Consider the following 115343-nt stretch of genomic DNA (forward strand, 5'->3'; position numbering starts at 1 on the left):
ATTAAAGGGATGTATAAATATTAATACTGAAGTTACAGTACAAGGTTGGATACGAACTAGAAGAGATTCTAAACTTGGAATATCTTTTTTAAACATTTATGATGGTTCCTGTCTTAAGTGTTTACAAATTATTGTGAATAAAAATATAGAAAATTATAATAGTGATATTTTACGCTTAACAACAGGTTGTTCTATAAAAATAATTGGAAAATTAATTAATTCTCTTGGAAAAAAACAAAAATATGAAATAAAAGCAAAATATGTTAAAATATTAGGATGGATAGATAACCCCAGCGTATATCCTATATCTGCTAAATATCATACAATGGAATATTTGCGAGAAGTTCCACATTTAAAACCAAGAACAGGTTTAGTTGGAGCAATAACTAGATTGCGGCATTTTCTTGCGCAATCTATTCATAATTTTATGAATAAACAAGGCTTTTTTTGGGTCACAACTCCTCTAATAACTTCTGTTGATACAGAAGGTTCTGGAAAAATGTTTCGTGTATCCACATTAGATTTAAACAATTTACCTGTTAAGTCTCGCGGGAAAATAAATTTTAATGAAGATTTTTTCGGAAAAGAAACATTTTTAACTGTTTCTGGGCAATTAACAGGAGAAAGCTATGCATGTGCTTTATCTAAAATTTATACTTTCGGTCCTACATTTCGCGCAGAACATTCTAATACTAGAAGACATTTATCTGAATTTTGGATGGTAGAACCAGAAATGGCTTTTTCTACTCTAGAAGATATTATAATTTTAGCAGAAAAAATGTTGAAATATATATTTCATGAAATATTAACCAATTCATATGAAGAAATAAAATTTTTTCAAAAAAAAATACATAGATTTGAAAAATATAATTATATAAAACAATTAACCAGTACAGATTTTGTACATATTGAATATTCAGAAGTAATAAACATTTTAAAAAAAAATAATAAATTTTTTAAAAACACAATTTCATGGGGAATGGATCTTTCTTTTGAACACGAATGTTATTTAACTGAAAAATATTTTGGTTGTCCAATAGTAATAAAAAATTATCCGAAAGAAATTAAGGCATTTTATATGAGAATAAATGAAGATTCTAAAACTGTCGCAGCTATGGATATATTATTTCCCAGAATAGGGGAAATTATTGGGGGTTCACAAAGAGAAGAACGATTAGAAAAATTAGATAAAAGAATGGAAGAAATTGGACTTAATAAAAAAGAATATTGGTGGTATCGTGATTTACGACGTTATGGAACTGTACCCCATTCCGGTTTTGGGTTGGGATTAGAAAGATTAATGGTATATATTACAGGAATAAAAAATATTAAAGACGTTGTTCCTTTTCCTAGAACTTTTCATAACGCTCATTTTTAATTTTATAAAAATTTGAAATTATAAATATTTTATATACAATAATAAACAGCATGGAATAATTATTTAAATAATTAACAATGTATATATTTAAATAAAATATTTAGTTTTTTATTAGAATATTTTTACATATTATAAATTTCATAATATTTTATTATGTTTAAATATTAAATATATTTGACAATACATTTTTATTTTTGAATAAAAATTTTATTTATTACAAAATATTTTATTTTAAATATATTTTAAATACAAAACACAATATCAAGAATATTAGAAAAAATTTTATAAATTTTCTATTAAATTTGTTTATAAAATTATTTTCTATACTAAAATCAAATTCTTTAAGGTATAACTACTTTAACAATTTATTTTATTTATTAGAGCAATTTTAATAAAATATTTTAAAAATTAAATAAAAAATTAATTCTATTTTTAATTCTTTTTAGGTTTAGAATGAGACACATATTTTGTTTAAAATTATGAATTTTGTTCTTTTTTTATATTTTTTCAATTTTGAAAAAACAATAATACAAAGAAAATCCTAAATTTTTTAATTTCTACTTTTTAATTAATGCTTTAATTATATTATTTAAAAATATGTATGACTATATCTTGGTTATTTATTTTAAACAAAATTACATTTTTAAAAATCTTTGATAAATTCAGATTTAATTATAAATTTCTAAAATTAAGATATTATATTCACAGATCACTTCTATTATATGAAATAAAATTATAATTTTTGTATTATTAGCAACTTAAAATAATTTTGTAAAATTAATAGAAACATTTTTATAATTATTTTATCATTATTTTCTATATTTTTTTTTCTTCATTAAATAAAGATAAATTAATAATTCTATTTTTACTATCAAAATTTATCAATTTTACTTTTAAAACATCTTTTTTCTTAAACGAGGAAAAAGTTTTTTCAATATTTTGAGAAGATAATAAATCTTCATTAGAACAATTCAAATATCCTTTTACACAATCTTCCAAGAGTACTATAATTTGTTTTTTTTCTTTATTTATGAAAATAATTTCCCCTTGCACAATAGATCCAATTTTATTTAATAATAAATAACTATTTATTGGATCTTCAGTTAATTGTTTAACTCCTAATGAAATACGTTCCCGATTAATATCAACTTGTAATAATACTGTTTCTATTTCGTTTCCTTGTTTGTATTGTTTAATAATTTCTTTTCCTGAATTTTTCCAAGAAATATCAGATATATGAACGAGTCCGTCAATTCCATGTTCAAGTTCAACAAAAATTCCAAAATCTGTTATAGATTTAATAATTCCTTTTATATGATCATTTTTCTTATATGTATTGGAAAAAATTTTCCATGGATTTTTCGTACATTGTTTCATTCCTAAAGAAATACGATGTCGTTGCTCGTCAATATCTAATATTTTAATATTTATTACATCATTTATATTAACTATTTTTGATGGATGAACATTTTTATTTTTCCAATCCATTTCAGAAACATGAACTAATCCTTCAATTCCATCTTCTATTTCAACGAAACAACCATAATCAGTTAAATTAGTTACTTTACCCGTTAATTTCATCCCAACAGGATATCGATCAGTTATAGAAACCCAAGGATCTCTACCAAGTTGTTTTAAACCCAAAGAAACACGAGTTTTTTCTTTATCAAATTTTAAAACCTTAACAAGAATTTCATCGCCAATACTTACAATTTCGCTTGGGTGTTTAACCCTCTTCCATGCCATATCAGTAATATGTAATAAACCATCTATAAAACCCAAATCTATAAAAGCACCATAATTAGTTAAATTTTTAATAATTCCCTTTATTTTCATGCCTTCTTTTAAGTTTTCTAATGCTTGATTTCGTTCTTGTTCATTATCTATATCAACAACAGCACGTCTAGAAACTACAATGTTATTTCTTTTTTGATCTAATTTAATTATTTTCAATTCTATTTCCTGTCCTTCTAAACAAGAAAAATCTTTCTGTATTTGTCGAATATCTATTAAAGATCCAGGTAAAAAAGCGGGAATACCATTTATATCTATAGTAAAACCACCTTTCACCTTTCCATTAATAATACCAAGAACAGTGCTTTTTTCTTCATAAGCTTTTTTTAAAAATAACCAAGATTCATATCGTTTAGCTTTCTCTCGAGATAAAATAGTTTCTCCGAACCCATCTTCAATTTGTTCTAAAAAAACATCAATTTTATCGTTAATTTTAATTTTTATTTCTCCTTTATCATTTTGAAATTGTTCGGAAGGAATAAGAGATTCAGATTTTAACCCTGCATCAACCAAAACTATATTTTTATTAATCGACAATACAGTTCCACAAACAATAGATCCTGGACGAATTTCATGTTTTTTTAAAAACTCTTCAAAAAGTTGAGAAAAAGATTCTTTCATATTAGTTTAAAATTAAAATATAAAAATTTCAGTATTTAATTAAAATAAATGTGATTTTTTAAAAATTAATTAAAAATTTATTAATTATCAATAATAAATTAAAAAATATTTCCAATATTATTAATGTATTTCATAGCTTCTTTTACTACTTCATGTTCATTTAAATAAGTTGAATCTAAAACTAATGAATTTGTAGCACGTACAAGAGGAGATATAATACGATTTCTATCATAATCATCTCGTTTTTTTATTTCATAAAGAACGTTATTAAGAGTAACATTAACATTGTTTTTCTGCAACTGTCTAAAACGTCTTTTAGCTCTCTTTTTTATATCTGCATCTAAAAAAATCTTTATTTTTGCGTCAGGAAAAACTACAGTACCCATATCTCTCCCATCAGCAATTAATCCAGGAAAAGCACGAAATCTACGTTGATAATTTAATAACATTTTGCGAATATTAGGAAAAGAAGAAATATGAAAAATTGTATTATTAACACGATGATTACGAATTTCCCAACTAATATCTTTATTTTCTAACATTACGTTTGTTTGATTATTTTGAATTTTAAAAGACATATTAGAATTTTTAATTACAGATAATAAACTTTTTTCATCAATAATATTATGATATTGCGACAACAAATTTATTGTTCTATAGATTACTCCAGAATCTAAAAAATTCCACTGTAATATTTTTGCTAAAGTTGCGCATAAAGTCCCCTTCCCTGAAGCACTAGGACCATCCACAGTAATAACAGGAGGAAGACTTTTATTGTCACCATTAACAATATTTTTACAATTAGATAAAAACACAATATTTAAATTTTTCTTACACATTAACATACTTTTATTTTTAATTGTTGAAAATAATTTTATTATTTTCACAAATCTTGCGAAAAAATGCTTATTTTTTTAAGTTGTTTGAAAAAATTAGGGAAAGTTTTATAAGTACATTTTGGATTAAGAATTGTTATTGACACATTAGATAACGCTATTAATGAAAAACACATTGCAATACGATGATCATCATATGTATTAATAATAGCTGGATTAAATTTATCAGGAGGTGTTATTTCTAAAGAATTTTCTTTTTCTAAAACATATGCGCCAACTTTTCTAAGTTCATTTGTCATAGCAGAAAGTCTATCAGTTTCTTTAACTCTCCAATTATATATATTGCGAAGTATGGTAGTTTTTTTTTTATCCACAAATAAAGCTAAAATAGCTACTGTCATTGCAGAATCAGGAATATGATTCATATCCATATCTATGGCATATAAATTATTTTTTTTGCACTCAATATAATTATTTCCCCAATAAATTTTTGCACCCATTTTTTGCAATACTTTTGAAAAACCAATATCCCCTTGTATACTAGAACGATCTATTCCAGTTACTCGAACAGTTCCTCCTTTAATTGCCCCTGCTGCTAAAAAATATGAAGCGCTAGAAGCATCTCCTTCTACTGTATATTCTCCTGGAGATTTATAAACACTTTTCCCTTTTATATGAAATGTTTTATAATGATCATGATAAATTTCTATTCCAAAAACTTTCATTATCTTTAATGTAAGAGAAATATATGGTTTAGATACGACTATATCATCACGAATAGAAATATAAGTATCTTTAGATGCTAATGGCGCCATCATTAATAATGAACTTAAAAATTGACTAGAAATTTTGCTATTAATATTAATTATTCCCCCTTCATATCCACCAAATAATTTAATTGGAGGATATCCATTTTTCTCAAGATATTGTATTTTTGCACCACCCTGCCGTAAAGCATCTACTAAATGATTTATAGGTCTTTCTTTCATTCTAGATATTCCCGTTAAAATTATATCTTTTGAATTTAAAGATAATGCAGCTGTCAACGGTCGCATAGCTGTTCCTGCATTTCCTAAAAATAAAGTCAAAGAAGAATTATAATATAATGGTTTTCCTAATCCATAAATTTTACAAAAATTACGGTCTGGTGAAAGAAAATAATTTACATTAAGTTTTTGTAATGCTATTAACATATAACGAACATCATCGCTATCAAGCAAATTATTTATACAAGTAATTCCATCAGATTGTGCTGCTAGTAACAAAACTCTATTAGATATACTTTTCGAGCCTGGCAAATTAATTGTACCATTAACATAAGAAATGGGTTTTATAACAATTTTTTTTTCCATTTAAACATATATTCCGTTTAATATTATATAAATTAACTCTAATTATATTACAAACTTGAACATGTAAAATTAAATTTTATCTAATTTGTTAGTACAAAATATTAATAAATGTAATATGTTTATTATACTAGTACTATTTAATTATATCAATTCATAAATATAGAAATTTTATATTATTATAAAAATACACATACTTTATTAAAATTAATTATTGTTTATTATAAAATAATAAAATTATAAATTAATAAATTATCTAATTTGATTTCATGTTTAAATTTAATAAATTAAATTAATATAATTATATTTGACTCATAATTTTATAAATTAATTTTATATGTAAATAATAAAAAATATTTTTTAATATAAAATAATATTGAAAAATTAATTTTAAAACATATGATACTTTATAGAATATATTTTAATTAAAATATTAGTTTGATTTAAATCAAATATTTTATTAAATTATTTTTTTTAATAAAATTATCTTCTATAAGATAGAAATGGTAAAAATTTTTTAGTAATTTAGTATATAAAATTGTAAATTATTTCGTACAATACTTTAATAGGATAAATTATAATTTATGCATATTTTAATTCATTTAAAATAAAAATCTTAGAATTATATAATATATTAACATCAATAATAGAATTATTTAATAAACTAATTTTTGCTAAAAATTTATATGAATTTAAAATGAAAATATAATATAACATTTAAATATGATTAAAAAACGTTTTAAAAATTTTATTTATCAAATCATTAATAATGACTTATTATCTGGAAAACATAAAAAAATATGTACTAGATTTCCTCCAGAACCTAATGGTTATTTACATATTGGACATGCTAAATCTATTTGTTTAAATTTCAATTTAGCTAAAGATTACAATGGATATTGTAATTTACGAATTGACGATACTAATCCAACACAAGAAAATATAAAATATATTAATTTTATTAAACGTGATATTAAATGGTTAGGTTTTCATTGGAATGGAAAAGTTCGTTATTCATCTGATTATTTCGATGTAATGTATAAATATGCATTAGAACTTATTGAAAAAAAATTAGCTTATGTTGATCAATTATCTTCAAAGGAAATTCGTAAATATAGGGGTTCTTTAATACTTCCTGGTAAAAATAGTCCATATAGAAAACAAAGTATTAAAAAAAACAAAATATTATTTTTAAAAATGAAACATGGAGAATTTTCTGAAGGAAATGCATGTTTGCGTGCTAAAATTAATATGAATTCAACTTCTATGATTATGAGAGATCCAATATTATATCGCATTAAATTTGTATCTCATTATAGAACTAAAAATAAGTGGTGTATTTATCCAACATACGATTTTGCTCAATGTATATCTGATGCTTTAGAAGGAATTACACATTCTTTATGTACTTTAGAATTTCAAGAAAATCGTAAATTATATAATTGGATTTTGCAAAATATTTCTTTTAATAATACTTATCCACATCAATATGAATTTTCCAGACTTAATCTTCAATATACTGTTACATCTAAAAGAAAAATACGTAAATTAATTGAAAAAAAAATTATTGAAGATTGGGACGATCCGCGTTTACCCACTATTTCTGGGTTACGTAGAAAAGGGTATACACCAAATTCAATTAAAAATTTTTGTTATAATATTGGTATAACAAGACAAGATAGTAACATAGAAATATCTTCGTTAGAATCTTGTATTAGAAAAGATCTAAATGAAAATGCAATAAGAAGTATGGCAGTTATTAATCCTCTGCGTATCATTATAAAAAATCTTCCTAAAGAATACGAAGAAAACATTATAATGCCAAATCACCCTAAAAAAAAAGTAATGGGAACCAGAAAAGTAATTTTTAGTAAAGAAATTTATATAGATAAATCTGATTTTTGTGAAATAAATAAAAAAAATTATAAACGTTTAGTATTAGGAAAAGAAGTTCGTTTACGAAATTCTTATATAATTAAAGCATGTTATGTAAATAAAGATATAAAAGGAAATGTTATTTCTGTAATTTGCACATATGACCCAAACACATTACATAAAAATCATAAGGATGGAAAAAAAAAACTTGGTGTAATTCATTGGGTTTCAGCTAAAAAAAATATTAAAGCAAAGTTTCATTTATATGAAAAATTATTTAATGAAGTAATTCCAACAGAAAAAAGTTTAATTTCTTCTATAAATAAAAATTCGCTTATTATTTATAAAGGTTTTGTAGAATCTAATATGTCAAAAGCTAAAATCGGTGAAAACTATCAATTTGAACGTATAGGATATTTTTGCATAGATAACAAAAATAATAAAAATCTTTTTCCTTACTTAATATTTAATCGTACTGTTACATTACGAGAAAAAATTAATAATTAGTTTTTATGTAAAATTAATTATATATTTTATGTGTAAATAATATTTAGATTATATTTAATGAAAAATATTTCTTAATAAATATAAAATTTATTAATTAATAAAATTTAAATATATAATTTCACCAAAATTCAATTAATTTTTAAATATTAATTTAATGAAATACAAATCTTTATTATATTATCAATTTTCAAGAAATTTTTTTGTAAAATTTTTATTATAAGCAAAAAGTTAATATATAAACACAATTTATTATCTTGATTTTATTAAATTTAATTGCGAAAACGCATTTACTTTTACAGTAAAATTTAATATTTTAAATATTTAAGTTTAAAATTAATTAATTAATTTTAAATATAAAATCAATATTTTTGATTAAATAAAACTTTTAATTTTAATATAATTTAATGTATTTTGTCTATAAAAATATAATAATTATGATTTTTTAATATAATAAAAAATTTTTCTATTTTATATATTTTATTTGAATTAATAAATTTAACTAAATACTTTTTTTTAATTTTTTATAAAACTTATACATAAAACTTTAGCACTCTTCTTTAAATATTGTAACAATATACAAAATAAAAAAATTTAAAATATAATCTATTTATTTTATTTTAATACCCGGGGCGAGAATTGAACTCGCACAGCTACAAAAGCCGAGGGATTTTAAGTCCCTTGCGTCTACCTATTCCACCACCCGGGCATAAAAAATAAGACGCGTCCCGGAGTCGAACCGAGATTAAACGGATTTGCAATCCGGTACATAACCATTCTGCCAACGCGCCTTAAATATTTTCTGGTATAAACAAAAACTTTTATTTTCTAACACAAAAAATAATTTATTTTGTAAATTCAAAAAAAATAATAATAATTAAATTTAATTCTTAATATCATAGCGGGAGACGAGAATCGAACTCGTTCCCCAACCTTGGCAAGGTTGTACTCTACCTATTAAGCTACTCCCGCAAATTTTAAAAACTTAAAATTTTAATATACTAACATAAAATAATTTAATGAATCAAATATTAATAATTTTTTAATGATTAATAATATCTCTCCACACAATATACAAATATTGTAACATTGTTAAAAACGTCAATAACGTTGCAGTAAATAATAAATTAAATCCTATTTCTTCAGCTATTATATTTTTGCATAATAAAATAATTAAAGAAAACATTTGAAAACTAGTTTTTATTTTACTTATTTTAGATATTAATATAACATTTCTGGGGGTAAATTCTGCTATCCACGCCCGAATAAAAGCAATAAGCATTTCACGAATAATAATAATAGAAGCAGATAATGTAATATACCATAAATGAAACCGATCAACTATTAATATTAAAGCTGTAATTATCATGATTTTGTCTGCTATTATATCAAGAAAAGTTCCAAATTTTGTTGTTTGTTTCCAACGACGCGCTAAAAACCCATCAAACCAATCTGTTAATGATGCTGCAATAAAAAGTATTATGCAAAAAAATGATGCTGATTGAAAAGGAAGATAAAAAGTTAAAATAAAAAATGGAACCATAATAATTCTAAATAAAGTAAGTAATATTGGTAAATTAAATTGCATTTTATAAACCATTTAATGTGCAATATCAAAAAAATTTATCATTCTAAATTAATATATTAAATTATTAATCTTACATTTTATAAATTAAATTTATTTAATAACTAAAATCACAAAAAATTTTAGATAATTAAAATTTAGTAAATTATACAAAAACAACATTATATAAATTATCTTTTAAATAACATAATTGTATAAAAATTTCAAAATAAATTTTTCATATTTCAATATAGAATACAAATTTAATAATAAACATTTAATAAATTTTACTTTCACAATATAAAACTGTATAAATATATACAAAATTATATCTGTTCTTTATACAAAGATATTAGATTATAAATACTATGTAAAATTTTTTCAAAACTTTATATTATCAATATAGTTCAATATTCACAATATAATTTAATAACAAATAAATTTCATGAGCTCTAATTTTTAATTAGATTATTTTATATATAAATAAACTACAAAATTAACTATATAAAATTTAATAAATACAACTTACATCAACATACAACTAGAGTATTATATCATAATTAAATGGTATAATAAAAACAACTGGAAATATTTTCTGTTATCAAAATAAATCAATTTAACAAACATACTAACTACTATTTAATTATATACAAATGCATTTTTAAATTACATTCATATAATTAAAATTAATCTTATTTTTTATTTTTCTTTAATAGATTTTATAAATTTTTAAATTGGATTAGGAATATCAATAAAAATAACATTTAAATTATATTTCTTCATTAACCATTTCCCAAGTGCTTGAATACCAACGCGTTCAGTTGCGTAATGTCCAACCGAATAGAAATGTATTCTACCCTCTTTTGCCAAATGCATTGTTTCTTCAGAAACTTCCCCGCTAATAAATGCATCTAAATTATTTTGAATAGCTAATTTAATAAAATTTTGACCTTTACCTGTACACCAAGCAATTTTTTTAATAATAGAAGGAGCGCGCTCAAAAAAATGCCATACATGATAACAATGCAACGCTTCTTTTATGTTTTTATTAAACGCTATTCCATGAGAAGGAATAGAAAGTTCCCCTTGCATAACAAATTTCCCTAATAAACTAATTTTTTTTATTTTTAATCTTTTTGCTAATTGCGCATTATTTCCTAATTCAGGATGTATATCTAATGGAAAATGCCAAGCGTAAAGATTAATATTATTAGTTAATAGTGCTTGTAATCTTTTATATTTTATTCCTGTGATAACAGGAGAATCATTTTTCCAAAAACATCCATGATGTACAATAATAGCATCTGCATTACATTTAACAGCTATATCAATTAATTTTTTACAAAAAGTTACGCCAGTAACTATATTTTGTATATTTCTTCTCCCTTCTACTTGTAATCCATTCGGTGCATAATCATCATGCTGATTTCCGTCAATTTTTTGATTAACTAAAAATTCAAGATCAACATTTAACATAATATTTAAATTTATTATTTATAAAACGATATATTTTGTTTCTATATAATAGATATATTTATTATATATTTGTTTTGTTAAAAATAACTTGTTATATTATCTTTAAAAGAAAATATAATATTATTTATATAAATTATTTAATAAAAATGATATTAAATTGATAATTTTATAAAAATATTTTAATATTATTTCATAAATAATTCTAATATAAAAATTTTTTATTGAAACTTAATAATTTATAAATATATTTACAAATAATATTATGATTTTAATATAATACATAAAATTTGAATTAATTTAAATTTTATACAAATTTTATCATAAAAATTCCAATACAAACAAGAAATATATTTTTATATAATTTATAATTTTAATATAAATATATAAATCTATTTTATAATTTCATATAATATTTATGTATGTTAAAACAATTTTGTATTGTAATATTGAAATTAAAAATTGAATTCATTTAAGATCAAAATAATTTATTTAAATGTTTCAATAAATATAAAAAAATATTGTATCAACATATTGAACTATAAAATGTGTAATATATAAAATTTTATGTATAATGTAAATAAATTAATAAAATAATATCGTTATATTACACTAATTATATAATTTTAAAGTAAAATTTTCAAAAATTTATTTTACGTTTATAAATATATTATTTATATATTTATATAAAACAAAAAAATATTTTTATACATATAAAATCTAAATATAATTATTATACGAACTATTAAATTTCTTAATTTTGAATAATGCAAAACCAACTTTATTCAAAATAAAAAACATTAGTATAATATTTTGGAGAAGTGCCGGAGAGGATGAACGGGGCAGTTTCGAAAATTGCTAAAAATATTTTTCTAGGGTTCGAATCCCTACTTCTCCGAAAGATATATCACAAATTAACGAATAAATATATATTTAACAAATAATTTTAGTTATAAATTTTATTTTTAAAATAAAATATAGATATAAATTAAAATTTTAACAAAATTTAAATATTAAAATTAAATATTTATTGATAAAATACATATTTTAAAAAATATTTTATATTTATAAAATTAGTTTTTTAATATTCAACAATATGATACAAATCATGCACCCTTTATATACTGCAAAATCCTGGTACACAATATAGCTAAACCTAATAAACGAATTATAAGGATTATATAATGTTGAAAAAACAAGTAGGAATTATCGGAATGGCGATAATGGGATTTAATTTATCGCTAAATATAGAAAAACATGGATATAATGTGTCTATTTTTAACAGATCTAGAGAAAAAACTGATAAGATAATTTTCGAGAATCCAAAAAAAAAATTATTTCCTTATTACACAATTCAAGAATTTGTATTTTCATTGCAAAATCCGCGTTTTATAATTTTAATGGTGCAAGCAGGAAAAGTAACTGATTATTTTCTGGATTTATTAGAACCTTTTCTAGAAGAAAAAGATATTATCATGGATGGAGGAAATTCTTTTTATAAAGATACTATACGTCGCGAAAAAAAATTACTTAAAAAAAACATAAATTATATTGGGGCGGGTATCTCTGGAGGTGAAGAAGGGGCATTAAACGGTCCTGCAATTATGCCTGGTGGAAAAAAATACATTTATGAATTTATATCCCCAGTATTAAAGAAAATAGCTGCTAAAACAAGCAAAGGAGAGGCGTGTGTCACATATATTGGTCCAAATGGATCAGGACATTATGTAAAAATGATCCATAATGCCATTGAATATGCAAACATGCAATTAATTTCTGAAATTTATTTTTTGTTCAAAAAAATATTTAATTTTAATAATAATTATATAGCAAACATTTTTACAAAATGGAATCAAGGAGAACTGAACAGTTACCTGCTTAAAATTACTTGTAATATTCTTGTAAAAAAGGATGAAAAAAATGATTTTTTGCTTGACAAAATCTTAGATATTGCTGATAACAAAGGGACTGGAAAATGGGCTATTCATGAAGCGTTAGATTTAAATGAACCGTTAACCATTGCTACAGAATCAATATTTTCTCGTTATATTTCGGTATTAAAAAAAGAAAGAATACAAGCATCAAAAATATTCTTTGGAACAAAAAAAACAATCAAAAAATACCCTAAAAATATAAAAGTTTATATAGAAAAAATGCGAAAAGCACTATATTTAAGTATTATCATTTCATATACACAAGGATTTTCTCAATTAAGGAACGCGTCTAACACAAAAAAATGGAATTTAAATTGCAAAAAAATTGCAAAAATATTTAGAAAAGGTTGTATTATTCAAGCTAAAATTCTAAAAGAAATTATAAATTCTTATGAAAATAATATAAAAACCACTAATTTTTTTTTAGAACCTTATTTTAAAAATATTTCTAATACTTATCAACAATCTCTTCGTGATGTTATAATATATGCAATACAACACGGTATTCCAATACCAGCTTTATCTTCTGCAATTAATTATTATGATAATTATAGAACAAAATTTTTACCAAGTAATTTAATTCAAGCACAAAGAGACTATTTTGGTTCGCATTATTATCAAAGAATTGACAAAAGTGGAAACTTTCATACAAAATGGGCAGAATAACATATTCTAGTAATATATAAATTTCATATAAACACTTATTATATATATTTAAGTATTCAATAATAAAATATAAAACTTTTAAATATTTCATATATATTATATATTTATGATACTTAAAAACATAAAATATTAAAATTACAATTAATACTAGATAGACAATTTTATATAAAATATTTTATAACTTTATAATACAATATATAAATTATAAAAATATAATTATAAAACAAACTAAAATTTTATAAAAATGGATTTTAGAAATTGAAAATATATTTAAAATCTTAATAAATTTAAAATAAAAAATAATGTTACAAAAACTTTATTTCAATAGTATTTAAAAATAAAATTTTAAAATTTTAGTTTTTACAAAATCCAATTTTAACTTTTCATACTAATATTATTGATAAAATCTAATAAAAATTAATTTTAATATATTAAAAGTTAAATAAAATCATATTAAATAACAATTACCATAAATTTAACATTAATAATTTTATAAATTAAATTTTGCCCATACCGGAGCATGATCTGATGGTCTGCTCATTTTTCGAATATTATAGTCAATTCCAGAAAATTGTAAAAATTTAATGAGAGAAATTGAAGATAATAATAAATCTATACGCAATCCAACGTTTTTTTCAAAACCATTAAAACGATAATCAAACCACGAATATAAATCATTTTTCATGGGATTAAGATATCGATACGTATCAATTAATCCTACATCAAATAAACTTTTTATCCAAATTCTTTCCTCAGGTAAAAATGAACATTTACCACTATCTATCCAATATTTTTTATTTATTTTTCCTATCCCAATATCTAAATCTTGGGGAGCAATGTTCATATCTCCCATGATTAATAATAAAGGATTATTTTTATAAATATTCTTTAAATAAGAAATAAAATCTTGATAAAAAAATTTTTTCTGAAAATATTTAATGTTTTTTTTATTTTCCCCATTAGGAAAATAAGAATTAATTACAGTCAATATACCCTGAGGTGTATGAAATTTAGCTTGAATTATTCGTTTTTGAAAATTATTTTTTTCATTTAAAAAATCTTTGCAAATAAAAAAAGGTTTTTCACGAGAAAGTAAAGCTACACCATAATAACGTTTTTGCCCATTATAATACGCATGGTAATTATATTTTGATATCAATTCAATTGGAAACATACTATCGTGTATTTTGGTTTCTTGTAAACCAATTACATCTGGTTGTAATGTTTTAATTATGAATTCTAATTGATGAATATGCGCACGCAGCCCATTAATATTGAAAGAAACAAATTTCATATAAAAACTAAATATTCAATAAAATTTTTATATATAATTATATTTCTATCTATATAAAGAATATATTATTCACTATAATTTATTCAAAACATTTTAAATATTTATAAAAATTTTACAATTAATCTTTGAATACATTATATTTTATAAATATTTTAAAATGAAACACCAAAGTTTTATAATTATAGATAAAGTTCTTTAAAATACTTAAAATCAAATTAGTTATTTATTAATTTAATTTTTTCATTATTAAATGAAATTAAATTTTCAATAATTTTGATAAAATAATTACATAAATTATTTTATATTTAAAAGAAAGAATTTTTTAATATTATAATCTAAAATCTTCTAATGTTTTCTCTGTTTCATCTATAACTTTTTGATAATTTTTGAAGTTCTTCTTTGTCTTTTTTAAATTTTAATATTATCATTTTTATCTACATGTTAATATTTTGCAAGTTTTATAATACATTTATTTTTTCTAATAAATTTAGAAGAATTTTTTTGAACACAAAAATTCATTGAAATTAATTCCTTCAAAAATTAGTATCTCACTATACTTTTGTAATCTTCTCATTCTTATTATTTATTTTATTCTGTATTCGATTTTTTCCTTCTTTCGTTTATTTACAACAATTGCTAATTTTTAAAATTTCTTCTAAAGTTTCTAAATTACATCTTTTAAAACATGCTGGTAATATTTTAATATTATTAGAAATTTTTGATACTTCACTTATTTATATTTTTTCAAAATTGAAATTAATCTATTTAAATTTAAATAAATAAACATTTACTTTATTAATTTTAGTTATTCAATATTTCAATATATTATTGTATAATTCGCGTATTATAAAATATACTGTACAAAAATCTCTTAAATAAATATTAAAATATTAAAATTTATTAACACAAAAACAAATTATTTTTTTTGTGCATATCTAAAATATTTCAGAAAACATTTTACATTTAATAAATACTAAATAAACATCTCTAAAATATTTTAATAAAATACAAAAAATAAATAAATTCAATAAAATATTATGCTAACATAAAAATATTAATTTTATTAATTATATAAATAAAATTTACTACGTAAACATTATATAATCAAAACTTTTATTTAATCAATAGTTATTATATATTTTATAAAAAGATAAAAATTGAATTTATGGCAAAATTATATTTCTATTATTCTGCAATGAATGCCGGAAAATCTTCTGCGTTATTACAATCATCTTACAATTATAAAGAGCGGGGTATGAAAACTTTAATATTTACAACAGAAATAGATGATAGATATGAATATGGAAAAGTAAATTCTCGTATTGGACTATCTGCACGAGCAAAAATCTTTAATAAAGAAACTAATTTATTTTCAATAATAAATACAAAAAACAAAAAAAATACCATTCATTGTGTATTAATTGATGAATGCCATTTTTTAAATAAAAATCAAGTTGAAGAATTATGTAACGTGGTAGATATATTAAATATACCAGTACTTTGCTATGGTCTTCGTACAGATTTTCAAGCAAATTTATTCACAGGTAGTTTATGGTTATTAGCGTGGTCAGATAATTTAGTAGAATTAAAAACTATATGTTTTTGTGGAAAAAAAGCTAATCGAGTACTACGAATTGATGATAGAGGGGGGGTTATCCGAAAAGGAAAACAAATTTTAATTGGAGATAATAATCAATACTTGTCAGTATGTCGTAAACATTTTATACAAAAATAAACAAAAAATTTTAATAAATGTTCTAGATTTAATTTTATTTTACAAAAACTAATTTTTATAATTTTGTTTCTTAATTTTATTTAAAAAATTTATAACATATAGCTTATTATATTCACAACGTATCAATAAAAAAAATTCAACTCATAATGTTTTATGAACTTATTTAAATTAACTATTACAATAAAGGGCTAAATAGGTAAAAAAATCGTTCTACAATTTTTTTCCAATATGGCCTTTTTGACCAAGAAATAGCTTCAATTAATTTAGATCGAGAAATATATTTCTTTTGAACAAGAAAAAGATTTTTTCCAAAATCATTACTATCAATTATCAAAGTAATTTCAAAATTTAACCATAAACTACGCATATCTAAATTAGCTGTTCCAATCAAACTCAATTGATTATCTATTAAAATACTTTTAGTATGTAATAATCCTCCTTTAAATTGATAAATAAATACTCCTGCTTCTAACAATTCGGAAAAAAATACTCGACTCGCCCAATTTACTAAAATAGAATCATTACTAAACGGAATAATAATATACACTTTTACTCCCCTTTGAGCAGCAGAACATATTGCACATAGTAAATCGTTACTTGGAATTAAATAAGGAGTAGTAATTACTAATATTTTACGAGCTGAATAAATTGATGTTAATAATGCTTGATGAATTATTTCTTTTGGAAAACCAGGACCCGACGCAATAATATGCATAGTATGATTTGAAAATTTTTTAATAGAAAAAATATTGAATTTAATTGGAAAAAATAAAATACGCTTTCCAGTTTCTACTATCCAATCAAAAGAAAAAATCATTTTCATAACAATAGTTGCTGGACCTTTTATTCGTAACATAATATCTACCCATTTTCCTACTCCAACATTTTTTTTAAAGAACTTTGGATCAACCATATTCATACTTCCAACATAAGAAATATAATTATCAATTAATACCATTTTTCTATGTTGTCGTAAATCCATTCTACGATAGAATATATGCAATATATCAATATGTAAAGCTTTTACTATAATTATTCCAGCTTCGCGCATTTTATTAAAATAAATACTTCGAAAAAAATTCATACTACCAATAGCATCTAACATAATTCTACAATGCACACCGCGATGCGCTGCATCTATTAAAGCCACCATTACTTGATTTATTAAACCATCAACTTGCCAAGCGTAAAAAACGATTTCAATATTTTTTTTAGCTATTTTTATATCACAAATTAATTGTTGTATTATATCTTGCGTATTAATTAATAATTGTATATCGTTTCCAGTTAGCCCATGCATTCCTTGACGATACTTACACAATTCAAATACAGAATAAGCAACATCACTATTTTTCTCAGAAAAAATATATCGATATTTTTTTAAATTATTTATCCATTCTTTAAAAAAAAAAGAAACAATTTTGTTTCTTTTTTGTCTTTTTTTTTCAAAATTTAATTCTCCTAATAATAAATAAGCGACTATTCCTACAATAGGTAAAATATATATTGCCAATACCCATGCTGTGAATTCTGAAACTGAACGACGTTTAATAAATAATATTTTTATAATCTTGAATATTAACATCCAATATCCTAATAATAATAACCAATTGAAAATAATATGTACTATTATCATATATATAAAACCTTACTTCAAAATTATATAATAAAATTTCATAAAGATTTTATTTTTATATTGTAAAATATTAAATCTTAAATTCTTATAAAAAATTAACTTCAAAATAAAATATAAATTATTTAAATAATATATTTTATTAAATAACATATCTAATTATGAAATATTTTATTCCATACATAAAAATTTATAAATAAATTTTATTTTTAAAATATATAATAAACTCTTATACATACAAAATTTTAAATTTCTCAAAATTTTTCCAAAAAATTTACATCACTAAAATTAATACAAATATTCAATAAAATTTAAAAAAATACAATTTTGTTTGTTTTAATATAAAAAATAATGTCTAATTATATTTAAATTATTTTCAAATTCATATATATATGGAATGCCAGTTGGAATTTCTAAATTTAAAATTTCTTTTTCATTTAAATTATTTAAAAACTTTATTATAGCTCGAATAGAATTACCATGTGCAGAAATAATAACGCGTTTATTTTCTTGTATTTTTAACACAATATTTTTTTTCCAATATGGAATAACACGATTAACCGTCGATCGTAAACTTTCTCCCTTGGGTAATTTCTTTACGTTTAATTTAGAATAACGAATATCATTTCCTGGAAAACGATCATCTTTATTATCAATTTTAGGTGGAGAAACAGAAAAACTACGCCTCCACTGTTTAACTTGTTTTTCCCCATACTTCATTATAATTTTATCTTTATTTAACCCTTGTAAAGAACCATAGTGCCGCTCATTTAGTTTCCAGGATTTTTCAACAGGTATCCAGGCTTGATCTAATTCATCAAGAATTATCCATAATGTATGTATAGCTCGTTTTAATAAAGAAGTATAAGCAAAATCAAAAAAATATCCCCTTTTTTTTAAGAGAATTCCAGCGTTTTTTGCTTCAATTTTACCTGTTTCGGATAAATCAATATCAGTCCAACCTGTAAATTTATTTTCATAATTCCACTGACTTTCTCCATGTCTTATTAAGACCAATTTAGTAATATTCATATTACATTTTTCCTTAAAATAGTTAAATTCTAACATTTAATAATTAATAATTAATATCCAACATTAAATAAATAATTTATAAAATATTATGATTATTGTAAAATAAATAGTTTAATTATGCTATAATTAGTTATTAAATATTTAGTTTATTAAAATTTCAACATTGTTATTAATATAACACAAAGTTAAATATTTTCTTATTTATTTAAAAATATTATAAAACGCTATATAAAGTCTGAACGCAAATTTCATAAATAACATATATTTCTTTAATAAATCTATAATTATTGTTTTAATTATTTAAAATATAAAACAAAATACACATTTACAAATTAAATAAAATATATGATGAAATAATTTAAATTTTAAAATTATAAAAATTTTTAATAAATTTTTAAAAAATATACATGTTAATAATATTATCTACATATTATAAAATATAATAGATAATTATTTTTAATATATAAATTTTAAATTAAATTTTATAAATTTATTATTTCATTAACTTAAAAAATTTTATATGGAACTTGTTTTAAAAATGAATATTCATATACTTGTTTTATTAAATGAACTTTCTTAAATAACTTTGATAAATTCATATAAAATTAAGAATTCATGGTTAAATCAATATTAATTTTAATATTGTATATATTGAATCAAATAATAAACTAATTTATATTAAATGATGCACTAGTTTGAATAATACCAATATTCATATAGAATTACTAAATATTACTTATTTTGTTTAATAAGTTTTATTTTACTCCACCAATAAAATAATTTTTTATAATTTAATATTTAATAAATTGATATGAAAACTAAGCTTATTTATATTGCTAATTTTAAAAGCAAACAAATATTCATTTTTAAAATGAGTCATTTTCATAAAAATATAGAATTATTACAAATTATAAATATTTGTGGAAATGGAAGATTTATAAAAATTAATCCAAAAAAAAAATATTTATATCTTGGAACTCAATTTCCACCTAAAATAATAACTTATCGAATTAACAAATTCGGTTTACTTACTCAAGAAAATTCAATAAAATTACAAAATAATCCAACACATTTTACAATCAATCTTCAAGGAAATATGTTATATTGCGCTTCATATACTGGTAATTCTGTAACTATACATCCTATTAAAGATGGAAATGTATGCAAAAAAAAACAAATATTAAACAACTTATTAACTTGTCATTCTGTTAATATTGATTTTATAAATAAAAATCTATGGATTCCCTGTTTAACAATAAATAAAATATATTTATACCCCATAAATGAAACAGGTTATTTAGAAGAAAGTACAATAAATTTTATAGAAATGCAAAACAACCCTGGGCCTCGTCATATGGTATTTCATAATAAAAAAAATTATGCTTACATTATAAATGAATTAAACGGAACAGTTTCAATTATTTCTACAAATAAATTACTCATTATACAAACAATTAGTATTCATCCTACAATTTCTAAAAATGTTTCAAGTTGGTCTGCAGAAATTTATCTTACTATAAATAATAAATGGTTATATTGCACAGACAGAGCCACTAGCACTATTAGTTGTTTTTCAGTTTCTGAAAAAGGAGACGAATTAGTATTAATTTACTATAAAAAAACAGAAAATCAACCTTATAACTTTGATATTGATGTAACAGGAAAATTTTTAGCAATTATTGGAAAAAATTCACATTGTATGTCAATTTACAAAATTGACTCAAAAACAGGAAAGTTAACTACATATTTTAGAAAAAAAGTCGGAAAAGAACCTATAAGCATATGTTTTTACAATTAAACAAATAATATTAAAAAATATTGTCTGATTTTATAAAATATACATATAAATTTTATTCACCAACTTAAATTTTACTAATTTGAAAACTTTTAAAAAAGTTTTCTAAATGACTTTACTTATATATTTATGTAAATATATCTAATTTTATCAAAAATTTCTATTTTACATATTAAAAATTTATTTATCTGCTAATATAAAATTAAATATTTTGATAAATATAAATTATACGCTAATCAAAAAATGAACAAATACCATATAAACAATATTTATATAAATACTGAAAATATACAATAAAAATATTTTATTAAAATTTTTTATTTAATAAAATTTTTAAATATACACAAAAACCTTATGAGATTTAAAAATTATATTGTTTCCTAATAAAATAATTTTTAAAATTGTATGAGAAATATTTATATTTAATATTTATAATTTAATAGTTAAATAATTATTATTAAATAAATTTATTTGCAAAATATATGCGTATTGATGAACTTCAAAACTAAAATTGAAATTTTTCCAAATTATTACTTTATCAAAATTTAATCTTAAACAAACATACCAACAGTATTTAAACCACAATCAACATGCAAAATTTCTCCAGTAATACCAGAAGAAAAATCTGAGCACAAAAAAGACGCCACATTTCCAATATTTTCAATAGTAACAAGACGGCGAAGAGGGACAACAGTTTTACAATAAGATAACATTTTTTTAAATCCTTTAACCCCAGAAGATGCTAGAGTATAAACAGGGCCGGCTGAAATAGCATTTACTCTTACACCTTGTTTACCCATAGAATTTGCCATATAGCGAACATTAGCTTCTAACGAAGCTTTAGCAGGGCCCATAACATTATAATTAGGAATAAAACATTTAGAACCTAAATATGTTAATGTAACTAAAGATGCAGTGGAACTTAACATATTTCTGCAAGCTTTTGCCATCGCAATAAAACTATAACTACTTATATCATGAGTAATAAAAAAATCTTTTTTAGTAATGGAATTTACATAATCATCAAATAATTGTTTTTTTGGGGCATAAGCAATAGAATGAACAAATCCATCATATTTTGGCCAAATTTTATATAATGAACTAAATAACATATAAATAGCATTATCATCTTGTACATTACAAGGAAAAACAATATTAGAATTAAAATTCATAGCAAATTTTTCTACTCTTGATTTTAATCTTTCATTTTGATAGCTAAATGCTAATTCTGCACCTTCTTTATGCATTATCTTAGCAATTCCATATGCAATCGAATGATTATTAGAAATTCCGGTAATTAAAAATTTTTTTTTTTCAAGAATTCCCATATGTAACCAAAATTTAAAATAATTTAATTATAATATTTTATTATAACCAAAAATAAGGAGTGTGTTAATTATAAAATTTAATTTTTATTTACATATTTTAAATTAAAATATATTGATATTACTTAATCAATATTTACTTAATAAATTAAATAAGCTACTTAACATTAAGTAAGATTGCACAAATTATTTTCAATCTCTATATACAAATATTTAAATTTAAATTATTTAATTAAGCATAAAAATAATTTTTTATTAAATAAAATTAATTTTCAAAAATTTATTTATGGAAAATATTTATACATCAAATACTTTATATGTTAAAATTATTTAAATAAAATTTATGTAAAAATATAATCAATACAAAAAAAAATCTACAAATAATAATATATTAAAAAATCTTTTATTTGTAAAAATTTTGATATTTTAACAAAATTAAATTTTTATAATCATTATGAAAATTTTACAAAAATATTTAGATAACAAATAATCAGTAACATTATTATTAAGCGAAAATATATGCCTTTAATTAATGCATTATCTATTGATACCACAACAAAAATTTGTTCTGTATCTTTATTAAAAAAAGGAATTTATTTTAATAAATCTTGCGTTAGTTTAAACAAACACACAAAATATGTTTTAAAAATAATAGATCAATTATTAATAGAAGCAGAAATCACAATTAATGATATTAATCTTTTGGCTTATAATCGCGGTCCTGGAGCGTTTACTGGGATTCGACTTGGAATTAATATTATACAAAGTATAGCACTAGTTGCAAATATTCCAAAAATAGGAATATCAACATTGATGATATTAGCTCAAAGAGCTTGGAAAAATACTGGGTGTTCCAAAATATTAACCGCAATAAATGTAAAAAATAATGACATCTATTGGACAAAATATACAAGAAAAAAACATGGAGTATGGTTTGGGGAAAAAAATGAAAAAATTACAAAATTTGAAAAAATAATAAATTTATTACCAAAATTAAAAAATTCTTGGATATTTACAGGAAATATCTGTGAAAAGTTTGAAAATCACATACGTAAAAAACTACGATTTATTTCCGTAAATAATTTCTTACCTCATGCAAAAGATATTATACCATTAGCAATAAAAAAAATAAACTTTAGAAAAAATGCAACTGAAGTAGAAAAAATACATCCTATTTATCTGAATAATATATAATTCCCTTTTATTGTGTAATATTTTAAATTTATTGAAATAAAATAAAATTTTACTTAAATTATTTTTAAATATAATTATAATGTATTACTTCGTAATGCAATTTAATTTTAGAATTAACACTATAAATATTTATCATAAATTTTTTAATATTAATTACAAATACTAAAATTCTATTTATACGAAATTACATAATATAAATATTATAATTATTTTTTATTATATTTAAACATAATTTAATACACACAGAATAATTTCAAAATAAAATAGATCAAAAAATATATATTCATTATTTAGAAACTTTATGACTTAAAATAAAATTTATTTAATTTTCAAATTTAAAATTATAATATTCACCAGATATTTTAAAATTAAATATGAATCTTCTTAATATTGATGAAAAATTTAAAAATATAATTCAAAAAAAATAATTTACAATATTTTAAATAATTTTAAACATTTATTTTCATATTAAAGTAACGTATAATTATTTCATATTAATAAAAATAATAATATAACTTTAAAAAAATGAATCATTTGTAATTTATATTAATAAATTTAAAAAAAATCAATACCATAAAATTTCAATTCTAATAATACAAAATATAAAATTCAATTGCAAAAAAATAAAGATTCAGTTTATATTTTACATTATAATTGTTCCTTAAAATTGTTAAAATAACGTTTTTATAAAATTTTAATAAATGTATCAAATTTATTAATAATCATTTATAAACTAGGATTTAAATCTTAGATATTTAACACAAATTTTGTAGTATATTCAACAAATCAAACATTTTAAATTAAATAAAATTAAAAATTAACTATGTCTCGTCCAATAACAGCTATAATAAAAACTTCATCATTAGAATCAAATTTAGATATTATACGTTCACATGCCCCAAATAAAAAAATATGGTCAGTAGTCAAAGCAAATGCTTATGGTCATAGATTATACGCAGTATGGAAAGGGCTAAAAAAAACCGATGGATTTGCTTTACTAAATTTACATGAAGCAATATTTTTGCGAAAAAATGGATGGAAAGGTGCTATTCTATTATTAGAAGGTTTTTTCAATCCTAAAGAACTAGCTATTATTGCATATTATAATTTAACTATAACTATTCATAGTAAATGGCAAATACAAGCTATAAAAAGGGCAACACTAAAATTTCCCTTAAACATCTATGTAAAATTCAATAGCGGAATGAACAGATTTGGTTTTAATGAAAAAATTATATTAAATGTTTTAGAAGAATTAAATTCTTTAAAACAAATTTCAACATTAGCATTAATGACACATTTTTCAGATTCAAATAACATAGAAAAAATAAAAGAACAAATGAAAAAAATTAACAATGTTATTCAATATTTTCCCTGTACACAATGTTATGCTAATTCATCTGCTATACTTTGGCATCCAAAAACACATGGAACATGGATTAGACCGGGTATTATTTTATATGGAGCTTCTCCAAATGGAAATTGGAAAGATATTTCTCGTAATGGATTTCAACCAGTAATGACATTGCAAAGTAAATTAATTGCTATACAAAAAATATCTGCACAAGAATACATTGGATATAAAGGAACTTATAAAACCGAAAAAAAAAGAAGAATAGGAATTATAGCTTGTGGTTATGCAGATGGTTATCCAAGAAATGCCCCAACTGGAACTCCAGTATGGATACATAATACTAAATCACGAATTTTAGGAAAAGTTTGCATGGATACAATAACTATAGATTTACAACATTGTCCATACGCAAAAATTGGATCAAATGTTGAATTATGGGGAAAAAACATTAAAGTTGATGAAATAGCAACTTTATCTGGAACTCTTAGTTATGAATTATTAAGTAAATTATCACAAAAAATTAAAATGAAAATTCAATAAAACACAAATAAATTTAATTATCAATTCCAATTATTAGAATAAAAATTTATAATAAAATCAAATATTTTACTAAATTAATTTTTATACTAAAAAATTTATATTTTTAATTTGCATTAATCTTTATAATAACATTTATTAGTTTCGTCACTTGTAACAATATTAATTAAAAATTTTAATACCAATTTTTCTAATTTTTCTTTCTTCTTTTTCCGCAATAATCCAAATAATTCCTCTAGTTGTAACACTATCTCCAACAACTGGTTCCCCCCCCCCTAATAAGGATGTAACAAATTGTCCAACTGTTAATTTTGAATCAATTGAATCAGTAAACTGTAATCCATATATATTAGAAACATCACGTAATGTAGTAGCAGCTTCTAATATAAAATCTCCAAAAAAACGTTGATTTAACAACATAGGCTGAGAATAACTAAATAATTTTCCTAAAGCAGGTAAATCTCGTTCATGTCCAATAATACATATTAAATCTCCAGAACGTAATTTTACATTAATATTAGGATTTAATAACATATTTCCCCGAAATAAAGCTGCAATATTTGTAGATTTAGGAAATTTTAGATCGCGTAACATTAATCCAACGCACCAATTTTCGTTGCTCAATTGATAGATAAATTGCTCCCACAAATGTTCTGGATGAATATCCATTCCAAATCGAAAAATAGGAGAAACAATGGGAGGAACCACAACTTTTGCTAAATTCGCTGCATAACTTAACGAAGTACCTTGTAATAATAATGAAATTAAAACAATAAAAAAAGCTACATTAAAATACAATTTTGCGTTATCCAATCCAGCCATCATAGGAAAAACTGCTAAAATAATTGGAACAGCTCCGCGTAAACCAACCCAAGAAAGAAAAAAACGCTCTCTAATAGTATAATTATAAAATGGAAATAATCCAATAAATATAGAAAGTGGGCGAGCAACTAACATTAACCAAAGTGATAAAATTAAAGCCGGTATAGCAATTATCCATAAATCGCTTGGAGTTACTAACAATCCTAATACTAAAAACATAGAAATTTGGCTTAACCAAGCAATACCATCAAATGTTTGTAAAATCCCATATCGATTACGAATCGGACGGTTCCCTAACAAAAATCCACACAAATATACTGCTAAAATTCCGCTTCCTTCCAATGCAGTTGTTAAAGAAAAAATCATTATTCCCCCACTCACTGCTAACAAAGGATATAATCCATTAGCTAAAGAAATACGATTAATTATTTGTTGAAGTAACCATCCCCCCCCAAACCCAATAATCATACCTAATCCAAATTCTCGAATAAAATGAATTAAATATATCCAATTTGGAAAAATCTGCCCTCTTTTTATCATATCAATTAAAGTAATAGTTAAAAATACAGCCATTGGATCATTACTTCCAGATTCTACTTCTAATGTAGATGTTACACGTTGATTCATTCCTTTATCCCCTAATAAAGAAAAAACCGCTGCTGCATCAGTAGATCCAATAATAGCACCTATCAACATTCCTTCTATCAAATCCAAACCAAATAACCAAGCTGCCATTATACCAGTTAAACCCGCAGTAATTATTACACCAATTGTAGATAGCGACAATGCAGGAAGCAATGCAACACGAAAAGCTACAGCTTTTGTTCGCATTCCTCCATCTAAAAGAATTACTGCTAAAGATAAATTGCTAATAAGATATGCTATAGGATAATTATCAAACGCAATACCACCGACACCGTCAACCCCTGCTAACATACCAATAGCTAAAAAAATAACCAAAATTGGAATTCCTAAGCGAGAAGATAAAGAACTAAGCAAAATACTACCTCCCACCAAAATTGAGCCAATAATAAATAAACCTATGATAGCTTGGCTTTCCAATTTTATTCCTCCAAAACATTTTTTATAAAATATCAAAATTTTATATCATAATAACCTTGAAAAATCATTTATTTTGATTAGTTCTGCATAAACAACTATTATTTTACCATATTATCAAATCTTTAATAAAACTAAGAAAATTTTAATTTATGTTTTATACAAAATCTATACATATACCAATAAACTAAATTAAACATATATATTTATTATATAAAATAATATTAAATAATTTTAAGATAAGATAAAATGAACACAAATTATCAATTTTGCATATTATAATTACTAAATTTTGAATAATTTTAAAAAATTAAAGTCCTGCTATTAAAATTAAAACACATTACTTTTATTAAATTTAACTTTATAAAATTTTCATAATATTTTTTAATATTGTATTAATATATAAACTTATAAATAATTATATTCAAATATTAATGAATAAAATAAAAACAAAATAAAACGATAAAATCGCATCTTATGTTGAAGATGCATATTTATAAAAAATATTATATTAAATACGTCCAATTAATTTTACTAAAATTTTATTTATAAAAATACACAAACTTATTTATATAAACTAAAAAATTAAATTTTTCCTGAATATTTTTATATAGAATATTTATCAAACTTAAAAATAAACCTATTCATACTTTTTTAAAATAATGTTACAAATCTTATTAAATCATAACAATTATTATTTTGATGATAATCTCATTTCAAAATCAATAAATATAAAACGAAATAAATTTCTATAAAATTTTAACTTCATTACATGAATTACATTTTATATAAGTCATTTCATTATTTAATTTATCTTTATTAATATTCATATTTTTATATTCACAATATTATTTAATTTTCAAAATTTATAATATTGCATACACAAAAAAGAAAAATTTTTAAAAAATAAAAGAACAATGTTCTTTATATGAATTTCTAAAACAACAAAAATTATTCACAAAAATACCAAAATAATAAAATATATCTTTTAAAACAAAACTACTTTTTCTTATATTTTTAAAAAAATTTAAAAAACTTTATTACATTTTCAACCAAACAAAAAAATAAAATTCAAATTTTTCTACACAAAAAATAAACAACAAAACCATGACACTCTTATTATAAAATAATTTACAAATAATATGTTAATTTTCTGCAAGATGAACCTCAAAAGCTTACATTTGCATACACAAACATTTACAGTGCTTTAATACTAAATATACAAATAAAAAAAACAAGGATAAAATATCTCTTGTTTATACAAATCAATCACTAATATAAGAAATTAAATCTAATACCTTGTTGGAATATCCTACTTCATTATCATACCAAGATATTAGTTTAACAAAATTATTATTTAATGATATTCCAGCTTTTGCATCAAATATAGAAGTTAATTTTTCTCCATTAAAATCACTTGAAACAACATCATCTTCCGTATATCCCATTATACCTTTTAATTCATTTTCTGAAGAAAATTTTATTGCAGAACAAATCTCTTCGTAAGTAGCTGATTTTTTAAAACGCGTTGTTAAATCTACAACTGATACATTCGATATTGGAACACGAAACGACATACCGGTTAATTTCCCATGTAATTCAGGTATAACCTCTCCTACAGCTTTTGCAGCACCAGTTGAAGAAGGAATTATATTTTGAAAAGCTCCTCTACCTTCTCTCCAATTTTTGAGAGATACTCCATCAACAATTCTCTGTGTCGCTGTTACAGCATGTATAGTAGTCATCAATCCTTCTATAATTCCAAAATTATCATTAATTACTTTAGCTATAGGCGCTAAACAATTTGTGGTACAAGACGCATTAGACACTATATCCTGACCAGAATAAGTTTCATGATTCACACCCATAACAAACATTGGTATATTTCCTTTTGAAGGTGCTGTTATTACTACCTTTTTTGCACCACCAAAAATAATATGGTTTCGAACATCTTTATCAGTCAAAAACATACCAGTAGACTCTATTACTACATCAACAAACACATTTTTCCATTTTAAATTCATAGGATTTTTTTCTGATGTACAAAAAATCTCTTCTCCATTTACTATTAAACTATGGCCATCTATTTTAATATTTCCATCAAATATTCCGTGAGTTGAATCATATTTAATCATATAAGCTATATAATCAATATCTAATATATCATTTATAGCAACAATTTTAATATCATCACGACTTTGAGATGCACGAAAGATAACACGACCAATTCTTCCAAATCCATTAATTCCTACTTTAATAGCCATAATATTCACCAATTATATTATAAATTTAAATACATTTTTCGAAAACCACGTATTTACTTTATTTAGTTGAAAACAAAATATAATATTATTTATGAAATTTCCTTTATTATACAATATATAAACGCTAAATTTTTGTTCAAAAAACTTATATCATACTAAAAAATAAGAAATATCAGTTATATATCTAAAACGACTTTCATCATACCACAAAAAACTATTATTTCAATAAAATTTATAATCAAATTTTACGTAATTTAAAATGAAATAAATATAAAATTTAAATATATTTTTAATAAAATATATATGTGTATTTAAAATATATAAATATGGTTCTTTAAATATAAAATTGTCAAAATTTCTAACCTAATATTTTACAAAAACAAAATTTAACTATATTCAAAATATAAAATACAATTCGAACTAAATTTTGAAAAAAATAAATTGTTACATAATTATGATATAAATTTTAACTTAATAATATTTTGTGATAGATTGTTTATCTATATAAATTAAATAATATTGATTTTTAACAAAACTAAATGTTTTTTATTTAAAAGTAAAAATCCAAAAACTAAAATAGTCTATAAATTAATTCGCTTTTTAAATTTTATTTCTTTAAAATTCTATATTCAAAATTCGAATATTTAATAAATTAAAAAATACACAAAGCAAAACATTAATCGCATACTAAAACACGCAAAAACTTTTAATATATTACTCCTATTATAATTGTAAGAATCTAATTTTATAAAATTTTCAATAAGCTCATTATATTACATATAAACATTACCATTCAGGAAAAATCTGTAAACAAAATACTGAAAATTTTCCTGTATAAAAAAACAAACATATTTATTTATTCTCATTAATAACGAATCTATAAAATTCATTTCAATAGTATACCATTTTAACTGAAAATTTTTTAAATTAGCTAATTCTACAGATTTGTTAATCGCATCTTCAAAATCCCCTAATTGATCTACTAAACCATTTTTTAAAGCATCCTCCCCAACCCACACATGCCCTTGAGCTACTTTATCAACTTCTAATAGTGTTTTATTCCTCGATTTTGCAACCAATTCAATAAAGGATCGATAACCATTTTCAACATTAATTTTTACCATTTCTAAATATTCATTTGGAAGTAATTTTGTAGATGTAATACCTGCTAATGATGATGTAGAAACACCATCAACATGCACACCAATATTATCTAGTAATCTGTTAAACGTATTAATAATTCCAAAAATTCCAATTGATCCAGTCAATGTATTTGAATCAGCAATTATATAATCAGAAGCAGTCGATACCCAATATCCCCCGGAAGCCGCTATGCCCCCCATAGAAATTACGACTGGTTTACCAGAAAAACGTGTTGCAACAAGTTCAGAACGAATTTTTTCTGAAGCTTGCAAACTACCACCAGGGCTATTAACACGAATAACAACAGCTTTTACATTTGGATTTAAACGAGAGTCACGAATTTGCTGACAAATTATGCTAGCGTTCGTTGAGTTCAATAAATTACTTGTACCATCAGTAATAAATCCATTCAAAATAATAATCGCAATTTTATTTTTTTCTTCTATACATTTTTTATTTTTATAATCATAAATACTAACATGATTAAAAGATTGTATATTTTTATTCCAACCAAATTCTTCAATCATTTTTTTTTCGAACAAAGAACCAGAAATTATTTCATCTACCCATTTGTTGCGTAAAGCAAATTGAGAATCACTTCCACCTACAAATTGAAATATATTTAATATTTCTTTAACGTCAGGAAATAATTGTTTTTTTGTCAAATTTCTATTCTTCGAAACTATATCTAAATAATTTTCCCAAATCTTATCAAGCCATCTCTTATTATCTTCATAAGAAAACTGAGACATATTATTTCTAATAAAAGGTTCAACAGCAGATTTATAACGACCAACATGGAAAACATGAGTGTCAATTTTCAATTTATCTAATAATGTTTTATAATAAAAATTATTAATTGACATACCTTGTATATCTACTTTTCCATACAAACTTAAATATATTTTATTAGAATAACTAGCTAATAAATATTGAGTTTGAGTATAATTTCCCGCCATAGAATAAATAGGCTTACCAACACTACGAAACTCTTGTAATGTTTTTCCAATATATTGTAAGGATGTTTGATCTGCTTCAACAATATTTTCTAATGACAAAATCATTCCAGTAATATTATCATCACATTTTGCTTGACGAATAAGATTAACAATATCAAACAAAGAATTTTCTCTTAATTGATTTTTGTGTGACTTAAAAAAATATTTATTCATTTTGAAAAAACTATTGTTTACTGGTGGTTTATTTACTATCCTACCAGATAAATCTACTAATAAAGCACCTTTAAATTTTAAAGGAGAAAAATAAAAAAAATTAAAACAAAATAAGATAATAATAAAAAAAACTATTGCGAATATTATATTCAGAAAAAAAATTCTAACACAATTTATTGTTTTATACAAAAAAATCAAAAAATTAAAAATAATACTAAAAAAATGAAACATATAAATTCCGTATTACGTGTTAAATATGTAATTTAAAAAAAGATTTATCAAAATAATAAATTTTATTTTAATACATTAAATACAAAATCTAAAATTAATTTTTAAAATATACTTCTAATTATAATCGTAATATAATACAAGTTATATCTTCAAAATTTTAATAAAAATATAATAAAACTTATTAAAATTTTGTATTTATTTCAAATTAATAATACAAAATATATTAAATCCAACAATTACAAAATATTTACCAATCACGGTGAGGAAGGGATTTGAACCCTTGATATACTTGTTGTATATGCATGCTTTCCAAGCATGTTCCTTAATCCACTCGGACACCTCACCGAAATAACTTGTAAATATAATAATTAAAAAATTCATAAATAAAATTTGAAATTATAAATTAATAAAAAACTAAATAATCCGAACAAACATCATTTTTCTATCATAACTACAGAATTATTTCAAATAATATTTAATCTTTTAGATAACTAATTTGATAAATTTAACAAAATTTACTGAAATATTTTTCATAAATTCAATAGAAACAAATATATTACACAATTTTATTAAATTTATGAAATTAATTATAAAATTCTCATAAACAATGCGCACTGTATACAATTTATGTGTGTTGAACAATGTTAAAATATAAGTTATCAAAATACAAACTAAATTATTTACACAAACATCTTGTATAAAATACAAATACAATATTTAATTTAACAACAAACTTATAAATATGAATCTATAAAATTTAAATATATTTATGCATAAAACATAAAATATAATATATAAAAACTTATTTACAGGTATAACAACATATTATACTAAAACAGAACTAGTTTTAATATAAATTGATAAATATAAAAGTATATAAATATGACTTTTTTATCAAGGCATATTAACTTAATTCCTATTAAACGTTGACTTTTATACAAAAAATTGCGATCCTAATATATTATTGTCGAAAATCATGTTATAAACAAATGTTTGTATAAATGTATACTATTCAATGTAATTAAATACAAGTTTCTAATATCAATAATTTACAAATTTTATTTAAACATAAGTGTAATAATGAAAAAGTTACATAAAAAAAATCTTACACGTATTGCTTCATTTGCATCACTAAGTATTGCATTGGCTTTAGTATCTATTAAAATATGGGCTTGTTTAGCAACCGGGTCTATAGCATTGTTAACTTCTGCTGCTGATGGATTCGTAGATGTATTAGAATCAGTGGTTACGTTAGCAGGAGTATATTATGCGCAACGACCGGCGGATGATAGTCACAGATATGGTCATGGAAAAGCTGAAGCTGTAGCAGCATTCGTGCAAGCATTATTATTAGCTGGAGCTGGTATAACACTATGTTTTGAATCTATAAATCGGTTTATTAATCCTCAAATATTATCGTCCCAAAAATTGGGAATAAGTATTATTATTGGCAGCACACTTTGTGCTACTATGCTAGTCATGATGCAAACTTTAGTTGTAAAATATACACATTCTATTGCTATAGCTGCTGATAGAGCTCATTATGTTACCGATATTGCTATAAATATTGCTGTTCTTTGCGCTTTATTATTAGAAAACCAACTTGGTTGGACACGAGCTGATGCTTTTGGTGCTTTTTCAATTTCTTGTTATATGATTTGGAATGCAAGAAATATGATTCAATCAACTTTATTACAACTGTTAGATCATGAATTAAATATATTTGAACGAAAACGTATTATTAAAACAATGCAAAAATGTTTCGGAGTAAAAAAAATACAAGAATTGCGAACTAGAAATAGTGGAGATAAAGTATTTATTGAATCACGTATAAGTGTTGACGGAAAATTAAATATTATTACTGGTCATAATATTTGCAGCAATATAGAAAAAAAAGTAAAAGAATTATTCTCTTCAGCAGATGTTTTTATACATTTAGAACCTGAACAACATTATCGTAAAAATCAAAAACAAAAAAAATAATATTATACCAGTATAAAATATTGATAAATAACATAATAAATTTCTATTTAATTAGAAATATATTCTTTTTATTATAAATAAAATACATAATTTATTTATTATACATAATAGAAATATGAATTTTATAAATTCATATAAATAAAATTATTTAATACAATTAAATAATTAAAATATATTTTTATAATTTTTATAATTAAGTATTTTTCTATTTGTAATAAAATCGTTTGATGATTGTATAATATTATTCGAATTAGAAAAATTTCCTAAAATTTCTTTTAATATATCCACTGGTGTTATTAATCCTTGTACTACACCGTATATATCACAAACTATAAACATATTATTCTGTTTTTGTTGAAATTTATTTAATAAGTACAATATATTTAAGTCTTCTAAAACAACAATCGCAGGATTATTAGAAATAAAATTTCGTATATTTTTCCCCTGTTCTATTGCTAATATTATATCTTTTGCTGAAATTATACCAATTAATTGATCCAATTTTCCGTTACAAGCTGGAAAAATATTATGCGAAGTATTCATAAGTTGAATTAACAATTCATCAGAAGAACATTTACAATCTAACCAATTAATTTTATTACGGGGAGTCATAATGGATCGAAGGGTTTTGGAATATAAAGAAAAATTTTTATTCATCATAAGGGGTTTTTTATTTTCAGAATAGAATTTTTTAAATGAAGAATAAATAACATTTTGAGTATTTATATTCATAATATAGTCATAATATCTTGATTTAATACAAATTTTATCCATAAATGGTAGAATTGTTTCGCGCGTACAAGTTTTAGAGGATTCAAAAAATTTATATTTAATAAAATTGCGAAACGCTATTTGATTAAATAATTCAATTAATGCAGAAAAACCAATTGAAAAATATAAATATCCTTTTGGAACATGCAATCCAAATCCTTCTAAAATTAAACTTAATCCTATAATTAATAAAAAACCTAAACATAATATTATGATTTCTTGATGCGCATTAATAAATTTTGTTAAAAAATCTAGAAAATGTAACATGATAAGAATAGAAATTATTACTGCAATCATCATAATTGATACATTATTAACCATACCTACCGCAGTAACTGCTGCATCTAATGAAAAAATTGCATCAAGAAAAACAATTTGCAATATTATGGTCCAAAAACCAGAATAATTTTTCTCAGAATCTTTATCTCGTATTTTATTTTTTAATCGTTCATGAAGTTCAGTAATTGTTTTAAATAATAAAAAAATACCTCCAAATAACAAAATTAAATCTCTTCCAGAAAAAGAAACAGTAAAAATTTGAAACAAAGGTTTTGTAAAAGTTACCATCCATGAAATCCATGACAATAATCCTAAACGCATAATTAATGCAAATATTAAACCAATAATTCGAGCACTTTTTCTTTTTTTTGGAGGCAATTTTCTAGTTAAAACAATAATAAAAAAAATATTATCTATTCCAAGAACAATTTCCAATATAATTAATGCTAATAATCCAACTAACATTGAAGGATTTATTAAACATTCCATTTTCTTCTCCATAACATAATCTGAGTTTATATAAAATAAGCTTTATGCTAAATAAATTTTGAAAAAACTTATTACCACTATTTTATAAAGACAGATTAAATCTGGAAAAATAAAACTAGATATAAAATACAATTTTTTTAAAAAGAAGTTTTGAAAAAAACGAAAAAATAGAAAATAAATCTGATAAGAAATCATTTAAATAAAATATACCTCTTATAGTATCTTAATTTTAATTTTAAACTTCTAAACAAAAAAATTTTATATATATCAAATCTTTTTTGTAAAATAAAATGCAAAATAATATTTTAATATAACAGATATTTAACTAAAAATTATTTCTATTTATTTAAACTATATAAACCCAATAAAACATTTCATATTGATATATTTAAAAATTTTCTAATAAACACAATATTGGTATAACCATAACAAAAATATACGCGTTTGTTTATTCATAATAAATCATATATTTATTATTTTATAATAATTTCATCATATCATATCTTAATAAAAATTTTATCTAATAAAAACTCCGTAGAATTAAAAATTCTTGTCAAATAAAATTTGAAAACAATATTACAAAAGTTTTATTAATATAAATATCAAACATGCTACCTTGCATAAGGTAAATATACAATTTTAATTAAAACAATATAAATAATTTTTCTTTCAATTACTTTATCAAAACAATAATGGATAAAAACATTAAAATACGCTATATAAAACGTTAAATAAAACCTTAATCAAATCTAATATAAAATAAAATAATAAAAATCCATATTATATAATTAAAATAATGATAGTTATAAATTTTCACATTAAAATAAAAATTTAAATACATTTATCAAAACTAAATGAATTAAATAAATAAAAAATATATTTCAAAAACATCTAAAATTACAACTAATACATTTAATTTTATATGAAATAAAATCCAAAACTTATTTAATTAAATAATTAGAATTCTAAAAATAAATACTAATTTCTATAAATTTAAAAAATGTTGCAATATATGCAAAATATTAAAAATAAAAAAAATTCAGTTTTTCTATGAATTACATAACGTTTATTAAAATTGCATAAAATTCTCAACTATTACATGAAAAATCATAACTACTGTTATTAATTTCAATATTACATGACAAAAAATTATTTTATTTTCCAAAAACAATATGTAGAATTTTAAAAACTGAGATAAATTTACCAAAAAATCAATAATAAAAATTTTAATATAACAGAATTTTATATACAAAAAAATAAGGGGATTCTCATCAAGACCATTATAGTCAAAACCCCCTTATATAACTACATGCAAAAACGCATTATATTACCAAAATTCTACAAAGTAGTAACATTAATTGCAGATGGACCTTTTTGTCCTTCTTGAACTTCAAACTCTACCTGTTGTCCTTCTGATAATGTTTTAAAACCATTTCCTTGAATAGCAGAAAAATGAACAAATACATCTTTGCTTCCATCAACCGGAGTGATAAAACCAAAACCTTTAGATTCATTAAACCACTTAACTTGACCTTTAATCTTCACCATCTTACGCATTTCCTTTAAGTTTTAAACTATCTTGATATAAAATTTATTTGAAACAAAATTACCGTTCTATAAGACATATTTAAACAAAATCAAAAAAATATAAAATTTATCAAATTGATTTTTCAATTATATAAACATGTTTACTATACAATAACATTTCATGCAAAAATGATCAAATAAATATGTGTACATTTTTTAATTTTACCTTATATTTAATACTTCACATACTCTACGAAATATAATTTACTATTATACAATTTATAGTAAACTATTTTTATTATTTATATTAACTTTTAATACATATTCTATTGAACATTGTACTAATTCACCTAATTTTAACAAAAAAAACAATTTTAGCAACATTAAAATCAATTTTTTCAAAATCAGTAAAAATTAAATTTTATATGTTTATGTATGTAAAAGATATTAATATATAATCGGATAACTATTTTTATTATAACATATTGTTTAAAAAACAAAAATATATTTAAAATTATTATCTTTACTACATAAAATTATATAAATAAAATCATATTATATCAAAATTTTTTGAATATTTTATTTATTTAAAAACTAAAAAATTAACAAAATACATGACAAAATTAAATATATAAAAAAACGATCATATAAACTAATTATTTAATTTAAAACTTCAAATTAAAAAAAACACACTCAAAGCAAAATTTTTAAAATTAATAGAACAAAACTTTTTTAAAATAAACTCCAATATTTGAAGAATGTTAAATTGATATTAATTACACAAAAAGAAATTAAAAAATCCATCATAATATTCATAAAACAATATAAAAATATTTCGTAGACATATATATTTACTTCCCAATAAATATTTTGCAAAATCCTTATTTATCATTAAAGCGAAAAACTAGTATAATCTAAATTTACTTAAAATAATTAAATAAACAATTTTACTAAAATTAAAATAAAAAAAATTATCTAGAAAAATTTTAAAAATACTTAATCACATTTTAAAATTTTTATATAAAATACACATTAATACGTGAAATTTAAAATTATTAAAACTGTGAATATTTACTAAAGTTTAGTATTTGTACAAATGTAATTTTTACATATACAAAAATAAATTGAATAATGCTATTCACAATAAAATAATAAACTTACGTTTTCAACTAATTTAATATATCTTAAACTTTTTAACAAATAAATTAATAAAAATTTTCATATAATTTTGTGCACAACATAAATATTTTATAATAAATTTATTCCATATAAAAATAAAATTTTAATTTAGAAACATATTCACAAAAATACCATTTATTTAGTACTTTTTAAATATTAAGAATTATTTAATTCACATTTTTTACATAGAACAAAATATTAATAAAATTTTAAATTTTCAATTGTGTATTGAATTAGATTTTTTTATAATATACATAAGATGATGTATTATTTGTACATATACCAAATATACATAGTGTTATTAAAACATTAGCGCTAAAATACAAACAAATTTTTTAAATATCTTATTTGCGAAAAAATTAAACAAATTTCTATATTACTAAAATAAAATTCTAAAATTACTAACAAAAAATAATACAGAAATTATTTATTCAATTTATGAGAACTTTTATGAAAAAAACAAAAATTGTTTCTGTATTTTTTATTTTATATATAATATTAGTTCAATCAACATTTGGAAATGAAAAAACTATAGTGGGGTTTTCTCCTGGAGATACAGCCAAAAAAATAATCTTAGATTCCATAAAAAATTCAAAGTTTTCCATTAATATAGCAGCTTATTCATTTACCAGCAAACAAATCACATTAGCATTAATTGATGCACAAAAAAGAGGAGTAAAAATACGAATAGTAGCAGACAAAAAATCAAATACTGGTAAATATACTGCTATAACTTATTTAGTAAATCACCAAATTCCTGTAAAATTAAATGATAAATATAGTATTATGCATAATAAATTCATGATTTTTGATGATGTATCTGTGCAAACTGGGTCATTTAATTATACAAATAATGCAGTTTCGCGAAACGCAGAAAACGTTATTTGTTTAATAAACCAACCAAAAATCGCAAATAAATATATTTTAGAATTTAATAGACTATGGAATGAATCAAAAAATGCGAATCCAAATATTAATATCGGAAAAAATTTTTCAATTAATATAACTAAATTTCTTAATAAAAATTACAAATCAGTAACATCATCAAACTTTTAAATTAAATTTTACAATATTTCCACTAAACTTTTATAATAAAAAACAAGATTTAGTGAATACTTAGATAGTTTTAAAAAATAGTTTTTAAAAAATATTACATAAATAATATTATTGACTCATTGAAAAATAAGAAGTATCATTTATACTTAAAAATTGTATAACTTAATGAAATTTATACTTATTTTATTACTGTAATATTTATAATAATATGTTTAAAAAAATGAAAAAAAAATATTTTTATGTATTAAAAATAACGTTTTTTATAATAATTTATTCTATTTTTACAACTTCGTCTTTTTCAAATACAGAAGAAAATTTTACAACATATTATACATCCTTAACAAAAAACCATTTTGATGTACAAGCCAATTATCATGCAGAAAAAAATAATGAAAATACATCAAACATTTTTTACAATGTTATTATAAACTGGATCCAAAAAATAAATAAATATAAAATTTGGGGAGAAACTAGCAAAAATTTTTCTGAAAATTACGAAAATTGTTCCAAAAAAAAACAAATTGGAATACGAATTGAACACAACAATAATGACAATGAAGATTACTATTTTTTTCAAGAAGAATGGCTAATTCACCAAAATTATGAAAGAAACATAAAAAATACAATCTTAATAGGAAAAGGAAAACAATTATTCAGTAACTCCGCACATAATTTACAAATAGAATTTGGTCCAGGAATATTTTTTGAAAAATGTCAAAGATATGATCAAAGCAAAAAATTTATTCTTTATGGATCTGCATGTTATAGTTATCAAATTACTAAAAATGCTAAATTTATTCAAAATATTTATTTATTAACACAAAATGATCCTTCTTTAAAGTCTAAAAGTACCTTAAACATTGATATTACTGATAATATATCTTTAAAACTTACTCACCATGAAAAATGGAATAAAAATTTTTTTGAAAATTTAAGTGAATTTTCAGAAAAAAAAACAACTTTATCATTATTTTATAACATAAATTTCTAATAATAAAAATTTTCTTTAATTTTATATTATTAATATATTTCATTTATATCTTTATTCTAAATGCAATAATATAAAATTTAAGGTTAATAATTTTATATACATATTTAAAAAATAAATCTCATATCTGAATAAATCAAAATTATTTTTTTTTCACTAACAAGATTATATTTACAAAAATTTTATGAAATTCTATTTTAATATCAAAGGATAATATTGATGACAATAAAAAATTATGATAAAATTTTACTTTCATCATACAAAAAAAAGATTACTAGCATAACTTTAACAAATTCTGCTTTTATCCAAATATTACATTTAATAAAAAAAAACCCTAAAATAATTGGATTACGCTTAAACATAAAAAAAAATGGATGTGCTGGTTATTCATATAAAATAGAAAAAATTATAAATTTTGTAAAAAATGACATAGTTTATGAAAACAAAAATATAAAAATAAAACTATATATACCCTATAATTTAGTTTCATTTATTAATGGAACAAAAATTGATTTCATCAAAAATAATATAAATTGTGCATTTGTTTTTTATAATAAAAAAATTAAAAAAAAATGCGGGTGCGGAAAAAGTTTTAATCTAATACACTAAAATTATTACAATATTATAAATATTTTTAAATTAAAATTAATGAAATTTAAACAAATAGAAATACAAAAAAAAAATTATAAACATGGATTTTTTACTAAACTACATACAGAAGAACTAACTTGCGGAATTAATGAAGAAATAATAAAAAAAATCTCTAAAAAAAGAAATGAACCAGGATGGATGTTAAGTTTCCGTTTACAAGCATACAAAAAATGGATAACAATGAAAGAACCTCACTGGTTAAATGGACATTTTAAAGAAATAAATTATAATAACTATAGTTATTTTTCCGCACCACATTTAAAAAATGGCAATACTAAACAAAATAAAAATAAAAAGACAAAAAATTTTTTAACTCATGAAGTAAAAAAAACCTTCAGTAAATTAGGAATTCCAACAGAAGAAAAAAACAATATAGCAGTTGATGCAATATTTGATTCTGTTTCGGTCTCTACAACATATAAAGAAAAATTAAAAAAACTAGGAATACTTTTTTGTTCATTCAATGAAGCTATTCATTTTTATCCGCATTTAATTCAAAAATACTTAGGAAGTGTAGTTCCAGTTAATGACAACTTTTTTGCAACTCTTAATTCAGCAGTTGCTTCAGATGGAACATTTGTTTATATACCAAAAGGTATACGATGCCCAATAGAATTATCTACATATTTTCGTATTAATTCTAAAAAAACAGGACAATTTGAAAGAACAATACTTATTGCTGACGAAGAAAGTTATGTAAGTTATATAGAAGGTTGTTCTGCACCAATAAATAACATACATCAGTTACATGCTGCAGTTGTAGAAATTATCATCATGAAAAATGCAGAAGTAAAATATTCCACTGTACAAAATTGGTTTCCCGGAAAAGAAGAAAAAAACAGTGGAATTTTTAATTTCGTAACAAAGCGAGCGTTATGTTTAGGAGAAAATTCTAAAATGTCTTGGATTCAATCTGAAACTGGATCAGCTATTACTTGGAAATATCCTAGCGTAATTCTTAAAGGAAATAATTCAGTAGGAAACTTTTTTTCAGTAGCATTAACTACTGGAAAACAACAAGCAGACACAGGAACCAAAATGATTCATATAGGAAACAATACTCGCTCTACTATTATCTCTAAAGGAATTTCAACCGGAACTAGTACAAACACCTATAGAGGATTAGTGAAAATTACATCAAATGCACTAAATTCAAGAAATTTTACTCAATGTGATTCTATGTTAATCGGAAATAAGTGTAGCTCACATACTATTCCAAATATAGAAGTAAATAATAATACAGCACAAATTGAACATGAAGCAAGTACCTCAAGAATTAGTAAAGACCAATTATTTTATTTCCAGCAAAGAGGAATAGATATGGATAATGCAATATCAATGATTGTTAGTGGGTTTTGTAAAGATATATTATCTACTCTTCCATTAGAATTTTCCGCTGAAGCAAAAAAATTATTAACAATTAATTTAGAACATAGTGTAGGATAAAATCTTATAAATTTATTAAATTATATACTATATAAAAAATATTAATTATTGTGCAATGTTTTAATTATTTTAAATTTATAATATTATGAGATTAACTAAAATGTTATCAATAAAAAATTTAACAGTTAACGTAAAAAATAAATCTATTCTCAATGGATTAAATTTAAAAATCAAAAAAGGGGAAATCCATGTTATCATGGGACAAAACGGATCTGGAAAAAGCACTTTATCTTCAACAATAGTTGGATATGAAGAATATAAAGTTATTTCAGGAACAGTATTTTTTAAAAAACAAAATTTATTTGATTTAAATCCAGAAGATCGTGCTAAAAAAGGAATATTCATGGCATTTCAATATCCTATAGATCTTCCAGGAATTAGCAACAGACTATTTTTACAAACAATTATTAATACTTTCCGAAAATATAAAAAAAAAACTCCGTTAGATCGATTTGATTTAGAAAAATTAATTAAAAATAAAATCAATTTACTAAACATGCCTTCCGATTTTTTAACAAGATCAGTAAACGTTGGATTTTCTGGAGGAGAAAAGAAAAAAAACGATATATTACAAATGATGTTATTAAAACCAGATTTATGCATTTTAGATGAAACAGATTCTGGTTTAGATATCGACGCATTAAAAATAGTTTCTAAAGGAATAAATTCGTTGAAAAATAAAAATCGTTCTTTTATTATCATAACACACTATCACAGAATTCTTAATTATATTAAACCAAATTATATACATATATTACATCATGGTTATATTATAAAATCAGGTGATTTCTCTTTAATAAAAAATATTGAGGAACAAGGTTATGCTAAATTCATTAAAACATAATACCGATACATTATCTGAATGGCATAAACTATTTACTAAAAAACAAAAAACATATTTTTCAAAACACTCATATTTTCATTGGAAAAATGTAAAAAGCTTGGGAATACCAACATCAAAAAACAAAAATTGGAAATACACATCTTTAGCAAAACTTTTTGCTAACCATTTTATAGAATCTATTAATAATTATATTTCAATAGAAAAAAAAAATTCTTTAGGATTACAATTGAATTCTTACACATTGGTATTTATTAATGGAAATTTTTCTCATTCATTAAGTGATAACAATATTGGAAATTGGAAAATACAAACCAAATACGAAAAAAATAATCAACTAACGAAAAATTTAATTTCATCAGACATATTTTTACATTTAATAGAAAGTTTAAGTAAAAAAATAATAAAAATTTTACTTCCAAAAGGAAAAATAGAAAAAATACCTTTATATATCTTACATATAAATCAAGGGAGCAAAGAAAAAAACACTCTCACTACGATAAATTGCCAATATCACATTGAGTTGGAAACAGGATCAGAAGGTCAAATAATTGAACATTTTGTTAGCGATAATTGTTTCGATACACATTTTAACGGAACAAAAACTTCAATAATAATAAATAATAATGCAAATTTAAATTATATAAAATTAGGATTGGAAAATTACGTTAGTTATCATTTTGGATACAACGAAATTTATATCAATCATGATTCAATTGTTAATAGCAATATTATTATGTTAGGAGCAAAATTTAACAGACATAAAACTAGTGTAAAAATAAACGGAAAAGGTTCTTATTTAAGAATAAATAGTCTATTAATGCCACAAAAAAATACCATTAATGAAATTCGCACATATCTAGAACATAATAGTAGCAATTGCAAAAGTAAACAATTACATAAAATAATTGTCCATAAATATGGAAAAGGTATATTCAATGGTTTAATTAAAGTTAATAAATACGCTAAACAAACTACTAGCAGTATGATAAATAACAATTTATTACTTGATAAATTATCTAAAGTTAACTCTAAACCTCAATTAAAAATTTACACCGATGACATAAAATGCACTCATGCTTCTACTACAGGATATCTTGATACAGAGCAAATATTATATCTTAGATCCAGAGGAATTTCTTATAAAAATGCAAAAAAAATGATTATTCTCTCTTTTTTCTCTGATTTTATAGAAAAAATTCATAACAAAAAACTACAACAAATAACACTTACGCATATTTACAAAATTTTAAAAAATTACAAATAAAATAATGATCATAAATCACCAAACTATTAAAAATGATTTTCCTATTTTGTCTAAAAAAATCAATAATTATCCACTAACTTATCTTGATAACGCAGCAAGCGCGCAAAAACCCAAATCTGTTATAAATAGCATAGTTCAATATTATCAAGAAGAATATTCATCAACACATAGGGGAATTCATTATTTAAGCAATTACGCAACAGAACGTATAGAAAATATACGTTCACAGATAGCTAAATTCATAAACGCAAAATCAGAAAAAGAAATTATTTTTGTTAAAGGAACTACTGAAGGAATTAATTTAGTAGCTAATACTTGGGGAAAAAAATTTTTGCACCCAAATGATAATATTATTATTACAGAAATGGAACATCATGCCAATATTGTACCATGGCAAATGTTAGCAGAAGAAAAAAAATTAATATTGCGTTACATTCCCTTGTTACCAAACGGAACATTAGACGTTACAAAATTACCATTTCTTATTAACAAAAAAACCAAACTGCTTGCTATAACACATATATCTAACGTTCTAGGAACAATGAATCCAATTAAACAATTAATCAAAAAAGTACGAGAAACTAGCGATGCAGTAATATTAATTGATGGGGCACAAGCTATAATGCACAAAAAAGTTGATGTGCAAAAACTAGATTGTGATTTTTACGTATTTTCTGGACATAAATTATACGGTCCTTCTGGAATTGGAATTTTGTATACCAAAAAAAAAATATTAAATATTATGCCCCCATGGGAAGGGGGGGGTTCAATGATTAAAAAAGTCAGCTTAACTAAAAAAACTACATTTAATAATATTCCATGGAAATTTGAAGCAGGATCTTTACATTCATCTGGAATAATTGGATTAGGAGCTGCAATAAAATATATACAAAAAATAGGATTAAATTACATAGAAAACTATGAAAAAAAATTAATGCGTTATACATTAACACTGTTAAAAAAAATTCCAAACTTAATTTTATATGGAACAGACAATAAAATAGGAATAATATCTTTTAATTTAAAAAAACATCATGCATATGATGTTGGAAGTTTACTTGATCAATATGGGATAGCTATTAGAACAGGACATCACTGCGCTATGCCACTAGTTTCGTATTTTAAAGTACAAAGTATGTGTCGAATTTCCTTTGCAATATATACAACAAAAGAAGATATAGATAGATTAATAAATAGTTTAATACAAATCCAATATATTTTGAATAATAAAAAAAACAAAATTTCATGAAACCTTTACCCAGCAAAGAAAAATTAATAGAAAATTTTTCTTCCTGTATTAATTGGGAAGATAAATATTCCTATATTATAGAATTGGGAGAAAAATTACCATCGGCGCCTAAAAAAATATATACTGAAAAATATCTTATATCAGAATGTCAAAGTCAAGTATGGGTAATGATGAAACTAAAAAAAAATTTAAATAATATTAAACTATACGGTGATAGTGATTCAATTCTCGTAAAAGGACTATTAACTATAATATTTATTATATATGAAAAATTAACTTTGAAGGAAGTATTAAAATTTAAAATACATCAATTTTTTCAAATATTATCTTTATCGAAACATCTCACCCCATCCCGTGTACAGGGGTTATTTTTCGTAGTGCAAAATATAAAACTTAAAACAAATTATTTTATAAAAAACAAATATACTTCACAAAAAAATAATATTTGTATTTAATTTAAATTACCAAATAATCTTTAATATTTAAATAAATTGTGTATTCATTAAACTCATTTTAATTATTATCATTAAGTGCATATTAAAAATTAATAACCAATTGAATTTATTTCAAAATATATTTCTAATGTAATTCTTGAAATTAACAAATTAAATAATGTAACAAACAATTGATAAATATACTAAAAAGTATCTTTATTTGAATTAAAGTATATGTACAGAGGAAATATTTTTTGCATATGTTGGAACTAATCCCCCGGAAACCATAACAACAATATCATGTTTTTTTGCTAAATTTCTCTCTATTGCAATTATTTTTCCAATTTTATAAAAATCATCATTTGATTCAATTTTATGTACTAAAGAACAATAAATCCCCTTACTTAATAATAATTGTCTCGATGTTATTTCATTAGTAGTAATTGCTAAAATATCCGATTTTGGAAAATATTTACGTATTGCTCTAGCTGACCTTCCTCGTGCAGTAGCAACAATAATTAATGGAGACTTTAAATTATTAGCAGTTTCAACAGCTCCTCTGCAAACCGCTTCAGTAATTTTAAGAGGCAAATTGCTATAAAAATCTTTAATTTTATCATTTAAAACAACACGATCTGTACGATCACAAATAGTTGCCATAATATTAACAGCTTCTAAAGGATATTTCCCTTTTGCGGTTTCCCCAGAAAGCATAACAGCATCTGTACCATCTATAATAGCATTAACTACATCTCCTACTTCGGCACAAGTAGGTCTAGGGTTTTTAATCATAGAATCAAGCATTTGTGTAGCAGTAATTACTACTTTTTTTGAAAAATTACATTTTTTAATGATCATTTTTTGTACAAAAATAACCTCTTCTGCAGGAATCTCCACGCCCAAATCACCGCGCGCAATCATAATTCCATCAGAAAATTCAAGGATTTCATCAAAATTATCAATTCCCTCCTGATTTTCAATTTTTGAAATAATTTGTATATTTTTTCCCCCATGTTGTTTTAAATGTTTTCGAACTTCTAAAACATCAGATTTCTTCCTAACAAATGATACAGCAACAAAATCTAATTTTTTTTTACATGCAAAAATTAAATCACATTTATCTTTATAAGATAATGTAGGAAAAGAAACAGAAACACCAGGCAAATTTACCCCTTTATTTTCCCCAAGATCAGCACTATTACAAACCTTGCAAACTACAGAATCATCTTTTATTCGAATAACAACCATACTCAATAATCCATCATCCACTAAAATTACACTTCCTATATTTAAATCTTTTGCAAAATCAGAATACGTAACAGCAACACATTTATTATTACCAATGAAATTTTGATTAGTTGTAAAAGTAAATATTTGCCCTGCATATAACGAAACATCGTGACCATCTTTTAATTTCATTGTCCGAATCTCTGGACCTTTAGTATCTAAAATAATAGCAGCTTGTTTATTTGACTTTTTTAAAACATCACGTAAATTTTCAATTCTTTTACCATGTTCTTCATAATTTCCGTGAGAAAAATTCAAACGAATCACATCCATACCTGCTTGTAGTAAAGAAAATAACATTTCTTTAGATTCAGTTTTTGGGCCAATAGTACAAACAATTTTTGTTTTTTTCATATATTTCTTTATAAATTAAATTTTAAAAAATTAATACTAATTCAATTTAGTTTATTTAAAATTTGCAAAATAAGCACTAAATAACATATTACTTAATATATTAAATATACTCATCATATAATTAAATAAAATTTATAAATATTACTAAAATACAAATATTAATTTAAATACAAAATTATAAATTCTTAAAATAAAATTCATTTCAAATTTTTCTTATAAATAAAAATTTTGTAATATAAAATCATCTTTTATACAACATCTACAATATGCATCCAAGTGGATTTGAACCACTGACCTCTACCATGTCAAGATAGCGCTCTAACCTACTGAGCTATGGACGCATCTTATATAAACAAAACTAAAAATAAACTTTACTATCAAATTAATAACATTATTATATTATAAACAACATACAATTATAATACATTATATTTTAAAAAATTTATATAATTTAATAAAATTTAATTTTCAGACTTTTCCAAAATATAATCAGAAGTCTGTTTTTGCAAAATATACATTCTAAATATCATTAAAATAGCAGAAGAAGTTAAACCAATAATAAAACCAACCCAAAATCCGCTAGGCCCCATAGCCGGAAAAAAAATATCAGTTAACGCTAAAATATATCCACATGGTAATCCTAATAACCAATAAGCAATAAAAGTTATATAAAATATAGAACGAGTATCCTTATATCCTCTAAGAACGCTATTTCCTATTACTTGAATAGAATCCGATATTTGATAAATTGACGCCAATAACATCAAATTCGATGCTATAGAAACAACAGAAGGTGTATCATTATATAAAAGTGCAATTTGTTTCCTAAATAAGCTAGTTAAAATAGCTGTGCAACACGCTAAAATTATTCCTATAATTAAACTAGTCCAAGAACTAATTTTTGCTTGTTCTACATTTTTTTCCCCTAAACAAAAACCTATACGAATAGTAGCAGCAACACCTACAGATAAGGGAAAAACAAACATTAATGAACTAAAATTTAATGCTATTTGATGACCAGCTACAGCAACAATTCCTAATGGAGCAACTAATAATGTCACTAATGCAAACAAAGTAACCTCAAAAAATAATGCTAATGCTATTGGTAAACCTAATAAAAATAGTCTTTTTAATATCAAAAAATTGGGTCTTTTAAAGTACTTAAATAAACGCAAATCATGAAAAATATTTGAATAATTTACATATCCATACAATAATAAAAACATGATCCAATACACCAAAGCTGTTGCAATACCACAACCAGAACCACCCATCACAGGCATACCTAATTTTCCATATATAAAAATGTAATTAATAGGTATATTACTTAATAAACCTATAAAACTAACCACCATACCAGGTTTAGTATAAGATAATCCCTCACATTGACAACGAAATACTTGAAAAAATAAATATCCAGGAGCACCCCATTGCAAATAAAATAAAAAACTTTTTGTTTTTTCATTCAATGGTGTTTCTAAATAAAGAATATAATTAATAAATTGATTACAATAATATAGCAATAATATTATGAAACAAGATATTCCAAATGCTAACCACAATCCTTGACAAACCTGATACGGAATACAACCTCTTTTTCCAGAACCATTAAACTGCGAAATAATTGGAGTGAGTGATAATAATAAACCATGACCAAACAATATTACAGGTAACCACATTGATGTTCCTATTGCTACAGCTGCCATATCAACAGCACTAACAGATCCAGACATAATAGTATCTACAATTCCCATTGCTGTTTGCGCGATTTGCGCAAATATTACTGGGATCGCTAAAGATAATACAATACGTGCTTCTTTAATATATTTTTGCAAATATAATATCCTCAATAATTTTTTAAAAATTAACAAAATTTTAAACATAAAAATTAATTATAGTACAATATAAAAATATTTATTTATTTATAGAAAAAATACATAAGTAAACCATGAATTAATTTTTAAATAAATGTAATAAATTTTATTTGTATAATTCATACAATATATAAAAACATCATGAATTCGTAAAATACATTTATATCAAAATAAAACACAAATTTTAACTTATTTTTCACAAAAATATTTGGCAAAATTTTCTAAAATATAAATTTTTTAGAAATACAAAACAAAACCCTCTATTCTATTAATAAAAATTTTACATTAAAATACTATGTATTCAAAAACAATATTAAATATAGATGACATTATACATAAACTACAAAAATAAAATCTTATTTTTATTTACAAAAATCAGTAATTTTAATATATAATTAGTTTACTATTCGAATTTATTTATCTATATAATTAAATAAAATAATTTCTATTTAAATAAACAATGTTAAATCAATATAACTAATAAAATATTTTTGTATTTTTCATAATTATGCAATAAACTAAAATAATAAAATTCTACAATTTATTATAATTAATTAGGAATCTCATGAATATAATATTCGAAAAAATTAAAAAACAAATTAATAGTAACCCCATTATTTTATATATGAAAGGTTCCCCAGAGTTTCCAGCTTGCGGATTTTCACATAAAGCCATTAAAATAATTTCAAAATGTACAAAAAATTTTACTTATGTAGATGTATTAAATAATCCAGATATCAGAAAATTCTTGCCTAAATTTAGCGATTGGCCTACATTTCCTCAATTATGGATTAATGGGGAATTAGTTGGGGGGTGTGATATTATAATAGAAATGTATAATTGTAATGAATTACAAAAATTAATAAAAAATACTATAAAAAAATAAACTTTATAAAATTTCTATATTTAATATTACAATCTAAATATAATACATGTAAAAGTAACATGCTTTCATCTATTATACTTATTTCGTATAATTAACACAGTTATATAAGTTAATATTTTAATCACAAAATTCATAAAAAATCATCACACATAAATCTTTACAAAATTTATTTTTTATAAAATTTTAATGATTTATTTAAAATACAAAATAAAAATACAATTTTTTATTACAAATAAATACAATAATTTACATTATAAATAATAAAATAAAATAATATATCTATACATTTTATGAATATTTTAATAAAAATTTTAATATATAAAATTAATAGAATTTATATATTAAAATTTAATTTTGACAAAAACTATATTAAATCATGAAAAATATTTATACTAAATGCATGAAGATAATTAAATTTTAATAATAAATTTAAATATATTTTTCATATAAAAACACCATATGACAACCAAATATAAAACTACACAAGCTTGTAATTTAATTATTTTTGGAACAAAAGGAGATTTAGCAAAAAGAAAATTACTCCCTTCATTATATCAATTAGAAAAAATAAAGCTAATACATCCACAAACTAGAATAATAGGTGTTGGTAGAGCAAATTGGAATATAAATTTTTATATACACATAGTGTATGAAGCATTAGAGAGATTTGTTCAAGAACCAATTAACACAAAATTTTGGAATATTTTAAAGAAAAGATTAGATTTTTGTAATCTTGATGTTAATGAAATTAAATATTTCAATCAACTAAAAAAAAAAATAAATAAAAAAAATAAAATTACTATCAGTTATCTAGCAATGCCTCCTACAACATTTGGAATAATTTGTAAAGGATTAAACAAAATTGGATTAAATAACGAACCAAATAGAATAGTAATGGAAAAACCAATAGGAAGTGATTTAAAATCTTCACAAAAAATTAATAATCAAGTATCAAAATATTTTCTTGAAAAACAAATATATCGTATAGATCATTATTTAGGAAAAGAAACTATTTTAAACTTATTAACTCTTCGTTTCGCTAATCCTATTTTTATTTCCAATTGGGACAATCGAAGTATCGATCATGTCCAAATTACAGTAGCAGAAGACATAGGAATTGAAAAAAGATGGAAATATTTTGATAATATAGGACAATTGCGCGATATGGTACAAAGCCATTTATTACAAATACTAACTATAATTACCATGTCCCCCCCAATAAATTTGATGACTGATAGTATCAGAAACGAAAAAATAAAAATACTAAAAGCTTTACGACCTATTAATCACATTAATGTTAAAAACAATACAGTAAGAGGACAATATACAACAGGATACATAAAAGGAAAAAGAATTTGTGGATATCTGGAAGAAGAAGGTATCAAGTACAATAGCCATACTGAAACTTTTGTTTCTATTAAAGTAGATATCGATAATTGGCAATGGTCTGGAGTTCCATTTTATTTACGAACAGGAAAACGTTTATCTGATAAATATTCAGAAATTGTAATATATTTTAAAAACACAACATTTAATTTATTTAAAAATTCTTATAAAGAACTTCCTAAAAATAAACTAACGATTCGAATTCAACCTAATGGAGGTATAGATTTACAAATCATCAACAAATTATCAACCCTAAACCATAAACATAATTTGCAATGTAACACATTAAACTTAAATTTTACAGAAAAATCAACAAAAAATAAATTTTTAGAAGCTTATGAACGCCTTTTATTAGATACAATGCGAGGAATGCAAACTTTATTTGTAAGAAGAGATGAAGTAGAGGAAGCTTGGAAATGGATTGATTCAATTATTAAAGCGTGGAAAATAAACTCTAAAACAAAAATAAAACCTTATCAAGCTGGATCAACAGGACCCGAAGATTCTAATAACATGATCAAAAAAGATAAAAGGGTATGGAACAAATATAATAAAAATATTAATATTATTTAAAAACTTAATTTTAAATTAATATCTTAAATATTTATAAATAATTTCATTTTATTTTTATAGTTATTAAAATATTTTTAAACATTTAATTAAAATGTGTAATTTAAAAAATTAATAATATATTTTATTTTATACAAATTAATTTTATAAAATTTCCAATATTATTTTTCAATTTGTCTTATACAATAAATTATCATTTTACGAACAAAAATAGAAATATTCCTATTTTTTGGATTTCTTTCACATCTTGTATCTTTTTATAACATAAATTAAAAATTCCAAAACTTTATAATTTATTTTTTCTTCTTTTTCTAAAGACCTTTAATTTTTTGAAGAATAAATCTGTCATATTTTATATATTTTTAATTCCGATCTAAAATACAAATATTTTAACATATTTTTTATAAATTATGGAATTAACCTAACTTCTTAAATATATATTAAATTTATTTTTTAATTCTATTAAACATAACTTTACCATTTCAGACATTTCTTTTTCTTTTAATGTTTTAGAATTATCTTGAAAAATCAAACTAATAGACAAACTTTTATAACCATTTTTTACACCTTTTCCTCTATACACATCAAATAAATTTACATCAACCAACTTATTACAAAAAACTTCTTTACATGCTAAAACAATATCTTTTACAAAGACATTTTCTTTAACTAAAAAAGAAATATCTTTTTTATTTATAGGAAATTTAGAAATATTTTTTATAATTGGAATATTATATTCGGAAATTTTTTCCCAAAGAAATTCAAATATAATAGAAATTTTGTTAAGATTTAATTTTTTCTCCAATACAGGATGAATTATGCCCATTAATCCGATCAATTTATCTTTCAAATAAATTTCTGCACTTTTTTCTGGATGTAATATAAAACTAGTATTGTTTGTATATTTCTTAAAATAAATATCTTCTGATTTACCACTAAGATAAAAAATTGACTCAATATCTCCTTTAATATCATAAAAATCCACTTCCTCATCATTAATATCCCAATGTTTTTCAAATTTTGTACCAGTAACAATACCAGCTAACATAAAATCTTGACGAATTCCTAAATATGAATTTGCATCAGGAAAAAAACATAACCCACTTTCAAAAAGTCTAATTCTATCTTGTTGACGATTCTGATTATATAAAACAGAATTAATTAGACCAATCCATAAAGATAACCGCATTACAGACATATCTCGCGAAATAGGATTAAGTAAGTATAATGCTTCTTTTCTTGGAAAAATCAATTCTTGAATTTTAGGATCTACAAAACTATAAGTAATAATTTCATGATAACCTCGGTCAGATAATAACGTTTTTATTCGATATAATGATAATTCTTTTTTTACAAAAGGAAATGATACAAAAGAATTAGCAAAATTTTTTGGAATATTATCATATCCGTATATTCGTAATATTTCTTCAATTATATCTTCTTCGATTACTAAATCAAACCTCCATATTGGGATAGTAACTTTCCAACCTATTTTAATATAAAATATTTCACAACCAACACAATAAAGAATATTCTCAATTTCATTGTTTGATATATAAAAACCTATTAATTGCTTTATCTTTTTTTTTCTTAATATGATTTTCTTAGATACAGGGAGAAATTTTTTAGAAGTTACACTAATTATTGGACCAGGTTTTCCTCCGCAAATATCTATTAATAAAGAAGTAATTCTTTCTATAACTAACAATGCTAAAGAAGGATCTATACCTTTTTCATAACGCTGAGAAAATTCAGTTCGTATATTATATGTTCGAGAACTACGTAACACAGTAACAGGATCGAAATAAGCACATTCTAAGAAAATATCTTTAGTTTTAATATTAATTCTTGAAAAAATACTATTAGTAATTCCTGCTATTGACAAAATTTTTTTTTCATCAGACACTATTAAAGTTTCTGAATTTAAACTCACTATTTTATCATTAAATAAAACAAAACTTTCATTTAATTCAGAAAATCGTACAGTAAGATTAGAAACAATTTTTTTTAAATCATATATAAATATTGGTTGCCCTAATTCCAATAAAAAATAATTTGAGATATCTGTTATTACATCGGTAGAACTAAAACCACAACGACGTAATTTCTCTTGAATCCATATAGGAGTCATACCAGTATTATCAATATTTTTTATCACTCTTCCAATATACAGAGGACAATGACTAGGAGAATCAACACAAATAGATAATTTGCTATTAATCTTTGGATGTATAATATTTACTTTTGGATTTTTTAATCTTTTGTGATTCATTACCGAAAGATCGCGCGCAATTCCAAATATACTCAAACAATCAGAACGATTAGTCGCAACATCAATATTAATGATTTTATCACCAAATTTTAAATATTGATAAACATCAGATCCAATAGGCGCATCATTAGGAAACTCAATAATCCTATTATTATTTCTATAAAAATTACATGATATACCTAATGAAAAAAAAGAGCATAATATCCCTTCTGATATTTGATTATGCAACTTATAACCCAATACCTTCCCATAATTCGGAAGATAAGATCCAATTTTAGCTACAGCAACCTTTAAATTGATTCTACAATTACTAGAAAAAGACAAAATAGTTAATAAATTAGATAACCCAACTTCTACTTTAGTAATATACAACCTATCAATACTATTATGTTTTTCACACATTACTATCTTTCCTATTACTACATTATTAAAATAACTAGCTGATTTTTCTACACTAATTATTTCCATTCCAGCTATAGAAAATTGTTCTAACAATAAATCACTATCCATGACAGTATTAAACCATTCTCTAATCCAATATTCACTCAGTTTCATATATAAAATATCCAAAATTTTTATGATTTAAACTGTTTAAGAAATCTTAAATCATTATCAAAAAAAACACGTAAATCGTCAATTTTGTAACGTAACATAGCCAATCTTTCCACACCCATACCAAAAGCAAAACCAGAATAAATATCTGGATCTATTTTTGCATCTTTTAATATATTAGGATGAATCATTCCACAACCTAATATTTCTAACCAATTTCCATTATCATTTAATATATCTATTTCGGCTGAAGGTTCAGTAAAAGGAAAATAAGAAGGACGAAAACGAATTTTTAATTTTTTTTTAAAAAATTCAGAAAAAAAATCATAACAAATCTTTTTTAAATGACTAAAATTAACATCTAAATCTACAACAAATCCTTCAATTTGATGAAACATGGGAGTGTGATTTTTGTCATAATCTCTCCTATACACCTTTCCAGAAGAAAAAATTTTCATAGGGGGGGATCTTTCACACATTGTTTTAATTTGCACGCTTGACGTATGAGTACGTAATAATTTAAATTCATCAAAACGAAAAGTATCATGTGTAGATCTTGCTGGATGATCATTAGAGATATTTAAAGCATCAAAATTATAATAATCATTTTCGATCTCTGACTCATTGACTAACAAAAAACCCCTTTCTTTAAAGAATTTTTCAATATCAAATATTACACAAGTTATTGGATGTAAAGAACCTAGATTCATATATCTTCCAGATAAAGAAATATCAAAAAATTCATTTGTTAATTTAGTGTTAATTATATTGTTTTCTAAAAATATTCTATGATTCACCAAAATTTTTTTTATATTTTCTTTAGCTTTATTAATCAAAAACCCAATTTTAGCTCTATCTTTTATTGGTAAATCGCGCATCAATTTTATTTTTTTAGAAAAAAATCCTTTTTTTCCAAATAAATTAATTCGAATAGACTCTAATTCATACAAATTTTTAGATTTTTTAATAGCTTTATTTGCTTCTTTAAAAATTTTTGTATAATTAAACATAAAATATTATCCTTATAACAAACTCATCAAAAAATTGATTTATAAATATTTACACAAAATTTTAAATTTATCAGCTATTAAAATAAATTAATGTAAAATATTAATACAATATCTAATTTACAAAACAAAATTCAATACAATGCAAATCAATTTTATAAAATTAAGATCCAATTTTTTGAATTAAGTAATTAATAACAAATTTATCAAAAACAGCAATATCTGCTAACATTTTTCTATTAATTTGAATTGAAAATTTTTTTAAGCAAAAAATAAATTGACTATATGTCATACCATATTTTCTTACTGCTGCATTAATACGAGTAATCCATAATTGACGTAATTTTCTCTTTTTCTGTCTACGATCTCGATAAGAATATTGACCTGCTTTTATTGTTGCTTGATAAGCTGTTCGATATGTTCTAGAACGAGCACCATAATAACCTTTAGTTTTTTTCAAAACTTTCTTATGCTTAGCGTGCGCCATTACACCACGTTTTATACGAATCATATTAAAAATCCTTTTATATAAAATTAAAAAATGAGTTTTTCTGTTTTATTTAATATAAAAATATTAAAACAAAATTTATTCTTTATATATATGGTAAATAACGAAATATTAAACTTTTTTTTTCTTTAGAAACTAGAGAACTAAGATGTAAACGCCTTTTACGCTTAGAAGATTTCTTTGTTAAAATATGACGAACATTAGCACATTTTTTTTTAAATTTTCCTAAAGCTGTTTTTTTAAAACGTTTTTTTACAGAACGAACTGTCTTAATTTTTGGCACAAATCCTTCCTTTATCAAAAATAAATTTATTAAGTATATACTAACTATTTTAATTAATTTTTTTATCTTTTATATATAATCATATTCATCTGACGACCCTCAACTTTCGTTGATATTGACTCAATTATTGCAAAATCAATTAAATCATCACGAATTCGATAAAGAACCTTTCTAGCGATATTATGATGAATTGTTTCACGACCCCTAAATCGTAATGTTATTTTTACTTTATTACCATGATTTAAAAAACGAATTATATTTCTTAATTTTATTTTATAATCCCCTTCATCAGTATTAGGTCTAAATTTAATTTCTTTTATTTGAATTACTTTTTGTTTTTTTTTGTGTTCTTTAAAAGATTTATTTTTTTCATAAACAAATTTACCATAATCCATAATACGACACACAGGCGGAGTAGAATTAGGACTAATCTCAACCAAGTCAAAACCCATTCCTTCAGCTTGTTTTAATCCTTGATTTAAAGGTACAATACCAATTAATTTTCCATAAAAATCAATCAATCGAATTTTTTTAGAAAAAATCTCGTTATTAATACGATTCAAATGTATTAATTTATTTTTTTTTCCAGCTTTAATATTTAAATTCCCCCATACAAAGGTTACGATTTTTAATTTCATTTTTTAATTGATCAATAAATTTATAAATTTCTATATTTTTTAAATTTTTTCCACAACGAGTTCGAATAGAAACAGTATTATTTTCGATTTCTTTTTTTCCACAAATTAACATATATGGAACCTTACGTAAAGTATGTTCCCGAATTTTAAAAGCTATCTTTTCATTTCTTATGTCTTCTTTTGTTCTAATCCCTAATTTAGAAAGAATTCTAACTACTTTAGAAACATAACACAAATGATCATTAGTAATACTCATAACAATAACTTGTGTTGGGGATAACCAAGTTGGATAAGATCCAGAAAATTCTTCAGTTAAAATTGCAATAAAACGTTCTATCGAACCTAAAATAGCGCGATGAATTATAATTGGAATAGATTTCTTATTATTTTTATTAACATAAAATATATTTAAACGAGAAGATAATAAAAAATCTAACTGGATTGTACCACATTGCCATTCTCTATTAAAACAATCAAAAAAAGAAAATTCTATTTTTGGACCATAAAATGCTCCTTTACCAGGTTGGTATTCAAAATCAATATTATTTTCTAAAAGAACTGTAATTAAATTTTCTTCCATTATTTTCCAAATATTATCACTACCAATATATTTATCAGGCTTAGTAGATAATTTCACTATAAATTTTTTAAATCCAAAAACAGAATATGTATCATTCATCATTTTAATACAATTAATCACTTCTTCTTTCACTTGTTTTTTTGTACAAAAAATATGAGCATCATCTTGAGTAAAACTACGTAATCGCATCAATCCGTATAAAGAACCTGAAGGTTCATTTCTATGGCAATAACCAAATTCTGCTACGCGAAATGGAAGTTCACGATAAGATCTTAAACTGCGATTAAAAATTTGTACATGACAAGGACAATTCATAGGTTTCATACAATACTCTTGGTTTTCTGATAATATATCAAACATATTTTCTGAATAATAATCCCAATGCCCAGTTTTTTCCCATAAACAACGATTTAACATAATAGGAGTTTTTACTTCATAGTAATTAAATTCTTTTAACTTTTCTCGAATAAAATTTTCTAATTCTCTAAATATAATCCATCCATCATGATGCCAAAACACCATTCCTGAAGCTTCTTCTTGAATATGATATAAATCAAAATTTTTTCCAATCTTACGATGATCCCTATTTTTTTCTTTTTTTGTATTTTGAAAATAAAAATTAATTTCTTTTTCATTTTTAGATAATGCTATACCATAAATACGCTGCAAAATTTTTCGAGAACCATTTTTTCCATACCAAAACGTTCCAGAAGTAGATTTTTTTAATTGAAAATAATAACAAAATTTCATATTCATAATTTGTGTTTCACAACATATATCTACATATGATCCGTAATAACATAATTCTAAATAATCATTTTTTTTAATTGTTTCTAGAATACATATTTTATAATCTTCATTTTTTTTTGCAAAAATAGAATAAGCTTCTCTCCAAGAAACACATTTTTTTAAAAAAAAACAATTTTTCTGAATAAAATCAAACATTATTTTTTCTAAAACATTTAAATGTTCTTTTGTCAGAATGTAATCAATGTCTATATCATAATAAAATTTTCTATCTCCTATAATAGATCCACTCACCATTTTTGCTTTGGGAAATAATTTTTTTATTGCATAACCCAATAAATATACATGAGTATAGTGAACTATTTTCAATTTTTTATCCTTTATAATAATTACAAAATTAAAACTTTATTCATTATATAAAAAATAATTAATTTACATTAATATAACAAAAACACAATGTTTCTTTAACAAAATTAATGTTTATATAAAAAACTATAATTAAATATATAAAATTTTCTAAAACAAAAATTTAAAATAACATTTTAAAACACTATTTACAAAATTTTATACCCATTGTATACTAAACAAATATTTGTATTATTTTGTATACAAAATAATACAAAATTTACGTCTTATTTTGTAAAAGTTTAATAATTTTAAAATATCTAAAATTGCAATTTTATTATATAAAAATCTTTAAATAAAGAATTATTTTATTAATTCCTCTGTAGTTCAGTTGGAAGAACAGCGGACTGTTAATCCGCGTGTCACTGGTTCGAGTCCAGTCAGAGGAGTAAACTATATAATGCAAAATTTTATTAATTTTAATAGTAATATCCACTTAAATTAATCTTACTATCTTATAAAATTTTACATAACTATATAAGAGCTAATTTTATATTTCTTGTTGTAACCAACTTTCTAATATAACAGCTGCTGCCTTCGCATCTATTAACTTTTTATTAAAACGACGATTCTTTCTATTATTTAATAATTCACAACGAGCTTCAAAAGTACTAAGTCTTTCATCATGTAAAACAACTCTACAATTAAAACGATTTTGTAATCTATTAGAAAATTTTTTCACTTCAAAAGTAAAATTTTGCTCAGTTCCATCCATATTTAACGGAAGTCCTACTACTATAGTATGTATTAATTTCCATTCATCAAAAATCTTATCCATTTCACCCCAATTATAGAATATTCCTCGAAATATTTTAAATGTCCCTAATGGATAGGCTATTTTAGTTACATTTTGAGAAATAGCTACACCTACATTTAAAGTTCCAACATCAAGTCCTAAAATATAAAAACATTTATTCATAAAACTATCTCTCAAATAATACATAATTACATTATTAAAATGTATACAAAATTTTTATAATCTCATAAAATTTTAAACAAAAATTTAAATTACCTAAAAATCAAAAAACAACACAATAATTTTATTTAACATATTATTTAACACTTAAATATTTTTAATTCTATTAAATAGAATACTTGATACAAAACAAAAAATCTTTTTAAATCTTCATATGAAACTTATACTAAAATACCATTTTAAAAAAAAATAATTACTACTAATACATAATCAATAAATATTAATTTTCTTTTGAAGTTAACATTACCTTTAAAACATCCAAATCTCAACTAAAATTAAACAAAATTTCCAATTTATTAAATATAAAATTATTCAAAACTTCATTATATTTTAAATATAAAACAAAAATTAAACTTTTCAGTCATTATTAGTACGTTTTTATTTACAACTTTGAAAATATATAACGAATTTGATTCATATAAAATTTTTCATAATAAATTAAAATTTCAATAATAACAAAATATTAAGATTATTCTTTTAAAAACATTTTATATATAAAGAAACTTCAATACAATATATCAATTTAATAACAATATTCTTTCAGATTTCAAAATATTCAATATATTTATAAAAATAAAATTATAAATAATTTTATTGCAATTTTATAAAATTTTATACTTTTAAAAAATAAAACAAAATTTATTAAAACATAAAATTAAAAACTATCTTTTAAGATAAACATAGATCAATTTTCCTATAAAAAATTTCATGTAAATTTTAAATTAACTAATATAGATCATAAAAACATATTTAGTAAGATACAGTTATTAAAAAATAAATTCAATATTCTAAAAAATAGATAAACTATTTAAAATTATATTTTAAAATATTAAAAATTACATTTTCCAATATCACGTAATGGTTTACCTAACATTAAATTACGTTCAATACGCTCTAAAGAAACATTTTTAGTTTCTGGAATCAACAACATAGTAATTATAATAAAAATAAAATTTAAGAAACTATATATCCAAAATGTATTAGCATTTCCAAATTTTTCTAACATTGTTAAAAACGTAACACCAACAATCATATTAGCAATCCAATTTGTTGCTGTTGAAATTGTTATTCCAAAATCACGTCCTTTTAATGGTTGAATTTCTGAACATAATACCCACACCAAAGGACCGGCACTCATGGCAAATCCAACAATAAAAAATAACAACATGATAATAGAAAAATACTTTTGAAAATTATTAACAATACCAAAATTTAAAAAAAATCCCAATACAAACATACCAACAGACATTACAAAAAAACCAAGTTTCAAAGTAGGTTTACGTCCCCACCGATCCACTAAACTAATCGCGATAAATGTTGCTAATACATTCACTAAACCTACAATTACAGTTCCCCACATTTGATTAATGGTACTACTAAATCCAGCTATACTAAAAATTTTTGGTGCATAATACATAATTACATTCATACCAGTAAATTGCTGCATAATTTGTAATAAAATACCAAGAAAAACCGCTCTGCGAAAATTATTATTTTTCTTAAATAAAATCCAACCACTTTTCTCAATCTTAAGACTATCTTGAATCTCATTTAATTCTTTTTTAACTTGTTTCTTAGAATCACGAAGCATATTTAATACCTTTTCTGCTTCTTTATAACGACCGCGCGTGGCTAACCAACGGGGGCTTCTTGGTAAGAATAATACACCAATAAATAATAATACAGCTGGGATTGTAATAATCCCTAGCATCCAACGCCAAGAACCACTATAACTAAAAGCTGTATCAGATAAATATGCTGATAAAATACCAACAGTAATCATAAGTTGATACATAGAAATCATAGAACCTCGAATATTCTCCGGAGCAATTTCTGATAAATATAAAGGAGCGGCATAAGATGCTATACCTACTGCTAATCCTAAAATAATACGAGCAATAATTAAAGATTCTACATTTATCGAACATGCTGACCATAATGAACCTACTACAAACAATATAGATCCGACAAATAAACTAAATCTTCTTCCTAATTTAGTGGATATCCAACCGGCAAAAAATGCTCCAAAAGATGCACCAAACATCATAGAACTTACCACCCATTCTTGTTGATAATTTGTAATATCCAAATCTACAGACAAAAATGGTAACGCTCCAGCAATTACACCAATATCTAATCCAAAAAGCAAACCAGACAATGCAGCCATAAAACAAACAAGAAAGGTAAAACGAGTATAAGATCTATTATATTTATCTATGGAAACATCCATAAAACTCCCTCCACACTAATATTAATATTAATAAAAATCTTTAAACAAAAAATCAAAATATACAAATAAATTAAATAAACTTATATTCTATAAATATAACCTATATCCACTCGAAAAATACACAACCAAAATTCCTTTAATTTTATTTTTATATAAAATTACAAATATAAAACTGTAATAAATATATAATATATTTTAAATTCCCAAAAAAAAGAAAAACAATAGAATCTAAAATTCCAAATTCTATTTTTATATTTAAAAATCTAAAAATTGAATTAAATAACATATTTTTTATTTCAAACCAGAAGCATAACGCAACAATTTTGCCTTATCTGTTTTTTCCCACGAAAAATGTTTACGACCAAAATGTCCATAAACAGCTGTTTTTTGATAAATTGGTTTTAATAAGTCTAACATATTAATTAACCCATAAGGACGTAAATCAAAAAACTCTCTCACTAAAAACACTAAACTATCAATAGAAACTTTTTCAGTTCCAAATGCTTCAACTGATACAGAAACCGGTTCTGCTACCCCAATGGCATAAGAAATTTGTATTTCACAACGATCAGCCAAACCCGCAAAAACAATATTTTTAGCTATGTATCTAGCTGCGTAAGAAGCAGATCGATCTACTTTAGAAGGATCCTTTCCAGAAAAAGCACCACCCCCGTGACGCGCCATACCTCCATATGTATCTACTATTATTTTTCTACCGGTTAATCCACAATCACTCATGGGTCCCCCAAAAACAAATCTACCAGCCGGGTTGATAAAATACTTAGTTTTTTTGGATAACCATTTTTTGGGCAAAATAGGCTTAATTATTTCTTCCATTGTTGCTTCTTTTAATTCTATTAAAGAAACATGTTTTGCGTGTTGTGTAGAAAACACTACTGTATCAATACCCAAAACCTTGTTCTTATCATATAAAAAAGTTACTTGACTTTTAGCATCTGGTCCGAGCCATGGCAATACACCATTCTTTCTAACTTTTGATTGTTGTGCAACTAATCTATGAGCGTAAGTTATTGGAGCTGGCATTAAAACATCAGTTTCATTTGTTGCGTAACCAAACATTAAACCTTGATCTCCAGCACCTTGTTCAAATAAATTATTATGATCCATCCCCCGTTTAATATCAAGAGATTGTTTACTAATAACACTTAATATTACACAAGAATTTGCATCAAAACCAAGATCTGAATGAATGTACCCTATATTTCGAATAGTATTTCTGGCTAAATCTTCAATGTTTACCCAAGCATCAGTAGTAATTTCTCCCCCAATTAACACCATCCCAGTTTTAATATATGTTTCACACGCAACACGAGCTTTAACATCCTCAGATAGAATAGCATCCAATACAGCATCAGAAATTTGATCTGCAATTTTATCAGGATGTCCTTCTGATACAGATTCAGAGGTAAACAAATATCTTGACATATTCTTACTATTAATTTTGATATATAACTTCTAAACTAATCTATTAAAAAAATAAAATAACTCCTTTTTAAATAATAAAAACAACACAAACCTAAAAATTGAAATTAACTTATTTTAAAAGAAGAAAGTAAAATATAAAATTTTATTTCCAAATTAACTAATTTGCTAATTAAATATATACAAAATAAAAATAGAAATTCACATTCTTAAAATCTTTATTAATTTTTAAAAAATAATCCAAAATCATCAAATCAATAAATTTTAATTTCAACTTTTTAAAATACATAAAAAAAGTCATTGTTAAACTTAATAAAAACTCATACTATTAAATTTCTACTAACTATATTTTCTAATCATTAACACACTTATAAAATATGCAAAAATTATAAAAATAAAAAAATTTTACTAATATATTAAATTAATGTTTGTACAAAGAAAAATAATATAAAAAAATTTAAACAAAACTGAAAAATATTAACAAAAATTCATTTCACACAACATACAAAAAAACTTTACAGTATACAAACGTGAAAATACTAGCCACTAAGCTAGTATGTAATACAAATTAACTAAAAAGTCAAGTAATAATTTCTCAACCAACATAACACTAAATTCTCAAATTTAAAAATAAAATGAAATTTATAGAAATAAATTTCATATTAAAAATTATGTTAACGAACATTAAATAATTTAGTTTTTGCTAATATATATATAACTCAATCTTTATAAAATTAATTTACAAAATAATGAATTAATGTGTTACAAATAAATATTTTTATATGGATAACACAATTTATATTATACAATAAATTTGCAATATTAACTAAATTGATATACCCTAAAGAAAAGTAAGTAATATAAGCACATCAATTATCTTAAAATAAAAGTATAAAAAGATAGTTCATAACATATAAACTCAGAAAACAAAATTAGTAAACATAAAAATTTACAGCTATTTTATGTATAAAAAATCTAAACTTAAAGTAGAAAAAATACTTAAAAGTAATTTTTCTTAATACTTAAATTGTTTGTATAAAATTCCATTTAAAAAACACAATTTACCAAACAAAAAAATTATTCTCGAAATGGTGCCCGACATGAATAACAATATTATCGTCCTAAATGAAGAAAACTTTAAAAAAACAATTGAAAATACTAAACTCATTTTAGTAGATTTTTGGGCAACATGGTGTAACCCATGCAAAAGTGTTTTACTTATTCTTTCAGAAATCTATGATGAATTTTGTGAAAAATTAATATTTGCTAAATTAAATGTAGATAAAAATCCAAAAATAACTTCGCAACATAATGTGCGTAGTATTCCTACTTTAATCTTATTTCAAAATAAAAAAATTATTGATATAAAAATAGGATTATGCACTAAAGAAGAAATAAAACTTTTCATTAAAAAAAATATACGTAACTAATTCAAAATATTTATAAACATATTTGTTCAAATTTTAAAAATAAATTAACACAATAAAATACTTATTAATTCATCAAACTTTGTGTATAAAATAACCATCGTTACTTTATAAAATAAACAAAAATTTTATATAACACCCACTTCTTTTATCAAACATAATAAAATTATTATACCACTAACGTATAAATTCACAATTTTAACATTGAATTCTACGTATCAGTCTATAAAATAAAAATAATCACCGTTAATTTAAACTAACATCATAGCTATATTATATTAAAATTGGAACTATATTTTCATTCTATTTTTTATAATTTAATTTTTGAAACATATAAAATAACCTTGAAAACCATTAATCTTAGAAACATTATTATGCATCTTAGTAAATTAAAAAACACAACAGTTTCAAAATTAGTTTCTCTAGGAGAGAATATGGGATTAGACAATTTAGCTCGAATGAGAAAACAAGATATTATATTTACTATTTTGAAACAACACGCAAAAATCGGGGAGGATATCTTTGGAGATGGTGTACTAGAAATATTACAAGATGGATTTGGATTTTTACGATTTAGTGATAGCTATTATTTGGCTGGACCAGATGATATTTATGTGTCTCCTAGTCAAATTAGAAAATTTAATCTCAGAACAGGAGATACTGTTTCAGGAAAAATTAGACCTCCGAAAGATGGAGAAAGATATTTTGCACTTTTAAAAGTTAATGAAGTTAATTATGAAAAACCTGAAAACGCTAGAAATAAAATTTTATTCGAAAATTTAACCCCATTATATGCAAATTCAAGATTACGAATGGAAAGAGGGAATGGATCTACAGAAGATTTAACAGCTCGTGTTTTAGATCTCGCTTCTCCAATTGGAAGAGGACAAAGAGGATTGATTGTAGCACCTCCTAAAGCAGGAAAAACCATGTTATTACAAAATATCGCACAAAGTATTGCTCATAATCATCATGATTGTATATTAATAGTACTACTAATTGACGAAAGACCAGAAGAAGTTACAGAAATGCAACGTTTAGTAAAAGGAGAAGTAATTGCATCAACATTCGATGAATTAGCTTCAAGACACATTCAAGTTGCTGAAATGGTAATAGAAAAAGCAAAAAGACTAGTAGAACACAAAAAAGATGTTGTTATACTATTAGATTCTGTAACCAGGTTAGCTAGGGCTTACAACGCAGTTGCTCCTTCTTCAGGAAAAGTGTTAACAGGTGGAGTAGATGCTAATGCATTACATCGTCCAAAACGTTTTTTTGGAGCAGCTCGTAATATGGAGGAAGGAGGAAGTTTAACAATTATTGCCACAGCACTTATTGATACTGGATCAAAAATGGATGAAGTAATTTTTGAAGAATTCAAAGGAACTGGTAATATGGAATTACATTTATCAAGAAAAATTGCAGAAAAACGTGTATTTCCTGCTATAGATTACAACAGATCAGGTACAAGAAAAGAAGAGCTTCTTACTTCCAGAGAAGAACTACAAAAAATGTGGATATTACGAAGAATCATTCATCCAATGGGAGAAATTGATGCTATGGAATTTCTGATGAATAAATTATCTATGACAAAAACCAATTATGAATTTTTCAATATGATGAAAAAATCATAATTTAAGTTAGCATTAATACATTACAAGTATTTAATAACATATTTGTAAACAAATAAAAACAAAATTAAAAAATTTTATATCCAAATCACTTTTATGCTCAAAATTCAATTGAATTTTGGTATATCAAATTGCAAAATATTTGAATTAATTAAATAAAATTTCTTGTATTTAATTTAAATACTTAAAAATAAAATATAATTTATCATTTTATATATTTATAGATTAATAAAATTCATTAATTATATATTATAAATTCTAAAAAATCTTTTTAAAATAATATAAAATCAATTTCATTTATTTTAAAATCAAAATAACTAAATAATACTTATCTATTCAAAAAATTAAATATGATATAAAATCATATTGATAAATGTAATGCGATATATTAAAATACACGGGTATAGAATAAGAATATATTTGAATATTTAAATTTTACAATTATTAAAACTAAAAATTTACATTAAAACATTTATTTCACATAACATTTGCAAAAATTATTTTTTGATATTAGTTTTAATAAAAAACATAAAATGTTTCAATAAACATAATTGTTTTATATGTATAAAAATTATCACACAATTTTTATACGCCTATAGCTTAATGGAAAAAGCGCTATCCTCCGAAGATAGATATTCTAGGTTCAAATCCTGGTAGGCGTAATTTACTTAAATAAAAAACAAAATTAAACCATTTTAATACATAAATATATTTTATATAATAAATTACAATTATGTATACAAATCAAATCGATAAATAAATATTGGAATGTAAATTTTATTATAAAATATGGTGATTGTAGCTCAATTGGTAGAGCCCTGGATTGTGATTCCAGTTGTCGTGGGTTCAAATCCCACCAATCACCCAATTTGTATTTTTTTTATTATACAAAACAAGAATAATTAATATACAAATTATATCAAAAAACAAAAAAATTTTTCTAAAATTAATATTAAAGTGTCTCTTCTTTTAAAAGATTTTCAAAAAATCGGCGAGTGGCGTAGCTCGGTAGCGCGACTGGTTTGGGACCAGTAAGTCAGAGGTTCAAATCCTCTCTCGCCGATTCTACATTTCTATATAAAATAATTTACATAACTAAAATTTATTTCAAACTTTAAAATTTTTTACAATTTAAAATAACAATACAAATATCAAATATTAACATTTTGTAAAATTTAATACATACATTAAAATGTAACTAAAAAAATTTAAACAACATAAATATTATTAAATAATTTTACTAAATTAAATTTATTTTCATTCACTTGTAAATTATATATATAAATAATTTTACATAAAATAACTATTATAATTTTAAATTTATATAATAAATATAGAAAACATATCTATTTTAGATCTTATTAATTTACATAATCAAACTAAAAATACAATTAACTACATAAAATTTTTATAATTTACAAAATAAACATAAAATTTATAACACAAGAAATACTAAATTTATAATATAAACTTTAAAATTAAATATACAAAAATTTTATTTTAAATAATTCAATCAATTATATTAATAATATAAATTATATTTATACATATATTATATATTGATAATTTTATATTATATAAAAATTAAAAAACTTAAAAACATCTATATCATGAAAGAAACAACATTTGTAATATATGACTACGAAATGTTTGGGAAAAATCCTACTTTTGACAAACCAGCACAATTTTCTAGCATCCGTATTAATAAAAAATTCGAACAAATAGAAAAAACAAAAACATTTTTTTGTCGTTTACCTATTGACTATTTTCCAGACCCAGAAGCAGTATTAATAACAGGTATTACACCTCAAAAATCATTTTCTCAAGGAATAAAAGAATTAGATTTTGCAAAAAAAATATATCATATATTTAATACACAAAAAACATGTATTGTTGGATACAATAATATTAGTTTTGACGATGAAATTACTAGAAATATTTTCTATCGAAATTTTTACGATCCATATAGTTGGCATTACAAAAATTTTAATACCAGATGGGATCTGCTCAATATCATGCGTGCATATTATGCGATATGTCCAAAAGGAATACAATGGCCAATTAACAAATGTGGAGCTCCGAGTTTTCAATTAAAAAAAATATGTATGGCTAATAACATTAAACACAATAATCCACATGATTCAACATCCGATGTATATGCAACCTTAGAATTATTAAAATTAGCATACCAAAAACAACCAAAATTTTTTAAATATCTTTATAATTTTCGAAAAAAACAAAATTTATTTCGTATTATAAATTTTAACACTATGCAACCTCTAATATACATATCAGGAACATTGGGGAACGTAAAAAAAAATGCTACATGGATCGCTCCATTAATTTGGTATCCAGAAAACCCCAATATATTAATTTCATGTGATTTAAATGAAAACATAGAAATTTTGAAACAGTTAAATAATTTTAATACAAAAAACTTTTCTAATGAATTTTTTAACGATAATTTTTTTAAAAAAGGCATTAAGAATCCATTAAAATTAATATATATTAATAAATGTCCAATATTATTGGATAATAATATATTTAAAAATAATATTTTATATGAAAAAAATAAAAAAAATCTTATTATTGACAACAAACTTTGTACAAACAATTTCATATGGCTAAAACAAAACATATCTTTTAAAAAAAAACTACAAACATTATTTAAAAAAAATATCAGACCTTACAAAAAACATGATGATGTAGATAAACAATTATATGAAAAATTTTTCAACAAATTTGACAAACAAAATATGAATACCATTTTAAAAACTAAACCAGAAAATCTATCAAAACTAAAAATTCAATTTTCTGATAAAAGAATAAAAAAATTATTATTTCGTTATAAAGCAAGAAATTTTCCCAATATATTAAATAATAAAGAAAAATTACTTTGGTCAAAACATTGCAAAAAAAAACTTAATTCTGCAACAATCAAAAATTATGTAGATACATTAAAAAAACTACAACAAATTTACAAACTCGATATAAAAAAGAAAAAATTGCTTAACTTATTATCTGATTACTTCAAAAAAATAAATTCTCATTAACTTTAAAATATCATTTAACGATAAAAATTAAATGATTATTTTTATACAAATACAATTATTTATGCAAAACATATAATGAGAATTTAAATTATTAAAATTTATTTTTGTATTCAAATTAATTACATAAATAATTTTATTTAAAGTAAATATTTTATTTACTTTAAATAATAAGTATTTTTTCAAAAATATCACAATATGAAATGATTATTTTATTGATTTACATATATAAATTATAAATAACGTAATAAATATAATATAAACCAATTATATTCTAAAATTTATCAAATTAAACAAACATAATTTAATATTTGTTATATTTTATGTAAACTAGTATTATAAACAATAAAATAAAAAACACTTTCAATATTATATATTTTAATTATTTATACTAAATAATAAAATTTACATGTTATCATTAAAAAATAATAAATAACATATTTTACAATACAATTTATATTTATAAAAAATAAAAATAAATACATAAACATAATTTAATTATTGAAGTATTCAGTAAAACCTAATATTCAAATAAATTTACTTAAAATGATTTTTTAATTTCATAACAAATTTCACAAACATTTAAAACACATAAAATTATCATAATATATTTCGCAATAACATTAAAATTAATAATAAATATTTTAAAATACATTCATATATAATACATTTATATATATAAAATATTGCTACAATATTTAAATAATACAAAATACAAATAAAACATCATAATTAATAAAGTATTTAAAAACTGATTAACATATATACATTTCTTATAATATAAAATAAAATTTTTAAAAATCTAATACAATATTAAAAATATACAAACTTACTGTAACAGTATATATCATTTAATATAAGATAAAAATCTTCTTAAAATTTATCTGTCTCATTTTTATACATTACATATTCAATAATACAAAATAAATATGCAATAAAAACAAAATAATTACTATTTTGCATATTACGGTAAATATAATAAAAACAAATCAATAATTTATTTTACAAATAAAATTTATTAAAATAAAAACTAATAAAATATAATTTTAAATATTAAATTGTATTCAATAATCACACATATAACTATAAAAAATAATTAATTCCAATCAAAAAAAATATATAATAATCAAAAAATAAATTTTCTAACAAAAAGAATAAAATACACGAAAAGATACAAATTTCACTTATTTATATTATTTTATTAATTTTCATTATTAATTGAAATATAATAAATAACATATGTTATAAAATTAAATAAAATTTTTATAAACTAAATTATATCCATCTTCCTTGTGTTACTCGTTCATTATTCCCGTAATCCTTGATAGTTAAAATACATTTGAACATAGCACGAGATAACAAAGACCGTACTATATAACCTTGTTTATATCCATGTTCTAATATTAACCAACCTCCAGATACAAGATAATATTTAGATAAAAAACATATCTCTTCTAAATCGGCTGTTCCATTTTTAGCAGATATTAAAGAAGTACGAGGCTCAAAAAAAAGTTCTTTGTGTAATAAATAAAATTCTCTTATAGAAATATAAGGAGGATTACTAACAATTAAATCGTATAATTTATGAGAATGCAAAGATTCAAACCATCTACTACAAAAAAAATTAATATTTTTTATCCCAAATTTTGCAGCATTTTTTTTTGCAATTAACAATGCTTTCAAATTATAATCAATTGCTGTAATTTCCCACATAGGCTTCTCTATAGCTAATGCTAACGAAATTGCACCAGTGCCTGTTCCTAAATCTAATATTTTAGCATTATCTGAACTAATTACTTTTAAAACATGTGTAACTAAACATTCAGTATCACATCTTGGTATAAACGTATCACGAGATACTAATAAATTTAAAGACCAAAATTCTTGTTCACCAATAAGATAAGCTATAGGCTCTCCTTGCTCTCTTCTGCATAATAAAATTTCTAATTTAGAAAATTGTTCACGCGTCAATAATGTTTCTGAAAATGCAAAAAACTTTTCTCGACTTACTCCCACCACATAACACAATAATTTTTCAACATCGCGCATTATAGTATTTGTAGTAAAATAAGTATTTTTAAAACTTTTATTTAATCTTATATAAGAATTCTTTACCCATTGATACCAATTCATAAAATTTATAAATACAAGAATAATTAACCAAATTTTTTTTTCTGTATCATAGGATAAATTAAAGTTTCTAATTTTCCTTCGATAATTTTTTCAAGACAATACAAAGTAAGGCCTAACCTATGATCAGTAATTCTTTTTTTGGGAAAATTATAGGTTCGAATTCGATCTGACCGATCTCCTGTCCCTATAAGATTTTTCCTTTTTATAGATTCTTCTCGTTTAATACGATTTTTTTCCTTAGCGTACAACTTTGAAGAAAGCATCGATAATGCTTTAGCTTTATTTTTATGCTGAGAACGTTCATCTTGACATTCCACTACAATTCCTGTAGGCAAATGAGTAATACGAATTGCTGAATCAGTAGTATTAACATGTTGTCCTCCTGCTCCTGAAGAACGAAATGTATCAACACGTAGATCATTAAGGTGAATTTTTTTTGCCAATTTGCATGGAATTTCTGGTATAACCGCAACCGTGCAAGATGAACTATGAATACGACCTTGCGATTCAGTATCAGGAATTCTCTGCACCCTATGCCCCCCAGATTCAAATTGCAATAAATCATATGAACCTTTATCAGAAATTCTAGCAACAACCTCTTTGTATCCACCTCCTTCTCCGCATGTATTGCTAAGCATTTCTATTTTCCAACCTCTGATATATGAAAAACGACTATACATTCTAAACAACGTATTTGCAAACAAAGCTGCTTCTTTTCCCCCTGATGCGGCACGAATTTCTAAAAAACAACCATATTTTACTTTAGAATTTCGTAATGATAAAAAAAAACACAATTTTTCTTCTAATATTTTTCTATTTTCATAAAATTCTTCCAATATTTCTACAACAGAATCACGCAATTCTGAATCAAACAACATTTTCTTTGCATCAACGATATCTTTTTGACATTGATTCCATGATTGAAAACACAACATTATTTTATTGAGTTTTGCGTATTCCTTAGATAATATTTGAATTTTTTTTGAATCACACATAACATCTGGATTACTAAAAGAAATTTCTATTTCTTTGTAACGTTTTTTTAACATTTCTAATTTAGAAAACATTAATTTATCCATAATATTATATTTTAAATAATTAGAAAAACGAAAACTTTTATAAAATTATAAAAGTATAAATAATACTTAAATTATTTTGTTATTATAAACAATGTCAAATATATAAATGAACATTAATATGTTAATTTATAAAATTCAAAATTACAAAAATTAATGTTTTAAATTTTAAGTTACATAAAAATAACCTATAAAACATTCTACATACACATTACCATATATATTTACATATTCATTAAATAAGCTAATCAAAAATATTCAATTAAATATGAATTATTTACTAAATAAAACACATATTATACATAAACATATTAAAATATCCACATAAAAAAATTATTAAATATATAAAAATTATTATAAATAATTTTTTAATAAAAATCGCACTATTTAATTATTACAAAACTAAAACATAATATTTTATGAACAAAATTACAAAATATTTAATTTTAACAATTAAAATAGCAAAATTCTCTAATTTAATTTCGTTTTAATATGACAAACTAATTAATCTAAACATTATTTTGTATTCTTATATAAACAAAGTAAACTTATAAAACTATCTTCGAATTTAATATACATTGAATTTAGAATATATCTAACCAATATATTAGTTGAGGATTCTATTATGTCTGATATAAAACTTTTTTCTGGTAATGCTACACCTAATTTAGCTAAACATATCGCTAAACGTTTATATACAAACCTAAGTAATGCTATTGTTGGGTGTTTTAGCGATGGAGAGATAAATGTGCAAATTAATGAAAATGTTCGAGGTGATGATATTTTCATAATCCAATCCACTTGTGCCCCTACAAATAATAATTTGATGGAATTAGTAGTTATGATTGATGCATTAAGAAGAGCATCTGCTGGAAGAATTACAGCAGTAATTCCGTATTTTGGATATGCAAGACAAGATCGACGAGTTCGTTCCTCACGTGTTCCTATCACCGCAAAAGTAATAGCAGATTTTTTATCTAACGTAGGTGTTGATAGGGTATTAACCGTTGATTTGCACGCAGAACAAATTCAAGGATTTTTTGATGTACCAGTAGATAATGTATTTAGCAGTCCTATTTTACTAGAAGATATGTTACAAAAAAATTTAGAAAACCCAATTATCGTTTCCCCAGATATTGGGGGAGTAGTAAGAGCTCGCGCTATTGCAAAATTATTTAATGATGCTGATATGGCTATTATCGATAAAAGAAGACCCATAACTAATACATCACAAATTATGCATATTATTGGAGATGTAATAGAAAGAGATTGTATATTAATAGATGATATGATTGATACAGGAAGCACTTTATGCAATGCGGCGCAAGCTTTAAAAAAACATGGAGCTAAAAGAGTATTTGCTTATGCTACACATCCAATTTTTTCTGGAAATGCTTTTAAAAATATAAAACATTCATTCATTGATGAAGTTGTTATATGTGATACAATTCCTTTAAATTCAAAAATAAAAACTCTTTCTAACATTCGAATTTTAACTTTATCAGGAATGTTAGCGGAATCAATACGAAGAATCAACAATGAAGAATCTATTTCTTCTATGTTTGGGTACGGATATTAATAATATTTAACTCTTAATAAAATATTACTTAATTACATTAAAGTATCATTTTAAATGAATTCAATCTTTATAAATTTTTATTAAAATAATGATTTTATTTAAAATAAAATGAATACACAAAAGTTTATTTAATTTTAATAATATTTTAACCCTTTATTCACATAAAATTTATTTATGAAAACATTAAATCCCATTTACTAAACTTATAATAAATGAAATAATATGCTACTTTATACATATAAGATAATATTTAAAATTCAATTGAATTAACTTTTTCTATTTTAAACATGTAAATTTTTATAATTACTATAAAATTCATAAAATTTCACTTAAACATAAAATAATATAATTAAAACCATATGTTTAAATTAATAGTTGGAATAGGAAATCCAGGAAAAATATATAAAGAAACTAGACATAATGTTGGTAGTTGGTATGTCTTATCATTAGCTCAAAAATACCAAGTGTGTTTTAAAAAAAACAAAATTTTTCACGGATACACCTGCAACATCAAATTAAAAAATGAAAAATATGTTAAATTATTAATACCCAACACCTTTATGAATTTGTGCGGAAATTCGGTAAAAAATATAGCATCTTTTTATAAAATTAGCATAAACGATATATTAATTGCACATGATGATTTAAATCTTATCCCTGGAAATATTCGGATAAAATTGGGTGGAGATCACCATGGACATAATGGAATAAAAAGTATAATTAGTGCTTTAAAAAACCATGCAAATTTCTATCGTCTACGTATAGGAATAGGAAATCCAGGAAAAAATAAAGCAAAAAATTTTGTTCTCAATAAACCAACAGATAACGAGAAAAAACTTATTAATATGGCTATTAATAAAGCGATACAGTGTACAAAAATTTTAATTATTCAAAAAAATATTACACATGCAATGAATAATTTGCATAAAAAACAAATTCTTAATTTTTAAATAAACTCTAAATTTATATCAATAATATATTCGTTAAAACTACAATATACAGAATGTATAACTTTTAATTTAAAACAATACTATAAATCATTTATATTAATAAATACATAAATAATATTAATTATTACAATAAAGATTAAGTTTTCATATACAAAACTTTAGTAAAATTATTTAATATATTTTAATAACTAAGACATAAGTTTTAAAAATTGAAATAAAATTTCATAAATTTTCGACAAAATCTATAATATTAACTTGTATTAAATTATATTAAATTTAAGTTCAAAAAATCTTGATAAAAATTAAATTTCTATAAATTAAAATTTAAAATTTTATTTACCAATACAAAAAGTAGAAAAAATTTTTTTTATTAAATCATCTGAACTAAATTTTCCCGTAATTTCATCCAATGCTATTTGAGCTAAACGTAATTCTTCTGCAACCAACTCATTATATGAATTATCTCTAAAATACTTTTTACTCTTAATCAAATGATCTTTTGCAGAATACAAAGCATTCAAATGTCTTTCTCGAGCCAATAATTTCCCTTCTGTTCCAACACTATTATTGATACAACATTGCATTAAATATTCTTGCAATAAAGAAATCCCTTGATCAAATTTAATAGAAAGAGTAATTATAGTATAGCGACTTATTTTATTTTTTTTTGGAAATTCCCCGACCAAATCTGACTTATTACGAATAATTGTAGTTGGTATTTCTTTTGGAATTTGAGAAAAAAAACCAATATTTGATATATCAGAAATATTCGATATAACAAATTTAGCATCTATCATAAATAATATATGATCTGCATTTTTCATTTCAAAAAAAGTACGTTGTATACCAATTCGTTCTATTTCATTTTTAACATTATCATTAAATCCAGCAGTATCAATAATATTGAAAGATATTCCATTTAAATAAATTTTATAACGTAAAATATCACGAGTAGTTCCCACAATTTTAGAAACAATAGCTACTTCTTTTTTGATTAATTTATTTAATAAACTAGATTTTCCAACATTTGATTCCCCGACAATAACAAAATTCATCCCAGAATAAGAACGATTACTTTTATGTGCTTCAACACATACTTTTTCAAGTTTGACTAAAATATCGTCTAAATGTGATTTCATAATATCTTCAGAAAATCCAGTAAAATTTTCATTTGGAAAATTTAAAATTCCTTCAATATAAACTCTAATTTTAATTAAATCTTCCACTAATTTATTAATAATAGTTGAAAATGTACCTTGCATAGAAGACATAGCTAAACTAGCAGAATAAGCAGAATCAGCATTAATAAAATCAAAAATAGCTTCTGCTTGAATCAAATCCAACTTTTTATTATAAAAAGCTCGTTCAGAAAATTCCCCCGGACGTGCCATTCGCACACCAGGAAACGAAATTACTCGTTTTAATAAAATGTTTAATATCACTGGATTGCCATGTCCTTGTAATTCTAAAACATCCTCACCTGTAAAAGAAAAAGGAGAAGAAAAAAATAATGCTATACCTTTATCTAAAACTTTTTTTTTTTCATCAAAAAAAGATAAATACTTTGCTTTGTTAGGAAAAAGAGATTCTTTCAATATTTTAGGAATAATTACAGGAACCACCAATGAACCAGAAATACGTATAACACCTATTCCTCCGCATCCTAAAGGCGTAGAAATTGCTGCAATAGTATCAAAATTTTTTGTGCATTTCATAATATCACCGAAAAATCATAAAATATACATAATTTAAAAAACAAAATTTTTCAAAATATTAATTAATCTTGAACATATAAACCCTGTTTTTTTAAAGAACGATATATAAATTGTTGTTGAATAATTGTTACAAAATTACTAATTATATAATACAGAACCAGACCAGAAGGAAACCATAAGAAAAACAATGTAAACAAAATTGGTATAAATATCGCAATTTTTTTTTGTATTGGATCAACAATAGAAGAAGAAGGAAATAATTTTTGAATAACAAACATAGTTAATCCCATTAAAATTGGCAAAATATAATATGAATCTCTTTCAGATAAATCATATATCCATAAAACAAAATAAGCATGACGTAATTCAATAGAATTAGACAACATATAATATAAACCTAAAAAAATTGGCATTTGAATTAATAATGGTAAAAAACCATTTAAAGGATTTATTTTTTCTTTTTTATATAACAATATCATCTCTTGACTTTGGCGTTGTTTGTTCCCATCAAAAATCTCACGTATTTTTGCTAATTTCGGTTGCAAAATACGCATTCTCGCTATTGTAGTATATTGTATTTTAGTTAAAGGATACATGATGACACGCAAAACAAACGTAATAATAATAATTGAAAAACCCCAATTCCCTATATATTTATAAATAAATTTTAATAATTTCAATAAAGGCTGAGAAATAAACCATAACCAACCATAATCCACTGTTAAATCTAAATAAGGAGCTACTTTAGACATTACATCTTGTATTTCAGGACCAATCCATAATGTAGATTTTGAAGTATAAAATTTACTGTGTGGAAAAATTTTAATAGGAGATGATCTAAAACCAACTATTGCTTGTTCTGTTTCTGGTAAATATTTAGTATAAAAAACATTTTCATTAAAACCATTTGGTATCCAAGCTGTCACAAAATATTTCTGCAACATAGCTATCCAACCATTTTTTGTACTAAGACACAAATTATTTTTTTTAATATCTTCAAAAGTATATTTTTTGTACTTATCATTACACGATGAATATGCTACACCTCGATAAGCATGCAAAGAAAAATTTCTATCATTTTCACAATATTCACTTGAAAATAAAATAGACTGTTTCAATTGTCCAAACAAAACTAATTCTATTAAATAATCACTTAAATTATCAATATCATAATACATTTCTAAAACAAAACTATTTCGATAAAAAATGAAAATCTTTTTATATACTATCCCTTCTTGAGAAATATAAATCAACGGAACAAACAATTTATCCTCATGTTCTTCTAAAGCATAATAATTCCTATCACTAAAATACAATGGACGACCCTCATTTCTACACAAACTATCAGGTCCGTTTTTTCCAATCAATCCGCTTTGGACTTGATATACAAAATGAGAAGAAGTTTTTAATAAATGAAAGGGATCAAATGAATTTACTTTTTTTGGATAAGTCAAAAGAAAAGCATGTTCAATATCTCCTCCATGAGTATTAATAATGATAGACAAAACATCAGTTTTTATTGTAATAAGTTTTCCTTGTTTATTTTTTATAAGATCATTATTACTATTTAAATTATCATTTATATTATCAGATAAATTAATTTGTTTTTCTGATGAAAAATTATAAAAAGAACAATCTTTCTTCCATTCTTGCCAAATAATAAACGAAATAACTAATAAAGCAATGATCAAAATATTTCTCTGTAAATCCATTTCCTGCATTCTCTATAACAAAATTATGTTATACTAATTTTTCAATCTAATGATTTTTTAAAATAATTTTATTAATATAATAATATCATATATAATATTTAATCACGTATTATTATTATTTAATACAACAAATATATGTTTAAATATCAAAATATTAAAATCTATTAAAACATTTAATATACACAATTCACATTAATACACTTGTAAGAATTAATATGTTTTATTGCCTAATATATAATAAAAACCATATTCTTTGTAATTCCTTTTTTAAAAAATTTTCTTTAAAATTTATCAATTTTGCTTTATAAATAACTACAAAATCCATAAAGAACAAAAAATTTTTATGCACACGAAAACTTTCTCGTATTAACCTTTTAATATAATTTCTTTGATAAGATTTTTTCAAATATTTACTTGATACTATTAAACCAATTCTAGGATACGAAAATTTGTTATTTCGACCTAAAATAACAAAATATAACCCTCTATAACAATTAGGATTTTGCAAAACATAAGAAAATTGACTACGCATCAATAACCTATATTTTCGCGAAAAAAGAAATTTCATAAATTTATGATCACAATTTATTTAGCAGATACAGTTAAATAATACCTACCTTTACGTCTTCTACGAGATAAAATACTACGACCATGCCTTGTTGACATTCTAAATCGAAAACCATGAGTACGATTACGTTTTAATATAGAAGGCTGAAAAGTTCGCTTCATTATTATTTACCTTATAAATTTTATTAATAATATGGATATATCCTGCGATAAATTTAATAAATACATTTGAGATAATTTTTATGTATAAACATTACGATAAATATGTAATACATACATATTTATATGAAAACAAAATTCTATATAAACTAAAATAATTTCTTTTGCATCAAATCTATGAAATTTATATGATAAAATTAAAGAGTCATATCTAAATATTATCTAATAACATATAAAATATAATAACATAATTTCCAATAGTTAAATAAACATATTACATATGTTATTTATGTTTGTACAAAATACAAAAAAGAAATATCACACCTTAGTGCATATATAATTTAAATATTATTTAATTCTATTTTATTAATACTTTACAACTAAAACCTAAAATTTACATTATATACAATAATAGCATTGTCATAATTACATTATATAAAATTTATTCATATTATAAATTTTAACTCTGAAACTTATTTGGTAACTTTCTCTTTAAAAACAATACAATACACAATTATGTATAAATTATCCACTCAAAAATTCAATATGTAAATTAAACTATTACAAACAGACTGTACAAAAGTATTTTAGAAATCTGTGAAACTAATCATTTTATATTAAAATGAGTACGAAAGCATTTTAATATTAATACATTATTAAACCAGTTTTATAAAACTGACACATCAATTTTAACATTCAAAATAGAAACCAACAATTTAAATTCAATAACTATTTAAAACAAAATAAAAAAAATTTATTTTTCAAAAATACAATAATAGCCATTATCTTATTTATCAATTAAAATTAAATTTCTTTTATACAACATAAAATCACAATAATTTATTAATAAATATAGTTTTACTAATTTTATCGTAGAAAAATCAAATAAATTAACATTAACCACTATAAAAAATAATAAAAAATCCAGAAAATTATTACGATACACTGTTTTACATGAAAATATAAAACTAGAAGTAAACCATCTGTTACATATAACAAAATGATATTATTGCAAAAAACAAAATACCCAAGTAATATATGTATATCTCTAAACGCTTTTCAAAATATAAATAAAATAGTACAAAATAATTTCGTTTAACATATTTAAAGAATACTACAAATTTACAAAATATTCTACTTATTAAATAATATTAAATTTTTGCAAACAAAAAAATCACAAAAAATTTTTTCTTACCTTTAATATGCTAAATTAAAAAGTAAATTAATTATCTTAATATTCAAAAAATATTTAAAAATTAAAGAATAAAAAAACAATTGAAATTAAGATTTAAATAAAACTAGACAAAAAATTGCATTTTTAAAACTTAAAACAAAATACAATTTTAAAAAACCAAAATAATATTATTTTACCTAAAAAAATTACATTTTTCATTACTAAAGATTTAAAATATAATATAAAAAAATTAAAAAAATATTAAATTATATATCTGCACGCTACAACAAATTCACAAAAATTCCATTACTATAAAATTTATAAAAAGCTTACATAAATTATTAAACACATAAAATTAACATTAATAAATATAAAATTATAGAAAATACTATAAAGTAAAAAATTCTATTTATTTATAATAAATCTAAAAAACGGTTTTTTTAAAAAATAAATACATATTCATAAAAAAATATCCACTGATCAAAGTCTTTCAAAACTTGATAATATTTTTAATAAATATAATTACACTACAATATTACACATATGTAAAAAATACAAATATTATGTAAAAATAATAATACAAAAACTTTTTAACATTAATTCAAATAATATTTCCTAACTATGAAATTTATTATTGAAAAAGAAAAACTTTTGAATCCGCTACAACAAATTAGCAATGCGTTTCTAAATCGTTCCACTTTACCTATTTTAAATCATTTGCTATTAGAAATAAAAAACAATTATCTATTAATAATTGGGGCAAATCTCGAAATAGAAGTTATATCAAAAATTATATTATATAAAAATTATGAACCAGGAAGTGTTACCATTTCATCAAAGAAATTTTTTAATATTTGTCGATCTCTTCCAAAAAAATCTTTGATTTTTATAAAGAAAAAAAACGAAAAAATATTTATACAATCACAAAAAAGTCGATTTTCTCTTTCAACTCTTCCAGTTTCTGAATTTCCAATTGTTAATTCTGAAAAAAAACTAATACAAATTTTATTTCCAACAGAAGAGATACTAATAGAACTAATTGAACTAACCAAAATTTCCATGGCAAACCAAGATGTTCGATATTATTTAAACGGAATGTTGCTAGAAATAAAAAATGATGAAATACGATCTGTAACTACAGATGGACACAGATTATCAATATGTATATCATCATTTCACACAAAAACATCTATACCTTTTTCTATCATCATACCAAGAAAAGGAGTTATAGAATTATTTCGTATCTTAAAACAAAACAAAAAACAACCTATTAAATTATCTATTGGTAATAATAATATTAAAATTATTACTAATAATTATATTTTTACATCTAAATTAATTGACGGATGTTTTCCAAATTACCGAAATATATTACCAAAAAACAATTATATTACATTAAAAGTGAATTCTGTAGATTTAAAGGAAGCAATTTCTAGAGTATCCATACTTTCTAATGAAAAATTTCGAGGAATTAGAATGCAAATCACAAAAAATACTTTAAAAATTACATCCAATAATTCAAATCAAGAAGAAGCTGAAGAAACACTAGATATTTCTTACAAAAATAAAGATATAGAAATATGTTTAAATGCAAATTATATTTTAGATATATTAAATACTTTAAAATGTAAAAATATAAAAATATTTTTATTAGATGAAATTTCTAGTATTAAAATTGAAAATGCTGAAAACAAAAAATCATTTTATATTGTCATGCCAATGAAATTATAATCACTATCAAAATAACACAAAATATAATCTATTAAAGTATTATAATACACTAAAATACATAAAAAAATAAAACCAAAATACTTATAAATATAAAATAAATATATAATAAATTCTGTATTTTAAAATTATTTAAATAATTTAACACCAATTATTATAATAAAATTCATTTATATTAATTAATGATATTTAATCATTATTATGATACAAAATTTGTTTTGTAATAATTTAAATTACCTTATAATTCTTATCATAAAATTATATAAATATTACATTTATATATTACGCATATGATGAAAACATAATTTTATTTTATCTATTAAATCCAAATTATTTAAATATAATAAAATTTATAATAAACTTATTAAATCCATACAAAATTAAATAATATATTAAATAAACTTTTCAAATTATAACAAATAAATAAAATTTTTAAAATTTATTTCTTAATGTTATAATTATATATGTATTTTTCAATTAAAAACGTTACTTTAATGAATAAAAAATAAGTTTTATTTACAAAATATAAAAAATATACATAAAACAAATATATATTTTATTCTAAAATAATTAAATTTACATAAAATACAATCTACAAATATAAATATCGAAATATGGAACCAATTTATGTCAAACTCTTATACTTCTTCAAATATTAAAATACTTAAAGGTTTAGATGCAGTACGAAAACGACCAGGCATGTATATAGGAAATACAGATGATGGAACTGGTTTACACCATATGGTTTTTGAAATTATAGACAATTCTATTGATGAAGCTTTATCAGGATATTGCAAAAAAATTAAAGTTATCATTTATAATGATCACTCTATATCTATTCAAGATGATGGAAGAGGTATACCAACAGATCTTCATGAAGAAGGAATATCCGCTGCAGAAGTAATTATGACTATTTTGCACGCAGGGGGAAAATTTGATAAAACTTCATATCAAGTATCAGGAGGTTTGCATGGAGTTGGAGTATCAGTAGTAAATGCTTTATCGAAAAAATTAGAACTAATAATAAAACGAGAAAAAAAAATATATCAACAAACTTATTCTTATGGAATACCTAATAAACCAATACAAATAGTAGGAAAAACTAATCAAACTGGAACATTTATACGTTTTTGGCCTGATTGTTCTATATTTACCAATAACATAGAATTTCAATATGACATTTTAAATAATCGATTCAGAGAATTATCATTTTTAAATTCAGGAATAATAATTACTCTTAATGATCAACGAAATAATCAAAATAAAACATTTCATTGTAAAGGAGGAATTAAAACATTTGTACAATATTTAAACAAAAATAATACTCCGATTCATACCAATATATTCCATTTTTCCACTAAAAAAATGAATATTAATGTAGAAATTGCTATACAATGGAATAATAATTTTGAAGAAAAAATTCGTTGCTTTACTAACAATATTCCTCAAAACAATGGAGGTACTCATTTATCCGGATTTCGTTCTGCTATGACAAGAACTATAAATTCTTACGTAGATAAGGAAGGATATAATAAAAAAAATAAAATAAATATTCTAGGAGATGATATTAGAGAAGGTTTAACTGCAATTATTTCAATAAAAATATTAGAACCCAAATTTTCCTCACAAACAAAAGATAAACTTATATCTTCTGAAGTGAAATCTGTAGTAGAATCATTAGTTAATGAAAAATTAGCAGAATTTCTTTTAGAGAATCCACAAGATTCAAATCCTATAATTAATAAAATTATTAACGCAGCTAGATCTAGAGAGATAGCAAAAAAAACAAGAGACGTAACAAGAAAAAAAAATATATTAGAAATCAATACTCTTCCTGGAAAACTAGCAGATTGTCAAGAACAAAATCCAGAATTTTCTGAATTATATCTTGTTGAAGGAGATTCTGCGGGGGGGTCGGCTAAACAAGGTAGAAACCGAAAGAATCAAGCAGTTTTGCCTCTGAAAGGAAAAATTTTAAATGTAGAAAAAACACATCTTGATAAAATACTCTCTTCACAAGAAGTAATTTCTTTAATTACTGCTCTTGGATGTGGAATTGGAAAAAATGAATATAATCCAAATAAATTACGTTATCATCGCATTATTATCATGACAGATGCCGATGTAGACGGATCTCATATTCGAACGTTATTATTAACTTTTTTTTATCGTCAAATGCCAGAAATCATAAAAAGAGGACATATTTTCATTGCATCTCCCCCTTTGTATAAAATAAAAAAAGGAAAAAAAGAATATTTCATTAAAGACGATAATGATTTGATAAAATATCAAATCTCATTAGCTACAAGTAATATTAAGATATACTCCAAATCTAATAATTCTCATCCAATATTATCTACAAAACAACTAAAAAATTTAATTTTTGAATATTTTTTAGTAAAAAAAATAACAAATTGTATCAAATATAAATTTCCAAAAATTGTGATAAACAATTTAATGTATCATATTAAATTACATAAAAAACAAATGAAAACAAAAGAAAAAATTGTTTATTGGTTAAAATCATTTTCAGAAAAAATAAATAATAATAGAAATTATCAATGCAGCTATAAATTAAAAGAAAACAAAAAATATAAAATATTTGAACCAATAATCAAAATAAAAACAAATAACATAGAAACAAAACATTTAATAGACTATCATTTTTTACAAAGTACAACATACGAAAAATTAACAACATTAGGTGAAAAATTTAATAAATTAATTAAAAAAAAAATTTATATTAAACAAGAAGAACATACACAATACGTTAAAAATTTTGAAGAAACCATATCATGGATCATGAAGCGTGCTCTACAAAGAATAAAAATACAGAGATATAAAGGATTGGGAGAAATGAATCCTTTACAACTATGGTCAACAACTATGAACCCTAAAACTCGTAAAATGCTTCAAGTTACAATACATGATACAATTTTGGCAGATAAACTTTTTAGCACACTCATGGGAGACTCAGTAATTCCCAGACGTTCTTTTATTGAAAAAAATGCACTGAAAGCCATAAATATAGATTTTTGATTATTCCTAAAAATAGCTCATAAAATTAATTTTTATTAAAAAGTACTATATTAAATTTTATTTCTAAAATTATTTAATATAATATATTATTTATTTTGTTTATAATTTAGTATTTTATGATATGTAAAAATAAATTTCTCGCAATACTCATTTCATAAATTTTACTATACAAAATTTTTTATGTCAAAAAATCAATTTTGAAAAATTTTTTACAAAATTTTCCCATAATAAATAATATTTAACATTCATATTTCAAAAATCCAAATTTTACTAAAACTATATAATTAAGCTAATTTTCGGATATTAACACATATAAAAAATAAAAACCAAAATGATTTTTTTATATTTTATATAATATAAACTTTATTATCATAAAATTTAATAAAAACTACATATCAAAATCGAATGCTTACTTAAATTTCATAAACATATTAAAGTTTTAGTATTAATAATATTCAAATTATTCAATAATATATTTAAAACAAATTTCAATATTACCTAATTACATTAAAACTCTCAATAATATTAAATATAAAAATTTTTAAATATTAAATTTAAATTTTCAATAAATAGACAAAATACTACTTACCTAATTTCATTTTAATAAAAATTAAACAAAACTAAATAATAAAACACTAAAACTGATTATATAACGTAAATATATAAAATATAAATAATCATTCAAAAACTACTTATCTACAAAATTTCGAAAAAATAAAAATTTATTTATAAAAATAAAACAATCACAATAATTATTGATAATTCATAAAAAAATATCTAATACTTTAAATTTAAATTAGCAAAAAACAAAAATACATTCAATAAATTATAAAATATTGGCATATCGCTGTGAAAATTTATTACTTTATTTGTAATTTTAAAATTTCTATAAAAATGTAATTTTAAAAATTTAAATATTTAACATATATTAATATAAAACTTATATACACATATATTCCTAAAATAATAAATAATTATTCAAAAAATTTCTATTTATTAAATCATAATTAAAACAATCAAAATCATCTATAATAAATATCAACTATTATTTTTTCTTCAAAAAATTTTATCTGTTTTAATAAAATCATTTCCTAAATCAATATCATTAAAAATAAAACCCTTATCCCAAAAATTAATTCTTAACCCATGAATATAATTTCAATAATTAAAAGTTAAATAAAATATCTTAATATTTATCAATAATAAGGTAAACCACTATGAATTTATTAAAATCATTTATAACAATTAGCATGATAACTTTTTTATCAAGAATTTTAGGTTTTATTAGAGATATCATAATCGCAAGAACATTTGGAGCAGGAATGGCAACTGATTCTTTTTTTATTGCATTTAAAGTACCAAATTTATTACGTCGTATTTTTTCTGATGGCATATTTTCACAAATATTTATACCTATATTAGAAGAATATAAAAATAAAAAAGAAAAAAAACTAATAAAAAATCTCATATCTTATACTACAAGTCTATTTATTTTAATATTGCTTATACTTACAATTATTGGAATATTAATTGCTCCATGGATTATTACAATAATTGCTCCAGGTTTTCTTGAAATACCAGGTAAATTTATTCTAACAATAAAATTATTAAGAATTATTTTTCCTTATATAATACTTATTTCTTTAGCGTCATTAGCAACTGCAATTCTCAACACATGGAACAGATTTTCAATACCAGCATTTGCTCCAACTTTACTTAATATTAGTATAATAGTTTTCATAATATTTGGAACACCTTTTTTTAACCCCCCAATATTATCGTTAGCATGGTCTATAATCATAGGAAGTTTTTTACAACTAATATATCAATTAATTGAACTAAAAAAGATAAAAATGTTAGTCATTCCCAGTTTTCAATATCAAAATAAAGAAATATGGAAAATGCTAAAATTAATAGGTCCAGCTGTTCTCTATGTTTCAATTAATCAAATTTCTAATATCATTAATACTATTTTTTCATCTTTTTTAATTTCTGGATCTGTATCATGGATATATTATGCAGATCGTTTGATGGAAGTACCGACTGGATTACACGGAGTAGCCTTAAGCAGTATTTTGTTATCCATATTATCAAGAAATTACTGTTGTGGAAATTATAAAGAATATTCTCGTTTACTAGATTGGGGTTTACGACTGTGTTTTATATTAGGAATACCAAGTGCAATATCTCTAATAATACTGGCAAATCCGTTAATTGTTACATTATTCCAATATGGACAATTTTCTTCTTTTGACACACTAATGACACAACAAGCATTAATCAGTTATGCAATAGGAATTATTGGATTTTTAGGAGTAAAAGTATTGAGTCCTGCTTTTTATTCTAGAAGAGATATAAAAACACCAATACGTATGGCAATAATTACAGTTATAATAACACAAATAATAAACATAGCGTGTATTAATACATTAAAACATGTCAGTTTATCCTTATCAGTTAGTTTAGGAGCATGTATAAATTTTGGTTTGCTATATTGGCAATTACGAAAAAAGAAAATATTTAAACCACAACCTGGTTGGTTAAACTTTTTGTCTCGTTTATTAATCGCGGTTACCGCTATGTCTATAATGTTAATAGGAATATTACAAATTATGCCAGAATGGGACACAGGAAATCTATTAAACAGATTATTTCGCTTAATAACAGTTATTTTAATAGGAACATCATCCTATTTTATATTCCTTTGGATTATTGGATTTTCTTTGAAATATTTCTCTTATTTTATAAAAGATTAATATTATACGAATACTTTTTCATAAAATAATTATAGTTTTATAATAAAATTATCTACATTTCATTTACCGTTTTAATACCAAGTAAATTTAATCCTTGTTTTAATGTTTTAGAAATTAATGAAAGCAACAAAACACGGCTAATACGTAATTCTTCATTCTCTTCATAAAAAATAGGAAATTTTTCATAAAATACAGAAAATAACACTGATAAATTATACAAATAAGAACACAAAACATGAGGTGTGCCGTTCTGATACACAAAAAGAATTACTTCTTCAAATTGTAACAAATGAACAGCTAATTGTTTTTCATTTTTTGTAGTCAACTTAATTTTATTTTTAAATGAATGTTGCTTAAAAATTTTATAACTTTTTTTTAACACAGACATGATTCTGGTATAAGCATATTGTATGTAAAGAGCAGTATTTCCATGAAAACTTAAAATTTGATCCCAATCAAAAATATAATTTATAATTCTATTTTTTGATAATTCAAAATATTTTATTGAACCGATTCCAACTACTTCAGATAAAATATCTAATTTTTTCTTAGAAATATTTGGTTTTTTATTTAATATCAATTTCCTAGCGCGTTTTATTGCTTCATTTAATAAAACTGTTAATTTTATTGTAGCTCCACTTCGTGTCTTAAACGGTTTACCATTCTTTCCCAGAACCATTCCAAACGTATGATGTTCTAATATACAATTGTGAACATAACCAGCTTTTTGAGCAATACTCCAAATTTGCTTTAAATACTGATGTTGACGTGAATCAATATAATATACAATTTTATAAGCATTAAGAATTTCACAACGATATTTAATACAAGCAATATCAGTGCTACTATAAAGATATGCTCCATCTTTTTTTTGAATAATAACACCCATAGGCTTACCACGCTTATTCTTAAAATTATCCAAAAAAATAACAATTGCACCTTTATTTTCTAAAGCCAATCCTTTTTTTTTTAAATCTTTTACAATTTCTGGTAACATGCTATTATAAGTACTTTCTCCCATAGAATGTGTAAGATTTAATGTAATATTCAAACGATCATAAATTTTTTGATTCTCTAACATGCTGAGTTTAACTAAATTATTCCATATTTTAAGACAACGACTATCACCATTCTGCAATCTCACAACACAATCACGAGCGCGCTTAGAAAAATAAGGGTCTTGATCATATTTTCTTCTAGCAAAACGATAAAAAATTTCTAACTGAGAAAGAGTAATTTTTTTATTTAAATCAATTTTTATACTTTCTAAATAAGCAATAAGCATACCAAATTGCGTACCCCAATCACCTACATGATTAGAACGAACAACATGATACCCTAAAAATTCACATATTCGTACAAAAGCATCACCAATAATTGTTGATCTTATATGTCCTACATGCATTTCTTTAGCAATATTTGGGGAAGAATAATCAACAACAATAGTTTTTTTTGGAATAACAGTAACAATATTTAAACGAGAAGAGGATAAAACACAAATAAGACATTGTGATAACCAATTTGGATCAAGAAAAATATTAATAAATCCAGGAGAAATAACATCAATTTTGTATGCAATACCGTTTAAATCTAAGGTATCCACTAATTTTCTAGCTAAACATAGCGAAGACATACCAAATTTCTTTGCAATATCCATTACCCCATCAATTTGATAATCCCCATATTCTGATTTTGTCGATGGATGTATTTTTAACGAAACATTTATAGGTAAATTTACTAAAAAAGATAAAGCCTGATAAACTCTATCTGATAAAACCGAATGAATATTCATGGTAAATAACTATTAATTTATATAATTAAAATATTAATAAATATAAAATACTTAGAATACTATATTTAAAATACTAACCAAAATTTTTAATTTAAACCAAATAAGAAAAAAATAAATTCATAAATCAAATTTAAAAAATTTTCTACAGTACATTTAAAAACAATAAATACTTTCTAAAAAAATATTTTAAAAAATTTATATTATACATGAAAATAAAATTTTTGATAAATTTTTAATTTTTTAATTTGCAACAAGTACATATTTATCTTAAAAATAAATAAAAAATTTAAAATATCATATAAAATTTTTTAATTTATCAAATTTAAAACAAATATAATTATAAAATTGACCTTGAATTATGTTAAATTATTAAACATATTTAACTATAAATATAAATTTAGTTATATATCAATTATATTCAATAATATTTTTTTTAAAAATATGTTATAGTACAATCATGCGAACTATATACTGTGGAAAATTAGATGCGAAACATATTAACAAAAAAGTTAAATTGTGTGGTTGGATTAATCATATCCGAAAAATGGGAAACCTTATATTTATAGAAATGAGAGATTGGGAAGGAACAGTACAAATATTTTTCAATTCTAAATACCCAAAAGCTTTTCTACAAGCTTCAAAATTACGAAATGAATTTTGTTTAAAAATAACAGGTATTGTTCATCGCAGGCCAAAAAAACAAATAAATAAAAATATACCAACTGGGGAAATAGAAATTTTAGTCACCAATTTAACTATAATAAATAAATCTGAACCATTACCTATAAATAATAACCAAAATAATTTTGAAGAACAAAGATTAAAATTTCGATATCTTGATCTTCGACGTCCAATTATGACAAATAGATTGAAAATAAGAGCAAAAACTAGTAATTACATTCGTAAATTTATGAACTCAAAAGGTTTTTTAGAAATTGATACACCAATACTAAGTAAAATTACACTAGAAGGAGCAAAAAATTATCTAGTACTAAATAAAATACACGGCAAAAAATTCTTTTCGCTACCCCAATCACCTCAAATTTTCAAACAATTACTAATGATATCAGGTATTGATCGTTATTATCAAATTGCAAAATGTTTTCGAAATGAAGACTCTCGATCTAATCGTCAACCGGAATTTACTCAAGTTGATTTAGAAATTTCTTTTTCAACTTCTGTAAAAGTGCGAAAAATAGCAGAAAATCTGATACGAAACATTTGGAATAACATACTTGGTGTAAAATTAAAAAAATTTCCACAAATAACTTACGAGGAATCTATAAAAAAATTTGGTTCCGACAAACCAGATTTACGAAATCCTATAGAATTTGTTGAAATAACAGATTTAATCAAAAACAAACAAATAAAATTATTTTCCGTGTTAGAAAATAAAATACAATATAAAATATTCTCGACTCATTTTCCAAATTGTACTGAATTTAACCAAAAAAAAATTGAAAAATATAATAAATATATAAAAAATTCCAATATAAACAATAAAATATTTTATATGGAAATCATTGGATATAAAAATGAAACATATAAAATCAAAAGTTCAATTTTAAATTTTTTAAATTATGAAACTATTAAAAATATTATAAAAAGAAATAAAGCAAACATTGGAGATATCCTCATATTTTTATTTTTTGAATACAATAAAAAAACATTCAAATATTTAAAAAAATTACGAATTGACTTTGGAAAAGATTTAAAACTTACAAATAAAAAAAATTGGTCTCCTGTATGGATAATAGATTTTCCCATGTTTAAAAAATTAAATAACGGAGAAATAACATCCATGCATCATCCGTTTACAGCACCAAAAAAATTACAAGATATACAAACTCTTACAAAAAATCCTTTATCAATTATTTCCGATTCTTATGATTTAGTAATAAATGGGCATGAAATAGGTAGTGGATCAGTCCGTATCCATAAAACCGAAATACAAAAAATTGTTTTTGACATATTAAATATCGATTTAACTACGCAAAACAAAATATTTAATTTTTTCTTAGATGCATTAAAATACGGAACACCTCCGCACGCAGGTTTAGCATTTGGTTTTGATAGATTAGTAATGTTACTAACTAAAACAGATAATATACGTGATATTATACCTTTTCCTAAAACAACTTCAGGAATTGATCTCATGACCAATGCACCTGACTATTTATAACACAAAATTCTTGTGAAAAAACAACTCAACGATACTTACGTTATATTCTAATTAATTTTAATTAATATAAAATTTTTAACAATATATATAAAATTAAAAAAATCATACAATTAATTTTTTTAAAATAACTTTATTTTTATTTATAAAATAAAAATATTTTTAATTACAAAACACAAATATTTTTAATAAAAACATAATTTTAAAATTTATATATCTATAAAAATTAATTTATACTAAACCAATTATCAAAATAAATTAAATAAATAAAAATTAAACCCACTAAAATTATTTATGTATTAATAAAATTATTTTAAAAAACCGGGAGAAAATATGGCTGGTCACAGCAAATGGGCTAATATTAAACATAGAAAAGAATCACAAGATAAAAAAAAAGAAAAAAAATTTACTAAAATTATACAAAAATTAAAAACTATTTCTAAAATATATAAAAATGACATACGATTCAACAAAAAAATACGATCAATAATAAATCAAAATTCGTCTATAAACATACCAAAAAATATATTAAAAAAAGCCATATCAAACGATAATAACATTCATAATTGCAAAAAAATTTACGCTACTTACGAAGGATACGGACCAGGAGGAATTGCAATAATAATAGAATGTTTTATAAAAAATCGTAATCAAATTACTTCAAAATTACGAAACTCTTTTAGCAAATTTGGTGGAAATTTAAGTACTAACGGTTCAGTCACATATTTATTCAAAAAAACAGTGGTAATTACACTACCCTATTCTTTTCAAAAAAACAAAATAAAAGATAAACAAATCATAGAATTTATCAGAAAATCCGGAGCAGAGTACACAAAAACTTTTGAAAAAAATAAAATTAATATATATACAACAAAAAAAAATACTAAAAATATTAAAAACAAACTAAAATCATTCGGACTTATATCATCTTCGTCAAGAATAATAAATACTCCAACTGTATATTTAAATGTACAAAAAAAATATATAAATAAATTTACATCATTAATTAACACAATACAAAGTTTCAAAGAAGTAAAAACAATATATCACAATGGTAAATTTAACGTTTTAAAAAATTAACTTTAAATAAAATGTATTAAATTTAATGATTCACATTTAAATTATTCCCGCATTATATAAAATTTTCAATTTTATTTCAATAAATATGTTACTTTTTTGATAAAAATTCAAAATTAAAAAAATCAATATATTAAAACTATATTCCAAAATTATACAATATATCTCGTTTACTAAATATTAAATTTAAAATATTAATAATTATCGATGCTAAATTTTGTAAAAAATAAAATAATATTGAGGTTTTTATATTGACTATAAAACAAAAAAAAAACTACAAAAAACTTGTACAAAAAAATATAAAATTCAAAAAAAATACTTTCAAACAACCAAAACTATTTTATTTGATTTTTTCTATTGAAATATGGGAACGATTTGGATATTATGGTTTACAAAGTATTTTTGTAATATATTTAGTAAAAATACTAGGATTATCAGAATCTTCTTCTATCACACTTTTTTCCTCATTTAATGCTTTAGTGTGTGGATTTGTATCAATAGGAGGATGGTTAGGTGATAAAATACTAGGAACAAAACGAGTTATTATTTTAGGAACAATAGTTTTAATCACTGGATATAGTATAATAGCTTGTTCGGAACATAAAATTTATTCAGTATATTTAGGAATGGCTACCATTGCTATTGGAAGTGGTTTATTTAAAGCTAATCCATCCGCTTTACTATCTACATGCTATAACAAAGAAGATCCAAAATTAGACAGTGCTTTTACCATGTATTATATGGCAATTAATATTGGTTCATTCATATCCATGTTATTTACTCCGTGGATAGCCATACGTTATGGATGGAATATCGCTTTCTCTCTTAGTGTAATAGGTATGATCATTACATTATTAAACTTTATTTCATTTTATAATATAATGAAAAAATATGGATCAAAACCAGATTTTATCAAATTAAAATTAAATACACTATTAGCAGTTATAAGTGGAATTATATTATTAATTCCTTTATCTTGTTGGTTACTTTATCATCAAAATATTGCAAGAATATTTCTTATATTAATAACTATAATCATTTTCACAATACTTATTTATGAAACAATAAAACTTTATGGAATAAGTAGAAAACGTATGTTAGCAGCTTTAATTATGATGTTAGAAGCAATAGTATTTTTTGTACTTTATAATCAAACACCAACTTCTTTAAATTTTTTTGCTATTCATAATGTAGAAACTAAACTTTTTGGAATATATTTCGAGCCAGAACAATATCAAGCACTTAATCCTCTTTGGATTATTATAATGAGTCCAATACTAGCTAAATTTTACAATAAAACAGGAAATCGTTTTCCAATTCCTTTTAAATTCGCAGTTGGAATGGCATTTTGTTCAATGTCTTTTTTAATACTTTCCTTAGGAATAAAATTAACAAATGATTCCAATATTGTTTCAATATATTGGTTAATCTTAAGTTATGCACTACAAAGCATTGGAGAATTAATGATCTCTGGATTAGGAATGTCCATGATTGCAAAACTAGTTCCTAGAAGATTAACTGGATTTGTTATGGGAGCTTGGTTTTTAACTACCGCTACTTCAGCAATTATTGCGGGTTTCGTAGCTAATTTATCCGTCATTCCAAATAACTTAAACGACCCTAAAATATCCCTTATATTATATAGCCAAGTATTTATGAAAATAGGCATTTATTCTGGAATCATATCCATATTCATGTTGCTTTTTGCACGTAAAGTAATTCAACTTCTTAAAACAAAAAAATTAAATAATCAATATACTAAATAAAATTTATTAAATAAAATAAATTAATTTACAATAATTTACATGAAACTAAAAAATTAGAAACTTCTTAAACAAAATCAATTATAAAATATCCATATTCTTAATATTTATTTAGACAAACAAATACGATATTTACCAAAATAAACAAAAAGATAATTCACATCTATAAAATTTTATAAAAACAAATTAAAATATAAATAAAATCACTATAGTAAAACATTTATATAATTTGTTTTATTTTAAATTCTTTATTTCCAATAAATTAATCTATGATTTTTTTTTCCTCGGCATAATAAAGTATAATGTCCATATTTTATATCATCATCTGTAATAATATATTTTTTATTATTCTGTTTTTTACCATTTATTGATATAGCATTAGCTAAAATTATATCTTTAGCTTGCCTACCAGATAAAACTAATTTAGTCATAATTAAAGCTTGTTGTAAACTTATACTTTGTATTTTTTGTAAAACAATCATTGAAATTCCATTTTTAACACATTTTTTAAAATCATTTTCTGTTAAATTCTGTATTTTGTTTTCAGAAAACAAAATTTCTGTAATACATTGGGCGGATAATAACCCTCGTTTTCCATGCACCAATTTAGTAAGAAATTTTGCTAATATATATTGAGCCTCACGATGAAAAAATTTTTTTTTACTAAAAATTTTTTGTTTCATACGATCTTTCAATATTTGAATATCAGATAAATCTAAAAAAGTAAAAATTTTCAAAAAATGAAAAACATCTTTATCAGAAACATTAATCCAAAATTGGTAAAAATTATACGAATTAGTTTTAATAGGATCTAACCAAATCGTTTCATTAGTTTCGCTTTTGCTAAATTTTGTACCATCAACTTTAGTAATAAGTGGAACGGTTAATCCATAAGCAACATTTCCATTTAACTTCCGAATCAAATCTATTCCAGAAATAATGTTTCCCCATTGATCAGATCCACCAATTTGCAAAATAGCATTATATTTATTATTCAAAAAAACAAAATCATATCCTTGAAAAAGACTATAAGAAAATTCTGTAAAAGTAATCCCATAATTATTTCGATTCAATCTCTTTTTTATTGCCTCTTTATTAATCATATGATTTACAGAAAAATATTTTCCAATATTTCTAAGAAAATTTAATATACTCATATTTTTAAACCAATCATAATTATTAACAATAATAGCACTGTTTTCTCCACAATTAAAATCAAGAAATAAAGAAACTTGTTTTTTAATTTTTTTTGTCCAATTTTTAATCTTTTTCAAAGAATATAATTTCCGTTCTTTTTTTCTAAAACTAGGATCCCCAACTAAACCAGTAGCACCCCCTAAAAGAATTAACGGGCGATGCCCAGCTAACTGAAATCTTCTTAAACATATTAACAATAATAAATTACCTACATGTAAACTGTCATTACTTGGATCAAAACCACAATATACAGTAATTGATTTTTCTTTTAATAATTTAACCAAATTCTCTTGTTTTATTATCTGTGAAACTAATTCTCTTTCTTCAAATTGTTGTATCAAATTTGACATTTTCGTATTAATACATCCTTAAAAAATTAACGTGAAAATTCAACTAATATTCATACATACAATAATATAATTTAACAAAATCATTATTTAAAATACATTTTTACAATTTTATACTATAAATTCAATTCTAACATTTAATAAAAATATTATTAATTCAATTTATTTTATATAATAAATTATTATCTTAATCCAAAACTACATTTCCTATGTTACTGCATAATCTACATAACAAAAATATTTTTACACAAAAAAAAATTATCTATATCAATTTTAATACACCCAAAATATCATAAAATATCAATATAAACAAAAAATTTTTAAAATAAAAACCAAATTCATCTTAATAAAAAAAATTGTACAAGATCAATTAATTTTATACAAACTATTCCAAAATTTTAAAATATATGTATAATGTAAAATAACTATATTAAATATATGAAATATTAATCTTTAAAAATTTTTAATCTACAAACAATTGTAATACTTTTTTTACATATTAAAATTTTATTATTCATATATTCTAAGAAATATTTTCATTATAAATTAATATAAAAAATAAACAAATTACGTTTATTATACAAAATATTTGCCTGTAAAATTTAAAAACTAATTATTAACACATCAATTCACGTAACTATAAATTTATATAAACCAATATTTATTAACTAAATTGTATTTATCAAAATTTACAATATATTTCTCATCATTTACAACATTTTTAATAAATATATCACAATATAATTAATTAACACTCCAAAATTTAAAATTCAATATTATTGAATATAAATAAAACTAGCCTATCTACGTGCAAAGAAAAATAAAACACACATTTTCTAATATATACAAATATTTATTTTCTTTTAGAGAAATAAAATTAAAAGTTTTAATTCTTACTACATTAATGCTTTTTATAAAAAAAATTTATTTTAATAACTCTTTCTGTATAAAACAGATAAACAATTACGTTATATTTGATAAACACTTTCAATTGTTGCAAAAAAAAACAAATTTTTCCAATAAAATTTATTATGAAAATGCTTTTTACTATAAAAATATAGATATAATAAAACATAAAAAAAAAAATAAAAATACTATTATTAGTAATATTTATCTTGAAATAAAAAACAATAAACAAAATAAATTACAATACATTAATATATCTCATAATGTATATTTAATATTTTATAAAAAAATACATAAAAAAAAATTAATAAATTTTACAAATATATCTTACGAAAAATTCTTTTCTCAACAAAATAATCATCAAAACAAAAAATATAAACAAACTAATATCAAAAAAAAAAAAACAAGTTACAATTTTTTTCTCAAAAAACAACTAAACAAAAATTTCATTTATACAGCTAAACTAGCAGGTATAAATAACATTGATATATATAATGTTATACAAATATTAAAAAAAAAAATTAATTTTAGAAAATTAAATAAAGAAGACCACTGTCTTTTACTAATTAAAAAAACAACCTATAATGATAAATATAAGAATAAATTAATTGGTATTCGAATAAGAACCAAAGGAAAAAATTACTATATATTTCGAAATCAACAAGGAAAACTTTGTTACCATAATATACTACAAATAAATAACAAAACTTTTTTAAGATTTCCTATAAAAAAAAATTTCCGTATCTCATCTAATTTTAATCTTAATAGAATTCACCCCATTACTGGAAAAATTTCTCCTCATAATGGAATTGATTTAGCTGTTCCAGTTGGAACCCCCGTACTATCTGTAGGAGATGGAATAGTCAAAGTAAGCAAAAAAAGTAAAATTGCTGGAAATTACATTTCTATTTATCATAATAATAAACATACAACAAAATATATGCATTTAAAAAATTCACTAGTAAAAGAAGGACAAAAAGTTCAATGTGGAGAATGTATTGGATTATCAGGAAACACTGGAAGATCCACTGGACCACATTTACATTTCGAAGTGTGGATAAATAAAAAAGCAGTAAATCCATTAACTATAGATTTAACACATATTAAATCGTTATATAAAAACAAACAAAAAAATATTTTTTCTGAAACAGAATGGATATTACAACAACTACAATTATATTAATATACTGTTCCTATACCATTTATTAATTAAAATTTAAAATCTCTACAAAAACCATACAAAACAGTAAATATTTAAATAAATTTAAAATTAATTTCACAATACAAATATTTGCCAAATTGTATAAAATTTCAAAAAATTATAAAAAATAACACATCATCCACTCTCATCTTTGATATTATTCTTATTTCAAAAATAAAAATTTAACTTAAACTAATTTATAATTCATTCCAAATAATTAAATTTTAATACATGCAAATAAAAAAAATCAATTTACTTAATTTAAATAAAAAAAATTTAAAAAAATTTTTTTTATCAATTGGAGAAACAGCCTTTCGTGCTAATCAAGTCATGAAATGGATATACCATGATTATTGTAACGACTTCAACAAAATGACTAATATTAGCAAAAAACTAAAAAAAAAATTAAATTCCTTAGCAGAAATTTACGCTCCTAAAATAATTAATACGCTTTATTCTTCAGACGGAACCATAAAATGGATTATGCAAACAAAATCACAAAAAACAGAAACAATTTATATTCCAGAAAAAAAAAGAAATACACTTTGTATTTCTTCGCAAATAGGTTGTATTCTTAAATGTACATTCTGCGCAAGCGGACAACAAAAATTTCAAAGAAATTTAACTATATCAGAAATTATTGGTCAAATTTGGAGAATAAAAAAAATATTTCATAAAAAAATAGAAAAAAATATTAAACACTATCGCAAAATTACTAATATAGTAATAATGGGGATTGGAGAACCATTATTAAATATTAAAAATATAATTCCAGCAATAAATATTATGTTAGATGACTTAGGATTCGGAATATCTAAACGAAAAATCACAATATCAACTTCCGGCATACCCAGCGCAATAGAGAAACTTAGTCACAAAACCGATGTAGTATTAGCGTTATCATTACACGCTCCTACAGATAAAATAAGAAATAAAATTATGCCTATTAATAAAAAATATAATATCAACTCATGTTTATCATCCATATACAATTATCTTAAAACATCTAAAGCTAATAAAGGAAAAATAACAATAGAATATGTGATGCTACAAAATATTAATGATAACATCCAACATGCGCATCAATTAGCAAAACTTTTGAAAAAAATTCCATGCAAAATTAACTTAATTCCTTGGAACCAAATTCCAGGATCTTATTATCAATGTAGCTCAAACATACAAATCAATAATTTTTTTAATATACTTAAAAAATATAATTTAATCGTAACAATAAGAAAAACAAGGGGAAACGATATACATGCTTCTTGTGGACAATTAACAGGAAAAAATAAAAAAATAATCCATAAATTGAACATTTAAACAATGTAACAATTACTACATTAAAAAACCTTTTATTTTATTATAATAAATGTTTTACAAACTTAAATATAAACAAAATTAATTTAAAACCTACTTCTTTTAAAATAAAAATTCTTAATATTTAATACATTATTACTATTCAAACAATATCTTAATTACAATATAAAAAAAATATTTTTCATTAAACTTAAATAAATAAAACAAATTTAAAAAATCATATTATATACAAAATTAAATTAAAAATAAATTTACTTATACAACACAAATATAATATTTTAATTCTAACACGAAGCTAATTATAAAATATTTATAAAAACTAAACAAAATTATAAATAAATTATTTTAAATATCTATAACATATCAAATAATTTAATTTGATATATAATTAAAAATTCAATGTTATTGAATTATTAATTATTATTTAATATTAATATATGATTACAAATAAAATTTAAAAAATTTTAAAACATCATAAAATAATCAAATAATAACAAATATAAATTTTATAAATATATCAAAAAACACAGAATACTAAATGTAAAATTAAGAAAATTATAAAATCTTTATAATCAAAAAATTTCACACATAAAACAAAAACTCTAAAAATTCCAATATTTCTTGAATTTTCAAAAGAATTATGTTAATTCTTATGAAAACCAAGAAAATATTAAAACAAAATTAAATAGCATAAATTCACTTAATTTCTCCAATATTATAAAACTATCTAATTTAAAAAATTCAATAAATTTTATATAAAATACCAAAATATATAAATATACAAAACTAACATAATGAAAAATATTCAATCAATTCGAGGAATACACGATTCTTTACCAAACGATACAATATATTTTCAATATATTGAAAATATATTTAAAAATCTTGTTTCTAATTATGGATACCATGAAATTCGCCTTCCAATTTTAGAATACACTGTATTATTTCTGCAATCTATAGGTAAAACTACTGATGTTATAAATAAAGAAATGTACACCTTTGTAGATAAAAATAAAAATAAAATAACATTACGACCAGAGGGAACTGCAGGTTGTATACGAGCTATCATTCAGCATAAATTATTGTATAAAAAAAAACAACGTCTTTTTTACATGGGTCCAATGTTTAGAAGAGAAAGACCCCAAAAAGGAAGATATCGTCAATTTCATCAATTAGGAGCAGAAGTTCTTGGATACGAAGGACCAAAAATCGATATTGAATTAATTGTTTTAACCTTCAGATTATGGAAAATTCTAAAAATAAATAAATATATATTTCTTGAAATAAATTTTATTGGATCTAATAAAGAATATAAAAAATACGAAAAAGAATTAACCACATTTTTCAAAAAACACGAAAATCATTTCAATGAAGATTATAAAAAACGCATAAAAAATAACCCAATGAGAATATTAGATACAAAAAATTTAGATATTAAACATATAATTGATGATGCACCAATAATTACAGATTTTTTAAATGAAAAATCACGTATATATTTCACTAATATATGTAATTGTTTAGATTTACTAAATATCCCATATACAATCAACCCTTATTTAGTGAGGGGGTTAGACTATTATAATTATACTATTTTTGAATGGGTTACATACAATTTGGGTTCAAAATTAGCTATTTGCGGGGGGGGGAGATATAATCATTTAATAGAAAAACTAGGAGGTAAAGAAAATCCAGCTGCAGGATTTGCAATAGGATTAGAAAGGTTAACATTATTAATGCAAAAAAATAATTCAAACTACATTTTTTGCAAATCTACAGATATTTATATTATTAGTTCTAACGATGATTCTATAAAAAACAAAGCAATACTTTTATCCGAATATATTCGAAACATATTACCATCCTTACAAATTATTGTAAACTATGATAATAAAAACTTAAAAAAAAAATTTATACAAGCAAATAAACATAAAACAAAAATTGTTTTACTTTTAGACAAAGAAAAAGAAAAAACAAAATTAATAACCTTAAAAAATCTTATAACCAATGAACAAAAAATTTTACATAAAAATGAAATTATAAAAAACTTAAAATTCATTTTTAATCTCTAATAAATTTAATTTTAAAATGAAAAAATATTATCAATACTTTGTTAAATCAAAACAATATATTTATATTTTTCAAAAAAGAATTATAATAGGAATTATTTTACTAACCGCATTCTCTATAGGTTATCTTCAATATAAAAATAGATATTGTTATAACAATAATATAACTAAAACATCATTATATTGGAATGAAATAAATACTAAATTTAATAAAAAAATTATTAATGATTCAGATATAAAATCTGCTGTACAATTTTCTGAAAAAAACAAAAATTGTTATGGAATATTTCTTTTGTTAAAAATAGCAAGTTACCATGTATCTAAAAAAAACTACTCAGAAGCAGAAAAAGAACTGAAAATGGCAATAAAAAATTCTAAAGATATTAATTTAAAATCCATTTTAAAAATAAATCTTGCTCGTATATATATACAACAAAAAAATACAAAAAATGCTAAAAAAATTCTTAAAAATATAAAAGAAACACAATGGTCTCCGTTTATCTATAATATTCTCGGTGATATTGAAATAATAACTAAAAACAATAAAAATATTGCAAATCAATTATATAATAAAGCACTAAATTTAAATACATCACCAATATTAGAAAAGTTACTACATGCAAAAATTAGCAACTTATCGATTCAATAACTACAAATTATTTTATTTGTTATATGTAAAATATTTAGAAAAATAAAAAAAACATTAAAATACTAATTAACAAATCAAAAATTTTATATCAATATTTTTCATATAAGATGGTATTTTAAAATTAGTTAATTCAATTACACAACTGTTATAAATTTAATAAAATTTATTAATAAATTTATCAAATTTATAAAATATGTCATTTAAGTTAAATAAAAAATTTATGCAAATTTTCTATAGTACAAATACAATGTCATAATATGCATAATAAAAAATATTAAAATTTTATCTAATAGAACTTAAGAGAGGTTGAATGAATTTAACTTTTACTATTGCATTAATTGGAAGAAAAAACGTAGGAAAATCCGCGTTATTTAATAAATTGACAAATACAAAAAATTTCAATATAAACTATCCTATTTTTACTAGAGATAGAAAATACGGAAAAATTAAATGGAAAAACAATGAATGTACCATTATTGATACAGGAGGATTAAATAGATCTAACGAAAAACTTGATAATAAAATAAAAGAACAATCTATAATGGCTATTAATGAATCCAATATGGTACTATTAGTTACAGATGGTTCTTTAAAATACATGGAAATCGATAAAAATATTGCGCAATCCCTACGAAATTTTTATTATAAAAAAACAATAATTATTATCAATAAAAAAAAATCTATTAATTTAAACAATATATCAAATAACATTTATTCGTTAGGTATAAAAGAAATTTTTCATATTTCCAAACTACAAAAAAGCAGCATAGAATTTCTCAAAAAAAAAATTTTTTCTATTTTATATAAAAAAATCCATACAAATAATATAAAAAACCAAAATATTTGTAATAAATATTTCAAAAAAAATATTCAGATTTCCAAAAAAAATTATAATTTCGAGCAATATAAAACAACTGAATCAGTATTAACAAAAATTTCCATAATCGGTCGACCTAATGTAGGAAAATCTACCTTTATAAATTGTGTTATAGGAAAAAAAAGAACCATTACTCACAATAAACCAGGAACAACACAAGAAAATATTTATATCACTACAAAAATTAATAATAAAAAATACATGTTAATTGATACCGCGGGTATAAATAAATATCATTATATTAAAAAAAAAGATATAAACATATCTCACATTCAAACAATACAAGCTATTAAAAATTCAAATATAGTGCTATTACTAATTGATATTTTCCCAGAAGCGTACAAACAAAACACATCAATATTAAATTTCATTTTAAAACAAAAAAAAATATTGATAATTTTAATTAATAAATGTGATTTAATAAACAATAAAAAAAAAAATATTCTCAAAAAAAATATAAATTTTCAATTTAAATATAATAAATTCATTCAAATATATTTTATTTCAGCAAAATATAAAATAGGAATCTCTAATTTATTTCAAAATATCAATACAATTTATGAAAATTCGATAAAAAAAATAAATACAGCATTAATCAATAAAATTATGCATATTGCAATAAAAAAACATAATCTTCCAATCATACAAAAAAAACAAATTAAACTAAAATATGCACATATTGTAAAATATGATCCTTTAATTATCATAATTCATGGAAGTCAAACAAAATACCTGTCAAACTCATATAAACGTTATCTAACAAGCTTCTTTTATAAAAATTTAGGAATTAAAAGTATTCCTATTCAAATAAAATTTAAAGAAAATTTAAATCCTTTTTTAAATAAGAATTAAAATAATATTTTTAAAAATAAAAAATAAATACAAAAAGAAATTTACACAACTACATATCTAACAATAAATTATATAAAATACAAATATAATCTATTTATATATATTTAAATTAAGTATAAACAAAAAATTTTTAATAAAATTAAATTTACAAAAAAATAAAAAATTAATTTCTTATACAAGTAATCTATTTAATTATATTAAAATTACAAAATAATAAAAAACTCTTCTCAAAAAATATATTATTAAACACAACTAATTTGTTACAAATTAACATATAATACAATTTAATCATCTAAAAAAATTCGCTTATTTTAGCTTTTAAAATATCAATAGCAATACGATTTTTCCCCCCCCTAGGTATAATAATATCAGCATGTTGCTTAGAAGGTTCTATAAATCGTAAAAACATAGGACGAACTGTTTTTTGATATTGTTTAATAACTGCATCAACAGATCTTCCTCTTTTATTAACATCGCGCCTAATCCTACGAATAAGACAAATATCCAATGGAGTATCTATAAAAATAGAAAAACTCATTTCTTTTCGCAACCTAAAATCAGTTAATAACAAAATTCCTTCTAAAATAATAACTTTTTTGGGTTGAAAAAAAATAGTTTCAGAACAACGAGTATGCTTTATATAACTGTAAACTGGAACTTTTATTGGCAATCCGGATTTAAGCATTTGAATATGTTTAAATAATAAACCATGATCCATAGAATCAGGATGATCATAATTAACTTTAATTCTTTCATTCATATTTATATTACTTTGATCTTTATAATAACTATCTTCTGGAATTACTCCAATAAATTCATCTCCTACTTGATCTCTTAATTCTTGGTAAAGAGTACTAGCAACTAAACTTTTCCCTGAAGAAGAAGCACCAGTAATACCAATAATAACACAATTATAACAAGATTCATTACAAGACATAAAATTCCAAAAAAAACATTATATCCTCATGAAAAATTATAATAACTAAAAATAATCCTATATTTAATAATTTTGTAACATAAAAAAATTACATAATTTCACTTATTTAAACTAAAAACATTATAATATTGAATAATTCACAAACTAAATATTAACATATATAAAAATTCACGACTCTACTATCAAAATAATTTATACATCATCAAATATATCTCTCTTCAAATCAATAATCCCAATAAAACAATAAAATTCTACAATTAACAACGAACATTATTAACAAAATCTTCCTAAATATTGAACATATAAATTACACACCAATTTATTAATAATTTAATTTAAAATTAAAATTCTCTTTAAAATAATATCAACACATTATTCATATAAAAACAAATATTTCAAATTTAACTTATTAATAAATTAAAATGTTACCAATTTTTCATATATCATATACATAAAATTTATATTTAAATTAGTAATATATAAAAATTAATAATATAATCAAATGCTTAACACAACAACACAAAACTTTATAAGTTTACAAAACAAATATATCTCATTCATTATAAAATTAAATATATAAACAATTTATAATTATTTATTCCATTTAAAATAAATAATAACAAATAAACAATATAAAACATCCACAATAATCTTTAACAAATAATCTATAATACTATCAACATAAAAATTAAAATTAATCAACAATTATGACTTAATCACATAATAAAAACAACAAAATAAATATTATTAACCTATTAAAATATAAATATAATAAAATATTTTATTTAATTTATAAACAATTTACACATCATAATTTCCATAAATTTTACAATTGTAAAATATAAATTCCATTTTTAATTATTAAAATCAAATTAATCTTCAACAAATAAAATTTTCATTTAACTAATTATAAAAAAATTCTCAAAATCATAACATAAATCAAATAAAAAAATCCGATACAAAAAATTAAATAAATAATTTTACCTATTATATAAAATTAATAATATAAATAAAATATTTTATATACTATAAATATAAACAAATATATAAAAATTCAAAAAACTAAATTAATATAATTTCAGTAAAATATATTTATAAAACACAGAACACATTCGTTTGAACCAAACTAATATTAATGTTACAATATTTCCTAATATAAAATTATTAAACTTGAAAATGAAAATCTATGTCTTTAAATGTTACAAAAAAAATAATGTTAATAACATGTGCATTACCCTACGCTAATGGCCCAATTCATTTAGGACATATGTTAGAACATATTCAAGCAGACATTTGGGTACGTTACCAAAAAATGCGCGGAAATCAGGTATTTTTTATTTGTGCAGATGATGCACATGGAACCCCAATTATGCTAAAAGCAAAAAAACTAAAGAAAAAACCAGAAGAAATAATAAAAAAAATAAATTTAGAACATAAAAAAGATCTTATGAATTTTAATATACAATATGATAATTATTATTCTACACACAGTAACGAAAATAAAAAATTACTTATTCTAATTTATAAACGTTTACAAAACAAAAATCTTATTAAAAAAAGATCTACACTGCAATTTTTTGATACTAAAACAAATATATTTCTTCCAGATAGATTTATAAAAGGAAATTGCCCAAAATGTAAATCAAAAAATCAATATGGAGACAATTGTGAAATATGTGGAGCAATATATAATCCTGTTGATTTAATAAATCCTAAATCTACAATTTCTAACAGCACACCAATCATTAAAAAATCTAAACATTTATTTTTTAATTTACCATATTTTCAAAATATGTTATACCATTGGATCCATTCTGGAATATTACAAAAAGAAATAATAAATAAAACAAATGAATGGATCAAACATGGATTAAAAGAATGGAACATTTCTCGAGATGCACCTTATTTCGGATTTAAAATACCTAACACAAAAAACAAATATTTCTATGTCTGGTTAGACGCTACTATAGGATACATGGGATCTTTTAAAAATTTCTGTAAAAAATATAACTATATTTCTTTCAATAAATTTTGGAAAAAAAACTCAAAACATAAACTCTATCATTTTATTGGAAAAGATATTATATATTTTCATACTTTATTTTGGCCAGCTATACTAGAAGCAAGTGAATTCAGAAAACCAACAAAAATATTTGTTCATGGTTATTTAATGGTAAATGGAAAAAAAATGTCTAAGTCTAGAGGAACATTTGTAACAGCAAAAAACTATCTAAAACATTTAGATTCAGACTGCCTTCGCTATTATTACGCAAGCAAATTATCATCTAATATCAAAGATATAAATTTCAACTTAGAAAATTTTGTAGAAAAAATTAATACTGACATCGTAAATAAAATTATAAATTTAGCTGCTAGAAATGCTAGTTTTATAAATAAATATTTTAATGGAAATTTATCAAAAAAAATATCAAACCCAATTTTATATAAAATTTTCACTGATTCAAAAAAACAAATTGAAGAAGCATTTGATAAAAGAGAACTCAACCAAGTTATAAAAAAAATTATCTCTCTTACAAACATTGCAAATCATTACATTAATGAACAAGCTCCATGGAAAATAAAAAAACAAAATAAAAAAAATGAGAATCTACAAAATATTTGTTCTATGGGAATTTATTTATTTAAAATTTTGATGACTTACCTAAAACCAATACTTCCTTCATTAGTTAAAAAAACTGAAATTTTCCTTAATACATCTCTATCTTGGAAAGACATAAAAAAACCCTTTGTGTTAAATAAAATACAACCATTTAAAAAATTATTTCAAAGAATATCAATAAATGAAGCAAATAAAATATTCAAAAAATAATATATTTATTTCAATTAAGAAAATTATAATTTTAATAAACTAAAAAAATGATATTTTTTTAAAATTTCAAAATTAGTATAAAATAATTCATAAAAAATCTAATTCTACATTAATGAAAATGTCAAAATACCACACAAAAAATTACATAAATATTCTTAAGATTACAAAAACAATTTTATCAAAAAAATAAAATTGATTTAAAACAAACATTTACTTGTTACGTAAACAAAAAATCGCTATTTTAATTTTATGTAAAACAAATTTTATTTCTTCAAATGTAGTAAATCTGCCAAAAGAAAATCTAATCGTACTATTAATAGAATGTTCATGTAATCCCATGGCATATAATATATAAGACGATTCAAGAGAAGAAGAAGTACAAGCAGAGCTAGGTGAAACAGCTATCTCTTCTAATTTTGATATTAATAACTCACTATCAAAATTATGAAAAGTAACATTTAATAAAGTAGAAATACTTTGTCGAACATTACCATTGACAGATACATCAGCAATTTTTTGCAATTCTTTCCAAAAAAATTTTTTTAAAGCTTTAAATCGTAAAATCTCAGTTTTCATCTCTTTTTGTAAAATATGATATGCTTCTCCCATTCCAACAATTTGATGTACAGGAAGAGTACCAGAACGGATTCCATATTCTTGCCCCCCCCCGTGAATCTGTGCTTGAATGCATATTTTAGATTTTTTTCTAATATAGAGACAACCAATTCCTTTAGGTCCATACACTTTATGACTACTAAAAGACATTAAATCTATTGGTAAATCCAATAAGTTAATAGATATTTTTCCAACGCTTTGGGTAGCATCCACATGAAACAATATACTATTAGAACGACATAATTCCCCAAATTTCTTAATATCCTGAATCACACCTGTTTCATTATTAACATGTACTAAAGATACCAAAACAGTATCATCGCGAAATTCCATTTGCAACTTTTCTAAAGAAATAATACCATTTTTATCAGGTGGCAAAAATGTAACAAAAAATCCCTCTTTTTCAAGTTGATAACATGTATTTAAAACTGACTTATGCTCAGTCATACTAGTAATTATATGTTTTCCCTTATTACTATAAGAATAAGCGACACCTTTAATAGCTAAATTATTAGATTCTGTAGCACCAGAAGTAAAAACAATTTCTGTAGAATCAATTCCACCCAAAAAAGAAGCAATATTATCTCGAGCAATTTCTATAGCTCTTTCAGCTTCCCAACCATAAAAATGAGGAGACGAAGAATTACCAAACATTCCATTTATGGTAAGATATTCCATCATCTTTTTTGCTACCCTAAAATCAACTGGGGTAGTGGCAGCGTAATCAAGATAAATTGGCAATTTCATTAAAATATTCCAAATTAAATTTAAAAATTTTTATTTTATACAAAATCTAATATTAACAAATTTTGTATTTCTGTGATAAATAAATATATTTTAACATAATTTAACCTTTAAAACTTAATTTACAAAACACAAGACATACATCTTATAAAATATTTATTTAATTAAAAATATTTTGAATCATTAGAATACTTTTTAAAATTTACTTCTATTAAAATAATAAAATTGTATATAAAATTTCTATTCTTAAATATATTTAAACACATAAAATTAAATAACATTATTATAAAACTTAAAAATTATAAATTCTTATTTAAACATAATAATTACAAAATATAATACTTATATATAAATTATTTCCATTTATAAATAGCTTTAATACAAAAAATATTATAATATAAATTGTTTCTCACAAATATGAAACTCATAATAATACAAAAATCTTTATTTATTAAAATATCATGCATCCACTTTTAAACATTGCCATTCATTCTGCAAATATAGCTGGAAAATTTATTATCAAATACTATAATAATTATAGTTTTATAAAAAATACTAAAAACAAAAACAAAAAATCTTTTAATAAAATAAAAAATGAAACAACAAAATTAATTATTAATACTATACATAAATTTTATCCAAAACACATTATTTTACACGAAAAAGATACAATAATAAAAACAAAAAAAATAAAAAATAAAATTTACTGGATTTTAAATCCTATTAATGGAAAACAAAATTTTATAAAAAATTTTTTATATTTCACTATTTCTATTTTTGTGTACATAAACAACAAAATTGAAATCTCTGTAATATACGAACCAATATGTAATGAATTATTTACTTGTATTCGAGGAAGAGGAGCACAACTAAATGGATATCGAATTCGAACTAGTGAAAAACACAACTTACAAGAAGCTAATCTAGCTATAAATTTGTGTTTACAAGAAACATATTTCACTCAATATATTAATATAATCAAAAAATTATTCTACACAAAATATGCAATTGAATTTAGATGTATTGGATCAACTATATTAGAATTAGCTTATACTGCATCTGGAAAAATCGACGTTTTTTTCCAACAAGTATCAAACCCAATAAAATATTTAGGACCAATATTACTTATACAAGAATCTGGAGGCATCGTTACTGATTTTTCTGGAAACAAAAATTATTTAATTTCCGGAAAAATTATAGCGGGAAATCCATATATTGTAGAATCCATATTAAACATAATAAACAAAAATTAGACTAACATAAATTTTTATTAATTATAAAAAATAAAATACATATTTAACATTTTCTATAAAATTAAAATAGAAATAAATTTCTTTTTAATTATTAACATTAAAACTACTTTTTACATTATACTTAGTTTAATAAACTAGTAAATTTATTATTAAATATAAACCATATTTTTTAATAAAGATACTATAACGAACACAAAAATTAAAGAAAACATTTATTGACAAAACAAATATTTATTTAATATATACAGGATATCGAGAACAAACTTCTAATACTTTATTTTTAATATCAATAATAACACGTTTATTTTGAATATCATTTAATATATCACATATCCAATGAGACAAAATTTTTACATCTTCTTCTACAAAACCCCTGCGAGTAACAGCGGGAGTACCAATTCGCAACCCAGATGTAATATTAGAACTACGTCTATCATTTGGTATTCTATTTTTATTTACAATAATATTAGCTTTACTCAATACTTCATCTGCTTTTTTCCCTGTTAAATTTTTATTAGACAAATTTAATAAAAAAAGATGACTATCAGTTGATCCAGATACTACCGTAAAACCTCTTAATAAAAACACTTCAACCATAGCTTTAGAGTTTTTAACAACTTGATGTTGATATTTTTTAAATTCAGAGCACATTGCTTCTTTAAAAGCTACCGCCTTAGCTGCAATAACATGCACTAAAGGTCCTCCTTGTGTTCCAGGAAACACAGCAGAATTTAATTTATTATACATCTCTTTATTTCCCCCGCTTGCTAAAATCATACCCCCTCTTGGTCCAACTAATGTTTTGTGTGTCGTAGTAGTAACCACATGCGCGTACGGAATAGGATTAGGATAAATTCCTGCCACAACTAATCCAGCAATATGCGACATATCTACCAATAAATATGCATTAACACAATCAGAAATGTCTCTCATTCGACTCCAATCAACAGTCCCAGAATAAGATGAAAAACCACCAACAATAATTTTAGGATTATGAATTTTAGCCAATTTATATAATTGTGTATAGTCAATTTCACCATCACAATTCATTCCATAAGACACAATATTATAAAATTTTCCAGAAAAATTAAATAATGAACCATGAGTTAAATGCCCCCCATGATCCAATTTCATACCCAATATAGTATCTCCAGGATCTAATAAAGCACTATAAACAGCAAAATTAGCTTGCGATCCAGAATGAGGTTGTACATTGACATAATCTACGCCAAATAAAATCTTAGCACGGTCAATAGCTAATTGTTCTATTTCATCAACAAAAACACATCCTCCATAATATCTATTTCCTGGATAACCTTCTGCGTATTTATTTGTTAATTGCGAACCTTGCGCCTGCATAACACATGAGCTCACGTAATTTTCTGATGCAATCAACTCAATATTTTCCTCTTGTCGTATCTTTTCTTTTTGTATAATTTTCCATAACTCAAAATCATAATCTGAAATATGTACATTACTACTTAACATTGATATCTCCAAAAAGATGCTAAAAAAATAATTTTAATATACATAAACTTCACTTTTATAATTAAAAAGCGAAAATATACTTTAAATATTTATTTAAAATTAACTTCTAATAAATCCATAATTCAAACTAATAAAAACATAATCATTTTAGGGTGTATTTCACAAACAAAAATACGCTATTTATTATATTTTATAATTCTTAATATAAAAAATATGCTAAATTTCACAACGTTTACGAAATTCATAATTTTAAACAATAATTTATTACTATTCATACTAATAAAATAATCATATAATAAATTAAAAAATCTTAAATTAATTTTATCTATTCTAACAACTCTATATAAATTTTATATTTCACATTTTACAATGTCAAAATATAAAACTCAGAAAATAATATTTACGAAATAATATTACCACAACATAGGAATTATATATCAAACTATTCGCATTAAGATAATATTCTAAATAAATTCCACTCTAATTATTTATAAAATTAAATAACACAATATGAAATACAAAATAAAATTGCAAAATTTTTTAAAAATTACATAAACTTTCAACAATAAATTCTTTAAAATATTAATTTATAAAAATTCTTATCATAATAAGAACACAAACACGATTTTTTATATCCATAAATTTTATTAACAAAATCTTTAATACAATTAAATATTTAAAAATTTTAACAAACAATATATTATTTGAAAAATTTACAAAATGAAAAATTTTTAAACAATATAATACAAAAACTTTTTATTGTAATGCTACAATATTTTATATTTAAATATTAAAATAAAATATTTATAATTTCTACCAATAAAATATTGTCTTTATTTTACATCTAATTTGTCTAAAAAAATTTTTTAATTGCAACGAACACAATTTTTCCAAAACACCTGAAGTAATATTAATATTATGATTTATTTCTAAAATATTTGATAAACTTAATAAAATTTTCACTACTCCATTTTTTTTACTATTTTCTGCCCCAAATACTAAACGTTCAACTCTTGCATGTATAATAGCACCCATGCACATTATGCATGGCTCTAAAGTAACATACATAGTAGTTTGCAACAAACGATAATTATTAATATACTTTCCCCCTTGTCTTAAAGAAACAATTTCAGCATGAGAAGAAGGATCAGAATTTTTAATAGAACAATTCCATCCTTCACCAATAACTTCATTATTTAAAGTAATTATAGAACCAACAGGAACTTCCCCTTCGTATTCAGCATAATAAGCTAATCTAATAGCACGATACATCCAAAATTCATCACTACAAAGAATATTCATTTTCATACTATTAATATAAATTTACAAAACAAAATTATTTTTTAAAATTTTACTTCTCTGTAATTTAATTTTTACATTTGAAATAAAATAATTTTTATTTACATTACACACATCTATAGTATAGATACTAAATAATTCTATATTAAATTCTTATTCCTGAATATTTTTCTAAATTATTTTACTACATGAATTTAAGCTTATATATTAAAATAAACTACAATACATTACTTTAAAATTACCAAAATAATATTTCATGCAATCAAAATATCGTATTAATATAAAATTTTCTATCAAAATCAAACAATAGTATATAATAAATAAGCTAAAACATCGATTAACAAAATTATTTTATGTAAATATTATTATATAAATAAATAATATATAATTTTTTTGAAAATTTTTACTTGCTTTCCTTCAAATAAACTTATATATAATATATAATTGCTTTTTATTATTTTATTTAGATTAATCACCATATATATCTATTTAAAAAATGCAAAATATAATATT

General features: G+C 22.2%; 72 protein-coding genes, 10 tRNA genes and 1 pseudogene (1 of these 83 cut by a window edge). 41 read left to right on the forward strand and 42 right to left on the reverse strand.

Going from position 1 to position 115343, the window contains the following annotated elements:
- A protein-coding gene (asnS, locus tag WEOB_RS01180; RefSeq protein WP_281263737.1) for an asparagine--tRNA ligase crosses the window boundary here: on the forward strand, positions 1-1378 show its 3' portion. It extends 29 nt beyond the left edge of the window; the window shows 1378 of its 1407 coding nt (coding positions 30-1407); its start codon lies beyond the left edge, outside the window; it ends in the stop codon at positions 1376-1378.
- A gap of 822 nt (positions 1379-2200) precedes the next feature.
- On the opposite strand, the pseudogene rpsA reads toward asnS, so the two are convergent.
- The 3 genes and pseudogenes from rpsA to aroA all read right to left on the reverse strand — a co-directional run.
- Positions 2201-3793: pseudogene (gene rpsA / locus WEOB_RS01185) on the reverse strand (30S ribosomal protein S1); the annotation flags it as partial.
- Between the two features lie 98 nt (positions 3794-3891).
- Positions 3892-4632 carry a (d)CMP kinase gene (cmk, locus tag WEOB_RS01190; RefSeq protein WP_281263738.1) on the reverse strand — a complete coding sequence of 247 codons (741 nt, stop codon included), beginning with the start codon at positions 4630-4632 and terminating at the stop codon, positions 3892-3894.
- 44 nt (positions 4633-4676) lie between these two features.
- Complete coding sequence (gene aroA / locus WEOB_RS01195; protein ID WP_281263739.1) at positions 4677-5981, reverse strand: 3-phosphoshikimate 1-carboxyvinyltransferase; 1305 nt, start codon at positions 5979-5981, stop codon at positions 4677-4679.
- A 720-nt stretch (positions 5982-6701) separates the two neighbouring features.
- On the opposite strand from aroA, the gene glnS reads away from it, so the two are divergent.
- Positions 6702-8360, forward strand: coding sequence for a glutamine--tRNA ligase (gene glnS / locus WEOB_RS01200; RefSeq protein ID WP_281263740.1), 1659 nt, complete (start codon positions 6702-6704; stop codon positions 8358-8360).
- Between the two features lie 621 nt (positions 8361-8981).
- On the opposite strand, the gene WEOB_RS01205 is transcribed toward glnS, so the two are convergent.
- From WEOB_RS01205 to WEOB_RS01225, 5 genes are all read right to left on the reverse strand, one after another.
- A tRNA-Leu gene (locus WEOB_RS01205) sits at positions 8982-9066 on the reverse strand.
- A 10-nt stretch (positions 9067-9076) separates the two neighbouring features.
- Positions 9077-9148, reverse strand: a tRNA-Cys gene (locus WEOB_RS01210).
- Between the two features lie 109 nt (positions 9149-9257).
- Positions 9258-9329: transfer RNA gene (locus tag WEOB_RS01215), tRNA-Gly, on the reverse strand.
- 70 nt (positions 9330-9399) lie between these two features.
- A complete protein-coding gene (gene pgsA / locus WEOB_RS01220) occupies positions 9400-9945 on the reverse strand; it encodes a CDP-diacylglycerol--glycerol-3-phosphate 3-phosphatidyltransferase (RefSeq protein WP_281263741.1) in 546 nt (181 codons plus the stop codon).
- Positions 9946-10650: 705 nt separating this feature from the next.
- Complete coding sequence (locus tag WEOB_RS01225) at positions 10651-11397, reverse strand: Nif3-like dinuclear metal center hexameric protein (RefSeq protein ID WP_281263742.1); 747 nt, start codon at positions 11395-11397, stop codon at positions 10651-10653.
- A gap of 812 nt (positions 11398-12209) precedes the next feature.
- Here WEOB_RS01225 and WEOB_RS01230 point away from each other — a divergent pair.
- Together WEOB_RS01230 and gndA are read left to right on the forward strand one after the other, a co-directional pair.
- Positions 12210-12292: transfer RNA gene (locus WEOB_RS01230), tRNA-Ser, on the forward strand.
- Positions 12293-12578: 286 nt separating this feature from the next.
- Positions 12579-13994, forward strand: a complete 1416-nt coding sequence (gndA, locus tag WEOB_RS01235; RefSeq protein ID WP_281263743.1) for an NADP-dependent phosphogluconate dehydrogenase — start codon at positions 12579-12581, stop codon at positions 13992-13994.
- Positions 13995-14484: 490 nt separating this feature from the next.
- Here gndA and xthA read toward each other — a convergent pair whose 3' ends face one another.
- A complete protein-coding gene (xthA, locus tag WEOB_RS01240; RefSeq protein WP_281263744.1) occupies positions 14485-15288 on the reverse strand; it encodes an exodeoxyribonuclease III in 804 nt (267 codons plus the stop codon).
- A 1165-nt stretch (positions 15289-16453) separates the two neighbouring features.
- On the opposite strand from xthA, the gene WEOB_RS01245 reads away from it, so the two are divergent.
- Positions 16454-17023: a thymidine kinase gene (locus WEOB_RS01245; RefSeq protein WP_281263745.1), complete on the forward strand. Its 570-nt coding sequence runs from the start codon at positions 16454-16456 to the stop codon at positions 17021-17023.
- A gap of 175 nt (positions 17024-17198) precedes the next feature.
- On the opposite strand, the gene cls is transcribed toward WEOB_RS01245, so the two are convergent.
- Both cls and gpmA read right to left on the reverse strand, forming a co-directional pair.
- Positions 17199-18659 carry a cardiolipin synthase gene (cls, locus tag WEOB_RS01250; RefSeq protein ID WP_281263746.1) on the reverse strand — a complete coding sequence of 487 codons (1461 nt, stop codon included), beginning with the start codon at positions 18657-18659 and terminating at the stop codon, positions 17199-17201.
- Positions 18660-18992: 333 nt separating this feature from the next.
- Positions 18993-19688: a 2,3-diphosphoglycerate-dependent phosphoglycerate mutase gene (gpmA, locus tag WEOB_RS01255; RefSeq protein WP_281263747.1), complete on the reverse strand. Its 696-nt coding sequence runs from the start codon at positions 19686-19688 to the stop codon at positions 18993-18995.
- Between the two features lie 811 nt (positions 19689-20499).
- On the opposite strand from gpmA, the gene WEOB_RS01260 reads away from it, so the two are divergent.
- Positions 20500-21486 (forward strand): beta-propeller fold lactonase family protein, encoded by a 987-nt coding sequence (locus WEOB_RS01260; protein WP_281263748.1) that lies wholly within the window; start codon positions 20500-20502, stop codon positions 21484-21486.
- Positions 21487-22034: 548 nt separating this feature from the next.
- Here WEOB_RS01260 and WEOB_RS01265 read toward each other — a convergent pair.
- Positions 22035-22811 carry an enoyl-ACP reductase FabI gene (locus WEOB_RS01265; RefSeq protein ID WP_281263749.1) on the reverse strand — a complete coding sequence of 259 codons (777 nt, stop codon included), beginning with the start codon at positions 22809-22811 and terminating at the stop codon, positions 22035-22037.
- A gap of 516 nt (positions 22812-23327) precedes the next feature.
- On the opposite strand from WEOB_RS01265, the gene tsaB reads away from it, so the two are divergent.
- Positions 23328-24002 (forward strand): tRNA (adenosine(37)-N6)-threonylcarbamoyltransferase complex dimerization subunit type 1 TsaB, encoded by a 675-nt coding sequence (gene tsaB / locus WEOB_RS01270; RefSeq protein WP_281263750.1) that lies wholly within the window; start codon positions 23328-23330, stop codon positions 24000-24002.
- A gap of 823 nt (positions 24003-24825) precedes the next feature.
- Positions 24826-25896, forward strand: coding sequence for an alanine racemase (alr, locus tag WEOB_RS01275; protein ID WP_281263751.1), 1071 nt, complete (start codon positions 24826-24828; stop codon positions 25894-25896).
- Positions 25897-26055: 159 nt separating this feature from the next.
- On the opposite strand, the gene WEOB_RS01280 is transcribed toward alr, so the two are convergent.
- The 4 genes from WEOB_RS01280 to WEOB_RS01295 form a co-directional block, all read right to left on the reverse strand.
- Positions 26056-27777: a potassium/proton antiporter gene (locus WEOB_RS01280; RefSeq protein ID WP_281263752.1), complete on the reverse strand. Its 1722-nt coding sequence runs from the start codon at positions 27775-27777 to the stop codon at positions 26056-26058.
- 1262 nt (positions 27778-29039) lie between these two features.
- Entirely contained in the window at positions 29040-30038 is a 999-nt protein-coding gene (gene gap / locus WEOB_RS01285) for a type I glyceraldehyde-3-phosphate dehydrogenase (protein WP_281263753.1), read from the reverse strand.
- A 773-nt stretch (positions 30039-30811) separates the two neighbouring features.
- A complete protein-coding gene (gene sppA, locus WEOB_RS01290; RefSeq protein WP_281263754.1) occupies positions 30812-32584 on the reverse strand; it encodes a signal peptide peptidase SppA in 1773 nt (590 codons plus the stop codon).
- A gap of 257 nt (positions 32585-32841) precedes the next feature.
- Positions 32842-32929: transfer RNA gene (locus WEOB_RS01295), tRNA-Ser, on the reverse strand.
- Between the two features lie 735 nt (positions 32930-33664).
- Between WEOB_RS01295 and WEOB_RS01300 the strand changes: the two genes are divergently transcribed.
- Positions 33665-34567 carry a cation diffusion facilitator family transporter gene (locus tag WEOB_RS01300; RefSeq protein WP_281263755.1) on the forward strand — a complete coding sequence of 301 codons (903 nt, stop codon included), beginning with the start codon at positions 33665-33667 and terminating at the stop codon, positions 34565-34567.
- 165 nt (positions 34568-34732) lie between these two features.
- Here WEOB_RS01300 and WEOB_RS01305 read toward each other — a convergent pair whose 3' ends face one another.
- Positions 34733-36106 (reverse strand): TerC family protein, encoded by a 1374-nt coding sequence (locus WEOB_RS01305; protein ID WP_281263756.1) that lies wholly within the window; start codon positions 36104-36106, stop codon positions 34733-34735.
- Between the two features lie 1338 nt (positions 36107-37444).
- Positions 37445-37654, reverse strand: a complete 210-nt coding sequence (cspE, locus tag WEOB_RS01310; protein WP_281264073.1) for a transcription antiterminator/RNA stability regulator CspE — start codon at positions 37652-37654, stop codon at positions 37445-37447.
- 1608 nt (positions 37655-39262) lie between these two features.
- Between cspE and WEOB_RS01315 the strand changes: the two genes are divergently transcribed.
- From WEOB_RS01315 to sufE, 8 genes are all read left to right on the forward strand, one after another.
- The gene (locus WEOB_RS01315) at positions 39263-39868 is read left to right on the forward strand and encodes a phospholipase D family nuclease (RefSeq protein WP_281263757.1); all 606 of its coding nucleotides are present in this window, start codon (positions 39263-39265) and stop codon (positions 39866-39868) included.
- A 220-nt stretch (positions 39869-40088) separates the two neighbouring features.
- Positions 40089-40859: a DUF481 domain-containing protein gene (locus WEOB_RS01320; RefSeq protein WP_281263758.1), complete on the forward strand. Its 771-nt coding sequence runs from the start codon at positions 40089-40091 to the stop codon at positions 40857-40859.
- Between the two features lie 216 nt (positions 40860-41075).
- Positions 41076-41465 (forward strand): iron-sulfur cluster assembly accessory protein, encoded by a 390-nt coding sequence (locus WEOB_RS01325; RefSeq protein ID WP_281263759.1) that lies wholly within the window; start codon positions 41076-41078, stop codon positions 41463-41465.
- Between the two features lie 39 nt (positions 41466-41504).
- A complete protein-coding gene (gene sufB, locus WEOB_RS01330; RefSeq protein ID WP_281263760.1) occupies positions 41505-42953 on the forward strand; it encodes a Fe-S cluster assembly protein SufB in 1449 nt (482 codons plus the stop codon).
- 100 nt (positions 42954-43053) lie between these two features.
- Complete coding sequence (sufC, locus tag WEOB_RS01335) at positions 43054-43797, forward strand: Fe-S cluster assembly ATPase SufC (protein ID WP_281264074.1); 744 nt, start codon at positions 43054-43056, stop codon at positions 43795-43797.
- Positions 43775-45061, forward strand: a complete 1287-nt coding sequence (sufD, locus tag WEOB_RS01340) for a Fe-S cluster assembly protein SufD (RefSeq protein ID WP_281263761.1) — start codon at positions 43775-43777, stop codon at positions 45059-45061. Before sufC ends, sufD begins: the two co-directional genes overlap by 23 nt.
- Before the next feature lie 4 nt (positions 45062-45065).
- On the forward strand, positions 45066-46310 hold the full coding sequence (locus tag WEOB_RS01345; protein WP_281263762.1) for a SufS family cysteine desulfurase: 1245 nt from the start codon (positions 45066-45068) through the stop codon (positions 46308-46310).
- Positions 46307-46765, forward strand: coding sequence for a cysteine desulfuration protein SufE (gene sufE, locus WEOB_RS01350; protein ID WP_281263763.1), 459 nt, complete (start codon positions 46307-46309; stop codon positions 46763-46765). Before WEOB_RS01345 ends, sufE begins: the two co-directional genes overlap by 4 nt.
- Before the next feature lie 204 nt (positions 46766-46969).
- On the opposite strand, the gene pykF is transcribed toward sufE, so the two are convergent.
- From pykF to WEOB_RS01365, 3 genes are all read right to left on the reverse strand, one after another.
- Positions 46970-48385: a pyruvate kinase PykF gene (pykF, locus tag WEOB_RS01355; RefSeq protein ID WP_281263764.1), complete on the reverse strand. Its 1416-nt coding sequence runs from the start codon at positions 48383-48385 to the stop codon at positions 46970-46972.
- Positions 48386-48652: 267 nt separating this feature from the next.
- A tRNA-Val gene (locus WEOB_RS01360) sits at positions 48653-48726 on the reverse strand.
- Between the two features lie 120 nt (positions 48727-48846).
- Positions 48847-50220 (reverse strand): MATE family efflux transporter, encoded by a 1374-nt coding sequence (locus tag WEOB_RS01365; RefSeq protein WP_281263765.1) that lies wholly within the window; start codon positions 50218-50220, stop codon positions 48847-48849.
- A 604-nt stretch (positions 50221-50824) separates the two neighbouring features.
- On the opposite strand from WEOB_RS01365, the gene grxD reads away from it, so the two are divergent.
- Both grxD and zwf read left to right on the forward strand, forming a co-directional pair.
- Positions 50825-51145, forward strand: a complete 321-nt coding sequence (grxD, locus tag WEOB_RS01370) for a Grx4 family monothiol glutaredoxin (protein WP_281263766.1) — start codon at positions 50825-50827, stop codon at positions 51143-51145.
- Between the two features lie 459 nt (positions 51146-51604).
- Entirely contained in the window at positions 51605-53104 is a 1500-nt protein-coding gene (gene zwf / locus WEOB_RS01375) for a glucose-6-phosphate dehydrogenase (protein WP_281263767.1), read from the forward strand.
- A 418-nt stretch (positions 53105-53522) separates the two neighbouring features.
- Here zwf and pheT read toward each other — a convergent pair whose 3' ends face one another.
- From pheT to thrS, 6 genes are all read right to left on the reverse strand, one after another.
- Positions 53523-55928 carry a phenylalanine--tRNA ligase subunit beta gene (gene pheT / locus WEOB_RS01380; protein WP_281263768.1) on the reverse strand — a complete coding sequence of 802 codons (2406 nt, stop codon included), beginning with the start codon at positions 55926-55928 and terminating at the stop codon, positions 53523-53525.
- A gap of 20 nt (positions 55929-55948) precedes the next feature.
- The gene (pheS, locus tag WEOB_RS01385) at positions 55949-56935 is read right to left on the reverse strand and encodes a phenylalanine--tRNA ligase subunit alpha (protein ID WP_281263769.1); all 987 of its coding nucleotides are present in this window, start codon (positions 56933-56935) and stop codon (positions 55949-55951) included.
- A gap of 160 nt (positions 56936-57095) precedes the next feature.
- Positions 57096-57443, reverse strand: a complete 348-nt coding sequence (rplT, locus tag WEOB_RS01390) for a 50S ribosomal protein L20 (RefSeq protein WP_281263770.1) — start codon at positions 57441-57443, stop codon at positions 57096-57098.
- A gap of 82 nt (positions 57444-57525) precedes the next feature.
- On the reverse strand, positions 57526-57723 hold the full coding sequence (gene rpmI / locus WEOB_RS01395; protein ID WP_281263771.1) for a 50S ribosomal protein L35: 198 nt from the start codon (positions 57721-57723) through the stop codon (positions 57526-57528).
- A 62-nt stretch (positions 57724-57785) separates the two neighbouring features.
- Entirely contained in the window at positions 57786-58319 is a 534-nt protein-coding gene (infC, locus tag WEOB_RS01400; protein WP_281264075.1) for a translation initiation factor IF-3, read from the reverse strand.
- A complete protein-coding gene (gene thrS / locus WEOB_RS01405) occupies positions 58315-60057 on the reverse strand; it encodes a threonine--tRNA ligase (protein ID WP_281263772.1) in 1743 nt (580 codons plus the stop codon). Before thrS ends, infC begins: the two co-directional genes overlap by 5 nt.
- A gap of 352 nt (positions 60058-60409) precedes the next feature.
- Here thrS and WEOB_RS01410 point away from each other — a divergent pair.
- Positions 60410-60482, forward strand: a tRNA-Asn gene (locus WEOB_RS01410).
- 101 nt (positions 60483-60583) lie between these two features.
- On the opposite strand, the gene ruvX is transcribed toward WEOB_RS01410, so the two are convergent.
- From ruvX to metK, 3 genes are all read right to left on the reverse strand, one after another.
- Positions 60584-61012, reverse strand: coding sequence for a Holliday junction resolvase RuvX (ruvX, locus tag WEOB_RS01415; RefSeq protein ID WP_281263773.1), 429 nt, complete (start codon positions 61010-61012; stop codon positions 60584-60586).
- 886 nt (positions 61013-61898) lie between these two features.
- The gene (locus WEOB_RS01420) at positions 61899-63299 is read right to left on the reverse strand and encodes a sugar porter family MFS transporter (protein ID WP_281263774.1); all 1401 of its coding nucleotides are present in this window, start codon (positions 63297-63299) and stop codon (positions 61899-61901) included.
- A 291-nt stretch (positions 63300-63590) separates the two neighbouring features.
- Positions 63591-64745 (reverse strand): methionine adenosyltransferase, encoded by a 1155-nt coding sequence (gene metK / locus WEOB_RS01425; RefSeq protein ID WP_281263775.1) that lies wholly within the window; start codon positions 64743-64745, stop codon positions 63591-63593.
- Positions 64746-65842: 1097 nt separating this feature from the next.
- Here metK and trxA point away from each other — a divergent pair.
- The 6 genes from trxA to sbcB all read left to right on the forward strand — a co-directional run bounded on the left by trxA (position 65843) and on the right by sbcB (position 70853).
- Complete coding sequence (gene trxA / locus WEOB_RS01430; RefSeq protein ID WP_281263776.1) at positions 65843-66172, forward strand: thioredoxin; 330 nt, start codon at positions 65843-65845, stop codon at positions 66170-66172.
- Positions 66173-66543: 371 nt separating this feature from the next.
- Positions 66544-67803, forward strand: coding sequence for a transcription termination factor Rho (rho, locus tag WEOB_RS01435; protein WP_281264076.1), 1260 nt, complete (start codon positions 66544-66546; stop codon positions 67801-67803).
- A 586-nt stretch (positions 67804-68389) separates the two neighbouring features.
- Positions 68390-68462, forward strand: a tRNA-Arg gene (locus WEOB_RS01440).
- Between the two features lie 130 nt (positions 68463-68592).
- Positions 68593-68665, forward strand: a tRNA-His gene (locus WEOB_RS01445).
- 124 nt (positions 68666-68789) lie between these two features.
- Positions 68790-68863 (forward strand) — tRNA-Pro (locus tag WEOB_RS01450).
- Positions 68864-69410: 547 nt separating this feature from the next.
- A complete protein-coding gene (sbcB, locus tag WEOB_RS01455) occupies positions 69411-70853 on the forward strand; it encodes an exodeoxyribonuclease I (RefSeq protein ID WP_281263777.1) in 1443 nt (480 codons plus the stop codon).
- Positions 70854-72125: 1272 nt separating this feature from the next.
- Here sbcB and prmC read toward each other — a convergent pair.
- Both prmC and prfA read right to left on the reverse strand, forming a co-directional pair.
- Positions 72126-72983 carry a peptide chain release factor N(5)-glutamine methyltransferase gene (prmC, locus tag WEOB_RS01460; RefSeq protein WP_281263778.1) on the reverse strand — a complete coding sequence of 286 codons (858 nt, stop codon included), beginning with the start codon at positions 72981-72983 and terminating at the stop codon, positions 72126-72128.
- A gap of 23 nt (positions 72984-73006) precedes the next feature.
- Entirely contained in the window at positions 73007-74062 is a 1056-nt protein-coding gene (gene prfA / locus WEOB_RS01465; RefSeq protein ID WP_281263779.1) for a peptide chain release factor 1, read from the reverse strand.
- Positions 74063-74684: 622 nt separating this feature from the next.
- Here prfA and WEOB_RS01470 point away from each other — a divergent pair.
- Positions 74685-75638, forward strand: a complete 954-nt coding sequence (locus tag WEOB_RS01470; RefSeq protein WP_281263780.1) for a ribose-phosphate pyrophosphokinase — start codon at positions 74685-74687, stop codon at positions 75636-75638.
- Between the two features lie 359 nt (positions 75639-75997).
- On the forward strand, positions 75998-76588 hold the full coding sequence (gene pth / locus WEOB_RS01475) for an aminoacyl-tRNA hydrolase (RefSeq protein WP_281263781.1): 591 nt from the start codon (positions 75998-76000) through the stop codon (positions 76586-76588).
- Positions 76589-76920: 332 nt separating this feature from the next.
- Here the strand turns inward: pth and mnmE are convergent, their stop codons facing one another.
- The 4 genes from mnmE to rpmH all read right to left on the reverse strand — a co-directional run bounded on the left by mnmE (position 76921) and on the right by rpmH (position 80744).
- Positions 76921-78303, reverse strand: a complete 1383-nt coding sequence (gene mnmE, locus WEOB_RS01480; RefSeq protein WP_281263782.1) for a tRNA uridine-5-carboxymethylaminomethyl(34) synthesis GTPase MnmE — start codon at positions 78301-78303, stop codon at positions 76921-76923.
- Positions 78304-78365: 62 nt separating this feature from the next.
- Positions 78366-80015: a membrane protein insertase YidC gene (gene yidC, locus WEOB_RS01485; protein WP_281264077.1), complete on the reverse strand. Its 1650-nt coding sequence runs from the start codon at positions 80013-80015 to the stop codon at positions 78366-78368.
- 220 nt (positions 80016-80235) lie between these two features.
- Positions 80236-80583, reverse strand: a complete 348-nt coding sequence (rnpA, locus tag WEOB_RS01490; RefSeq protein WP_281263783.1) for a ribonuclease P protein component — start codon at positions 80581-80583, stop codon at positions 80236-80238.
- A gap of 17 nt (positions 80584-80600) precedes the next feature.
- The gene (gene rpmH / locus WEOB_RS01495; RefSeq protein WP_281263784.1) at positions 80601-80744 is read right to left on the reverse strand and encodes a 50S ribosomal protein L34; all 144 of its coding nucleotides are present in this window, start codon (positions 80742-80744) and stop codon (positions 80601-80603) included.
- Positions 80745-82536: 1792 nt separating this feature from the next.
- Between rpmH and dnaN the strand changes: the two genes are divergently transcribed.
- The 3 genes from dnaN to murJ all read left to right on the forward strand — a co-directional run bounded on the left by dnaN (position 82537) and on the right by murJ (position 89438).
- Positions 82537-83646, forward strand: coding sequence for a DNA polymerase III subunit beta (dnaN, locus tag WEOB_RS01500; protein ID WP_281263785.1), 1110 nt, complete (start codon positions 82537-82539; stop codon positions 83644-83646).
- 624 nt (positions 83647-84270) lie between these two features.
- The gene (gene gyrB, locus WEOB_RS01505) at positions 84271-86682 is read left to right on the forward strand and encodes a DNA topoisomerase (ATP-hydrolyzing) subunit B (RefSeq protein ID WP_281263786.1); all 2412 of its coding nucleotides are present in this window, start codon (positions 84271-84273) and stop codon (positions 86680-86682) included.
- A gap of 1217 nt (positions 86683-87899) precedes the next feature.
- Positions 87900-89438: a murein biosynthesis integral membrane protein MurJ gene (murJ, locus tag WEOB_RS01510; RefSeq protein ID WP_281263787.1), complete on the forward strand. Its 1539-nt coding sequence runs from the start codon at positions 87900-87902 to the stop codon at positions 89436-89438.
- 52 nt (positions 89439-89490) lie between these two features.
- On the opposite strand, the gene argS is transcribed toward murJ, so the two are convergent.
- On the reverse strand, positions 89491-91230 hold the full coding sequence (gene argS / locus WEOB_RS01515) for an arginine--tRNA ligase (RefSeq protein WP_281263788.1): 1740 nt from the start codon (positions 91228-91230) through the stop codon (positions 89491-89493).
- 457 nt (positions 91231-91687) lie between these two features.
- Here argS and aspS point away from each other — a divergent pair, with 457 nt between their 5' ends.
- The 3 genes from aspS (at position 91688) to dtpA (ending at position 96252) form a co-directional block, all read left to right on the forward strand.
- On the forward strand, positions 91688-93412 hold the full coding sequence (gene aspS / locus WEOB_RS01520; RefSeq protein ID WP_281263789.1) for an aspartate--tRNA ligase: 1725 nt from the start codon (positions 91688-91690) through the stop codon (positions 93410-93412).
- Between the two features lie 330 nt (positions 93413-93742).
- Positions 93743-94489 (forward strand): YebC/PmpR family DNA-binding transcriptional regulator, encoded by a 747-nt coding sequence (locus WEOB_RS01525; protein ID WP_281263790.1) that lies wholly within the window; start codon positions 93743-93745, stop codon positions 94487-94489.
- A 254-nt stretch (positions 94490-94743) separates the two neighbouring features.
- Complete coding sequence (gene dtpA, locus WEOB_RS01530) at positions 94744-96252, forward strand: dipeptide/tripeptide permease DtpA (RefSeq protein WP_420885191.1); 1509 nt, start codon at positions 94744-94746, stop codon at positions 96250-96252.
- 245 nt (positions 96253-96497) lie between these two features.
- Here the strand turns inward: dtpA and tyrS are convergent, their stop codons facing one another.
- A complete protein-coding gene (gene tyrS / locus WEOB_RS01535; protein ID WP_281263791.1) occupies positions 96498-97796 on the reverse strand; it encodes a tyrosine--tRNA ligase in 1299 nt (432 codons plus the stop codon).
- Positions 97797-98787: 991 nt separating this feature from the next.
- Between tyrS and WEOB_RS01540 the strand changes: the two genes are divergently transcribed.
- From WEOB_RS01540 to der, 5 genes are all read left to right on the forward strand, one after another.
- The gene (locus WEOB_RS01540; protein WP_281263792.1) at positions 98788-99882 is read left to right on the forward strand and encodes a peptidoglycan DD-metalloendopeptidase family protein; all 1095 of its coding nucleotides are present in this window, start codon (positions 98788-98790) and stop codon (positions 99880-99882) included.
- Between the two features lie 249 nt (positions 99883-100131).
- Positions 100132-101220: a dual-specificity RNA methyltransferase RlmN gene (rlmN, locus tag WEOB_RS01545; RefSeq protein WP_281263793.1), complete on the forward strand. Its 1089-nt coding sequence runs from the start codon at positions 100132-100134 to the stop codon at positions 101218-101220.
- Positions 101221-102011: 791 nt separating this feature from the next.
- The gene (hisS, locus tag WEOB_RS01550; RefSeq protein ID WP_281263794.1) at positions 102012-103289 is read left to right on the forward strand and encodes a histidine--tRNA ligase; all 1278 of its coding nucleotides are present in this window, start codon (positions 102012-102014) and stop codon (positions 103287-103289) included.
- A 16-nt stretch (positions 103290-103305) separates the two neighbouring features.
- Positions 103306-103935 (forward strand): YfgM family protein, encoded by a 630-nt coding sequence (locus tag WEOB_RS01555; RefSeq protein WP_281263795.1) that lies wholly within the window; start codon positions 103306-103308, stop codon positions 103933-103935.
- Positions 103936-104245: 310 nt separating this feature from the next.
- Positions 104246-105664, forward strand: a complete 1419-nt coding sequence (gene der / locus WEOB_RS01560; RefSeq protein ID WP_281263796.1) for a ribosome biogenesis GTPase Der — start codon at positions 104246-104248, stop codon at positions 105662-105664.
- Between the two features lie 292 nt (positions 105665-105956).
- Here der and udk read toward each other — a convergent pair whose 3' ends face one another.
- Positions 105957-106601, reverse strand: a complete 645-nt coding sequence (udk, locus tag WEOB_RS01565) for a uridine kinase (RefSeq protein WP_281263797.1) — start codon at positions 106599-106601, stop codon at positions 105957-105959.
- Positions 106602-107787: 1186 nt separating this feature from the next.
- Between udk and metG the strand changes: the two genes are divergently transcribed.
- Positions 107788-109431 carry a methionine--tRNA ligase gene (gene metG, locus WEOB_RS01570; protein ID WP_320408521.1) on the forward strand — a complete coding sequence of 548 codons (1644 nt, stop codon included), beginning with the start codon at positions 107788-107790 and terminating at the stop codon, positions 109429-109431.
- Positions 109432-109641: 210 nt separating this feature from the next.
- Here the strand turns inward: metG and WEOB_RS01575 are convergent, their stop codons facing one another.
- Positions 109642-110793 carry an aminotransferase class V-fold PLP-dependent enzyme gene (locus WEOB_RS01575; RefSeq protein ID WP_281263798.1) on the reverse strand — a complete coding sequence of 384 codons (1152 nt, stop codon included), beginning with the start codon at positions 110791-110793 and terminating at the stop codon, positions 109642-109644.
- A gap of 458 nt (positions 110794-111251) precedes the next feature.
- Here WEOB_RS01575 and WEOB_RS01580 point away from each other — a divergent pair, with 458 nt between their 5' ends.
- The gene (locus tag WEOB_RS01580; RefSeq protein WP_281263799.1) at positions 111252-112043 is read left to right on the forward strand and encodes an inositol monophosphatase family protein; all 792 of its coding nucleotides are present in this window, start codon (positions 111252-111254) and stop codon (positions 112041-112043) included.
- Positions 112044-112274: 231 nt separating this feature from the next.
- Here WEOB_RS01580 and glyA read toward each other — a convergent pair whose 3' ends face one another.
- Together glyA and tadA are read right to left on the reverse strand one after the other, a co-directional pair.
- Complete coding sequence (gene glyA / locus WEOB_RS01585) at positions 112275-113531, reverse strand: serine hydroxymethyltransferase (protein WP_281263800.1); 1257 nt, start codon at positions 113529-113531, stop codon at positions 112275-112277.
- 813 nt (positions 113532-114344) lie between these two features.
- The gene (gene tadA / locus WEOB_RS01590) at positions 114345-114833 is read right to left on the reverse strand and encodes a tRNA adenosine(34) deaminase TadA (protein ID WP_281263801.1); all 489 of its coding nucleotides are present in this window, start codon (positions 114831-114833) and stop codon (positions 114345-114347) included.
- Positions 114834-115343: the final 510 nt, after the last annotated feature.

Source organism: Candidatus Westeberhardia cardiocondylae (assembly GCA_001242845.1).
GTDB classification, from domain to species: Bacteria; Pseudomonadota; Gammaproteobacteria; order Enterobacterales; family Enterobacteriaceae; genus Westeberhardia; species Westeberhardia cardiocondylae.

What these genes read in the sequence shown, in the direction of transcription:
- cls (WP_281263746.1), bottom strand. Translation starts at nt 18,659, where the DNA reads ATGATAATAGTACATATTATTTTCAATTGGTTATTATTATTAGGATAT.
- gap (WP_281263753.1), bottom strand. Translation starts at nt 30,038, where the DNA reads ATGGCTATTAAAGTAGGAATTAATGGATTTGGAAGAATTGGTCGTGTT.
- WEOB_RS01260 (WP_281263748.1), top strand. Translation starts at nt 20,500, where the DNA reads ATGAAAACTAAGCTTATTTATATTGCTAATTTTAAAAGCAAACAAATA.
- gyrB (WP_281263786.1), top strand. Translation starts at nt 84,271, where the DNA reads ATGTCAAACTCTTATACTTCTTCAAATATTAAAATACTTAAAGGTTTA.
- WEOB_RS01225 (WP_281263742.1), bottom strand. Translation starts at nt 11,397, where the DNA reads ATGTTAAATGTTGATCTTGAATTTTTAGTTAATCAAAAAATTGACGGA.
- cspE (WP_281264073.1), bottom strand. Translation starts at nt 37,654, where the DNA reads ATGGTGAAGATTAAAGGTCAAGTTAAGTGGTTTAATGAATCTAAAGGT.
- tadA (WP_281263801.1), bottom strand. Translation starts at nt 114,833, where the DNA reads ATGAATATTCTTTGTAGTGATGAATTTTGGATGTATCGTGCTATTAGA.
- grxD (WP_281263766.1), top strand. Translation starts at nt 50,825, where the DNA reads ATGAATATAATATTCGAAAAAATTAAAAAACAAATTAATAGTAACCCC.
- WEOB_RS01265 (WP_281263749.1), bottom strand. Translation starts at nt 22,811, where the DNA reads ATGGGAATTCTTGAAAAAAAAAAATTTTTAATTACCGGAATTTCTAAT.
- WEOB_RS01245 (WP_281263745.1), top strand. Translation starts at nt 16,454, where the DNA reads ATGGCAAAATTATATTTCTATTATTCTGCAATGAATGCCGGAAAATCT.
- tyrS (WP_281263791.1), bottom strand. Translation starts at nt 97,796, where the DNA reads ATGTCAAATTTGATACAACAATTTGAAGAAAGAGAATTAGTTTCACAG.
- sufB (WP_281263760.1), top strand. Translation starts at nt 41,505, where the DNA reads ATGAAATTTAAACAAATAGAAATACAAAAAAAAAATTATAAACATGGA.
- alr (WP_281263751.1), top strand. Translation starts at nt 24,826, where the DNA reads ATGTCTCGTCCAATAACAGCTATAATAAAAACTTCATCATTAGAATCA.
- prfA (WP_281263779.1), bottom strand. Translation starts at nt 74,062, where the DNA reads ATGGATAAATTAATGTTTTCTAAATTAGAAATGTTAAAAAAACGTTAC.
- mnmE (WP_281263782.1), bottom strand. Translation starts at nt 78,303, where the DNA reads ATGAAATGCACAAAAAATTTTGATACTATTGCAGCAATTTCTACGCCT.
- rnpA (WP_281263783.1), bottom strand. Translation starts at nt 80,583, where the DNA reads ATGAAATTTCTTTTTTCGCGAAAATATAGGTTATTGATGCGTAGTCAA.
- WEOB_RS01525 (WP_281263790.1), top strand. Translation starts at nt 93,743, where the DNA reads ATGGCTGGTCACAGCAAATGGGCTAATATTAAACATAGAAAAGAATCA.
- WEOB_RS01575 (WP_281263798.1), bottom strand. Translation starts at nt 110,793, where the DNA reads ATGAAATTGCCAATTTATCTTGATTACGCTGCCACTACCCCAGTTGAT.
- WEOB_RS01555 (WP_281263795.1), top strand. Translation starts at nt 103,306, where the DNA reads ATGAAAAAATATTATCAATACTTTGTTAAATCAAAACAATATATTTAT.
- pheT (WP_281263768.1), bottom strand. Translation starts at nt 55,928, where the DNA reads ATGAAACTGAGTGAATATTGGATTAGAGAATGGTTTAATACTGTCATG.
- rlmN (WP_281263793.1), top strand. Translation starts at nt 100,132, where the DNA reads ATGCAAATAAAAAAAATCAATTTACTTAATTTAAATAAAAAAAATTTA.
- WEOB_RS01345 (WP_281263762.1), top strand. Translation starts at nt 45,066, where the DNA reads ATGATCATAAATCACCAAACTATTAAAAATGATTTTCCTATTTTGTCT.
- pgsA (WP_281263741.1), bottom strand. Translation starts at nt 9,945, where the DNA reads ATGCAATTTAATTTACCAATATTACTTACTTTATTTAGAATTATTATG.
- sufC (WP_281264074.1), top strand. Translation starts at nt 43,054, where the DNA reads ATGTTATCAATAAAAAATTTAACAGTTAACGTAAAAAATAAATCTATT.
- WEOB_RS01300 (WP_281263755.1), top strand. Translation starts at nt 33,665, where the DNA reads ATGAAAAAGTTACATAAAAAAAATCTTACACGTATTGCTTCATTTGCA.
- WEOB_RS01580 (WP_281263799.1), top strand. Translation starts at nt 111,252, where the DNA reads ATGCATCCACTTTTAAACATTGCCATTCATTCTGCAAATATAGCTGGA.
- WEOB_RS01315 (WP_281263757.1), top strand. Translation starts at nt 39,263, where the DNA reads ATGAAAAAAACAAAAATTGTTTCTGTATTTTTTATTTTATATATAATA.
- glyA (WP_281263800.1), bottom strand. Translation starts at nt 113,531, where the DNA reads ATGTTAAGTAGTAATGTACATATTTCAGATTATGATTTTGAGTTATGG.
- metK (WP_281263775.1), bottom strand. Translation starts at nt 64,745, where the DNA reads ATGTCAAGATATTTGTTTACCTCTGAATCTGTATCAGAAGGACATCCT.
- pykF (WP_281263764.1), bottom strand. Translation starts at nt 48,385, where the DNA reads ATGAAAAAAACAAAAATTGTTTGTACTATTGGCCCAAAAACTGAATCT.
- argS (WP_281263788.1), bottom strand. Translation starts at nt 91,230, where the DNA reads ATGAATATTCATTCGGTTTTATCAGATAGAGTTTATCAGGCTTTATCT.
- aroA (WP_281263739.1), bottom strand. Translation starts at nt 5,981, where the DNA reads ATGGAAAAAAAAATTGTTATAAAACCCATTTCTTATGTTAATGGTACA.
- sufD (WP_281263761.1), top strand. Translation starts at nt 43,775, where the DNA reads ATGCTAAATTCATTAAAACATAATACCGATACATTATCTGAATGGCAT.
- sppA (WP_281263754.1), bottom strand. Translation starts at nt 32,584, where the DNA reads ATGTTTCATTTTTTTAGTATTATTTTTAATTTTTTGATTTTTTTGTAT.
- xthA (WP_281263744.1), bottom strand. Translation starts at nt 15,288, where the DNA reads ATGAAATTTGTTTCTTTCAATATTAATGGGCTGCGTGCGCATATTCAT.
- udk (WP_281263797.1), bottom strand. Translation starts at nt 106,601, where the DNA reads ATGTCTTGTAATGAATCTTGTTATAATTGTGTTATTATTGGTATTACT.
- WEOB_RS01305 (WP_281263756.1), bottom strand. Translation starts at nt 36,106, where the DNA reads ATGGAATGTTTAATAAATCCTTCAATGTTAGTTGGATTATTAGCATTA.
- cmk (WP_281263738.1), bottom strand. Translation starts at nt 4,632, where the DNA reads ATGTGTAAGAAAAATTTAAATATTGTGTTTTTATCTAATTGTAAAAAT.
- murJ (WP_281263787.1), top strand. Translation starts at nt 87,900, where the DNA reads ATGAATTTATTAAAATCATTTATAACAATTAGCATGATAACTTTTTTA.
- ruvX (WP_281263773.1), bottom strand. Translation starts at nt 61,012, where the DNA reads ATGAATAAATGTTTTTATATTTTAGGACTTGATGTTGGAACTTTAAAT.
- dnaN (WP_281263785.1), top strand. Translation starts at nt 82,537, where the DNA reads ATGAAATTTATTATTGAAAAAGAAAAACTTTTGAATCCGCTACAACAA.
- pheS (WP_281263769.1), bottom strand. Translation starts at nt 56,935, where the DNA reads ATGTTTAATTATACAAAAATTTTTAAAGAAGCAAATAAAGCTATTAAA.
- WEOB_RS01325 (WP_281263759.1), top strand. Translation starts at nt 41,076, where the DNA reads ATGACAATAAAAAATTATGATAAAATTTTACTTTCATCATACAAAAAA.
- trxA (WP_281263776.1), top strand. Translation starts at nt 65,843, where the DNA reads ATGAATAACAATATTATCGTCCTAAATGAAGAAAACTTTAAAAAAACA.
- WEOB_RS01420 (WP_281263774.1), bottom strand. Translation starts at nt 63,299, where the DNA reads ATGGATGTTTCCATAGATAAATATAATAGATCTTATACTCGTTTTACC.
- metG (WP_320408521.1), top strand. Translation starts at nt 107,788, where the DNA reads ATGTCTTTAAATGTTACAAAAAAAATAATGTTAATAACATGTGCATTA.
- zwf (WP_281263767.1), top strand. Translation starts at nt 51,605, where the DNA reads ATGACAACCAAATATAAAACTACACAAGCTTGTAATTTAATTATTTTT.
- tsaB (WP_281263750.1), top strand. Translation starts at nt 23,328, where the DNA reads ATGCCTTTAATTAATGCATTATCTATTGATACCACAACAAAAATTTGT.
- pth (WP_281263781.1), top strand. Translation starts at nt 75,998, where the DNA reads ATGTTTAAATTAATAGTTGGAATAGGAAATCCAGGAAAAATATATAAA.
- yidC (WP_281264077.1), bottom strand. Translation starts at nt 80,015, where the DNA reads ATGGATTTACAGAGAAATATTTTGATCATTGCTTTATTAGTTATTTCG.
- gndA (WP_281263743.1), top strand. Translation starts at nt 12,579, where the DNA reads ATGTTGAAAAAACAAGTAGGAATTATCGGAATGGCGATAATGGGATTT.
- hisS (WP_281263794.1), top strand. Translation starts at nt 102,012, where the DNA reads ATGAAAAATATTCAATCAATTCGAGGAATACACGATTCTTTACCAAAC.
- aspS (WP_281263789.1), top strand. Translation starts at nt 91,688, where the DNA reads ATGCGAACTATATACTGTGGAAAATTAGATGCGAAACATATTAACAAA.
- gpmA (WP_281263747.1), bottom strand. Translation starts at nt 19,688, where the DNA reads ATGAATATTACTAAATTGGTCTTAATAAGACATGGAGAAAGTCAGTGG.
- prmC (WP_281263778.1), bottom strand. Translation starts at nt 72,983, where the DNA reads ATGAATTGGTATCAATGGGTAAAGAATTCTTATATAAGATTAAATAAA.
- sbcB (WP_281263777.1), top strand. Translation starts at nt 69,411, where the DNA reads ATGAAAGAAACAACATTTGTAATATATGACTACGAAATGTTTGGGAAA.
- rho (WP_281264076.1), top strand. Translation starts at nt 66,544, where the DNA reads ATGCATCTTAGTAAATTAAAAAACACAACAGTTTCAAAATTAGTTTCT.
- rplT (WP_281263770.1), bottom strand. Translation starts at nt 57,443, where the DNA reads ATGATTCGTATAAAACGTGGTGTAATGGCGCACGCTAAGCATAAGAAA.
- WEOB_RS01470 (WP_281263780.1), top strand. Translation starts at nt 74,685, where the DNA reads ATGTCTGATATAAAACTTTTTTCTGGTAATGCTACACCTAATTTAGCT.
- der (WP_281263796.1), top strand. Translation starts at nt 104,246, where the DNA reads ATGAATTTAACTTTTACTATTGCATTAATTGGAAGAAAAAACGTAGGA.
- WEOB_RS01320 (WP_281263758.1), top strand. Translation starts at nt 40,089, where the DNA reads ATGAAAAAAAAATATTTTTATGTATTAAAAATAACGTTTTTTATAATA.
- rpmH (WP_281263784.1), bottom strand. Translation starts at nt 80,744, where the DNA reads ATGAAGCGAACTTTTCAGCCTTCTATATTAAAACGTAATCGTACTCAT.
- glnS (WP_281263740.1), top strand. Translation starts at nt 6,702, where the DNA reads ATGATTAAAAAACGTTTTAAAAATTTTATTTATCAAATCATTAATAAT.
- sufE (WP_281263763.1), top strand. Translation starts at nt 46,307, where the DNA reads ATGAAACCTTTACCCAGCAAAGAAAAATTAATAGAAAATTTTTCTTCC.